Annotated in this window: 104 protein-coding genes, 3 tRNA genes, 1 pseudogene and 2 riboswitches (2 of these 110 cut by a window edge); of the genes and pseudogenes, 75 read left to right on the plus strand and 33 right to left on the minus strand. The window is 32.0% G+C overall.

All coding sequences use genetic code 11. The features are described from left to right. The 17 genes from DFR78_RS00270 to DFR78_RS00350 all read left to right on the plus strand — a co-directional run. On the plus strand, positions 1–613 hold the end of the coding sequence (locus tag DFR78_RS00270; protein ID WP_114456847.1) for an ABC transporter substrate-binding protein. It extends 959 nt beyond the left edge of the window; the window shows 613 of its 1,572 coding nt (coding positions 960–1,572); its start codon lies off the left edge, out of view; the stop codon is at positions 611–613. 87 nt (positions 614–700) lie between these two features. Then, complete coding sequence (locus DFR78_RS00275; protein ID WP_114456848.1) at positions 701–1,705, plus strand: ABC transporter permease; 1,005 nt, start codon at positions 701–703, stop codon at positions 1,703–1,705. A gap of 14 nt (positions 1,706–1,719) precedes the next feature. After that, positions 1,720–2,616: a nickel transporter permease gene (nikC, locus tag DFR78_RS00280; protein ID WP_114456849.1), complete on the plus strand. Its 897-nt coding sequence runs from the start codon at positions 1,720–1,722 to the stop codon at positions 2,614–2,616. Between the two features lie 90 nt (positions 2,617–2,706). After that, positions 2,707–3,465 (plus strand): prolipoprotein diacylglyceryl transferase, encoded by a 759-nt coding sequence (lgt, locus tag DFR78_RS00285; RefSeq protein WP_233486920.1) that lies wholly within the window; start codon positions 2,707–2,709, stop codon positions 3,463–3,465. A 178-nt stretch (positions 3,466–3,643) separates the two neighbouring features. Continuing rightward, positions 3,644–4,828: a methionine adenosyltransferase gene (metK, locus tag DFR78_RS00290; RefSeq protein ID WP_114456851.1), complete on the plus strand. Its 1,185-nt coding sequence runs from the start codon at positions 3,644–3,646 to the stop codon at positions 4,826–4,828. An 82-nt stretch (positions 4,829–4,910) separates the two neighbouring features. Then, positions 4,911–7,145: a primosomal protein N' gene (gene priA, locus DFR78_RS00295; RefSeq protein WP_114456852.1), complete on the plus strand. Its 2,235-nt coding sequence runs from the start codon at positions 4,911–4,913 to the stop codon at positions 7,143–7,145. 25 nt (positions 7,146–7,170) lie between these two features. Next, positions 7,171–7,620, plus strand: a complete 450-nt coding sequence (gene def / locus DFR78_RS00300) for a peptide deformylase (protein WP_114456853.1) — start codon at positions 7,171–7,173, stop codon at positions 7,618–7,620. A gap of 5 nt (positions 7,621–7,625) precedes the next feature. After that, positions 7,626–8,576, plus strand: coding sequence for a methionyl-tRNA formyltransferase (fmt, locus tag DFR78_RS00305; RefSeq protein WP_114456854.1), 951 nt, complete (start codon positions 7,626–7,628; stop codon positions 8,574–8,576). Between the two features lie 34 nt (positions 8,577–8,610). Beyond that, entirely contained in the window at positions 8,611–9,306 is a 696-nt protein-coding gene (locus DFR78_RS00310) for a zinc metallopeptidase (RefSeq protein WP_114456855.1), read from the plus strand. Beyond that, positions 9,306–9,926 (plus strand): DUF6391 domain-containing protein, encoded by a 621-nt coding sequence (locus tag DFR78_RS00315; protein ID WP_114456856.1) that lies wholly within the window; start codon positions 9,306–9,308, stop codon positions 9,924–9,926. Before DFR78_RS00310 ends, DFR78_RS00315 begins: the two co-directional genes overlap by 1 nt. A gap of 8 nt (positions 9,927–9,934) precedes the next feature. Further along, positions 9,935–11,278: a 16S rRNA (cytosine(967)-C(5))-methyltransferase RsmB gene (gene rsmB / locus DFR78_RS00320; protein WP_114456857.1), complete on the plus strand. Its 1,344-nt coding sequence runs from the start codon at positions 9,935–9,937 to the stop codon at positions 11,276–11,278. Positions 11,279–11,290: 12 nt separating this feature from the next. Next, positions 11,291–12,334 (plus strand): 23S rRNA (adenine(2503)-C(2))-methyltransferase RlmN, encoded by a 1,044-nt coding sequence (gene rlmN, locus DFR78_RS00325; RefSeq protein WP_114456858.1) that lies wholly within the window; start codon positions 11,291–11,293, stop codon positions 12,332–12,334. A gap of 11 nt (positions 12,335–12,345) precedes the next feature. Then, the gene (locus DFR78_RS00330; RefSeq protein WP_114456859.1) at positions 12,346–13,059 is read left to right on the plus strand and encodes a Stp1/IreP family PP2C-type Ser/Thr phosphatase; all 714 of its coding nucleotides are present in this window, start codon (positions 12,346–12,348) and stop codon (positions 13,057–13,059) included. Positions 13,060–13,092: 33 nt separating this feature from the next. Continuing rightward, positions 13,093–15,072 carry a Stk1 family PASTA domain-containing Ser/Thr kinase gene (gene pknB / locus DFR78_RS00335; RefSeq protein ID WP_114456860.1) on the plus strand — a complete coding sequence of 660 codons (1,980 nt, stop codon included), beginning with the start codon at positions 13,093–13,095 and terminating at the stop codon, positions 15,070–15,072. A gap of 9 nt (positions 15,073–15,081) precedes the next feature. Continuing rightward, complete coding sequence (gene rsgA / locus DFR78_RS00340; RefSeq protein WP_114456861.1) at positions 15,082–15,942, plus strand: ribosome small subunit-dependent GTPase A; 861 nt, start codon at positions 15,082–15,084, stop codon at positions 15,940–15,942. Beyond that, positions 15,942–16,598: a ribulose-phosphate 3-epimerase gene (gene rpe / locus DFR78_RS00345; protein ID WP_114456862.1), complete on the plus strand. Its 657-nt coding sequence runs from the start codon at positions 15,942–15,944 to the stop codon at positions 16,596–16,598. The genes rsgA and rpe overlap by 1 nt, the downstream gene beginning before the upstream one ends. Beyond that, on the plus strand, positions 16,591–17,250 hold the full coding sequence (locus DFR78_RS00350; RefSeq protein ID WP_114456863.1) for a thiamine diphosphokinase: 660 nt from the start codon (positions 16,591–16,593) through the stop codon (positions 17,248–17,250). The genes rpe and DFR78_RS00350 overlap by 8 nt, the downstream gene beginning before the upstream one ends. Before the next feature lie 39 nt (positions 17,251–17,289). Here the strand turns inward: DFR78_RS00350 and rpmB are convergent, their stop codons facing one another. Then, positions 17,290–17,520, minus strand: coding sequence for a 50S ribosomal protein L28 (rpmB, locus tag DFR78_RS00355; RefSeq protein ID WP_114456864.1), 231 nt, complete (start codon positions 17,518–17,520; stop codon positions 17,290–17,292). A gap of 279 nt (positions 17,521–17,799) precedes the next feature. Between rpmB and DFR78_RS00360 the strand changes: the two genes are divergently transcribed. The 14 genes and pseudogenes from DFR78_RS00360 to DFR78_RS00425 all read left to right on the plus strand — a co-directional run bounded on the left by DFR78_RS00360 (position 17,800) and on the right by DFR78_RS00425 (position 34,415). After that, positions 17,800–18,162 (plus strand): Asp23/Gls24 family envelope stress response protein, encoded by a 363-nt coding sequence (locus DFR78_RS00360; protein ID WP_114456865.1) that lies wholly within the window; start codon positions 17,800–17,802, stop codon positions 18,160–18,162. Further along, on the plus strand, positions 18,152–19,888 hold the full coding sequence (locus tag DFR78_RS00365) for a DAK2 domain-containing protein (RefSeq protein WP_114456866.1): 1,737 nt from the start codon (positions 18,152–18,154) through the stop codon (positions 19,886–19,888). Before DFR78_RS00360 ends, DFR78_RS00365 begins: the two co-directional genes overlap by 11 nt. 14 nt (positions 19,889–19,902) lie before the next feature. Then, on the plus strand, positions 19,903–20,775 hold the full coding sequence (locus DFR78_RS00370) for a DegV family protein (protein ID WP_114456867.1): 873 nt from the start codon (positions 19,903–19,905) through the stop codon (positions 20,773–20,775). Then, the gene (gene recG, locus DFR78_RS00375; protein ID WP_114456868.1) at positions 20,775–22,832 is read left to right on the plus strand and encodes an ATP-dependent DNA helicase RecG; all 2,058 of its coding nucleotides are present in this window, start codon (positions 20,775–20,777) and stop codon (positions 22,830–22,832) included. The genes DFR78_RS00370 and recG overlap by 1 nt, the downstream gene beginning before the upstream one ends. Before the next feature lie 16 nt (positions 22,833–22,848). After that, on the plus strand, positions 22,849–23,391 hold the full coding sequence (rsmD, locus tag DFR78_RS00380) for a 16S rRNA (guanine(966)-N(2))-methyltransferase RsmD (protein ID WP_114456869.1): 543 nt from the start codon (positions 22,849–22,851) through the stop codon (positions 23,389–23,391). A gap of 12 nt (positions 23,392–23,403) precedes the next feature. After that, on the plus strand, positions 23,404–23,913 hold the full coding sequence (gene coaD, locus DFR78_RS00385) for a pantetheine-phosphate adenylyltransferase (protein WP_199505513.1): 510 nt from the start codon (positions 23,404–23,406) through the stop codon (positions 23,911–23,913). A 107-nt stretch (positions 23,914–24,020) separates the two neighbouring features. Next, the gene (locus DFR78_RS00390; RefSeq protein ID WP_114456870.1) at positions 24,021–24,971 is read left to right on the plus strand and encodes a 1,4-dihydroxy-2-naphthoate polyprenyltransferase; all 951 of its coding nucleotides are present in this window, start codon (positions 24,021–24,023) and stop codon (positions 24,969–24,971) included. A gap of 119 nt (positions 24,972–25,090) precedes the next feature. Next, a pseudogene (locus DFR78_RS12360) lies at positions 25,091–25,452 on the plus strand (YccF domain-containing protein). Positions 25,453–25,475: 23 nt separating this feature from the next. After that, positions 25,476–26,336 (plus strand): patatin family protein, encoded by an 861-nt coding sequence (locus DFR78_RS00400; protein ID WP_114456871.1) that lies wholly within the window; start codon positions 25,476–25,478, stop codon positions 26,334–26,336. A 28-nt stretch (positions 26,337–26,364) separates the two neighbouring features. Then, positions 26,365–27,144, plus strand: coding sequence for a tRNA 2-thiocytidine biosynthesis TtcA family protein (locus DFR78_RS00405; RefSeq protein ID WP_114456872.1), 780 nt, complete (start codon positions 26,365–26,367; stop codon positions 27,142–27,144). Between the two features lie 354 nt (positions 27,145–27,498). Next, positions 27,499–28,062 (plus strand): nitroreductase family protein, encoded by a 564-nt coding sequence (locus DFR78_RS00410; protein WP_114456873.1) that lies wholly within the window; start codon positions 27,499–27,501, stop codon positions 28,060–28,062. A 77-nt stretch (positions 28,063–28,139) separates the two neighbouring features. After that, positions 28,140–30,233 carry a bifunctional diguanylate cyclase/phosphodiesterase gene (locus DFR78_RS00415; protein ID WP_114456874.1) on the plus strand — a complete coding sequence of 698 codons (2,094 nt, stop codon included), beginning with the start codon at positions 28,140–28,142 and terminating at the stop codon, positions 30,231–30,233. Between the two features lies 1 nt (position 30,234). Next, the gene (locus DFR78_RS00420) at positions 30,235–31,560 is read left to right on the plus strand and encodes a DNA repair exonuclease (RefSeq protein WP_114456875.1); all 1,326 of its coding nucleotides are present in this window, start codon (positions 30,235–30,237) and stop codon (positions 31,558–31,560) included. Between the two features lie 5 nt (positions 31,561–31,565). Continuing rightward, a complete protein-coding gene (locus tag DFR78_RS00425; protein WP_158531680.1) occupies positions 31,566–34,415 on the plus strand; it encodes an ATP-binding protein in 2,850 nt (949 codons plus the stop codon). Between the two features lie 14 nt (positions 34,416–34,429). On the opposite strand, the gene DFR78_RS00430 is transcribed toward DFR78_RS00425, so the two are convergent. The 5 genes from DFR78_RS00430 to DFR78_RS00450 are packed head-to-tail and all read right to left on the minus strand — an operon-like array spanning position 34,430 to position 41,095. After that, positions 34,430–36,001, minus strand: a complete 1,572-nt coding sequence (locus DFR78_RS00430; protein ID WP_114456877.1) for a Na+/H+ antiporter NhaC family protein — start codon at positions 35,999–36,001, stop codon at positions 34,430–34,432. 41 nt (positions 36,002–36,042) lie between these two features. Then, a complete protein-coding gene (locus tag DFR78_RS00435) occupies positions 36,043–37,635 on the minus strand; it encodes an amidohydrolase (RefSeq protein WP_114456878.1) in 1,593 nt (530 codons plus the stop codon). A 5-nt stretch (positions 37,636–37,640) separates the two neighbouring features. Continuing rightward, positions 37,641–38,465, minus strand: a complete 825-nt coding sequence (locus tag DFR78_RS00440; protein WP_114456879.1) for an ABC transporter permease — start codon at positions 38,463–38,465, stop codon at positions 37,641–37,643. 11 nt (positions 38,466–38,476) lie between these two features. After that, positions 38,477–39,457, minus strand: coding sequence for an ABC transporter permease (locus DFR78_RS00445; protein WP_147267740.1), 981 nt, complete (start codon positions 39,455–39,457; stop codon positions 38,477–38,479). A gap of 6 nt (positions 39,458–39,463) precedes the next feature. Further along, positions 39,464–41,095 (minus strand): ABC transporter substrate-binding protein, encoded by a 1,632-nt coding sequence (locus DFR78_RS00450; protein WP_114456881.1) that lies wholly within the window; start codon positions 41,093–41,095, stop codon positions 39,464–39,466. A gap of 236 nt (positions 41,096–41,331) precedes the next feature. After that, positions 41,332–41,523: riboswitch (Lysine riboswitch) on the minus strand. 520 nt (positions 41,524–42,043) lie between these two features. On the opposite strand from DFR78_RS00450, the gene DFR78_RS00455 reads away from it, so the two are divergent. After that, positions 42,044–42,859 carry a patatin-like phospholipase family protein gene (locus DFR78_RS00455; RefSeq protein WP_114456882.1) on the plus strand — a complete coding sequence of 272 codons (816 nt, stop codon included), beginning with the start codon at positions 42,044–42,046 and terminating at the stop codon, positions 42,857–42,859. Continuing rightward, positions 42,822–43,844, plus strand: a complete 1,023-nt coding sequence (locus DFR78_RS00460) for a PDZ domain-containing protein (protein WP_233486921.1) — start codon at positions 42,822–42,824, stop codon at positions 43,842–43,844. The genes DFR78_RS00455 and DFR78_RS00460 overlap by 38 nt, the downstream gene beginning before the upstream one ends. An 84-nt stretch (positions 43,845–43,928) precedes the next feature. Here the strand turns inward: DFR78_RS00460 and DFR78_RS00465 are convergent, their stop codons facing one another. Continuing rightward, entirely contained in the window at positions 43,929–45,209 is a 1,281-nt protein-coding gene (locus DFR78_RS00465; protein WP_114456883.1) for a nucleotidyltransferase, read from the minus strand. Between the two features lie 408 nt (positions 45,210–45,617). On the opposite strand from DFR78_RS00465, the gene pta reads away from it, so the two are divergent. The 26 genes from pta to DFR78_RS00595 all read left to right on the plus strand — a co-directional run bounded on the left by pta (position 45,618) and on the right by DFR78_RS00595 (position 73,074). Then, positions 45,618–46,613 carry a phosphate acetyltransferase gene (gene pta / locus DFR78_RS00470; RefSeq protein WP_114456884.1) on the plus strand — a complete coding sequence of 332 codons (996 nt, stop codon included), beginning with the start codon at positions 45,618–45,620 and terminating at the stop codon, positions 46,611–46,613. A gap of 34 nt (positions 46,614–46,647) precedes the next feature. Continuing rightward, positions 46,648–47,844, plus strand: a complete 1,197-nt coding sequence (locus tag DFR78_RS00475) for an acetate/propionate family kinase (RefSeq protein WP_114456885.1) — start codon at positions 46,648–46,650, stop codon at positions 47,842–47,844. 75 nt (positions 47,845–47,919) lie between these two features. Then, positions 47,920–48,402 (plus strand): DUF177 domain-containing protein, encoded by a 483-nt coding sequence (locus DFR78_RS00480; protein WP_233486922.1) that lies wholly within the window; start codon positions 47,920–47,922, stop codon positions 48,400–48,402. A gap of 19 nt (positions 48,403–48,421) precedes the next feature. Further along, a complete protein-coding gene (gene rpmF / locus DFR78_RS00485; RefSeq protein ID WP_114456887.1) occupies positions 48,422–48,595 on the plus strand; it encodes a 50S ribosomal protein L32 in 174 nt (57 codons plus the stop codon). Positions 48,596–48,747: 152 nt separating this feature from the next. Beyond that, positions 48,748–49,749 carry a phosphate acyltransferase PlsX gene (plsX, locus tag DFR78_RS00490; protein WP_114456888.1) on the plus strand — a complete coding sequence of 334 codons (1,002 nt, stop codon included), beginning with the start codon at positions 48,748–48,750 and terminating at the stop codon, positions 49,747–49,749. 14 nt (positions 49,750–49,763) lie between these two features. Beyond that, entirely contained in the window at positions 49,764–50,711 is a 948-nt protein-coding gene (fabK, locus tag DFR78_RS00495; protein ID WP_114456889.1) for an enoyl-[acyl-carrier-protein] reductase FabK, read from the plus strand. 88 nt (positions 50,712–50,799) lie between these two features. Beyond that, complete coding sequence (fabG, locus tag DFR78_RS00500) at positions 50,800–51,546, plus strand: 3-oxoacyl-[acyl-carrier-protein] reductase (protein WP_114456890.1); 747 nt, start codon at positions 50,800–50,802, stop codon at positions 51,544–51,546. Between the two features lie 150 nt (positions 51,547–51,696). Continuing rightward, on the plus strand, positions 51,697–51,930 hold the full coding sequence (locus DFR78_RS00505) for an acyl carrier protein (RefSeq protein ID WP_114456891.1): 234 nt from the start codon (positions 51,697–51,699) through the stop codon (positions 51,928–51,930). A gap of 73 nt (positions 51,931–52,003) precedes the next feature. Then, on the plus strand, positions 52,004–52,714 hold the full coding sequence (gene rnc, locus DFR78_RS00510) for a ribonuclease III (protein WP_114456892.1): 711 nt from the start codon (positions 52,004–52,006) through the stop codon (positions 52,712–52,714). Between the two features lie 79 nt (positions 52,715–52,793). Beyond that, on the plus strand, positions 52,794–53,153 hold the full coding sequence (gene aroH / locus DFR78_RS00515) for a chorismate mutase (protein ID WP_114456893.1): 360 nt from the start codon (positions 52,794–52,796) through the stop codon (positions 53,151–53,153). Positions 53,154–53,169: 16 nt separating this feature from the next. Next, entirely contained in the window at positions 53,170–53,817 is a 648-nt protein-coding gene (gene cmk, locus DFR78_RS00520; protein WP_114456894.1) for a (d)CMP kinase, read from the plus strand. A gap of 14 nt (positions 53,818–53,831) precedes the next feature. Beyond that, positions 53,832–54,419: a 1-acyl-sn-glycerol-3-phosphate acyltransferase gene (locus DFR78_RS00525; RefSeq protein WP_114456895.1), complete on the plus strand. Its 588-nt coding sequence runs from the start codon at positions 53,832–53,834 to the stop codon at positions 54,417–54,419. Positions 54,420–54,571: 152 nt separating this feature from the next. Further along, positions 54,572–56,806 carry a bifunctional 4-hydroxy-3-methylbut-2-enyl diphosphate reductase/30S ribosomal protein S1 gene (locus tag DFR78_RS00530; protein ID WP_114456896.1) on the plus strand — a complete coding sequence of 745 codons (2,235 nt, stop codon included), beginning with the start codon at positions 54,572–54,574 and terminating at the stop codon, positions 56,804–56,806. 126 nt (positions 56,807–56,932) lie between these two features. Next, the gene (locus DFR78_RS00535) at positions 56,933–58,237 is read left to right on the plus strand and encodes a DUF512 domain-containing protein (protein ID WP_114456897.1); all 1,305 of its coding nucleotides are present in this window, start codon (positions 56,933–56,935) and stop codon (positions 58,235–58,237) included. Then, positions 58,230–59,546 (plus strand): ribosome biogenesis GTPase Der, encoded by a 1,317-nt coding sequence (gene der / locus DFR78_RS00540; protein ID WP_114456898.1) that lies wholly within the window; start codon positions 58,230–58,232, stop codon positions 59,544–59,546. The genes DFR78_RS00535 and der overlap by 8 nt, the downstream gene beginning before the upstream one ends. Positions 59,547–59,556: 10 nt before the next feature. Next, the gene (gene plsY / locus DFR78_RS00545; RefSeq protein ID WP_114456899.1) at positions 59,557–60,177 is read left to right on the plus strand and encodes a glycerol-3-phosphate 1-O-acyltransferase PlsY; all 621 of its coding nucleotides are present in this window, start codon (positions 59,557–59,559) and stop codon (positions 60,175–60,177) included. Then, positions 60,174–61,205, plus strand: a complete 1,032-nt coding sequence (locus DFR78_RS00550; RefSeq protein ID WP_114456900.1) for an NAD(P)H-dependent glycerol-3-phosphate dehydrogenase — start codon at positions 60,174–60,176, stop codon at positions 61,203–61,205. Before plsY ends, DFR78_RS00550 begins: the two co-directional genes overlap by 4 nt. A gap of 133 nt (positions 61,206–61,338) precedes the next feature. Then, positions 61,339–61,638 carry an HU family DNA-binding protein gene (locus DFR78_RS00555; protein WP_114456901.1) on the plus strand — a complete coding sequence of 100 codons (300 nt, stop codon included), beginning with the start codon at positions 61,339–61,341 and terminating at the stop codon, positions 61,636–61,638. A 132-nt stretch (positions 61,639–61,770) separates the two neighbouring features. Further along, positions 61,771–62,583 (plus strand): mechanosensitive ion channel family protein, encoded by an 813-nt coding sequence (locus DFR78_RS00560; RefSeq protein ID WP_114456902.1) that lies wholly within the window; start codon positions 61,771–61,773, stop codon positions 62,581–62,583. A 355-nt stretch (positions 62,584–62,938) separates the two neighbouring features. Further along, entirely contained in the window at positions 62,939–63,451 is a 513-nt protein-coding gene (gene pgsA, locus DFR78_RS00565) for a CDP-diacylglycerol--glycerol-3-phosphate 3-phosphatidyltransferase (RefSeq protein ID WP_233486923.1), read from the plus strand. 24 nt (positions 63,452–63,475) lie between these two features. Beyond that, the gene (locus DFR78_RS00570; RefSeq protein ID WP_114456904.1) at positions 63,476–64,774 is read left to right on the plus strand and encodes an amidohydrolase; all 1,299 of its coding nucleotides are present in this window, start codon (positions 63,476–63,478) and stop codon (positions 64,772–64,774) included. A 35-nt stretch (positions 64,775–64,809) separates the two neighbouring features. Then, a complete protein-coding gene (locus DFR78_RS00575) occupies positions 64,810–67,572 on the plus strand; it encodes a UPF0182 family protein (protein WP_114456905.1) in 2,763 nt (920 codons plus the stop codon). 9 nt (positions 67,573–67,581) lie between these two features. After that, positions 67,582–68,853, plus strand: coding sequence for an EF-P 5-aminopentanol modification-associated protein YfmF (gene yfmF / locus DFR78_RS00580; protein ID WP_114456906.1), 1,272 nt, complete (start codon positions 67,582–67,584; stop codon positions 68,851–68,853). Positions 68,854–68,858: 5 nt separating this feature from the next. Then, positions 68,859–70,145 (plus strand): EF-P 5-aminopentanol modification-associated protein YfmH, encoded by a 1,287-nt coding sequence (gene yfmH, locus DFR78_RS00585; protein WP_114457024.1) that lies wholly within the window; start codon positions 68,859–68,861, stop codon positions 70,143–70,145. A gap of 77 nt (positions 70,146–70,222) precedes the next feature. Next, positions 70,223–71,311: a tRNA epoxyqueuosine(34) reductase QueG gene (gene queG, locus DFR78_RS00590; protein ID WP_114456907.1), complete on the plus strand. Its 1,089-nt coding sequence runs from the start codon at positions 70,223–70,225 to the stop codon at positions 71,309–71,311. Between the two features lie 119 nt (positions 71,312–71,430). Further along, complete coding sequence (locus DFR78_RS00595; protein WP_114456908.1) at positions 71,431–73,074, plus strand: nucleoside kinase; 1,644 nt, start codon at positions 71,431–71,433, stop codon at positions 73,072–73,074. Here the strand turns inward: DFR78_RS00595 and DFR78_RS00600 are convergent. Continuing rightward, a complete protein-coding gene (locus DFR78_RS00600; RefSeq protein WP_114456909.1) occupies positions 73,039–73,638 on the minus strand; it encodes a hypothetical protein in 600 nt (199 codons plus the stop codon). The two genes, DFR78_RS00595 and DFR78_RS00600, sit on opposite strands and share 36 nt — an antisense overlap. 101 nt (positions 73,639–73,739) lie before the next feature. Between DFR78_RS00600 and nth the strand changes: the two genes are divergently transcribed. The 11 genes from nth (at position 73,740) to DFR78_RS00655 (ending at position 82,511) form a co-directional block, all read left to right on the plus strand. Next, positions 73,740–74,375 (plus strand): endonuclease III, encoded by a 636-nt coding sequence (gene nth / locus DFR78_RS00605; RefSeq protein WP_114456910.1) that lies wholly within the window; start codon positions 73,740–73,742, stop codon positions 74,373–74,375. Between the two features lie 2 nt (positions 74,376–74,377). Beyond that, positions 74,378–74,794, plus strand: a complete 417-nt coding sequence (locus DFR78_RS00610) for a PPC domain-containing DNA-binding protein (RefSeq protein WP_114456911.1) — start codon at positions 74,378–74,380, stop codon at positions 74,792–74,794. Between the two features lie 24 nt (positions 74,795–74,818). Next, positions 74,819–76,135 (plus strand): PhoH family protein, encoded by a 1,317-nt coding sequence (locus DFR78_RS00615; protein WP_114456912.1) that lies wholly within the window; start codon positions 74,819–74,821, stop codon positions 76,133–76,135. A gap of 15 nt (positions 76,136–76,150) precedes the next feature. Further along, positions 76,151–78,253, plus strand: a complete 2,103-nt coding sequence (locus DFR78_RS00620) for a SpoIID/LytB domain-containing protein (RefSeq protein ID WP_114456913.1) — start codon at positions 76,151–76,153, stop codon at positions 78,251–78,253. Between the two features lie 53 nt (positions 78,254–78,306). Next, a riboswitch (FMN riboswitch) is annotated at positions 78,307–78,429 on the plus strand. A 77-nt stretch (positions 78,430–78,506) separates the two neighbouring features. Then, positions 78,507–79,058: an ECF transporter S component gene (locus tag DFR78_RS00625; protein WP_114456914.1), complete on the plus strand. Its 552-nt coding sequence runs from the start codon at positions 78,507–78,509 to the stop codon at positions 79,056–79,058. Between the two features lie 80 nt (positions 79,059–79,138). After that, positions 79,139–79,726: an MBL fold metallo-hydrolase gene (locus tag DFR78_RS00630; RefSeq protein WP_233486924.1), complete on the plus strand. Its 588-nt coding sequence runs from the start codon at positions 79,139–79,141 to the stop codon at positions 79,724–79,726. Positions 79,727–80,008: 282 nt separating this feature from the next. Next, positions 80,009–80,500, plus strand: a complete 492-nt coding sequence (gene trmL, locus DFR78_RS00635) for a tRNA (uridine(34)/cytosine(34)/5-carboxymethylaminomethyluridine(34)-2'-O)-methyltransferase TrmL (RefSeq protein ID WP_114457025.1) — start codon at positions 80,009–80,011, stop codon at positions 80,498–80,500. A gap of 109 nt (positions 80,501–80,609) precedes the next feature. Beyond that, the gene (locus DFR78_RS00640) at positions 80,610–81,980 is read left to right on the plus strand and encodes a LysM peptidoglycan-binding domain-containing protein (protein ID WP_114456915.1); all 1,371 of its coding nucleotides are present in this window, start codon (positions 80,610–80,612) and stop codon (positions 81,978–81,980) included. Between the two features lie 226 nt (positions 81,981–82,206). Then, positions 82,207–82,282: transfer RNA gene (locus DFR78_RS00645), tRNA-Lys, on the plus strand. Between the two features lie 6 nt (positions 82,283–82,288). After that, positions 82,289–82,365: transfer RNA gene (locus tag DFR78_RS00650), tRNA-Met, on the plus strand. A 70-nt stretch (positions 82,366–82,435) separates the two neighbouring features. Beyond that, positions 82,436–82,511: transfer RNA gene (locus DFR78_RS00655), tRNA-Phe, on the plus strand. Between the two features lie 76 nt (positions 82,512–82,587). Here the strand turns inward: DFR78_RS00655 and xerA are convergent. Then, the gene (gene xerA, locus DFR78_RS00660) at positions 82,588–83,526 is read right to left on the minus strand and encodes a site-specific tyrosine recombinase/integron integrase (RefSeq protein WP_114456916.1); all 939 of its coding nucleotides are present in this window, start codon (positions 83,524–83,526) and stop codon (positions 82,588–82,590) included. A 312-nt stretch (positions 83,527–83,838) separates the two neighbouring features. On the opposite strand from xerA, the gene clpB reads away from it, so the two are divergent. The 3 genes from clpB to DFR78_RS00675 all read left to right on the plus strand — a co-directional run bounded on the left by clpB (position 83,839) and on the right by DFR78_RS00675 (position 88,483). Then, positions 83,839–86,439 (plus strand): ATP-dependent chaperone ClpB, encoded by a 2,601-nt coding sequence (gene clpB, locus DFR78_RS00665; RefSeq protein ID WP_114456917.1) that lies wholly within the window; start codon positions 83,839–83,841, stop codon positions 86,437–86,439. 315 nt (positions 86,440–86,754) lie between these two features. Next, on the plus strand, positions 86,755–87,960 hold the full coding sequence (gene trpB / locus DFR78_RS00670; protein ID WP_114456918.1) for a tryptophan synthase subunit beta: 1,206 nt from the start codon (positions 86,755–86,757) through the stop codon (positions 87,958–87,960). A 22-nt stretch (positions 87,961–87,982) separates the two neighbouring features. Then, positions 87,983–88,483, plus strand: coding sequence for a flavin reductase family protein (locus tag DFR78_RS00675; protein ID WP_114456919.1), 501 nt, complete (start codon positions 87,983–87,985; stop codon positions 88,481–88,483). Positions 88,484–88,793: 310 nt separating this feature from the next. On the opposite strand, the gene DFR78_RS00680 is transcribed toward DFR78_RS00675, so the two are convergent. Continuing rightward, positions 88,794–89,453, minus strand: coding sequence for a recombinase family protein (locus DFR78_RS00680; RefSeq protein WP_114456920.1), 660 nt, complete (start codon positions 89,451–89,453; stop codon positions 88,794–88,796). A 32-nt stretch (positions 89,454–89,485) separates the two neighbouring features. Next, complete coding sequence (locus DFR78_RS00685; protein WP_158531681.1) at positions 89,486–89,815, minus strand: LysM peptidoglycan-binding domain-containing protein; 330 nt, start codon at positions 89,813–89,815, stop codon at positions 89,486–89,488. A gap of 157 nt (positions 89,816–89,972) precedes the next feature. On the opposite strand from DFR78_RS00685, the gene lexA reads away from it, so the two are divergent. Continuing rightward, positions 89,973–90,599 carry a transcriptional repressor LexA gene (lexA, locus tag DFR78_RS00690; RefSeq protein ID WP_114456922.1) on the plus strand — a complete coding sequence of 209 codons (627 nt, stop codon included), beginning with the start codon at positions 89,973–89,975 and terminating at the stop codon, positions 90,597–90,599. 59 nt (positions 90,600–90,658) lie between these two features. Here lexA and DFR78_RS00695 read toward each other — a convergent pair whose 3' ends face one another. The 11 genes from DFR78_RS00695 to gyrB form a co-directional block, all read right to left on the minus strand. Further along, complete coding sequence (locus DFR78_RS00695) at positions 90,659–91,291, minus strand: uracil-DNA glycosylase (RefSeq protein WP_114456923.1); 633 nt, start codon at positions 91,289–91,291, stop codon at positions 90,659–90,661. An 18-nt stretch (positions 91,292–91,309) separates the two neighbouring features. Beyond that, positions 91,310–91,933 carry a lipopolysaccharide assembly protein LapB gene (locus tag DFR78_RS00700; protein ID WP_158531682.1) on the minus strand — a complete coding sequence of 208 codons (624 nt, stop codon included), beginning with the start codon at positions 91,931–91,933 and terminating at the stop codon, positions 91,310–91,312. A 47-nt stretch (positions 91,934–91,980) separates the two neighbouring features. Next, positions 91,981–92,223 (minus strand): RNA chaperone Hfq, encoded by a 243-nt coding sequence (gene hfq, locus DFR78_RS00705; protein ID WP_114456925.1) that lies wholly within the window; start codon positions 92,221–92,223, stop codon positions 91,981–91,983. Positions 92,224–92,433: 210 nt separating this feature from the next. After that, positions 92,434–93,357 carry a tRNA (adenosine(37)-N6)-dimethylallyltransferase MiaA gene (miaA, locus tag DFR78_RS00710; RefSeq protein WP_114456926.1) on the minus strand — a complete coding sequence of 308 codons (924 nt, stop codon included), beginning with the start codon at positions 93,355–93,357 and terminating at the stop codon, positions 92,434–92,436. Continuing rightward, positions 93,357–95,216, minus strand: coding sequence for a DNA mismatch repair endonuclease MutL (gene mutL, locus DFR78_RS00715; RefSeq protein WP_114456927.1), 1,860 nt, complete (start codon positions 95,214–95,216; stop codon positions 93,357–93,359). The genes miaA and mutL overlap by 1 nt, the downstream gene beginning before the upstream one ends. Position 95,217: 1 nt before the next feature. Next, positions 95,218–97,821, minus strand: a complete 2,604-nt coding sequence (gene mutS, locus DFR78_RS00720) for a DNA mismatch repair protein MutS (RefSeq protein ID WP_114456928.1) — start codon at positions 97,819–97,821, stop codon at positions 95,218–95,220. A gap of 68 nt (positions 97,822–97,889) precedes the next feature. After that, the gene (gene miaB / locus DFR78_RS00725) at positions 97,890–99,224 is read right to left on the minus strand and encodes a tRNA (N6-isopentenyl adenosine(37)-C2)-methylthiotransferase MiaB (protein WP_114456929.1); all 1,335 of its coding nucleotides are present in this window, start codon (positions 99,222–99,224) and stop codon (positions 97,890–97,892) included. Positions 99,225–99,242: 18 nt separating this feature from the next. Next, the gene (locus DFR78_RS00730; protein ID WP_114456930.1) at positions 99,243–99,890 is read right to left on the minus strand and encodes a TrkA family potassium uptake protein; all 648 of its coding nucleotides are present in this window, start codon (positions 99,888–99,890) and stop codon (positions 99,243–99,245) included. 170 nt (positions 99,891–100,060) lie between these two features. After that, a complete protein-coding gene (gene rd / locus DFR78_RS00735; RefSeq protein WP_114456931.1) occupies positions 100,061–100,222 on the minus strand; it encodes a rubredoxin in 162 nt (53 codons plus the stop codon). A gap of 146 nt (positions 100,223–100,368) precedes the next feature. Continuing rightward, positions 100,369–101,631: a chloride channel protein gene (locus DFR78_RS00740; RefSeq protein ID WP_114456932.1), complete on the minus strand. Its 1,263-nt coding sequence runs from the start codon at positions 101,629–101,631 to the stop codon at positions 100,369–100,371. A gap of 17 nt (positions 101,632–101,648) precedes the next feature. Continuing rightward, positions 101,649–103,559 (minus strand): DNA topoisomerase (ATP-hydrolyzing) subunit B, encoded by a 1,911-nt coding sequence (gyrB, locus tag DFR78_RS00745; protein WP_114456933.1) that lies wholly within the window; start codon positions 103,557–103,559, stop codon positions 101,649–101,651. A 155-nt stretch (positions 103,560–103,714) separates the two neighbouring features. Between gyrB and gyrA the strand changes: the two genes are divergently transcribed. Then, the gene (gene gyrA, locus DFR78_RS00750) at positions 103,715–106,099 is read left to right on the plus strand and encodes a DNA gyrase subunit A (protein WP_114456934.1); all 2,385 of its coding nucleotides are present in this window, start codon (positions 103,715–103,717) and stop codon (positions 106,097–106,099) included. A gap of 101 nt (positions 106,100–106,200) precedes the next feature. Here the strand turns inward: gyrA and DFR78_RS00755 are convergent, their stop codons facing one another. The 11 genes from DFR78_RS00755 to DFR78_RS00805 form a co-directional block, all read right to left on the minus strand. Then, positions 106,201–106,785, minus strand: a complete 585-nt coding sequence (locus tag DFR78_RS00755; RefSeq protein ID WP_114456935.1) for a cell wall hydrolase — start codon at positions 106,783–106,785, stop codon at positions 106,201–106,203. 20 nt (positions 106,786–106,805) lie between these two features. Further along, positions 106,806–107,567 carry an S-layer homology domain-containing protein gene (locus DFR78_RS00760; RefSeq protein WP_114456936.1) on the minus strand — a complete coding sequence of 254 codons (762 nt, stop codon included), beginning with the start codon at positions 107,565–107,567 and terminating at the stop codon, positions 106,806–106,808. After that, positions 107,567–109,549 (minus strand): hypothetical protein, encoded by a 1,983-nt coding sequence (locus DFR78_RS00765; RefSeq protein WP_114456937.1) that lies wholly within the window; start codon positions 109,547–109,549, stop codon positions 107,567–107,569. Before DFR78_RS00765 ends, DFR78_RS00760 begins: the two co-directional genes overlap by 1 nt. Before the next feature lie 3 nt (positions 109,550–109,552). Then, the gene (locus DFR78_RS00770) at positions 109,553–110,494 is read right to left on the minus strand and encodes an energy transducer TonB (RefSeq protein WP_114456938.1); all 942 of its coding nucleotides are present in this window, start codon (positions 110,492–110,494) and stop codon (positions 109,553–109,555) included. A gap of 15 nt (positions 110,495–110,509) precedes the next feature. Next, the gene (locus DFR78_RS00775; protein ID WP_114456939.1) at positions 110,510–110,914 is read right to left on the minus strand and encodes a biopolymer transporter ExbD; all 405 of its coding nucleotides are present in this window, start codon (positions 110,912–110,914) and stop codon (positions 110,510–110,512) included. Continuing rightward, positions 110,895–111,500 (minus strand): MotA/TolQ/ExbB proton channel family protein, encoded by a 606-nt coding sequence (locus DFR78_RS00780; protein WP_233486925.1) that lies wholly within the window; start codon positions 111,498–111,500, stop codon positions 110,895–110,897. Before DFR78_RS00780 ends, DFR78_RS00775 begins: the two co-directional genes overlap by 20 nt. 135 nt (positions 111,501–111,635) lie before the next feature. Next, entirely contained in the window at positions 111,636–113,045 is a 1,410-nt protein-coding gene (locus DFR78_RS00785) for an ATP-binding protein (protein WP_114456941.1), read from the minus strand. Beyond that, the gene (locus tag DFR78_RS00790) at positions 113,045–113,734 is read right to left on the minus strand and encodes a response regulator transcription factor (RefSeq protein WP_114456942.1); all 690 of its coding nucleotides are present in this window, start codon (positions 113,732–113,734) and stop codon (positions 113,045–113,047) included. The genes DFR78_RS00785 and DFR78_RS00790 overlap by 1 nt, the downstream gene beginning before the upstream one ends. Positions 113,735–113,747: 13 nt before the next feature. Next, positions 113,748–114,692: a dipeptidase gene (locus DFR78_RS00795; protein ID WP_114456943.1), complete on the minus strand. Its 945-nt coding sequence runs from the start codon at positions 114,690–114,692 to the stop codon at positions 113,748–113,750. 120 nt (positions 114,693–114,812) lie between these two features. Beyond that, entirely contained in the window at positions 114,813–115,073 is a 261-nt protein-coding gene (locus tag DFR78_RS00800) for a stage V sporulation protein S (RefSeq protein WP_114456944.1), read from the minus strand. Positions 115,074–115,173: 100 nt separating this feature from the next. Then, a protein-coding gene (locus DFR78_RS00805) for a TIGR00282 family metallophosphoesterase (RefSeq protein ID WP_114456945.1) crosses the window boundary here: on the minus strand, positions 115,174–115,343 show its final stretch. 607 nt of this gene lie beyond the right edge of the window; 170 of the gene's 777 nt are visible here — the last part of the coding sequence; the start codon falls outside the window, past its right edge; its stop codon occupies positions 115,174–115,176.

Here is a 115,343-nt window from a genome sequence, read left to right on the forward strand (position 1 = left end):
TGGTCTTGGAGAACCTGCCAAAAATCCTATGCCACCTTCCATATGGGGGTATAATGACGATATTGAGCCATATGAATATAATTTAGAAAAAGCAAAAAAATTGCTTGATGAAGCTGGATATGAAGATGGTTTTGAATTTGATTTATGGTATTTACCTGTGCCGAGACCATATATACCTCAGGGTAAGTTTATTGGACAGGCTATTCAGAGTTATTTAAGTGAAATAAATGTTAAAGCTAATTTAGTAACTTATGACTGGAGTACTTATCTTGACAAAACAGAGCATCAGGAAGCACCTACCTATATGTTAGGATGGACAGGCGATAATGGTGATCCGGATAACTTTTTATATGTTTTACTGGACAAAACTAACAGCAACAATGCTTATGAAAGTGAAGAACTGCATGAGGTTTTAATTGAAGCACAAAAGACTATGGACCGGGAAAAACGTATTGAACTTTACAGAAAAGCACAGAAGATAATCCACAGAGATGCCCCGTGGGTACCTCTTGTACATTCAACACCACCTCTTGCTTTAAAATCTAATATTAATAATTTTATTCCTAATCCAACTGGAACAGAAAAACTGCACAGAGTTTGGCTGGACAAATAAAATTATTTAACTTTAATAAGCATTTTATTAATCTGCGGCTGAATTCAGCCGCAGATTATCTTTAAATAGGAAGGTGTTAAAAAAACAATGCTCAATTATATAATAAAAAGACTGCTGGCTTTAATCCCAATTTTAATTGGTGTTGCTGTAATAGTATTTTTGATTGTACATTTGATACCTGGAGATCCAGCCCAGACAATGCTCGGTGAGAGGGCTACTGATGCACAACTTGAACGGCTGAGGGAAAGCATGGGACTGAATGATCCATTATATATTCAGTTCTGGCGCTATGTTAAGGATCTATTGCATGGTGATCTGGGAAGATCGATTATGAGTAATAATCCGGTTATATCTGAATTAAAAATAAGGTTTCCAGCTACACTGGAGCTTTCATTTTTTGCTATGATTTTTTCTGTTTTTGTTGGTGTTCCTGCTGGTATTTTTGCAGCTATAAACCAGAATTCTTGGTTTGATAATTTAAGTATGATGGTTGCACTTATAGGTGTTTCGATGCCTATTTTTTGGCTTGGACTTATGTTTATCTGGTTATTTGCTGTTGAACTTGGCTGGTTCCCTCCTTCTTCCAGGATAAGTGTAGAGACTGTTTTAAATCCGGTGACAAATTTATATGTTGTTGACAGTATTTTAAATGGAAATTTTACTGCCTTAATAGATGTTCTTCATCATTTATTTTTACCGGCAGTTGCCCTGGGAACTATTCCTATGGCCATTATCGCCAGAATGACTCGTTCCTCTATGCTTGAGGTTTTGAGGCAGGACTTTATAAGAACTGCTTATGCAAAAGGATTAAAAAGAAAAGCAGTGATTTTTAAACATGCTTTGAAAAATGCACTGGTACCAATAATAACGGTTGTTGGACTTCAGTTTGGTGTTCTCTTAGGGGGAGCAGTTATGACAGAAACTATTTTTTCCTGGCCGGGTCTGGGGAAATATCTTGTTGACGCTATATATGCAAGAGATTTTCCAATAGTACAGGGAGGAATTTTGTTTTTTGCTGGAGTATTTGTATTTGTTAATCTTATAGTTGACCTGTCGTATGCAACTGTAGATCCGCGGATTCAGTACGAGTAGAGGAGGAAATTAGAATGGCGGGAAAAAATAATAAAAAAATAAAGCAGAAAAAAATAATGCAAAAAAATACCAATCCATGGCTGGAAGCTTTTAGAAGATTAATAAAAAGCAGAATTGGAGTAGCGGGGCTGACAGTAATATTTCTACTATTACTTGTCGCTGTTTTTGCTCCTGTACTGGCACCATATGATCCTTTAAAAACAAATATAATGGCTAGATATAAAGCTCCATCATCAGAGCATCTGCTCGGAACAGATGGTATGGGAAGAGATATATTAAGCAGAATTATATTTGGATCCAGAATTTCACTACAGGTTGGTTTAATTTCTGTATCTCTGGCCCTGATTTTTGGAGTTGGGTTTGGACTTGTTGCAGGTTTTTATGGTGGAAAAGTAGATATGATAATAATGAGATTGATGGATATAATGCTTGCTTTTCCCAGTATTCTTTTAGCTATAGCAATTGTAGCTATTTTAGGACCACAACTAAAAAATGCCATGTTGGCTATTGGAATTATAAATATACCACGGTTTGCGAGGATTATTCGCTCATCGGTACTTTCAATTAAAGAAAGTGAATATATTAGTGCTGCCAGAGCACTTGGTGCAGGTGATATGAGGATTTTATTTAAGCATATCTTACCAAATGCAATGGCTCCTTTAATTGTACAGACCACTTTGAGTATTGCTACAGCAATTCTGGAAGCAGCTGCATTAAGTTTTCTTGGCCTTGGAGCTCAACCACCTTCTCCAGAGTGGGGAGCTATGTTAAGTGATGCAAGAAGTTCTCTTCAAAAAGCACCATGGGTAGCTACATTTCCTGGATTGGCAATAATTTTTGGTGTATTAGGGTTTAATTTACTTGGTGATGGTTTGAGAGATGCACTTGATCCTAAAATGAAAAATGTATAATAATTATCGGACAGCAGTTATGCTGTCCTTTATTTTGATTTTTTAAGGATTAATCATATAATCTTTATAAAGAGAGGGGTGCCATCTGTTTTGAACCCGGTATTACTGCAAATAGGAAATATTGAAATAAGATGGTATGGAGTTTTAATAATAACTTCTATTTTTATATCTCTGTGTATTATTAATAAACTTCTAAAAAAAGAAAGATTTGTTGAAATTGAGTTTTTTTTAGATTTTCTTATTTATGGAATTCCAGTATCAATATTAGGTGCCAGATTATATTATGTATTATTTAATTATAATTATTATTTTAAAAATCCGTCATTAATATTTTCTATCTGGAGAGGTGGGCTGGCAATTCATGGGGCTGCTTTTTCTGGTGTTGCTGTACTCTATTATTTGAGCAGGAAAAGAAATGTTCCGTTTTTAAAGCTGCTTGATATAATATCTCCAGCATTTGCATTTGCTCAAAGTATTGGTAGGTGGGGGAATTTTTTTAATAGAGAATCTTATGGAAGAATTGTTGGGGTCGAGTATATAAATCATTTTCCTGATTTTATAAAAAAACAGATGTATATAGGAGGGGTTTACAGAGAGCCTACATTTTTATATGAATCTTTATTTAATTTAATTTTGTTTTTCTATTTAATGATCTATTATAATTTTTCTGATAAAGATGGTAATACATTTGCATATTATCTGTTGTTTTATTCTGCTGCCAGGTATGTGATAGAAGATTTTAGAACAGACAGCCTCATGCTGGCTGATTTGCAGGTTGCACAGATAGTAAGTGTTTTTTTAATAATGCTGTCTTTATTTATAATAGTTAAAAATTCATCAGATAGCTAAAACAGTTATTAAAGTAGCTCAAAATCATTATATTATCATCTTATTTTATCTATAAATATAAGTATTTAATAAGGCTTGTCGAGCAGCCAAATTAATTGACAGTTTTTAGCTAATATGCTACACTATATTTATTAAGAAAAATTAGAAAATTATTGGTATATATATGAAAGGTGATAATATGACAAGGAAGTATCTTTTTACATCTGAATCAGTAACTGAAGGGCATCCAGATAAGGTTGCAGATCAAATTTCAGATGCTGTATTAGATGCAATTATTGCTGAAGATCCACAGGCTAGGGTTGCCTGTGAAAGTTTTGTTACAACAGGACTAATTTTAATTTCTGGTGAGATTTCAACCTCATGTTATGTTGATCTTACTGAAATTGCTCGAAAAACAGTTAAAGAAATTGGCTATACAAGAGCAAAATTTGGTTTTGATTCAGAAACCTGTGCTGTTTTAACAGCAATTGATGAGCAGTCAAGTGATATTGCTCTGGGAGTTGACCATGCTTTAGAAGAAAAAGAAGGCAGCTCAGCTTCTGAATTGGGAGCAGGAGATCAGGGTTTGATGTTTGGATATGCTTCTGATGAGACCAAAGAATTGATGCCGCTGCCGATTATGCTTGCTCATAAACTGGCCAGACAGCTTGCATATGTTAGGAAAAATGGCCCTTTAAAATATCTGCGTCCTGATGGAAAAACACAGGTAACAGTGGAATATGAAGACGGTAGACCTGTTAGGGTAGATAAAGTCCTTATTTCTTCACAGCACCATCCTAAAGTGAAACAGGAGCAGATAAAGAACGATATAACAGAAAGTGTTATACATAAAATCATACCTGAAAAATTTATAGATAAAAACACAGAAATTTTTGTAAATCCAACCGGAAGATTTGTAATTGGAGGACCTAATGGTGACACAGGACTTACTGGCCGAAAAATTATTGTAGATACATATGGAGGTTCAGCACGACATGGTGGAGGAGCTTTTTCCGGAAAAGACCCAACCAAAGTTGACAGGTCAGCTTCTTATGCAGCCCGATATATTGCTAAAAATATTGTAGCAGCAGAGCTTGCCAGAAGATGTGAAGTACAGATTTCATATGCAATTGGGGTTGCAAAACCTCTTTCTGTAATGATAGAGACTTTTGGTACAGGTGTTATAGATGATTATCAGCTAGAAAAATTTGTGAAAGAAGAATTTGATTTAAGACCGGCCAAAATAATAGAAAATTTGAATCTGAGAAGGCCTATTTATAGGCAGATAGCGGCTTATGGTCATTTTGGAAGAGATGATCTAAATCTACCATGGGAAAAAATTGATAGAGTGGAAAATTTGCGCAGAAGAGCAGGATTAAATTAAATACATCATTTTGCCGGAGGTGGAGGTCTGCCTTCGGTTTTCAATTATATATAAAATAATACAATAGTAGTGGTGAAATTAAATGAATAGTACTGTCAGAGTAATAGTTGATATTCCAATTGCAGATCTGGATCGACCTTTTGATTATCTGCTGCCTGAGGAATTAGAAGGGGAAATTAAGATAGGTCACCTGGTAAAAGTACCTTTTGGTAAACGAAAAATTTCTGCTTTTGTGGTAGATATAAATGTAAAAGTGGAGATAGATCCAAAAAAATTAAAAAAAATTGATAATAAAGTATATGATGAATCATTTTTTGATAGAAAAATGCTGAACCTCTACAGGTGGACAGCAAAATACTACCATAGTTATTTGATACAGGTTATTAAGGCAGCACTGCCTCCGGGTGTCCTTGATAAAAGAGTTAGGAAAAAGACAGTTAGATATTTAAGATTAACTTCAAAAGCAAAAAAGAAAACAGAAGAAATCAAAAAACTTAAAAAAAGAGCTCCAAAACAGTATTTAATTTTAAAATATTTTTTTGAAAATGAGGAGAATAAAATAACAGTAAAAGAAGCGGCACAGGCGGCTGAAACATATCCGAAAACTGTATATAGTTTACTAGAAAAAGATCTGCTTGAGTATTATAATATAGAAGTATGGAGAAAACCAGAAATTTTTAAAGGTGATTTTTTATCAGATGATTTCAAACTGGATAAAATGCAGTCAGAAGTATTTAATGAAATTTCAAAATCAATACAGCAGGAAAACCAAACTTTTTTATATAAAGAAGTGTTGAAAGAAAAAAGAAATATATTATACTTTAAACTTATTGAAAAATTGGTTGAGGAAAATAAAGGTGGAATTTTACTGGTGCCAGAAATTATGATGGCATCTAAAATAGTTAAAAAACTAAAAAATATTTTTAACGAAAAAATTGCCATAATCCACAGTCAGCTTTCTGCAGGTGAGCAGTTTGATGAATGGCGCAGAATTAGATCGGGACAGGCATTTATTGCAGTTGGAACACGTTCTGCAGTATTTGCTCCTGTTAAAAATCTCAGCTTAATAATAATTGACCAAGAACATGATGAAAATTATAAACAGAATGAATTTCCAACCTATCATGCCCGTCAGGTTGCTGCAAGACGTGTGCAGGATAACAATTCTGTACTTTTTTTGTCTTCTCCCACCCCCTCGATTGAAACAGAATATTTAGCTGCAGTTAATAAATATCAAAAACTTATGCCTGATGATGAATATATTAATAATAGTATTCCTTCTGCTGAAATAGTTGATATGAAATTGGAATCTGAAAAAGGGAATTTGAGCAATTTCAGCACTGTGCTGATTGAAAATATGAAAAAAACTTTGTCAGAAAAAAAACAGGTATTTCTTTTTATGAACAGGAGAGGTTTTGCAAATTATATAATTTGCAAAAAATGTGGTCATGTTATAAAATGTGATAATTGTGATATAACTTTAACCTATCATAAAGAAGAAAAAAAGCTTATCTGCCACTACTGTGGAAAAGAAAGCAAGATTCCAGAAAAATGTTCGGAATGTGGAAGTGAATTTATTGGCGTATCTGGAATGGGCACAGAAAAAATTGCTGATGAAATAAGAGAGATATTTCCAGATAAAATGATAGCCAGGCTGGACGCAGATGTTTCTGATGATAAAGATAAATATAATAATATATTAAAAAAATTAAAAAATAAAGAAATTGATATACTGGTTGGGACCAGAATGGCTGTAAAAAGTGAGTATTATACCAATGTAGGTTTAATAGGTATAATTTCTGCAGATACAATTTTGAATATTCCTGAATTCAGATCAGCCGAAAGAACTTTTCAGCTTTTGACACAGCTTTTATTGATAGATCAAAATTATGAAAGAAAATTAGTAATACAGACATTTAATCCTGATCATTACAGTATTAAAATGGCAGCTGATTTTAATTACAGTGACTTTTATAATATAGAAATTAATATAAGAAAAAAGAGAAATTATCCACCTTTCAGCAGGCTGGTTAATATAATTATTCAGGGAGATAATGAGAAAAATGTTATTCATACTTCAGAAAAATTAGATAGATTTATTGATATACACGGCAGTTATGATGAAAAGATTGGAGCGGCTCCAGCTTATTTAAAAAAAATAAGAAATAAATTTAGATGGCAGATCATTTTAAAATTTGGATCCTTTCGCAGTAGAGAATATCTTCTGCGGTTAATTGAAAAAAAATTTCATAAAAAAAGTGAAGTGTTTGATGATGTAAATATTCGTATTGATGTAGATCCATATAAAATGTTATAATTATTTATAGAAGGAGGTTTTGTCATTGGCAATTTTGCAGATTAGAAAATTGGGAGATCCTGTCCTTAGAAGTAGAGCAAAAGAAGTGGAAAAAATAACTGAAAAAACTAATGAACTGCTTGATAATATGATAGATACCATGTATGCTGAAGATGGAGTTGGACTTGCAGCACCACAGGTTGGTATACTGCAGAGAATAGCGGTAGTTGATATTGGCGAAAATTTAATAGAATTAATAAATCCAGAAATCATTTCAGAATCAGGCAAATCTATTATGGAAGAGGGCTGTCTGAGTGTACCAGATGAAACAGGAGAGGTTATCAGGTCAGAAAAAATTAAAGTAAAAGCATTAAATAGAGAAGGTGAAGAAATAACATTTGAAGCTGAAAATTTTGAGGCAAGAGCAATTCAACACGAAATTGATCATTTAGAAGGAATACTATTTATTGATAAAACTGTAAAAATTATGGAGTGATTTTGATGGATATTATCTTTATGGGGACACCTATTTTTGCTGTTCCCAGTCTGAAAGAACTAATATTTAATGATACAATTAATGTTAGAGCTGTTGTTACACAGCCTGACAGAAAAAAAGGGAGAGGACAGCAATTAACACCTTCTCCGGTTAAAAGAACTGCCGAAAAATTTGATATACCTGTTCTTCAGTCCGAAAATATAAATAATGAAAGTTTTATTAGAAAGTTAAATTCCTATAAATTAGATTTTATAGTAGTAGTTGCTTTTGGACAAAAATTATCCAAAACCATTCTTAATATACCTAAATATGGCTGTATAAATCTTCACGCTTCTTTACTTCCAAAGTATAGAGGAGCCAGCCCAATTCATCAGGCTGTTATAAATGGTGATAAAAAAACAGGTAATACCACAATGTATATGGGAGAAGGACTTGACGATGGAGATATAATATATCAGCAGGAGATGGAAATAAAAAATACAGATACAGTAGGCACTGTTCACGACAAACTGGCTGTTAAAGGTGCCAAACTGATTATTAAAACTTTAAATGATATTAAAAGTGGTGCTGCCCCCCGAATAAAACAGGATGATTCTAAAGCAACATATGTGCATAAGATAGACAAAGATATTGGCGAAATAAACTGGGAAGATGATGCAACAGAGATATTTAACCTGGTTAGAGGTGTAAATCCCTGGCCGGGCGCATATACCTATCTTGATGGTGATAGGCTAAAAATATGGAAAGTAGAAGTAATTGATGAAGAAAAAGAAGCAGAGGAATATGAATCAGGAACCATAGTAACTGCAGATCAGTCTGAGGGCTTAATTGTACAGTGTGGTAGTGGACTTATCAATATCAAAAAGCTTCAGCTGCCCGGCCGAAAAAAAATGCAGACAGAAGATTTTCTCTGTGGACATGATTTAAAAATAGTACAAAAATTAGGCAAAAAATAAATAAGAAGGATAAATAAGAAAGGAGTGATTTTATATGTATTTTCCATTTTTTTATGATCCAACTATATTGATGATAATACCGGCACTTCTGCTCTCAGCCTATGCTCAGTATAAAGTTAAAAGCACTTTTAATAAATACAGTGATGTTTACAGCGATTCCGGTCTAACCGGTTCAGAAGTAGCTGCTAAAATAATGAAAGAAAGTGGTATTTCTAGAGTGTCTGTAAATCAGATAAAAGGAAAGTTAAGTGATCATTATGATCCTAAAGATAAAGTGCTAAACCTTTCCTCAAATGTATATAACAGCAGTTCTATTGCCTCTATAGGTGTAGCTGCACATGAAGCAGGTCATGCAATACAGGATGCAAAATCATATAAACCTTTAAATATAAGAGCTAAATTGGTTCCAGCTGCTAATATTGGTTCCAGTATGGGGCTGCCTATGGCTATATTTGGATTTTTTATTAGAGTGGATTTTTTAATTTTAACAGGATTTGTTTTGTTTTTTGCAGCTTTTTTATTTCACCTTGTTACTCTGCCGGTGGAATTTAATGCTAGCAACAGGGCAATTTCTATCTTAAAATCAGGAAATTATCTTAATGATAAAGAAATACAGGGAGCTAAAAAAGTTCTCAGAGCAGCAGCTTTTACTTATGTTGCAGCTACACTTGTTGCTCTAACAAATCTATTAAGGATTTTAGTGCTTTTTGGTATGGGTGGGGATGATTAATGATTTTTTTTCTGCTTCCATTTTTTATATTCTTTTTGTTTCTGTTAATTTTACTGCCATTTAAATTCACTTTAGATTCATTAATAAATATTATATATATACCGGGCCAGATTTATAAAATAGCGACTAATAAAAAATTACGTAAAAATCACAGTATTGAACATGCAGCAGTTAATATTCTGGAAAAACAGTATGGGTACAGAAATTTGGCCGGTTATGCAGAAGAAGATGGATTTTATATAATGGGCGCTCGTTATCCAGAACAGGTGTTAGAAGCTGCAAAAATAGGCCTTAATGCTTTAAAATCTGGTAGAGCCGATCTGGCTATCCATAAAAGATGTGGTACGAGTATAACAGCTGCCAACCTAATATCATCTCTTTTATTTTTAATACTTTTATTTATTACAAAAACGTTTAGTATTTTTAATATAATTATAGCTTTAATTTTTGCTAATGCTGCCGGCCCATGGCTTGGAGTATATCTTCAAAAATACTTAACTACTTATACTGATGTAAAAGACTTAGAAATTACAGGGGTGAGGTGGGCAGGACATTCCCAATTAAGAAGCTCATCTAAAATATTTGTTGAAACACAATCCATACCATATTTAAATAGGTGAATTAATAAATGAAAACAGCAAGAGAAAAATTAATTGAAGCATTAATAAAAATAGATCTGGGATATTATTCAGATCAAATATTAGCTAAACACTTGCATACTATAGCAGATAAGAGAGATAGAGGACTTTTTACAGAAATTTTTTATGGTGTATTGAGGAAAAGGATCTATCTGGATTATATTATTGATAAATTTTCTAAAACTGACATTTCTAAACTTGATAAAGAAGTTCTGCAGGGGCTGAGGATTGGTATATATCAGCTCTTTTTTCTTGATAAAATTCCAGAAAGAGCCGCTGTGTTTGAAACTGTGGAAGCTGTAAAAAAATCCTGTGGGAAAAAAGGTAAAAAAATTTCTGGATTTGTAAATGGTATTTTAAGAGAAGTTATCAGAAAAAAAGATACTGTTAGACTTCCTAATAAAAATAAAAATAAGGTAAAATATTTATCTATAAAATATTCTCATCCAGAATGGCTTGTTAAAAGATGGATTACACAGTACGGCATATCAATAACAGAGAAAATATTAAGTGCAAATAATGATCGACCGAATATGTATTTTAGACATAATTCACTGAAATTTTCTGAAAGTGATTTTATTAAACTGTTGTGCAAAGATAAGATTGAATTTGAAAGAATTTTTTTGCCCGGATTTTATAAAGTAAAAAGCAGCATTAATCCTGTACAGACAGAGATTTTTAAAAAAGGTGGTGCATATATACAGGGTATTGCAGCAGGTTTAGCAGCATTTTTGCTTGATGTTGATCTGGAGATGCAGATTCTGGATCTTGCAGCTGCGCCTGGTGGGAAAACAGCTCATATAGCAGAAAAAATGAATAATACAGGTTATATAAAAGCTGTCGATATAAGTTCAGAGAGATTAAAAATGGTTCAAGAAAATATTGTTAGGCTGGGAATAAAAAATGTTGAAACCGAAAATGTTGACAGTAGAAAATTAAACGATGAAAAAAAATATGATAGAATACTGGCTGATCTTCCCTGCAGTGGACTGGGGCTGATTTCTTCCAAACCAGAGATAAAATGGCAGCGAACGGAAAAAGACATAAATAAACTTGCTGATCTACAGTATAGTATATTGAGTCATAATTTGAATAGATTGAGGGTAGGGGGAAAACTATTATATTCTACCTGTACACTCAACCGCGAAGAAAATCAGAATATAATAAATAAAATATTGACTGAAAATAATAATTTCATTTTAGAAGATATCAGTGAAACTATAAAAGGATTGGGTTCTGTTTATTCTAAAGAGGAAAAATACCTGGAATTAATTCCAGGTATAAATAATACAGAAGGGTTCTTTTATGCACGTATTAAAAAAATTGGAGAGTGAATTAATTTTATTATGAAGGATTTAAAAAGTTTAACAAGAAATGAATTAATGGAATCTATTAATAATTTGGGCTATCCAAATTATAGAGGTGAGCAAGTTTTTAATTGGATTTATAGAAACGGTATTTCGGATTATGATCTAATGACAAATATACCAAAAAAAATGAGGAAAGATCTGCAGACTGATTTTAAAATAACAGATATTGAACTACTGGAAAAAAAGAAAGCTGCAGATGGTACAATTAAATATCTGTGGAAGTTAAAAGATGGAGAAAATATTGAGAGTGTTTATATTCCCTTTGAAGAATCAGGACGTCACAGTATATGTATTTCTTCTCAGGTTGGATGTGCTCTTGGATGCTCTTTTTGTGCCACAGGAATAGATGGTCTGCAGAGAGATCTCAATACAGGAGAGATAATAGATCAGGTTTTAAAAATACAGCAGGATATAAGTAAAGAAACATTTGGAAGTCCTCGTATTAGTAATATTGTTTATATGGGGATGGGAGAACCACTGGCAAATCTAAAGAATGTATTAAAATCAGCTGAGATTATTAATGAAAATGATGGATTAAATATTGGTATGAGGAAAATGACGATATCTACTGCTGGGCTTGTACCTGAAATAAAAGAACTGGCCGAAAAAAATAATCAAATTGGACTGGCTGTTTCTCTTCATGCACCCAATGATAGACTGAGAAACAAATTAATGCCTGTCAATAGAAAATACAGCATAACCCAGCTTTTGTCAGCAGTTAATTATTATATAGAAAAAACAGGCAGACGGGTAACTTTTGAATATGTTTTAATGGATGGAGTTAATGATAGTCCAGAATTAGCTATTCAGCTTGCTGATTTGTTGAGAGGAATTAACTGCCATATTAATCTAATTCCTGCCAATCCTGTTCCAGCTTTAAATATAAAAAAACCTGTCCAAAAAGTGCTTGATAAATTTTATGAAATTCTCGTCAATAGAGGTCTGCAGGTTACTGTTAGAAAAGAAATGGGTAGTGAGATAGAAGCTGCCTGTGGCCAGCTCAAAAGAAAACACAGTTAGGAGGAAATTAAATGCGGTTTAAAGCTGTTACGCACAAAGGGAAGGTAAGAAAAAGTAATGAAGATAATTATTTTGTTGATAAAGAAAGCTCTTTTTTTCTGGTAGCTGATGGAATGGGAGGCCATGCTGCTGGTGAAGTGGCAAGTAAAATAGCTGTCGAAAAAAGCAGCGATTTCAATTTACCTAAAAAAAATAATAATATACTGGTGAATTTAAAAAAGCTGATAAATAATGTAAATGAACAAATTATTGAAGAAAGCCAGAGAAACTCTGAATATCTTGGTATGGGTACTACCTATTCTGCAGCTCTTATCAGAGAAGGAAGGCTTTATTATGCTCATGTAGGTGACAGCCGCATTTATATTTTTCGTAAAGGAAAGCTAAAACAGGTTAATAAAGAACATTCTTTAGTAGCTGATTTGATAAGAAATGGAAAGTTAGAAAAAAAAGAAGCTTTTAATCATCCGCAAAAACATATTTTGACTCAGGCGCTGGGTCTGGAAAAAGAGCTGGAAATAGATGCTGGCAAAGAGGATATCTCTACAGGGGATATTATTCTTTTATGTACTGATGGTTTAAGTGATCTTATAAGAGAAGAAGAAATAGAGGATTTAATTAATGTATTTAACAGAGATTTAGATCTGCTGGCAGAAAATTTATTAAATACTGCTTTAAAAAATGGAGGCAGTGATAATATTACATTTATTTTAATTTTAAATTCTTAAATTCCTGTTTTAATATATGATTGAGGTGAATTTATGCAGGGGAAAATTATTAATGAACGATATAAAATTATAGAAGAAATTGGAAAAGGCGGTATGGCTATAGTTTATTCTGCCCATGATACCCTTCTTGACAGAAAAGTAGCTATAAAAATGCTACGTCCGGAACATTATTCTGATAATGATTTTAAAGAAAAATTTAGGCAGGAAGCACGAGCGGTTGCCAGGTTGTCTCATCCAAATGTTGTAAGTATATATGATATTGGTATTGATGATGATTATATATTTTTAGTTATGGAAATAATAAAAGGTAAAAATTTAAAAGATTTAATAAAAGAAAGAGGGCACCTTTCTTTAGTAGAAGCACTTGAAATAGGAAAACAGATTGCGTCAGCTTTAGATGCTGCTCATAAAAATAATATTATTCATTGTGATATTAAACCACATAACATTATTTTAACTGATGATATGGAAGTTAAAGTAACAGATTTTGGTATTGCCAGAGCTGTTAATTCAGCAACAATGAAAGTAACAGATACTATTGTAGGAAGTGCCCATTATTTTTCTCCTGAACAGGCAAAAGGAGGAGATATAAAGGCATATTCTGATTTATATTCACTTGGAATTGTTCTCTATGAAATGACTACAGGTGAGCTGCCATTTCATGGAGAAAGTCCTATTTCCGTTGCATTAAAACATCTTCAGCAGGAAGCAGTAAGGCCTGCTCAAATAAACAAAGATATTCCTGTGGATGTGGATAATCTAATTATGAAAGCAATGGAAAAAAATCCATCTGATAGATTTCAGAGTGCTTCTCAGATGAGAGAAGCGATAACTTTGGCTCTTAAAAATTTAAAAAACAGTCAAAACCATATAAATATCATTAATAAAAAATCCGATCCAGGTGAAACTAAAATTTTGAAAAAAACAGATATTTTTTTTAGAAAAAACAATGATAAAAAATATAATGAATCAAATGATGATTCTGGAATAAAAAAAGTTGATAAAAATAATGTTAAGAAAAGCCTTTTTAAAAATAAAGAAGGAAAAAATGAAAAATTTTTTTTAAAGAGAACATCAGTCTGGATATTAGTGATAATTCTATTTTTCTCTGCAGCTGTATTTGGAGGTTATTTTTTCTTTAATTCTTACACAAATGTACCAGTAGTTGAAGTTCCAGATATTGTTGGATTGAGTTTTGAAGAAGCTGAAAAAGAATTGGGGCAGGTTGGATTAAAGTTTGAGGAAAACAAAGAAAAAGTTTTTAGTGAGGAAGTTCCAGAAAACCATATTATTTCACAATTTCCAGCTCCAGGAGAACGAGTTAGACAGACTCGAAAAATTAATATAACAATTAGCAAAGGACCTGAATTAATAAAATTACCTGATCTGAGTGGTATGGAACTGAGAGAAGCTTTAGTAGAATTAGAAAATTTATCACTGAATAAATATGAAATAGAATATGTATTTAGACTCTCAATAAAAGCTGGTAGAGTTATAGAACAAATTCCAGCAGCTGGTGCAGAAATAAAAAGTGATGAACTTATAACACTATTTGTCAGCAGAGGAGAAAGAGATATGTCAGTCAGCATGCCTGATTTAACTGGTATGGATCGAACAAAAGCTTTTCAAAGGCTCAGGGAATTGGGGCTTAATGTTGGGAAAATAAAGCTGGAGAATTCAACCCGTTTTTCTGATGGGCAGATAATATCTCAGAGTTATAATCCTGGTGATATGCTTCCAGAAGGTACACCAGTTGATTTAGTTATCAGCAGAGGACTCCTCAATCCAGAAAATGCAGAAATATACAGCAGCAGTATCAAAGTTAATGTTAATAATATAAAAGCAACAGAAGTAAAGATTGTAGTTAAGGATAATAGTGGTAAAGATGTAGTATATAATGCAGTCCATCAACCTGGTGAAAGTATAATGCGGAATATTACAAGTGTCGGCCCAACTGAAATTAAAATATATTTTGACAATAGGCTGATAAGGACTAAAAAAATAGGAGGTTGATATTTTTAGATGAAAGGTATATTAATTAAATCTATTGGAGGATTTTTCTTTGTTGCTGATGAAAAGGAAAAAATATATCAGACAAGAATTAGAGGTAAAATCAGAGAAAAAATATATCCAGGAGATATTGTTGAAATAAATGAAGAAAAATTAACTCTGGAAAAAGTATATGCCCGCAAAAACCTTCTTATAAGACCAAAAGTAGCTAATGTTGATCAGGTTTTAATAATGCAGTCAATAAATAATCCAAAATTTAAACAATCACTTTTAGATAGATTTCTGCTGCTTATTGAAAGTTCAGGTTTTGAGCCAATTATTGTAATAAATAAGATTGACTGTACTGATTTAGACTACAAAAAAGAGTTTAAAGATTACAAAAAAGCTGGTTATAAAATATATTTTATAAGTGTTAAAAAAAATATTAATATTGATAGTTTTATGGATATCTTTAATGATAAAATAAGTGTTTTAACAGGTCCATCTGGAGTAGGAAAATCTTCTTTTTTAAATAAAGTTATTGAAGAGGCAGATTTACCTACTGCAGGAGTAAGTAAAAAACTGAAAAAAGGTGTTCATACTACTCGTATGGTAGAACTGCTTCCTATTTCAGAACGTGGTTGGATTGCTGATACTCCTGGTTTTTCTTCCATGGAAAATATAGATTTAAATATTGAAGCAGATGACCTATTCTGGTATTTTCCGGAAATAGCTCAATACAGCAGAAGCTGTAAATTCAATAGATGTACCCATACACATGAACCAAACTGTACTGTACAGGATAAAGTAAAAGAAGGAGAAATTTCCAGAAGAAGATATGAAAGTTACTATCAAATTTATAAAGAATTAAGGGAGAAGGAGAATGAATACTGATGAGAACACAATTTTCACCTTCGTTGTTATCTGCAGATTTCAGCATCCTGCAGCAGGAAATAAAAAAAGTGCAAAAAGCGGACTATCTTCATCTTGATGTAATGGATGGTGTTTATGTTCCTAATATTACTTTTGGTCCAAAATTAATAGCTGATATTAAAAAACATACTAACTTAAGTTTTGATACCCATCTTATGATAATTAATCCTGAAAAATATATTTATCAATTTGTTAGAGCAGGTAGTGATATTTTAACAGTGCATGCAGAGTCTACTCAGCATGTGCATAGAGTTATACAGATGATTAAAGACTATAATATAAAAGCGGGATGTTCTCTTAATCCAGCAACACCTTTGGATGAGATAGAGTATATTTTACCTGATCTGGATCTTGTTTTAATCATGTCTGTAAATCCCGGTTTTGGGGGTCAGACTTATATACCACAGATAACTAAAAAAATTAAAAAACTGAGAAAGATAATTGATGAAAATAATTATAATGTCAAAATTGAAGTTGATGGCGGAATTAATACAGATAATTTATCTGAAATAATTTGTGCAGGAGCGGATATTATAGTTTCTGGATCTTCAATTTTTGGTAAGGAAAATCCTGCTGCTGCAATAGAAGAAATGAGGGAAATAGCTGCAGATGTATAAACAAAAAGCATTTGTTTTTTTAAATGGGATATTTAATTTTTCTCAGAAAAAAATTCTAACAATTGTTGAAAGCTGTGAAAATAAATTGATTATTGCTGTAGATGGTGGAGCAGATATATTATATGAGGCCGGTATAGTTCCAGATGTAATTATTGGAGATCTTGATTCTATTTCAGAACAGGTATTTAATAATTTTAGAGATAATGACAGAGTTAAAGTAGTTAAATTTCCTGTTGAAAAAGATAAAACAGATAGTGAACTGGCTGTAGATTATTGTCGAGAAAATGGTATTAAAGAAATCTTAATTTTTGCTGCTCTTGGCGGCAGAATTGATCAGGAATTGGGAAATATTAATCTTTTAGAATATATAGCTGATTTTAATATAGAGGGCAGAATTATTGAAGAAAATCTTGAAATAGGTATAATAACAGATAAAAAAATTTTCAAAGATAATTCAGGTGATGAGTTATCTTTAATTCCTCAGACTGATTCAGTGGATGCAGTTTATATTTCCGGTTGTAAATATAATGTTGAAAATCAGTGCTTTATTAGAAGCAGAACCCGGGGGATAAGCAATGAAATTATTGAGAAAGAAGCGAAAGTAGAAGTTGGTATAGGAATATTAATCTATATATTGAGAAAAGGAAGTTAACTAGTCCAAGCCAACTCCCTTTTTGTAAATATCAATTATTTAGTATGCTCTTTCCACCTTACCTGACTTGAGGCACTGAGTACATACTTTAATTCTTTTTGGTGAACCGTCAACTATTGCTTTAACCTTCTTTAGGTTTGGGCGCTGAGTTCTTTTGGAAACACTCGTGATGTTTTTACCAACACCACCTTTTTTCTTAGCTTTACCACGTCTCTGTATGCTATTGGCTTTATTACCACCCTTACCACAAATTTCACAGACTCTGGACATAGAAAACACCTCCTTGAAAATATAAAAAATTTATGTCAGCTTTTATTTTAACATACATTGCTGCTGGTTGGCAAATTTTAGTGCTGAAATGAATTTCCTTATATTTATTTTTGATTAATTTAAAATAATTTATAAACTTCTTTTATAATGTATGAGCAGGAAAGTGAAATGGGATGTTGAAGTAATTAATAACTAACAGAATATTTGAATTTTGGCTAAAAGTTGCAACGGTGACTATAATATTGTAGAATAATTATGTATGAAAAGAGGTGTTAACTTATGGAAAAAGAAATTGAAAATAAACTTGGTAAAATAATAATTGATGAAGAGGTAATAGCAAAAACAGCAGGTCTTGCTGTAATGGAATGTTATGGGCTTGTTGGAATGTCATCTAGAGGAGTACAGGATGGACTGGCAGATTTACTTGGATGGGACAATATAAGCAAAGGTGTTGCTGTAAATATTGAGGATGAAGATGTACATTTAGAACTCAACATTATTGTTGAATACGGTACTAATATACACGAAGTTGCACATAATGTTATTGAAAGAGTTCGTTACACCCTCGAAAAAAAAGTAGGAATTGAAATTAATACAATAGATGTAAATGTAAGGGGAGTGAGGGTTGGCGATGCCACATAATGAGAGCATACAAAAAGAAATTAAAATTATAGATGGTGTGAAATTTAAGCAAATTATGTTCTCTTCTTTATATTGGTTAAAAGAGCAGCAGTCATTTATTGATTCACTGAATGTTTTCCCGGTTCCTGATGGAGATACAGGCACAAATATGTATTTAACTTTTAAAGAAGCTGTAAGCTCTATTGAGAAGCTGGAAAGCAGTAATGTGGGAGAGTTAGCTTCTGCATTATCTAAAGGTGCTCTTATGGGAGCTAGAGGTAATTCGGGGGTAATTCTTTCACAGTTAATAAGGGGTTTTGCTTTATCTTTAAAAAACAAAAAAACAATAAGAACTAGTGATTTCGCAGAGGGGTTAAAAAAGGCTTCTGAAGTGGCATATCACGGTGTTTTAAAACCGGTTGAGGGAACTATATTAACTGTATCTAGAGAAACTTCAGAGGCAGCTATGATCGCTTCTGAGAAATACACTGATTTTATGCGGTTTTTACCTGTTATTATAAAAGAAGCAGGTAAATCATTAAATAGAACACCAGATCTACTGCAGACATTAAAAGAAGCAGAAGTGGTGGATGCTGGAGGACAGGGATATCTAACTATGCTTGAAGGTCTTTTAAAAGGATTAAAAGATAAAAAAATTAAAATTACTGGAGAAAATAAAATAAGTAAAAGAACTGATAAAGCTAAAAAAAAGAAAGATATTAAATTTATTTACTGTACACAGATGTTGATTGGAAATGGAGATAGTGAAAGTGAATTGAATAGAAGAATAGAAAAGATGCGCAGAGATCTTCAGAGTTATGGTGACTCAATAATGGTAGTAGGCAGTGAAGGTATTATAAAAGTTCATATCCATACAAACCACCCTGGTGTTGTACTTGAATATGGTCTAAAACAGGGTGGTATATTTGATATAAAAATTGATAATATGGAAAAACAGCATGAAAAAATGCAGGCGGAAAAAATAGCTGCTGCTCTTCCGAACCATCCGGATCATGTCAGAGATGATGAAGGTTTTTTAGCTGAAGAATCTGTAAATACTAATGTTCCGAAGGAACAATTAAAGATGAAAAAAAATTATGGCATTATATCAGTGGGTAATGGAGAAGGTATAAAAAATATTTTAAAAGAACTTGGTGTTGATTATATTATTGAAGGTGGGCAGTCTATGAATCCATCTACAAACGATTTTATACAGGCTTTGGAGCAGATTGATTCAGATAATATAATAATTCTACCCAATAATAAAAACATCATTTCTGCTGCTAATCAGGCAGCAGAGGTAAGTCAAAAAAATATTGTGGTAGTAGAAACACGAACAATTCCACAGGCTGTATCTGCACTGATGGTTTATGATGATGACAATATAGATATCAATCAATTGAAACAAAAGATGGAAAATGAAATACAGTATGTAAAAACTCTGGAAATCACAAAAGCAGTTAAGGATTCCAAAATTAATGGAATGAAAATTAATGAAAATGATATTATAGGTATTTCTGATGGTAAGATAATAAACAGTGGAAATAATTATAATGATGTGATATTAGAATTAATAAAAAAAACTATTGAAGATGAAGAACTTATAACCATTTATTATGGACAGGATATAGAAAATCAGGATGCAGAAGATATTAAAAAATTAATTACAGATAACTTTGATTTTGATGAAATAGAAATATATTCAGGGGGGCAACCTCTCTACCCATATATAATTTCAATGGAATAAGGAGTGTTTTTATTATGATAGCTTTGGTAACAGACAGCACATGTGATTTATCTGAAAAGATTCTTAATAAATATAAAGTAGAGGTTGTACCATTAAGTGTACATTTTGGGGAAAAAGTTTATCAGGATAAAATAGACTTAAAAACTGATGATTTTTTTTCCATGATGGAAAAATCTCAAAAACTTCCAACTACTTCTCAACCGTCTGTGGGAATGTTTTTGGAAAAATATGAAAAGCTGGCTGAAAATTATGATCAAATTATATCAATACATCTTTCAGCAGCATTAAGTGGAACTTATAAATCTGCCAAATTAGCTTCATCAGAGATCGAAAAAATAGATGTTGCGGTTTTAGACTCTAAATCAACCACAGCCGGACTTGGCTTTCTGGTTATTATGGCAGCAAAATTAATAAATAAAGGTCTTAAATTTAACGAAATTATCAAAAAAATTGAGAGTGCCAGAGAAAAACTGACTATTTTTTTTACAGTAAATGAACTGACTTATTTAGAAAAAGGTGGAAGAATAGGTAAAGCTCAGTCATTAATTGGAAATATATTGAACTTCAATCCTGTTCTTGAAATATCAGGTTTAACTGGAGAAGTGGAGCCTAAAGAAAAGGTGAGGGGCTATAAAAGAACAAATAGAAGATTAACAGAACTGACAAATGATTATATTGCAGATAGTTCTCAGGTAAATATTTCTTTTGTATATGGGCGTAAAACAGATAATTATAATCAATTTAAAAATTTTTTGCAGGCTAGTTTGTTGGAAAAAGAAAATCTTGATTATAATATTTTTTCTAATAAAATAGGGGCAGTGTTAGGCTGTCATGCTGGACCACTTGTTTATGGTGTAGTTGTGTTAAAAGGAGAATTACTAGACTAATGAACATTCAGTTAGAAAAAGAAGTACAGTATGTAAAAGGTGTTGGTCCAAAATGGGCTGAATTTCTTGAAAAATTAAATATCAAAACAGTTAAAGATCTGCTGTATTATTTCCCCCGAGAATATGAAGATCGCCGCCAGATTACTGAAATGAGATATGCCAGTCCAGGTCAGCAAGTAAATCTAAAAGGTAGAGTGCTTAAGGTTGAGTTAAAAAAAATCAGAAAAGGTTTTGATATTTTAAAAGTAACTTTTTCTGATGATACTGATGCTGTAAATGGTATATGGTTTAATCAGAATTATCTTCAGAGTAATTTTAAAAAGGGGGAATTTTATTTATTAACAGGTAAAATAAGTGAAAAGAATTGGAGAAAATATAAAAGTAAAGATATTAATAATCCTGTTTACGAAAAACTGGATGTAGATTATCCTATTTTAAATACGGGCAGAATTGTACCTATATATTCACTGACTGAAGGAATTAGTCAGCGAAAGCTAAGAAGAATAATATCCAATGCTTTAATTGATTTAAATGATAATCTTAAAGAACTGCTGCCTGATTATATTTTAAAAAAATACCATTTTCCTACTTTAAAAAAATCACTGTCTGCAGTACATTTTCCAAAAAATAAAAAAGATTATATTTCTGCCCATATGAGGCTTGCTTTTGAAGAGTTATTTCTTTTTCAGCTTTATTTTTTAAATGAAAAAAAGAAATATAATATTGAAGATGGAATAAAACATGATTACAAAAAAGAAAAAATGGATAGTTTTATCAATAGTCTGAAATTTGATCTTACAGATGCACAAAAAAGAGTTTGGCAGGAGATAAGAAATGATTTAGAAAGAAAACAGCCTATGTTACGTCTGCTGCAGGGGGATGTCGGTTCCGGTAAAACAATTATTGCTGCACTTGCATTATTAGAAACAATTGCAAATGGTTATCAGGGTGTATTTATGGCTCCAACAGAAATTTTGGCTGAACAGCACTATTTAAAATTCAAAGAACTATTTGCTGATTTTAACTATAATATTGAAATTATTGTGGGAAGTTTAAAATCTTCAAAAAGAGATTCACTAGAAAAAGCAGTAGCAAATGGAGAAATCGATTTAATAATAGGTACCCATGCCCTTTTTCAGGAAAGCATAAACTATCATAAAATCGGTTTAATAGTTATAGATGAACAGCACCGCTTTGGAGTTGAACAGAGGCATAAATTAAAAGAAAAAGGAGATAGACCTGACCTTTTAATAATGACTGCTACTCCGATTCCGCGGTCTATGGCAATGCTGATTTATGGTGATCTGGATCTTTCAATAATAGATGAGATGCCTCCAGGTAGAAAAACAATTGCTACTTTCTGGAGGAGAAAAAATAGAAGACCAAAAATTTATAGTTTTGTTCGAGACAAAGTAAAAGAAGGCAGACAGGCATATATAGTATGTCCCCTCATTGAACCTTCAGAAGAAATGCCGGAGCTTGTTTCTGCTGAAGAACTTTATGAAATTTTGGGTGATAGTATTTTTAAATATTTTGAAATTGCTTTAATTCACAGCCAGATAAATGCTGAAGAAAAGAAAGATATTATGGATGCTTTTAGAGATGGGAAAATAGATATACTTGTTGCAACAACTGTTATTGAAGTAGGGGTTGATGTTTCTAATGCTACAATAATGGTTATAGAAAATGCTGAACGATTTGGGTTGGCACAGCTGCATCAGCTGCGGGGAAGGGTTGGAAGAGGGAAAACACAGTCATTTTGTATTTTGATATCTGATCCTCCTGGAGAAGATGCGGAAAGAAGGCTGGAGATAATGACCCACAGCAGTGATGGTTTTTTAATTGCAGAAGAAGATTTAAAAATGAGGGGACCAGGTGAATTTTTTGGCACTAGGCAGCATGGTATTGATGATTTGAAAGCTGCCAACCTTATTGAAGATAAACATATTCTAAAAAAAGCTAGAGAAGAAGCTTTGAAAATGGTAAAAGACATTAGATGGGAAGAAAAATATCCTCTTCTCAAAGAAAAAATAGAAAATATAAAATTAAAGATATAGCTGGGGGTTATTACCTATGAGAATCATAGCAGGTTCAGCAGGTGGTATTAAATTGAAATCTATAAAAAGCAGGCAGGTAAGACCAACTTTAGATAGAGTAAAAGAGGCTCTTTTTAATATGCTGGGCCAGTCTATCCTGGATTCTGTTTTTTTGGATCTTTATGCCGGTTTTGGTGGTATTGGAATTGAAGCACTGAGCCGGGGAGCAAAAAAAGTTGATTTTGTAGAAAAAAATAGAAAATTCGCTTCTATTATAAAAAGAAATTTAAATAAAACCAATCTCATAAATTTTGGAGAAATATACTGTGAAGATGTTTATAATTTTCTGCAGAAAACTTCAACTCAGTATGATATTATTTTTATGGATCCACCTTATAATAAAGGTTATGTTAAAAAAACTATAAATATTATATTAGAAAATAGGATTTTAAACTCCAGGGGATTAATAGTTATAGAAACTGCTTCTGATGAAAAAATAGATTTAGGCAAAAAATTTCAGATGATTCGCGAACGTAAATACGGTAGTTCTCAAATATATATTTATAAGTTGAGTTTATAGAGGGAGGTTGTTATGATAAATAAAATAGTATATCCAGGCAGTTTTGATCCAGTAACTTATGGGCATTTAGATATAGTTGAAAGGGCAGCGAATATTTTTGATGAGGTTATAATTTCTGTTTTTTTAAATCCCAATAAAGATCCGGTGTTTACCATGGAGGAAAGAGTTAATTTGCTTAAAGAATCTACTAAACATATTAAAAATGTTAGTGTGGATTCCTTTTCGGGTCTTACAACAGAATATGTTAAATCAGTTGGTGGTGAAGCAATATTGAGAGGGCTCAGAGCTGTTTCAGATTTTGAAGGTGAATTTCAGATGTCATCAATGAATAAATATCTCAATAAAGAAATAGAAACTATTTTTTTGATGACAGATTCTAAATATGCTTTTTTAAGTTCAACAGTAATCAGAGAAGCCGCTTATTTTGGTGGAGATATAAGTGATCTGGTGCCTGAATTTGTAGCAGAAAAATTAAAAAATAAAATGGCTGCTGTTCGGAGTGATCAAGATGGAAAAAATTAAAATTATAACTGTGAGTACTTCAGGTCTGCAGTATTCATAATGCAGGATTTGCCATTCCAAAATTTTAGGATAAAATATGTTTTATACCATACAGGAGGAGTTAACAAATGACATTAACCAGTTTTTTAAAACTGGTAGAGATAAGAACCAAAATTGCCAGTATTACTCCCTTTATACTGGGAAACATATATGCTTTTTATTTTTACAGGAGCTTTAATTTACATAATTTTTTGCTTATGTTTTTATCTCTTCTTTCTATAGATATGGCTACAACAGCGATTAATAATTATCAGGATTACAAAAAAGCACAGCAGAAAAAAGGATATAATTATGAATCACATAATGCAGTTGTAAAATATAATTTATCGGTAAAAAATGTTAAAATTGTTATTGGATCACTACTGACTGCTGCTTCAGCTTTTGGCGTTTTGCTGTTTTTAAATACTGATATTGTTGTTCTGCTTTTGGGTGTGATATCTTTTTTAATAGGTATTTTATATACTTGTGGCCCGATTCCAATTTCGAGAACACCTGCTGGTGAAATTTTTTCTGGGTTTTTAATGGGTTTTTTAATTCCAATGCTGACTATTTATATACATAATATGAGTTTAATCAATATTTTTACAGAAGGAGTATTTTTTACTGTTCAATTCAATTGGATAGAGATATTAAAAATATTTTTAGCAACATTCCCTCTTACTGCAGGTATTGCTAATATTATGCTTGCCAATAATATTTGTGATATAGAAGATGATTTAGAAAACAATAGATATACTCTGCCAATATATATTGGCAGAGATAAATCTCTAAAATTATTTAAAATTTTTTATTATTTATGTTATTTATTTATACTGATTACAGCTGTTTTTAAGATAGTTCCTTTTTATTCTCTTTTAACTTTTGTAACTATTCCTGCAGTAGTAAAAAATATAAATTATTTTTTGCAAAAACAGGACAAAAAAGAAACTTTTATACTGTCTATTAAAAACTTTATTATAATAAATTACAGCTATATTATTTCTTTCTTAATTGCTTTTATTATTAAATATAAATTTTAGTTAAAATAAAACTGTACCTACTTTTTGTAATAGTTTATTATTTGTCAGCGTTTATTGTCGTAAATAAAACAAATACAATGTTATTTGACGTAACGGAATTTAACGAAGGAGGAAATAATATGAGTTTATTAGGAAATATTATCTGGTTTATTTTTGGGGGATTTATAGAAGCTGTAGGCTGGTGGTTTTTTGGGATATTATGGTATGCAACAATAATTGGAATTCCGGTGGGTAAACAGTGTTTTAAACTTGCTAAAATGCAGCTTGCTCCTTTTGGAAAAAAGTGGTAGAAAAAGAAAGTTCCACTATTGGATTTATTGCCAATATAATCTGGATAATATTTTTTGGCTGGGAACTTGCTGTGGCAAATCTAATATCTGCTTTAATATTTGCTGTTACAATTATCGGCATTCCCTTTGCCAAACAGAGTTTAAAATTGGCTTATTTATCTTTAATGCCGTTTGGTAAAGATATAAAATAAAGAAATTTATGAGGTGAGTTTTTTTGTATATTGAAGACTGTGCACTTGTGCTGGAAGGTGGAGGAATGAGAGGTGCTTTTACAGCAGGTATTATAAAATTTTTGCTGGAAAAGAATCTTATATTTGAATATGTTGTTGGAGTTTCAGCTGGGGCAAATAATGGAGCTAATTATGTTTCCAGACAGGTTGATAGAAACAAAAAAATATTTGTTGATTTAGTGGAAGATGAGAGGTATATGGGTATAAAAAATCTTATTAAAGAAGGCAATTATTTTGGTATGGATTTTTTGTTTCATGAGCTTCCACATAAAATACTTCCTTTTGATTATGAAAACTTTTTAAAATCAAACAGCAAACTGGTTGTTGGTGTTACAGACTGTACAGCAGGAAAAGCTGTTTTTTTACAACCTAAAAATTGCGGCAGCCAGAAAAAAATAGACAAGATTTTTAAAGCTACAAGCAGTCTGCCTTTAATTTCTACTCCTGTTAAAATGGGAGGGAGAGTATATTTTGATGGTGGAATTACAGCACCTATACCGGTTAATAGGGCTGAGGCTGATGGATATAAAAAAAATCTGATCGTTTTAACACGAGAAAATAATTACAGGAAAAAACCTTTAAAAGCGGGTTTTTTATTGAATTTTTTTCTTAAAGATTATCCACAACTGGTTGATCAACTTAAAAATCGCTATAAAGTTTATAACCGAACTATAGATTATATCAGAAAGAAAGAAAAAAAAGGAGATTTTTTTGTTTTTAGACCGCAAAATTTGGCTATAGATAGATTTAGTAAAGATAAAGAAAAATTAAAAGAACTTTATAATTCGGCTTATAAAATTGCAGAAAATCGTTCTAAAGAACTATTAGACTGGCTGAAAAGCTGACTGATGAATTTAAAAGGGAGTTTTTAATATGGAGTTGAGGTTGGAAAGGTGGATAAATCATCGAATTGTTAAAGCAATGGCTGAATTTGAAATGATTGAAGAAGGAGATAATGTTTTGGTTGGACTTTCCGGTGGTAAAGACAGCAGTTTTTTGCTTTATGCTCTGGCAGTATTAAAAAAATATTTTTCTGTTCAATTTAATTTGAAAGCAGCAACTGTTAACCCTGGCTTTAATGATAAAGAAATTTATGATGATTTATCTTTTTTTGCAGATGAATTAAATATACAGTATGAGATTATTGAAACTGAAATTGCTCAATATATTTTAAATGAAGATGTAGATAATCCATGTTCAAAATGTGCACATTTTCGAAAAGGAGCACTTGTCAGCTATATGAAAGAAAACAATTGTAATAAACTGGCTTTTGGTCATCATTATGATGATGCTGTGGAAACTTTTTTGATGAGTATTATTTATTCAGGGCAGATATCTTCACTGCAGCCTTTTCGCTATTTAAGCCAGAATAATGTTTATATAATTCGTCCACTGATTTTTCTGCGTGAAGATACAATAATTAGGGAGATCAAAAAACTGGATATAAATATTTTAGAAAGTAATTGTCCTTATGATAAAATGAACAAAAGAGCTGAAATAAAAGAAAGTTTTGCTGATTTATTTAGGAATAAACAGCTTTTTTATAATACTGCCGCTGCAATGAGGGCTGGAAGAAGAATAGAACTCTGGCCTGAAAAAAAAGATGAAAAAATGATAAGTGAAAAGATGAATTATTTTTGGAAAGGTAAATGAGATATAAAATCATTTTATGCCAGTATTGAAGCATCCCTTAGAGATTGGGATTCTTTTGAAGTACCTCATTTTTAATACAGCCTGTATACTGTGTTAAAAGAAAATTATAATCGAATTCACAGTACAATTGGAGGACATAAAAAATGAATTATGACAGAGGAAATAAAAAAGGCAGATTAATTTTGGAAGCTTGTAATTTTGGGAGCTTGTAATATTGTAAATTTAATTGAAGAGTAATTAGATTTATTTTTAGCAGTAATTTGAAGGAATTAGACAGCATTTGTAGAAATTAATAATTAAAGCTGTTCGGCTGATCTTTATACAAATTTTATTATTATAAAAAGGGGAGATAATGTGTTAAAAGATCTGGTATTAAAAAACAGAAGTGTAAGACGATTTCAGGAAAAGAAGAAAATTGGCAGAAAAACTCTTGAAGAACTTATTGATTTTGCACGAATAACACCCTCGGCATCCAATCTGCAGCCCTTAAAATATTTAATTTTTGAGAGTGAAGGTAATGATAAAATTTTTCCATATACAAACTGGGCAGGATATTTAAAAGACTGGGATGGACCTGAAGAAGGTGAAAGACCAGCTGCATATATTGTAGTTGTGGGAGACAGGGAAATTTCCACAAATTACTGGGCTGATCCTGGAATAGCAATGCAGACAATTTTATTGAGAGCAGTAGAAAAAGGATTCAATGGGTGCATTTTGGGAGCAATTGATAAAAAAGGAATTCGAACTAAAATTGAGCTTGATGAAAGGTATGATATTTTATATGTAGTTGCTCTTGGTTATCCAGCTGAAGAAGTGGTTCTGGAAAAATGCGAGGATGATGATATTAAATACTGGCGTGATAATAATGATCTTCATCATGTTCCAAAGAGGAAACTTGAGGATATTATATTAAATTAGAATAAAGTTAAGATAAAGTTACGATAAACTGCCGCTTCAGCGGCAGTTTTAATAATTATATTTATAGGGTGATAATATTGATATCAAGAAGAGATCAGAATAAAATTGATAAAAATGAGTATAATAAAAAAAAATTGGACTTGATTTGTTTTCATTTACAATCTGCCATTATTTCCTGGAACAGAGAAGGGAAAATCATTGATTGGAATAGAGCTGCTGAAGAACTTTTTGGCTGGAAAAAGGAAGAAATTATAGGTAGAGATTTTCTAACAACTTTAATAGTTGACAAAGACCGTGATAAATGGAAAAAAATTCAGGATAAATTATACAGTAAAGTTTCAAATGAAATAAAATCTGAAGCTGTAGATAAAAAGGGAAATTTTATTATATGCAGGTGGAAAAATTTTGTAATCAAAGAAGAAGAAAATATAAAAGAAATAATCTCAATAGGCGAAAATATCAGTCAGGAAATAGATAAAGAAAATAAGATTTCAAATCTAATCAAAGCTATAAATGAAACTGATAATTGGGTTGTTATAACAGATCCAGATGGAAATATTGAATATGCTAACACTACAGTAGAAGATGTGACAGGATATAAAAAAGAAGAAATTATAGGTAAAAATCCATCTATTTTTAAATCAGGAAAACACAAAAAATCTTTTTATAAAAATATGTGGGAAACTATCAAATCAGGTAATGTTTTTAATGATATTTTAATAAATAAAAAAAGGAACGGAGAACTTTTCTATTCTGAACAGACAATTACTCCCATTCAGTCAGATGATGGTGAACTATTAAATTTTATATCAGTGGGAAAAGATATAACTAAAAATGAAAAATTAAGAAAAAAATTAATATATATCTCTAATTATGATATTTCATCCGGCCTGCCAAACAAAAGAGCTTTTAAGACAAAATTAGAAAAATTAATTGAATTTGAAGAGGAAAAAGTCAAAGCTGTATTTGTTATAAGTATAAGTGATGTAAAATATTTTAATGATATTTATCGAAAAAATGATGATGAGAAAAACTTTATTAGAGCTGCAGCTGATTGGATTATGGAATATCTTGAAGAAGATAGTTTGCTGGTAAATATTGATGAAAATTATTTTATTTCATATTTGGAAGGAAATGAATTTGCTTTACTGGTAAATGATTTTGACAGCAGTAATGATATTTATGGACTGGCTGAAAAAATAATAGAAATTTTTAAAAATCCGATTGTTTTTAATAACGAATATTTAATGCTTTCTGTGAAAATTGGTATATCATTATATCCTGAAGATGACACTACAGCTGAAGAACTGATCTCTAAGGCAGAAATTGCTACTATAACAATTTCTAAAAACAGATATGCTTTTTTTGATGAAAAAAATAATATTTATATTAAAAAATACAGCAAAATGGAAGCAGAGATGAAGAGAGCTCTGGAAAAAGATGAATTTTTGCTGTATTATCAGCCTTACTATAATGGGAAGACTGAAGAAGTTTTTGCTGCTGAAGCACTGCTGAGGTGGAGAGATCCTAACAAAGGAATTATATCTCCAGCAGAATTTATACCTGTACTGGAAGAGTCAGGGATGATAATAGATGTTGGGCTGCTTGTTGTTAAAAAAGTATTAGAAATGTTTTATAAAATTGAAAATAATAATATAAATTCTGTACCTTTATCTATTAATTTATCACCTATACAGCTCAATGATTCTGCACATCTGGAATCAATATTTGAAATTGTTTCTGATAGTAATATTAGTTCTGATTTAATCACCTTTGAAATTACAGAATCAAGTGTGATGGAAAATGTGCAATATACATTTGAAATTATGAAAAAAATGAAAGAAAATAAATTTTCTATATCTATAGATGATTTTGGAACTGGATATTCCTCTTTAAGTTACCTTCAAAAATTTCCAGTTGATTTTTTAAAAATTGATTTAAGCTTTATCCAAAATATGAGAAAAGGAAAAGAGGCAGAAAGTATAGTAGAATTTATAATTAAGATGGCCCATCTTTTGGGAATGAAAACAATAGCTGAAGGTGTTGAAAATAAGTTTGAATTAAAAAAATTGAATTCATATAATAATGATTTTATTCAGGGATTTTATTTTAGTCCTCCATTAGAAGAAGATAAGTTTATCTCATATCTGCTGAAGGAGAAAAATAGATAATATGAAAAATAATATAAAATTTATCCATGCTGCGGATATTCATCTTGGTAGTTCACTTCATTATTCCGGAAATTATTCCACAAATATTCGTAATATGGCTGATAATGCACTACAGAGAGCCTGGAATAATTTAATAGAATGCTGCTGTAAAAATGAGGTGGATTTTTTGCTGCTGGCTGGCGATATTCTTGACAGTGATCAAAGATCTATAAAAGCTCTTGATATATTCATTGATGGCTGTAAGAGATTAAGTGAACAAAATATTGAAATTTATATGATTACAGGAAATCACGATAGTGGAGCAGATTTTGATGATTTAATAGAGCTGCCGAAAAATTTAAATATTTTTTCTGCCAAAAATCCTGAGTTAAAAAAATTCAAAAAAAATGGCAGAGAAAGAGTGAATTTAATCGGCCAGTCATATTCTGGCCATCAGGAACGGGATCCAATTTTTGAAAATTATATTTTTCCTCAAAATGAACTTTTGAATATTGCTTTACTTCATACACAGCTTGAGGGTAAAAACAGCAAATATGTACCTGTTTCCAGAAATGAATTAACTGCCGTAAAAAAAGTTGATTATTGGGCATTAGGACATATTCATCAGGCTCAAATCATTAATCATAAAAATCCTGCCGTTTTTTTCTCGGGCAACATACAGGGAAGAGATTTTGGAGAACAGCTGCAGGGAGGTGCCCTGCTGGTTGAATTTGAGAATAAAAAGCTGACAGATGTACAATTTCTTGCTCTTTCTGATACTATTTATATGGATCTATATGTAGATATTACTGGTAAAAAGATAAAAAATCTTACCGAAATGATGGATTTAATGGTCAGTAAATTTAAGTCAGCTTTTGCAGAAATGAAATTTATTCCTGATTCTTTTAAAAATAATTATAAAAAGCAGCATATTCAAATTGTTCTGCTGAGGTGGATTATTAAAGGCAGGGGAGATGCTGCAGAAATTTTATTAGAAGATGAAGAAGGGGTTAATGAATATTTAACAAAAAAATTAAACAGAAATTTAAATGATAAAGATGGCTTTTTTTTGACAGAAGAAATTGTCAATTTGACAGAAAATATTTTTTTAGATAATGAAATGGAAAATAAAATTAAAGAAAGTGAAATTTTTAGAGAAATTGATGCAGTAAAAAATGATTTATTAAATAAAGAAGATATGGTTTTAATATCTGAAATAATGGGAGAAATCTGGCAGCTTAATGATTCATCAGACCCCCATTATTTTGAAATAGACAAAAATTTAATTGAAAGGCTTTTAAATAAGGCGGAATTTGAAATACTTAAATCTCTCTTTGGGGGGAGGTAATTGATTTGTACATAAAAAATTTATATATAAAAGATTTTGGAGTTTTTCGCATTTCAGAGCTCAAAGGACTTATTAACGGATTAAATATCATAGCAGGAGAAAATAGATCTGGGAAAACTACACTTTATAAAATTATGATGAACTTGGGTTATGGATTTAGTAAAAGTATGAATATACCAAATCCAGTTAATAAATATGTTGTAGAAGCTGAAATAATAGATAATAGCAAGGATTACAGTGTACAGTTAAATGGATATTCTTATCCTGTAGTACAGATCAAAAATAATTGTGAGAGTAAAGCTTCAGTTAAAGAAACTGCAAAACAGCTTTACGGAAATATGGATGAATTTTCCTATCAAAATATTTTTGGAATTTCTCTGGATTATCTCCGCACATTTCCGGTTGGATATACAAATAAAGAACTGTCCAAACTTCAATCTGTTTTACTTGGAGCCGGATTTAATCAGATAAAGAAAATTCCAGAAATTAAAGAAAAATATTTAAAAGAAGCTAAAAATATTGGTGGGAAATATGGCAGAACAAATGTAGGTGAATTTAAACCCTATTACAGTCAAATAGATGAAGGATTGGAACTGCAGGAAAAAGCAAGAAATGATTTTGATAAATATTACAGGTTAAAAAAAGAGAGAAAAAGTTTGCTTCAGGAAAAAGAAGAAACCGCTTTAAAAATTGATCAAAAAAACAAAAAACTTGATTTTTTGGATCTGCTGGAAAAAAACTATGATTCAATTGAAAAATATATTAGATTAAACAATAAAATCAAAAAATTTTCTCATCTTAACAATTTACAGATTGATGAAGATAAAATAAAGGAGTTTGAAAAACTAAAAGAAAAATATAAAAATAATAATAAAAAAATATCAGAGCTTAAACTGGAATCAAGAAAAGTTTCTTCTTTGAATATTGAAGAACAGCAGAATATTTTAAATTATAAGAATAAAATTATACATAATGCCAGAAATATATCATTTTATCTGGAAAAAATAAGGAACTGGTACAAATCTGCATCAGAATTAAAAGATGAGAAAACAGAAATTATATTTAGATTTGAAAGTTTGCTGAAAAAGAATTTAACTGTTTCTACAAAAATTGATAAGGTTGTGAATTCAGAAATTAAAAGATCACGGCAGGATGCTGAAAAAATTGACAGTATAAAAATAGAGTTGGAGAGGCTGAATCTGGAAAAATATAGCAGAAAAAGAGAAATAGATGATTTAAAAGAAAAAATTGAAGAATTGAAAAATTATACTTCAGATAAAAATTGGTTTTTTTATTCTATAGTATTCCTATTAATTTTAAGTGGAGTCTTACTTTCTTTTTTTAGTAAAAATTTTTTGGCTGGAATTTTATCAATATTTTCTGGAACAATTATTTTTAGTTATTTTATATATAATGAATATAGGATTAAAAAGGAAAAAAAGAAAGATATCGAAGAAATAGAAGAAAAAATAAAACTAGTCAAAATAGAAAAGGATAGTCTAGAAAAAAATATTTATGCTAAAAATAAAAAATTAGAAATTCTAAAAAATAGATTAGATATTTATAGTAAAACTTTCTGTTTTCCTGAAACATTAGATTACAGTTTATTACCTGATTTTATAGAGGAATTATATGATCTGCAAAATGACTGGAGAAATTGGCTCAGCAATGCAAGAAAATTTAAAGACATCACTGATGATATTATTTCTAAATATAGAGCTGTAAATAACCTATATAGAGATCTTAATAAATTTAGTGATGATATATATTGCTTTGATAAAATAAGTGAATTTAAAGCTTATAGGAAGCATACAGAGCAGTTTGATTTACTTGAAAAAATACTGGTATCTAATACAAAACTACAGAAAATAAAAAATGAAAATAAAGAAATTATACATTCTATTAAATTAATATATAATGAAATTTTTAATGCAAGTAAATATGAAGATAGAACAATGATTGAAGATTTGGAAAAATTTTTTAATGATTATAATAAATTTTTGATTTTAAAAGAAGAAAAAAACAGTATCTATGAGAAGATAACATACAGTCTATATTCAAAAAATAATGATGAAAATGGGTTTGATTCTAAAGGTGAATTTGAAAAAATTCTGCGGGGTTTTTCTCAATATAATTCTAAAAAAAGGGTAGAAACTGAAAGACAGGATACAGAAGTTGAATTAAATAATCTTAAAAAAAGAAGAGAAAATATTATATTAAAAGTTCAGGATATTGAGACTAAATTAGAAGAATTAAGTTCCCAAGCAAAATTAAATGAAAGCAGGAGGAAAATAGATAAAGCTCGAAAAAACCTAAAAAAAATTGCTGAAAAATATGCGGTAAATAAACTGGTTTGCTTAATATTGGATAAACTTCAGGAAAATTTTTATAAAAAAATCAAAAATGAATATTTAAAAGATGCTTCAGAAATATTTAAATATCTAAGCAACAATGATTATAATAAGATAGTTCCTGGAGATGATCTCTGGTCTGCTAAATTGGATATTGTAAATAATGAAGATAAAATATATCACAGTCATGATATGCTGAGTAGAGGTACAGAAGAACAGTTGTTTTTGTCTGTAAGACTGAGTAGAATAAGAAAGATAAAACCACCACTTCCTGTTATTATTGATGATTCTCTGGTCAATTTTGATATTAAACATTTAGAAAGGGCTGTTGATGAAATTTTAAAATTGTCCAAACAAAATCAGATTATTCTATTGACCTGTCACAAAAGAATTATAGAAATGGTTGAGAAAAAAGAAACAGCCAGCAAGAGCTGGCTGCTAAAAAAAGGCAGCTTTGTAGAAAAAGATTTAAAGCATCTTAAAAAAGAAATGTCTTTTTTTTAAAAGAAAATATATTTTTAAGCTGTTTTTGTATTTTGAACTTCAGAAGATACATCTTCATTTTCTGCTTTAGAACCTGCAAAGTTTACGATTAAATAAAGTATCAATGTTCCAATCGGAAGTAAATAAAATGCTGATATGCCAAATCCAGCAGGTAGAAAACCGAATAAAGCTGCTACTGAACCTACAGTAAGCGCATAAGGCATTTGTGTTTTTACATGATCCATATGGTCTACCGCAGATGCAGTTGAGGACATTATGGTTGTATCAGATATAGGTGAACAGTGATCTCCCATTACTCCTGCTGTTAAAACTGCACCTATTGTTGGCAGCATAGGGATACCTATGGAATTTGCCAGTGGAATTGCTAGTGGCATTACTATAGCAACAGTTCCCCAGGAACTTCCAATAGTAAAAGCTATAAATGAAGAAATAATAAATAAAAGCATCGGAACTATTTCTGGCATTATATTTCCTTCCAGAATTCCTACAATATAATTAGCTGTACCTAAATCTTCTGTTATACTTCCAATTGACCAGGCAAGAATTAGTATCATACAGGCAATAAACATAGATTTTGCCCCATCAATCCAGCCGTTTAATATTTCCGAGATATTTAAAATTCTTCTACTTAATGCCAGAATACCTGCAATTAAGCTGCCGCTTATTGCTGCCCAGAGAAGAACAATACTTGCATCAGCATTCCCAAAAGCATCCTGAATAGAAGTACCTTCAGTCATTCCTCCACCATTGTACCAGAGGCCGATAATTGTAATCACTATAACACCCAAAATAGGTAAAAATGAATTGGAGAAAGAAAAACTCTGACCTTCAGGCTGTTCAATTTCTTCCATTTCCTGTGATACCATTGGTGTTGAACCGGGTCTTAATGTTTCACCAGTTTTTCTTGCTCTTTTTTCTGCTGCCAGCATCGGTCCAAAATCTTTTCCACTGAAAATAATGATTAGTGCAAAAACAAGAGCTAAAATGCTGTAAAATCTAAAGGGAATTGTCTGTACAAAAGTTGCATATGCATTTAGTTCAATATTTAATGCATCAAATCCATCTTTAATCAAACCTACTTCAAAGGCTATCCAGGTTGAAATAGGAACAATACTCGAAACAGCTGCTGCCGTTAAATCAACCAGAAAGGCAAGCTTTTCTCGAGAAATTTTCATTCTATCTGTAATCGGGCGCATTGTGTTACCTACAATTAATGTATTGGCATAATCATCAAAGAATATCAGTACCCCCATAAGCCAGGCGGCAAATTGAGTTTTTCTAATTGACTGAGCTTTTCGGGCAACATATTCACCAATCGCCAGTATCCCTCCAGCTTTATTAATAATTCCTATCATTCCTCCCATAGCCAGTAAAAATAATATAATCCCGGCATTCCATGAGTCGGCTAGAGAGGCCAGTATATAATTATCAAGTGTATGCATAAAAGCAGTAATTGGATTAATGTTAATTATAACTGCACCAGCAAAAACTCCAAGAAATAATGATAATATAACTTCCTTACTCCACCAGGCAAGCAGAATTGCCAGCATTGGTGGAATCAGTGACAAAATTCCATAATTATCCATATTTAAACATCCTTCCTGTTATCTTTTATAAACTAGTTATTTTAATTCCAGTAAACTTTTCCATTTATAGATACAGCGGCAACCTTTATATTTCTAATTTCTTCTTCTGCAGTCAAAAAGGGATTATTATCTAATATAACAAAATCAGCTTTATAATCCTTTTTAATCTGACCAATTTGATTATCCATAAAACAATTATATGCAGCATTTTTTGTGTAAAGTTTAAGAGCTTCCTGGACAGTTAATTTTTCCCATGGTTGCCACCCTCCAGCTGGATTATAATCTCTGTCCTGTCTAGTAACAGCACAGGAGATACCCCAGATTGGATTCGGAGATTCTACAGGACAGTCAGAACCACCTGCAGCATTAATACCAAGATTAAACATTGTCTTCCAGGCGTATGTTCCAATTTCTCTTTCCTTACCAATTCTTTTAGAAACAATAGTCCAGTCAGTGGCAGTAAAAGGCGGCTGAATGTCAGCCTGCAGATTAAGTTCTGCCATTCTGTTCAATAAATCATAATCAGTAATCTGACAGTGGATTATTCTATTCCTCAAACCACTTCCATATCTTTTTTGAAGTCTCTCCATAATATCAATAAAGAGAGCAACAGTTCTATCACCAATTGCATGACAGGCAATCTGCATTCCATTTTTTAGAGCTATTTCTGATAAATTATATAATTTCTGTTTTCCATAGACAAGTTTTCCAAATTGATTTTCTTCATCAGCATAACTTTCCCGTAAAGCAGCAGTTCTTGCTCCCAGAGAGCCATCAGCTAGCACTTTTAGAGGTCCAAGAGTTAAGTAGTCATCATAATAAGTTATCAGATTATTTTTTAAAAATTCATTAATTTCTTCAGGGGTTTTCAGCCTAAGCTGTAGATTAAATTTAATAGGTAATTTATTTTCATCGGCCAGCTCATAATAGGCCTGCAGTACTTTCTGAAAATCGACATTTGCACTATCAAGATCATCTGTTTGAACAGCAGTTATACCTTTTTTTCTCAGCATTTTTCCGGCTTTAACTAGATAATTTTTTATATCTTCAACAGATAGAGGTGGCATATTTTCATAAATTAAATCCATTGCTTTTTCTGCAAAAATTCCATTAGGATTTTCATTATCATCCAAATAGATTTTTCCACCATCAATATATGTATCAGAATCTATATCAATTTTTTTTAAAGCAGCCGAATTTGCAGTTAATAAATGTCCACAGGTTCGGGTCAAAACAATTGGTCTTGATGTTGAAATTTTATCAAGATCACATCTTGTAGGCATTCTTTTTTCAATAAAATTTTCCTGATTCCAGCCTCTGCCAAAAATCCATTCATTTTCTTTCGGTTTTTTTTCTTCAATAAATTTTTGTACAGCTGAAATCATTTCTTCAATTGAATTTACACTGTTTAAATCAACCATATCCAGTGTCATACCATAGGCTAATACATGCATATGACTGTCATTAAATCCAGGCAGAAGAGTTTGTCCGTTTAGATCAATTAACTGGTATTCATCTTTGATTTTAGTATTGAAATCAATTATCTTATCATTTTCTATAAGCACATTATTTACAGTAGGATTTTTTTCATCCATTGTATATATATAACCATTATAAAAGAGCTTTTTTGTCATTTTAATCATCCTTTTTTATGTGGATCCAGATAGTCTCTAATACCATCACCCATTAAGTTTAATCCTAAGATTGTCATCACTATAGCAATACCTGGATAAATCATAATCCAGGGAGCAGTCCATATATAATCCCTGCCATTACTCAACATAGTTCCCCAACTGGGAGTTGGAGGTTGAGCTCCTATACCCAGAAAACTCAAACTGGATTCTATTAAAATTGCTGAGGCTACTCCAAAAGTTGCAATAACTAATACCGGTCCAATAATATTGGGAAGAATATGCTTAAAAATGATTCTGAAGTTTGAAGCTCCAATAGCTCTGGCTGCAGAAATATATTCCTTTTTTTTAATAGAAAGTGTCTGTGCTCTTGTGACACGGCAGGTATAAGTCCAGAGAGTAAATCCTAAAGCAATAAAAATATTAATCAAACCCGGTCCCAGCACTGCCATAATTGCCAGAGCCAAAATTAGTGGAGGAATAGAGAGCATAATATTTGTAATATTCATTATAAGATCATCTATTTTTCCACCAGCATATCCAGCAATAAGTCCCAGGCTAACACCTATAAAAGTGTTAATTATTTGAGTAATTATGCCGATACTCAAAGAAATTCTTGCTCCAAAAATTATTCTGCTGAAAATGTCGCGTCCCTGTCGGTCGGTTCCCAGCTTAAATTCACTGCCGGGAGATTCCAGGCTGTTTAATAAATTGGCATCATCAATAGGATCATAAGGAGCAATAAGCGGGGCAAAAACTGCAGCAAATATGACAATAACTGTAATAAATAAACCAATTGTAAGCTGTGGATTTTTCTTTATTTTTTTAATCATATATAGGCCCCCTAACTATAAGAAATACGTGGATCTAAAAATGCATATAAAATATCAACAAATAAATTAATTAAAATAAAGCAGAGTGCAAAGACCAAGATACATCCCTGTATAGCAGGAATATCTCTCTTGAAAATCGAATTAACAACAAGGTCTCCAATTCCAGGCCAGGCAAAAACTTTTTCCACCACAACGGTATTGGCAAAAACTGTCCCCAGCTGAAGACCCACTATAGTTATAATAGATAGTAATGAATTTCTAAAAATATGTTTAATATTTACAGCAGAATTTGAAAGTCCTTTAGCGCGGGCAGTTCTAACATGGTCATGATTAATTTCATCCAGAACAGCAGACCTGGTAGTTCTTGCAATAAGAGCTATCATGGGAATACTTAAAGTTAAAGCGGGCAGAATAATAAATAGAAAAGAACCATCTCCAGTTCCTGATGCTGGAAGAAAATTATGTATAACTGCAAAATAATACATAAGCATTAAACCAAGCCAGAATCGGGGCATTGAAATTCCTAAAATAGCAATTATCATTAAAATTACATCGATCAAAGTACCTCTATATAATGCTGCCATAAATCCAAGAAAAATCCCGACAATAACTGCTGCAATAAATGCTGTGATAACAATTTTGATGGTGCTGAATAATTTTGGAATAATTAAATCAATAACTTTATTTGACGTTCTATAAGAGGTACCCAGATCACATCTTAGGAGATTTCCCATATAAGTCAAATATCTAATATGAAGTGGTTTGTCCAGTCCCCATTTTGCTCTGATATTTGCAATTACCTCTTCATTTTTGGCCATTCTTAAATCTCCGGCCAGTAAGGCAGCATCTCCTGGAAGAACATTAAGAACAACAAATAATAGTGTTAGTAAAATTAAAATTGCTGCTGCAGATTGTGCAATTCGTCTTATTACATATATTAACATTGTTATTTTCGAGAGCAGAAAGATTATCTCCCCACTCTCGAAATTCACCTCCTGCTATTTGCGCGGACTGGAATCATCAATCCAGATTTTATGAAATGGCTGATACGTCATTTCTAAAGCATTTCCTGTAATGCCATGAACCCAGGGCTTATGAATCATTACAGCCTTGTTGTAGTTAAAAAACCAGACTCCAGGATCTTCTACCAGAACTTTTTCTGCCATCTGTACATATTCTATACGCTGTTCTAAATCGACAGTATTCATTGCTTTTTCAATATATTTATCAAATTCTTTGTTGTGGTAATTTCCATAATTCCCTGCATTTCTGGGTATTTCTGACCAAAATGTTGTTGCAAGCTGTTTTACTGGAGAAGAATGCCCTCCCAGCGAGAAAATAAAGGCCTCAAAATCTCCCTGTCTTGCTCTGGTAGCCCAGGTAGCACCATCTACTACTTCAGAAGTGATTTTAAAACCAACATCCTCTAAATAAGGTCTTGCAGCTTCAATAATTGGTATACCCCAGGAAGGATTTGTGGTGCCTATAATATGAATTTTCAGTGGATTTTCCGGTGTATATCCTGCTTCTTCCATTAAACTTCTTGCTTTTTCTGGATTGAATTCATATGCTTCTAATTCTGGATTGTAAGCTATACTACTCGGCGGCAGCCATCCTGTTGCAGCAAATGCTTTTCCATTTAATAACCTATCCACTATAAGCTGTTTGTCAATGGCATAGTTAAATGCCTGTCTAACTCTTTTATCTTTAAATTTTTCTTTATCCATATTAAACATCACATTTCTTATCCATACTTCAGCAACTTCAATAAGCTGGTCTTCATACTGAGGATCATTTTTGAAAACTTTATATTGAGCTGGAGAAACAAGATCAACATCCAGCTGTCCAGATCTAAAAGAAGCAGTGCGTGTAGATGCTTCAGGCATAACTAAAAATTTTATCTGATCAAGATATGGACGGCCATTATAATAATCTTCAAATGCTTCTACTATTACATTTTCGTCCTGGTTCATTTCTACAAACTGGAAAGGACCTGTTCCAACTGGATTCATGCCGAAATCATTTCCAACCTTTTCAGTATAATCTTTTGGCATAATTGCTGCCAGTTCATCTGCCATAGAATTTAAAAATCCAACATCCAGTTCAGAAAGTGTTATTTTGAGTGTATAATCATCAATAATTTTTAATCCAGATAGGTGTTCAGTTTTCCCTTCTGCATACTCTTTTGCTCCAGCAATGCCCTGCACTGTAGGCACAGCGATTGAAGCCTGCTTTGGATCCAGAATTCTTTCAAATGTAAACTGAACATCCTCGGCTGTAAAAGCTTCACCATTGTGAAAAGTTACACCTTCTCTTAAATAAAATGTATAAACTAATCCATTTTCACTTATTTCCCATGATTTTGCTAGATCTGGTTCTATTTTCCCCGAAGATTCGTTATAGCGAACAAGATTGGAGAAAATAGCTTTTGTTATAATCGCCTGTGTTACATCACCTGATTGACCTGGTTCAAGAGTCGTTATACTCTGCTGATAAGGAAGAGGATAATTTAAAGTTCCTCCATATTTTCCACTTTCTTCTGCCAGGACTGAGATTGAGAAACTGAACATAACCATTATTATTATTGAAATAATAAAAATCGAATTATTAGCTCTGTTTATTCTGTGCATTGTAAAACTCCTTTCAGATTTTTGATGGTTTTTTAATGTGAGTGTGAATTGATTTCTAATTACTATCTACTCTCGGCTTCATATTCAGCGAATCTGTTTAAGCTTGTTCATTTTTACTCCCCCCAAAATTAGTTGTAAATGCACTATCAAAAATATTCAAGAAATAAAAAATACCCGGCGATTTAGCCGGGTTAATATATTAACCAGAAAAAATCACCTCTTCCAATATCCGTTTTATGTGAGATAGCGCAACATTATAAGCCCGGATTAGAACTTATAATGACAGTCCTGCATATATTATATACAGACCCAGCAGCAGTTTTTTGAACCGAAAAAACTGTGCTTCGGCAAAACAGCCTTTCACTCTAAAGCAATTAGGTTCTTAAATCTTTAGAGTTACTGATCAGTTCTGCGCCTCTACCTCACCCAGAATTGGATGAGGCATTTTTCTATTAAGTTTAACAGTATTTTATTTGTATAAAAGTATAACTGACATAATAATTTTTGTCAAGGAAAAATAAAATTTTTTTTAGAAAACATTTTTTAATAAAAATGCTTTCCCCATTTTTCAGCTTTAAAAATAATTTTGGAGAAACTCTATTTTATTAACTGGACTTTCCCCATTTTTTATATACTGCTGCAAAAAGGGGAGATACAGGAATATTGAAATTTTTAGTCAATGAATCTTAACGAAATGAAGGAAGAAATAGGGTTGAACTGCAGGATGGAGTGAGCTAATCATGAGTCAGGAGGACTCATTGATTAGTGTGCCCTATTTCACACCCGAATTGAGTTTTAGATAAATCTAAAAATTTCGTTGATGACTAAAGCCCCCTTTTTGCAGCTTGAAAATAAATTTTGGGGAAACTCCTAATTTTATTAAATCTTGCTCTAAACTCTTTGAACATATATAATAAATTTAATGGATTAAATAGAGGTGAAGGTGTTATGAATGATAAAAACTGCAAACTTGGTCTTGCTCTTGGCTCTGGTGGTGCAAGAGGTCTGGCACATATAGGTTTTTTAGAGGTTATGGAAAGGGAAAATATCAAAATCGATTTTATTAGTGGATGCAGTATGGGAAGTTTAATTGGGGGTCTTTATGCAGCTGGAGTTTCGCTTAGATATATTAAAGGACTTGCAGAAGAGATTGACTGGGAACATCTTTCTGATTTAACTTTTCCCAAAAAAGGTCTGCTTAAAGGTGAGAAATTGCTGTTTTTTTTGGAAATATTGAGCAAAAAGAAAGATATAAGTGAACTTAATATACCTTTTTCTGCAGTGGCCTGTGATATTGAACGGGGTGAACATATTGTGTTAAATAGTGGTTCTACAGCTAAGGCTATTCGGGCCAGCACTGCGATACCTGGAGTTTATATTCCTTATAAATATCAAGGTAGACAGCTTGTTGATGGCGGTATAATAGATCCAGTTCCAGTAAAAACATGTTATGACATGGGAGCAGATATTGTTATCGGTGTGGATGTAAGTATTAAAGATATTAATACACCTGTAAATAATATTTTTGATGTTTTGTTAAACACTTTTGATATAATGCAGCTTAACTTTACTGTCAATTATGATTTTAATGCAGATTTATTTATTCAGCCTGAGCTGGGTAATCTTTCGGCTTTTAATCTGGACAAAACTGATTTTTGTATCAAAGCAGGCAGAAGAGCAGCTGAAGATAATTTGGAAAAAATAAAAAAAATAATAGGGAAAGGTAATGATATTAAAGATGAGCAGCAGAATACGAACAAATAAAGTATTATCAAGAATAATTGGAATTATATTTATATTTTACATATTAATTCATTTTATTCCAACTCCATATTATGTTATGTCTCCAGGGATAGCCCAGAAACTTTCTTCAGTTATAAATGTTGAGGGGGGTTACCAGCACAAGGGGGAATTTTTATTAACAGCAGTAGCTTCTAAAAAAGCAACTGTATGGGACTATCTTTATATTAATATATTTAGCCCGAAAGGAAAAGAGCTGGAGCTGATGTCAGAACAGCTCCCCGAAGGAATGGAAATGCAGGAATATATAGAACTTATGGCAAAGATGATGGAAGAAAGCAAGCTGCAGGCACAGGCTGTTGCTTTCAAAAAAGCCGGATATAATGTTGAAGTAAGTGGTGAAGGAGTAGAGGTTGTAGAAGTTATGAAAGATGGAACTGCAGCTGGAAATCTCCAAAAAGGGGACATTATTATAGAAGTAGATGGGAAATCCGTGGAACTGGCAGCTGATGCAGTAAATATCATCAGAAATAGAAAAATTGGAGATAATGTTAAATTAACAGTATTACGAGGTGATGAAAAATTAAAATTTAAATTGAAGACTTTGGAATTGGAAGGAAATCCCGGCAACCCTTCTATAGGTGTTTTAATTACAAGTAAAAATTTAAATTATGATATACCGAGAAAAGTTGAATTTAAAACAGATAATATAATCGGTCCATCTGCCGGCAGTGTATTTGCTCTGGAAATCTATAATCAGCTGACAGAAAAAGATATTACAGGAGGACTTAAAATTGCTGGAACAGGAACAATAAATCTTGATGGAACAGTTGGTCAAATTGATGGTGTTGAACAAAAAATCATTGCCGCTCAAAAAGCTGAAGTTGATTTATTTATTGTTCCAAAAAAGAATTTTTCGGAAGCAGAAAAATATGCGGGAAATCTGCAGCTGCTTTCAGTTAATAATATAGATGATGTTTTAGATTATTTAAAGGAGAATAATGAATAAAATTAGCCTAAAAAAATTGAATTGTTTGAGTAGATTTCTGCAGCTTTTTATAATATGATTTTAAAGATAGGATAAGAAAATGATTTAGATTTTAATTAGTTTTTTATGATAATCTTCTCTTGCTTTTCTTTCTGAAGCTGACTTTCGAAGTAGAGAGTATAGGTCATCAGCCATTATTTCGAAGCTTAAAGTGAGTTTTACAGGATCATCTGTATCAAAATCAGGACTTCTTAATATTTCTGAAGGATTAATAATAAGTGGTAATGCAGAATTATGTTTAATTTGTGTGAGAAGATTTTCGTTTCCTTTTTTAAGACCGAGAATGCGAATATATGGAGGACTGTATTTGTCTATAGTTTTAAGTTCTTTCTTTTTAATATTCAGCCATATATATAATAATGAACGCATGATTCGGGTATTTGTATAATTTTTAGTATGTATCTGTTTTAAAAACTCTGTCAGTTCACCTGTGTTTAAAGCTGATGTAAATATTCTGTTTTCCAGTCCATTTGCTATTTCTGGATATTTCAGCAGCTTTTCTGGAGATAATCTCCTTATTTTTTCAATGATCTGTCTAATAAGCAGCTGGTTATCTGGAATAAATCTACCCTTATTAAGTTCTCTGCTTAGAATATCTAAGGCAGAAGGGGGTACTAAATTTTTGATTTTTTCCCTGGATTTTTTTATGTCATTTTCCCGTATAATTTTCCGGATCAGGCTGGCACTTGCGAATTTTCCTTCTATGAGAGAACTGTGGTAGTCAGGTCCTTTTCTTTTTATATTTCTAATATTTATATTTATGTTGTTTTTCTGTACTGCCTTTAAATATTCTATTCCCAAAATATTGTTTGGATTGGAGACAGCATATTTTATTTCATTTTCTGAATATCTGCTAATATTATTATATAATTTACGGCATTCAATTAAGGCTTTATTTCTAGCTGTCGGATAGTTTAAACCCTGATTTAAATATTCTTTTATCTTTTTTTTGTAAGTTTTGTTTTCATTATTAAAAACATAGGCTATATCTTTAAGAATATCTATATTTTCGTTTTCACTGCCAAAAACAATAGTGTCTATTAGTCCGGTTTCTTTGATCAGGTTAACAGCTGCAGAGGCAAAAAATTTTGCACTGCGCAGACCATAGAGGAGAGGCAGTTCTATAACAAGATCAACACCTGACTTTAAGGCCTGTTCAGTTCTGGCCCATTTATCAATAATTGCTGGAATTCCTCTTTGCGTAAAATTACCGTTCATTACAGCAACTGCAGATTCACTGTCGGTTATCTCTTTAGCCTTGAGAAGATGATAATAATGTCCATTATGGAAAGGATTATATTCAGTAATTAAAGCACATCGTTTCACATTAAATCACCATCCAGTATTTTAAGGTTCTCCCACAAAAAGGTTATTTGCGTCTCTAACTCATTTTTCGGTCAAACTAAAATTCGTTTACAAGCGAAATAAAGACTTCCTAATCAAATGAGACGTCCTGCATCAGGATTAGTTCAGCACATCATGTGTTGAGGTCTTATTTCTCTTTCTAACTCATTAAGATTGATTAACGAAAAATGCCTAATGTTCCGCAAATACCCTTTTTGTGGACACATCATTTTAAATAAATTTAAATAAATTTTTAAAAGTTTTATTATTTTTATTTTCAAAGTTTTTAAAGGAAATTTTTGTTTAATATAGTATTATATATATAATACCAGAAGATTATTATTTTCACAAATTATAAAATCTGGTCAAATACAGGGGGAGGGAATAAATATGGATTTAATTAAAAATTTTAAAGCCAAAGCCGCAGATGATCCTCAAATCATTGTACTGCCTGAAGGTGGAGATGAAAGGGTAATAAGTGCTGCAGAGCAGATTAAAAAAGAAAATTTTGCAGTACCAATTGTGCTCGGAACTGCAGAAGAAGTTGCCGCAGCAGCAGAAAAATCAGGTTCGGATTTATCCGGAATTGAAGTGATTAATCCTAAATATTCAGATCTCAAAGAGAAATTTACGGATGAATTTTTTGAGATTAGAAAACACAAAGGTATAAGCAAAAAAGATGCAGAAAATGCAGTTCTGGATCCGCTTTATTTTGGAACCATGATGATTTATACTGGAGCGGCAGATGGAATGGTAGCTGGAGCTGCTAATGCCACTGGAAATGTTCTGAGACCTGCATTTCAGATTGTAAAGACCAAAGAAGGTATATCTGTTGTTTCCAGTGTATTTATTATGGTGGTAAATGACAAAAGCTATGGTGAAGACGGTGTAATTTTATTTGCGGATTGTGCCGTTAATCCAAATCCTGATGCTGAACAGCTGTCTGAAATTGCAGTTTCTACTGCAGAAACTGCAGAAAAATTATTAGGATTTGAACCTAAAGTTGCAATGCTTTCTTTTTCAACTCGGGGAAGTGCAAAACACGAATTCGTTGATAAAGTTAAGAAGGCTGTTGAATTAGCTCAAAAACAGGCTCCAGATATTGATATTGATGGAGAAATGCAGGCAGATGCAGCACTTGTTCCATCAGTTGCAGAAAGAAAAGCCCCTGACAGCAGTGTATCAGGAAAAGCCAATGTATTAATTTTTCCTGATCTTCAGTCAGGCAATATAGGATATAAACTTGTGCAGAGGCTTGCAGGTGCACAGGCAGTTGGTCCTGTTATGCAGGGACTTGCAAAACCTATTAATGATCTTTCCAGAGGATGTTCGGTGGAAGATATAGTTAACCTTGCTGCTATTACATCAGTTCAAGCACAAAAATAATATAAAAAGATAAAACACAGGAGGAAATTATTAAATGAAAATTTTAGTTATTAATTGTGGTAGTTCTTCAATTAAGTACAAGCTTTTTCAGATGAAAAACGAAAAAGTACTTGCAGATGGTCTTGTTCAGAGAATTGGTATTGAAGATTCCTTTCTGGAATATGAAAACTTTTCTGGGGATGAAATTAAAATTGAAAAGGATATTCCTGACCATAAAACAGGATTAAAAATGGTAATAGATACACTTCTTTCTGATGAACATGGAGTTGTGGAAAATGTAGATGAAATTGAGGCAGTAGGACACAGAGTAGTTCATGGTGCAGAAGAATTTGCAGATTCTGTTTATATTACAGATGAAGTAATTAAAAAATTGGAAGAATGTTCAGATTTAGCTCCTCTACATAATCCGCCCAATCTTGTTGGAATCAAAGTCTGTCAAGAATTATTCCCGGGCAAACCTCAAATTGGTGTATTTGATACTGCTTTTCATCAGACAATGCCGGAAAAAGCATATATTTATGCTCTTCCATATGAGTTTTATGAAAAACATGGTATAAGAAGATATGGATTTCACGGCACATCACACAGATATGTATCCCAACGTGCTTCTGAATTGCTTGAAAAACCCCTATCTGAACTAAAAATTATTACATGTCATTTGGGTAATGGAGCAAGTATTGCAGCTGTAAAAAATGGTAAGTCAGTGGATACAAGTATGGGTTTAACTCCTTTAGAAGGACTTGTTATGGGTACCCGCTGTGGTGATATAGATCCAGCAATCGTACCCTTTATAATGAAAAAGGAAAATCTATCTGCTTCTGAAATAGACACTATAATGAATAAAGAAAGTGGTCTATATGGAGTTTCTGGAGTAAGCAGTGATTGTAGAGATATTGAAGAAGCAGCTAAATCTGGAAATCACAGAGCTGAAATTGCACTTAAGTTATTTAATTATCGTGTTAAAAAATATATTGGAGCTTATACAGCTGCCATGGGTGGTGTTGATGTCATAGTGTTTACTGCTGGTATTGGAGAAAATGCTGTTGAAACAAGAGAGAAAATAATATCCGGACTTGAATATCTGGGAATAGAATTTGATAAAGATGCCAATAACTGCCGTGGTAAAGAAGTAATCATTAGCAGCGAAAGTTCTAAAGTAAAGGTTATGGTTATACCAACAAATGAAGAGCTTGTTATTGCCAGAGATACAAAAGAAATTGTTGCAGAATAAATTCCCTATCATTTTAAGTTTTTGCTTGACAGTCATCTCTTCATTTTATATAATTAACTGTGGCTATTTACAGGGGTGATTAAATTGTATATAAACCTCAGTGATTTAAAAGACATTGGTGCTTGCAAACATGTAGTACTGGATTTCGAGTTTAATGACTTCAAATATCAGGATAGAGAAATTGGAATTAATAAACCCCTCCATCTTGATGTCGACATTTTTAATACTAAAGATTCTTTTCAATTAAGCGGCAATTTGAAAGGAGAACTTATTCTGGAATGCAGTCGCTGTCTGGAAAAGTACAATTCTGAACTTAATTTAAAAATTGAAGAAGAAGTGCTTAAAGAAGAAATGGAAGATGCTGATGAACTTCATCTTGCGGATATTATTAGAGATAATATCCTGCTGTCACTTCCAATAAAAACTCTCTGTTTTGCAGACTGTAAAGGTATATGTCCATACTGTGGGCAAAATCTAAACAGAGGTGACTGTGATTGTGAAGTTAAACAGGTTGATCCGCGTCTTGCAAAATTGAAGGATTTTTTTGATACTGAGTAATTGAAGGAGGTGGGAGAGTATGGCTGTACCAAAGAAACGGACTTCTAAAACAAGAAAGCGTAAGAGACGTACACACAAGAAATTAACAGGCCCTACCCTGATTGAATGTTCACACTGCCATTCTATGGTTTTACCTCATCGTGTATGTCCAGATTGTGGACATTACAAAGGTGAAAAGGTGGTCAGCAAATAATTTAAGATTTTATGAGAAAAAGCAGAGCAGCCCTAAAAAGGAGCTCTGCTTTTTTCTCTTCTCAAACTTGCATTTGACCGCCGGTTGAGATATAATAATTTCCAAATGGAGTACTGAAATTTTAGCTTTCATTGGATTAGGAGGCGTAAGTATTGTACAGAATTGTTGTTGATGTTATGAGCGGAGATAATTCTCCCTCTGAATTAATAAAAGGAGCGGTAAGGGCCTGCACTGAAGACACTGATATAAGTTTGACCCTTATCGGCAGATATGATATTATAAATCGAGGATTAGATAACTTAGAATATGACAATAAGCGGGTAAAAATTGTTTCTGCTGATGAAATTATTGAAATGGATGAATCACCAATAAGAGCTTTAAGAAAAAAGAAAAATTCAACAATAAATGTTGGCACAAATTTAGTTAAAAATTCTGAAGCTGACGCATTTATATCTCCTGGCAATACAGGAGCAGTTATGGCTGCTGGATTATTAAATATTGGCAGAATAAAAGGAATTTTGCGTCCACCCATTGCTGTTAACTTTCCAGCTAGAGAAGGAAGTACACTTATACTGGATAATGGTGCAAATACAGATTGTAAGCCAGAGTATATGCTGCAGTTTGCATTTATGGGTCAGCTTTATGCAGAAAATGTTATGGGAATTAAAAACCCCAAAATAGGTCTGTTAAATATAGGTGAGGAAAAAAGTAAAGGTAATAATTTAACTAAGGAGAGCTATCAGATATTTGAACAGGATGACAGAATAAAAAATTTTATAGGTAATATAGAAGGAAGAGATATATTTACAGAGAAATGTGATATAGCTGTAACAGATGGTTTTGTGGGAAATATAATCTTAAAAACAGCAGAAGGAGCGGCCTCATTTTTTTTTGATTTACTGAAAGAAAGTTTTAAAACGAATATTATAAGTAAAAGTGCAGCTTTTTTGTTAAAACCATATCTAAAAACTGTATTAAAAAAGATAGATTACAGACAATATGGTGGAGCACCACTGCTCGGTCTGAAAGGAGTAGTTGTTATAAGCCACGGTAGTTCTGATGCCACAGCTATTTATAATGCCGTAAAAGTTGCCAGGAAAGCAGTAAAAAAAAATATTGTTTCATTAATAAAAATAGAAGTAGAGAACAGATAGGGAGTTGTATTTAGATGCAGTTAAAAACAGAATTAACCCAGTTATTAGATATAGAGATACCAATTATACAGGGAGGAATGGCATGGGTTGCTACAGGTGAGCTGGCAGCAGCGGTATCTGCAGCTGGTGGACTTGGGGTTATTGGAGCTGGGAATGCACCGGCAGATGTTATCGAAAAAGAAATTGATAAAGTTGAAAAATTAACAGATAAACCCTTTGGTTTAAATATAATGCTTCTTTCTCCATTTGCAGAAGATATAGTAAAACTTGCTTTAAGAAGAAATGTACCTGTAATAACAACTGGAGCAGGGAATCCTGGAAAATATGTTAAGATGTTTCAGGAAAATGGAAGTAAAGTTATTCCTGTTATCCCTTCAGTAGCGTTGGCAAAAAGAATGGAAAGATTAAATGTTGATGCAGTTATAGCTGAAGGAACAGAAGCTGGAGGACATATTGGAGAACTTACAACAATGACACTGGTACCTCAGGTTGCTGATGCAGTTGATATTCCTGTTATTGCGGCAGGTGGAGTTGCTGACGGACGAGGACTTGCAGCAGTATTTTCATTAGGAGCTGTAGGGGCACAAATAGGAACAAGATTTGTCTGCTCTGAAGAGTGTATTGCTTCAGAGCAGTATAAAAAAGCTATTTTACAGGCTGGAGATAGAGATGCTATTGTAACAGGGAGAAGCACCGGTCATCCTGTTAGAAATCTAAAAAACAGTCTTACTAGAGAACTTGATGCACTTGAAAAAAAGTGTGTTGATCCAAAAAAAATAGAAGAAATTGGATCGGGAAAATTAAGGGAAGCAGTTATTGAAGGGAATGTAGATCACGGTAGTGTAATGGCAGGGCAGATAGCCGGCATGATAAAAGATATCAAAACAGTTAAAATGATTTTGGATGAAATAACTGAAAACTGTATAGAAGTTTTAGAAGAAAAATTGAATTTAATAAAATGAGTTGATTTTTAACTAAATTATATAAAGTTATAATAAATAAGATTATATAAATAGAATTTTAAGGTTGGTCCAATTTAAAGGAGGAAATATGATAGATATTTCTGAAAAAAAAGCACTTGTCACAGGAAGCTCCCGTGGAATTGGTGCAGAAATAGTTAAAAAATTAGCAGAAGCTGGAGCAGAAGTAGTTATTAATTATGCCAATTCTAAAGATAAAGCCGATAATGTTAAAAATATAATTAAAAAAAATGGTGGTAGAGCTCATGTTATTCAGGCAGATGTTTCTAATTTTGATGAAGCAAAAGTTTTGGTAGAAGAAAGTTATAAATTGATGAATGGTCTGGATATACTTATTAATAATGCTGGAATAACTACTGACAAACTTTTGTTGAGAATGAAAGAAGAAGACTGGGATAAAGTTGTTGATATTAATCTAAAAGGTGTTTTTAACTGCACAAAACATGCAGTAAGGTATTTATTAAAATCAGATTCTGGCAGAATTATAAACATAAGTTCTGTAGTAGCTTTAATGGGCAATGCGGGACAGGCCAATTACTGTGCAGCAAAAGCTGGAATTATTGGTTTTACCCGTTCTAATGCACGTGAACTTGCAGGTAAAGGTGTGAGAGTGAATGCTGTGGCTCCCGGTTACATAATGACAGAAATGACAGAAGACCTAAAAGATGATATAAAAGATATGATGCTTAATAATATACCGGTTGGACGTTTTGGTAAAGCTGAAGAAGTAGCAAATGTAGTTTTATTTCTTGCTTCATCAATGGCTGATTATATAAATGGTCAGGTTATAAATGTAGATGGTGGTATGTTAATGTAATAAAATGAAGACAAGTGCGACGGGCTCGATGCCCTAGTGCTGAGTCGACCTTGCGTTATAAAATGAAGACAAGTGCGACGGGCTCGATGCCCTAGTGCTGAGTCGACCTTGCGTTATAAAATGAAGACTCAGTGAAAGGAGGTGAACTTGATGAGTAATGTTTTAGATAAAGTTATTGATATTGTTGTTGAAGAATTAGCAGTTGACAGGGATGAAGTAACTGAAAACTCTTCATTTATAGATGACCTCGGAGCAGATTCTTTAGATGTGGTTGAATTAGTCATGGCATTTGAAGAAGAGTTTGATGTTGAAATACCTGATGAGGATGTGGAGAAAATTCGTACAGTAGAGGATGCTGTAAATTATCTTGAAGATATTCTTTAATAGATATGGATGGAGCTCCGCTTGCGGAGTTTTCATCCCTTTTTAGGTTATATCTAGGAAAGGTGAGAGTGAGATGGCAGAATTATTTAATGAAGATAAACTTTTGAAATTCGAAAAGAAAATTGATGTTAATTTTAATAATAAAAAATTAATCCAGAGGGCTTTAACCCATAAATCTTTTCCAAATGAAAATAGGTGCCAATCTCTAAAGGATAATGAGAGATTGGAGTTTTTGGGAGATTCTGTTTTGAGTCTGGCTATCAGCACTCATATTTTTAAGGAATTTCCGGAATATCCTGAAGGTGAACTTGCAAAAATGAGAGCCGTCCTTGTAAGTGCACCAGTTTTAGCAGAACTGGCACAAAATTTAAATCTTGGTGATTATCTATTTTTAGGAAAAGGAGAGGAAATGACAGGGGGGCGAGAAAGAGATTCAATTTTGGCAGATACTATGGAAGCAATTTTTGGTGCTTTATATCTGGATAAAGGTTTTGCAGCTGCAAGCCAGTTAATAATTAAACTTTTTGCAGAAGATATAGAATATGCTGCTGAAGGAAAACATATTCAGGATTACAAAACAATGCTGCAGGAAGTTGTGCAGAAAGATGGAAATGATCGTCCTGAATATGAAGTTATTGATGAGAAAGGACCTGACCATAATAAAACATTTGTAGTTAAAGTAATGCTAAATGAAGATAATTTGGGTTCAGGTCAGGGTTCAAGCAAAAAAGAAGCTGAACAGGAAGCAGCAAAAGTTGCTTTACACAGATTAAATAAGATATAATAATTTTTGTCCCTCCAAATATGAAGACTTTTTGGAGGGGCTAACTATATTATATATATTATAACGAGGAGGAATTATTTTGTATGCTATAAGAGGGGCTGTGGATGTTGATAGTAATACTGAAGATGATATATTAAAAGCTTCAGGTCTGCTCTTTAGAAAAATTATAGAAAAAAACAATCTTTCGGAAGTGGATTTAGTAAGCATTATAAGCTCAGCTACTGATGATTTAAATAAGGCCTATCCGGGGAAAGCAGTAAGAGATCTTGGATATACCAATACACCAATACTGTGTCTGCAGGAAATGAATGTAGAAAAAAGCAGCAGGAAAATGATAAGATTTTTAATCCATGTGGATGGGAAAATCGATAAGGAGAATGTCAGACATCAGTATTTAGGAAAGGCCAGAAATCTTCGTCCCGATTTAGCAGATAAATAAAAATGGAGTTGAAATTATGAAAAATGTCATTGCAATTGATGGACCTGGAGGTGCCGGTAAAAGTACTATTTCAAAGCTTTTGGCTGAAGAATTGAATTATAAATATTTAGATACAGGAGCTATGTATAGAGCTGTAACTTTTAAAGTACTGAAAAATAAAGTAGAATTAGATAATATTGAAAAAATAATTGAAACAGCTAAAAATATAAAATTTGATTTTAATGAAAATGATAAAATGTATGTAGACAATAAAGACCTGAGTAATTATCTTAGAAGCCAAAAAGTAAATGAACATGTTTCTGAAGTTGCCGGTATTAAAGAAGTTAGAGATATTCTGGTAAAAAAGCAGCAGGAAATTGCTGCTGTTGGTCAGGTAGTAATGGATGGGAGAGATATAGGCACAAGAGTGCTGCCTAATGCTGAATACAAAATATTTCTTACTGCGTCTTTAGAAGAAAGAGCTAGAAGAAGATGGAATGAATTAAGAGAAAAAGGTAAAAATATAGATTATAATGAAGTAAAAAGAAGTATTAAAAAACGAGATCAAATTGACCGCACCAGAAAACATTCACCATTAAGAAAAGCTGAAGATGCAGTAGAACTGGACACAAGCAATTTGACAATCAAAGAAGTAATAGATAAGATAAAGAAAATAATTGAATAAATTGGGTGGATATTATGAAAAATTTTACTTATCAGTTTGTTAGAAAAATTCTCTGGTTGATTTTTACAATTGTTTTTCGCTGGGATGTAAATGGTAGAAATAATATTCCGGATAATGGAAAAGTGATAGTCATGTCAAACCATATCAGCAATCTGGATCCACCAATTCTCTGTACAGTGCTGAAAAGACCAATACGTTTTATGGCAAAGAAAGAGCTTTTTACTAATCCTCTAATGCGGTTTATATTAAATATAGCAGAAGCATTTCCGGTTGACAGAAGTAAAACAGATATAAAAGCTTTTAGACATGCATTAAGAATTCTTGCAGATGGTGAAATACTTGGTATATTTCCAGAAGGAACACGCTGTCCGGAAGGAAAACCGGGACAGCCAAAAAGTGGTTCTGTTATGCTTGCAGTTAAAAGTGAAGCACCTATTGTTCCTGTAGGGATAAAAAATATCAAAAGAAAAGGAAAAGTCACAGTAAATATAGGTGAACCATTTACTTTAGATAATTATTACAATAAAAAACTTTCTGAAGCTGAAAGAGATAAAGCAGGAAAGATTATAATGACCAAAATTATTGAACAAATTAATTTATAAGTTGAAATTTGAAGTATTTTGTCTAAATTTTTCACTTTTTTTGATAATAAGGAAGGATTTTATCTATAAATAGAGAAAGACTAATAAGAGGCATAAATTAGTGTTTTTGTTATATTTATTCCTCAGTTTTATTGTTGTTGTGCTGGAAGGAGGTGAGGGTTCTGGAGATTATTACAGCAGAAGAAGCGGGGTTTTGTTTTGGTGTTGAGAGAGCGATAGATATGGTTCTGGAAGCTGTCGATAATTATAATAATATGACAGTTTATACACTTGGTCCACTGATTCACAACCCACAGGCTGTAGAAAAACTAGAAAAAAAGAATGTGCAGGTTGTCCAATCATTAGATGAAATAGATTCTGGAATAGTAATTATTCGTTCACACGGTGTAGAACCAGAAGTTATTAGAAAAGCTGAAGAAAAAAATCTAAAAATTATAGATGCTACCTGTCCATTTGTAAAAAATGCTCAAAAGTATGCTAAAAAACTTGTGGATGAAGGTTATCAGACATTTATATATGGTGACGAAGATCATCCAGAAGTAAAAGGTATATATGGTGCTACAGACAAAAAGGCAGTTATTATAAATAGTATGGAAGAATTTGCTCAGCAAAATCTGAAAAAAAGGGTTGGTTTTATAGCTCAGACAACAAAATCGCCTGAATCGTTTAAAAATATAATTAGTTCTGTTATTATTAAAATAAAAGAACTTAAAGTTTTTAATACTATATGTAATACTACAGAAATTAGACAGAGGTCGGCATCAGATCTGGCCCAAAAAGTGGATATTATGTTTGTAATAGGGGGACGAAATAGTGCTAATACTAACAGGCTGGCAGAAATATGTTCAGCTACCGGAACCCCTACTTATCATATAGAAACAGCTGGTGAGATAAATTTTAACTGGCTGAAAGGAAAAAATAAAGTTGGAATTACAGCTGGAGCTTCAACTCCAGACTGGTTAATAAGGGAGGTTATTCAGTTAATGAGCGAAGAAAAAGAAGAAAAAAAAGAAATTGAAGTACAGTCGACTGAAAATGAAGAAAATGAAGAAAAAGTTGTAGAGGAGGTTAGTAAAGACAAACAGGAAGCTGCTCCAATTGAAGCTTCAGAAAAAGCGGAAGAAACCAAAGAAGCTGCACCAGTAGAAGCAGCAGAGGAATCAGCTGAAACAAAAAAGGCTGCACCAGTAGAAGCGGAAGAAATAGAAGATGCAGATACTGAAGGTGCAGGCGAATTTAAATATAGTGATAATGATATTGCAGATCTAAAAAAAGGACAAAAAGTAGAAGGAACTGTAGTAGAAATAAATGAAAATGGAGTATATGTAGATGTTAATTATAAGACAGATGGATTTATTCCTCTGCGCCATTTGAGTCATCGTTCTGTTGAAGATGCACATGATGTTGTAAGTATGGATGAAAAGATTGAAGTTGTTATACTTACTCTGGAAGATGATGAAGGAAATATGATTTTATCTAAAAAACAGGCTGATTATGAAAAAGCCTGGGAAAAAATTGTAGAAGCATATGAAAATGATGAAATCATTGAAGCAGAAGTTACTAAAGAAGTTAAGGGTGGTCTTGTAGTAGATGTTGGGGTAAGAGGATTTATTCCGGCTTCACATGTTGCTATCGGCTATGTTGATGATTTGAGCGAATATGTTGGGAAAACTCTAAAATTAAAAGTAATTGAAGTTGAAAGAGATAATAATAATGTTGTTTTATCTGCCAAGAAGGTTCTTGAAGAAGAACGGGCTGAGCAGAAAGAAGAAACACTTAATTCCCTAGAAGAAGGACAGACAGTTAATGGTAAAGTAACCAAACTAGTTGATTTTGGTGCATTTATTGATCTTGGTGGAATTGAAGGACTGCTGCACATTTCAGAAATGTCATGGGGCAGAATAGAACATCCTTCTGAAGTTCTTTCGGAAGGGGAAGAAGTAGAAGTAAAAGTTCTTGGAGTTAATAAAGAAGAAGAAAGAATTTCTCTTGGATTAAAACAGCTTTTACCTGACCCATGGGAAGAGTTTGCCGAAAAGCACTATGAAGGAGAAATAATAGAAGGAAAAATAACAAAAATAGTAGATTTTGGTGCCTTTATGGAAGTTGAAAAAGGTATTGAAGGTTTAATCCATATATCTCAGCTTTCTAACCGGCATGTAAAAACAGCTGATGAGGTAGTTACTGTAGGTGAAGAAAGAAAAGCTAAGATTATTAACATTGATGCTGATCAGGAAAGAGTTGGACTCAGCTTGAAAGAACTGGAAGAAAATAAGCCGGAGAAATCCGCACCCTCTAAATCAAAAAAGGAGAAAAAAGAAGAAGGTTCTTCAGGTGGGGCAACCATTAGAGAAATAGTTGGAGATATTTTTGAACAGGATGAATAAACAGCTGATACCCGCCGTCCGGCCGGATGGCGGGTTTTTTCTTGCGTATTTTTTAATTACCTGCAGCAGAAATTGCCTGAGACCTTTAAATATGATATTATCAAGCTTACAGGAGGACTTTTAATTATGGTAAAAATCAAAAAAATAGATCCCGAGTCTACGGCAGCAGAAGAAGGTATTAAAATCGGTGACAAAATTATCAGCATAAATGGTAAAAAAATTAAAGATTATATAGATTTTTTATATGAAACATCAGAGCCATATATTGAACTGATGCTTAAAAAAGAAAATGGAGATATTGTTAAAAAAGAAATTTATAGAAAAGCTGGTCAGCCATTTGGTATTGAATTTGATAAAATTGTGTTTGATGGGCTTAAACAGTGTACAAATGACTGTATTTTCTGTTTTGTAAAACAGCAGCCTTCAGGAATGAGGGAAAGTTTAAATCAAAAAGATGATGATTATAGATTTTCTTTTCTCCAGGGGAGTTTTATTACCTTAACAAATTTAAATGATCAGGAAATAAATCGTATTATAGAAAAAAGACTTGGACCTTTAAATATTTCTGTTCATACGACAAATCCAAAATTAAGAGTTAAAATGATGAAAAATCCTGATGCAGCCAGAATTATGGAATTGCTTAAGTTGTTTAAAGAAAATGATATAGAATTTAATACACAGATTGTACTATGTCCTAATTACAATAATTCTGAAGAACTTGATCATACGATTTCTGATTTAATAAACCTATATCCACATATATTATCAATTGGTATAGTACCTGTTGGCCTTACCAAATATAGAGATGGACTGACAGATTTAAGAACTCTGACTGAAAAAGAGATGGATTATGCGTTACAGCAGATTAAAAGCTGGCAGAAACGGCTTATAAATAATTACGGCATGAGAAACTTTATTTATGCTGCTGATGAGTTTTATTTAAATACTGATAGTAAATTACCTGGATATGAAGAATACCATGATTTTCCACAGCTAGAAAACGGTATTGGATTAACTCGTCTTCTATGGGATGAGCTGGATGAGTTAGAAGAAAAGATTCCAAAAAAAATCGGGAAAAAAACCAATATTATTTTAATTACTTCTGAACTTGGATATAAAGCTCTAAAAAAGGTTTTGAAAAGATTAAATAAAATAAATAACTTAGATATAGAAGCAGCTGTTGTAAAAAATGAATTTTTTGGTGAAGATGTAACTGTTACTGGTCTCCTAACTGCAAAGGATATTAAAAATACAATTAATAATTTAAATAAAAAGTATGATAAAATTATTTTACCTGAAGTTATATTTAACGATGATGAAATTTTTTTGGATAATATAAGTTTTACTGAATTTAGAAATGATATTAAAAAGTATAGAATAGAAAAAGCTTGTGATATAAAGGCACTGCTGGAGGTGATACAAGATGAATAATTATACAGTTGCAATTGTTGGCAGACCTAATGTAGGTAAATCAACTTTGTTTAATCGTTTTATAGGGGGAAGAAAAGCGATTGTAGAGGGAGAACCAAATGTAACAAGAGATAGAATATATGGAAAAGCTGAATGGCAGGGAAGAGTATTTAATGTTATTGATACTGGTGGTATAGTTCCAAGAGAAGCAGATATAATTAAGAATAAAATTAAATATCAGGCAGAACTGGCAATGGAGGAAGCAGATGTAATATTATATGTTGTGGATGGCAGAACCGGTATAACAACCATTGATCAGGAAATTGCACAGATTCTCTACAGAACAAATAAAGAAGTTATACTTGTTGTAAATAAAGTAGAAGATTTTTCCCGCCAGGAGGAAATAAGCTGGGAGTTTTATTCACTTGGCTTTGGTGATCCAGTATTAATTTCTGCAGAACACGGTAAAAATACAGGTGAATTATTGGAAATAATTTGTGATAAACTACCAAGAGAAGAAAGAGTAGATACAGAAGACGATATTATAAATGTTTCTATAATCGGTAAACCTAATGTTGGGAAGTCAAGCCTTGTTAATTATTTAGTGGGAAAAGAACGTGTTATTGTAAGTGATATACCTGGTACTACAAGGGATGCAGTAGATACACTTATAGAATGGAAAGATATTAAATTTAATCTAATCGATACTGCCGGTCTGCGGAAAAAATCGCGTGTTAAAGAATCTATTGAATATTACAGTAATTTACGAGCTTTGAATTCTGTAGATAGAGCTGATGCAGTTTTAATGGTGATAGATGCTCAAAAGGGGATAACAGAACAGGACAAAAAAATTGCCGGATATGCCCACGATGAAGGGAAGGCAATTGTTATTGCTGTTAATAAATGGGATTTGATAGAAAAAGAAAATAAAACAATAGTCAGGTATACAGATGAAATATATTATCAGATGAAATTTCTTAATTATGTACCTATAACATATATTTCTGCTTTAACCGGAGAGAGAATTGAAGAGATGCTTTCACTTCTGGAATATGTTGTTGATCAGAGCAATTTAAGAATAAAAACTGGAGTTTTAAATGAAGTTATCAATGAGGCTGTACAGCTTAGAGAACCACCAAGCCACAAAGGAAAAAGGTTAAAGCTATATTATGCAAGTCAGGTTGATATAAAACCACCTACTTTTGTCTTTTTTGTTAATAATCCAGAGCTGATGCATTTTGCATATCAGCGTTATCTTGAAAATGTTCTTCGGGAAGCTTTTGGATATGTAGGTAATCCTTTAAAATTTAAATTAAAGCAGAGAAAATAAGGAGGATAATATGAAATTAGTAATTTCTTTACTGCTAAGTTATCTAATTGGTTCTATTCCATCTGGTTTTCTTTTAACAAAGTTTGTCATGAAAAAGGATGTACGGGAGTATGGAAGTGGGAATATTGGTGCTACAAATGTAGCTAGAGTTATGGGACTTAAAGCAGGTATACTTGTAGCAATTTTTGATATCCTAAAAGGATATATTGCACTGATGGTGGGCCAGTATATTTTAGGATCTTCTGCACCAGAATTATATATATTACTGATAGCAGCTGCCTCTATTGCAGGTCATGACTGGTCTGTTTTTCTCGGATTTTCTGGCGGCAAAGGAGTTGCTACTACTTTTGGAGTTATATTAAGACTCTATCCAGCAGCATTTGTTGTTTATGCTGTCATCTGGATTTTGATAGTGTTTAAAACAAGATATGTTTCTCTTGGATCAATTCTCGGCTCAATAACTTTACCTTTTACAGTTTTCTTTACCGGCTACAGCAGAATAAATATATATTTTGCAGTACTACTTTCTCTATTTATTATTTATACCCACAGAGCTAATATAAAGAGATTAATAAACGGCAATGAAAATAGAATGGATCCCAAGAAATTAGGAAGTAGTGGAAAAAAATGAGTAAAAAAATAGCTGTCATAGGTGGAGGAAGCTGGGGAACTGCCCTGGCCAATATACTTGCACATAATGGTAATGATGTGCAGATTTATTGCAGAGATAAAAAACAGGTTGAAGTAATAAATCACTACCATATAAACAAAAAATATTTTCCAGATAAAAAATTAAAGAATACTCTTCAGGCTACAAATGATCTCGAGTCTGCTGTTCTTTTTGCAGATACTGTAATTATGTCTGTTCCAACTCAGGTTACAAGAAGTGTAATGAAAAATATTTCTAATTATATTAATGATAGTAAAATAATTATTTCGACTGCAAAAGGAATTGAAGAGAAAACATATATGGTTAACTCTGATATCATAAAAAGTTTTGGGGTAGATAAAGTAGCTGTACTTTCCGGACCAACACATGCAGAGGAAGTTATAAATGAGCTGCCGACAGCAATTGTTGCAGCTTCTCCAGATCAAGAGTTAGCTGAATATGTACAGGATCTTTTTATGGCTCCAAGTTTCAGAGTTTATACCAATCCAGATATAATCGGTGTGGAACTGGGCGGGGCTGTAAAAAATATAATTGCAGTTGCTAGTGGTATTTGTGATGGACTAAATTTTGGTGATAATACTCGTGCAGCCCTTATTACAAGAGGACTTATGGAATTGAGTCGTCTTGGTGTTTCACAGGGCGGGCGACCGATGACATTTGCCGGTTTAGCTGGTATGGGTGATCTGGTTGTTACCTGTACCAGTATACACAGCCGTAATAGAAGATTTGGAATTCAAATCGGAAAAGGTTTATCTCTTGAGGACGCAAAAAAAGAAGTAAAACAGGTAGTAGAAGGGGTAAAAACCACAGCAGCAATAACAAACTGGAAGAAAAATAATACTTTTGACTTCGAAATGCCGATTACTGATGAAGTATATGATGTTCTTTTTAATGATAAAGATCCTTATCTAGCTGTTGAAGATTTAATGCTTAGAGGACCCAAGCACGAAATGGAAGAAGTAGTTGATAATCATTTTTGGGATATTTAGTTTTTTATCCCTTAAAATTATAAAAAACTCATTTTTTACAGTTTTTTTACTTTTAATGCAGGAGATTGCTGTTATAACACGAATAATAAATAATGACATACATAAGTTTAAGACTAAAAGGAGGTGAAGCTGCATGACCAAAAATGAATTAATTGATGTAGTAGCTGAAAAAACTGGTATGACTAAAAAAGATACTGGTGTGGTTGTCAATGAAATGATTGATACCATTATGGATCACCTTAAAGATGAGGCTGCTAAGCCTGAAGACAAAAGAGATAAGGTACAGCTGATCGGTTTTGGCACATTTGAAGTTAGAGATAGAAGTGCGAGAAAGGGAAGAAATCCAAAAACCAATGAAGAAATTATGATTCCTGCCCGCAAAGTACCTGTATTTAGAAGTGGGAAATCATTTAAAGAAAATGTTGATGTGTAAAATATATTTAATATTAAAAGAGAGGATCACAAGAGGTTCTCTCTTTTAATATTATAAAAGAAGGAAAATATTATATTTTATAGAATACTATTAAAAACAACATGATAAATAAAAAAACTGGGAGGATTTTGAATGGATCAAATTCAGGGGGGATTGGCAAGTTTAGCTGTTAATTATGGGATGAAGGTTGTTCTTGCTTTAGTATTACTTATTGTTGGATTATGGGCAATAAAAATCATCACAAAGATGTTAGAAAAATCTATGCAGAGCAGATTTGAAAGAACTTTAACTGGATTTTTGGTTTCTATTGTTAAATCATTATTGATGGTTTTACTGGTAATTTCTATTGCATCTACTTTAGGCTTAGCAGTAACTTCATTTGTGGCAGTATTAGGAGCAGCTTCATTTGCTGTTGGTTTTGCACTGCAGGGTAGTTTATCTAATTTTGCTGGTGGTGTTCTGCTGTTAATTTTTAAACCTTTTTCTGCTGGTGATGTAATTGAAGTAGATGGATATAAAGGCAAAGTACAGGAAATTCAAATTTTATATACAATAATTACTACTTTTGATAATAAAAAAGTTATGATACCAAACAGTAATATTTCCAACAATAGTATTACTAATTTTTCTGCTATGGAAACCAGAAGAGTTGATCTGACTTTTGGTATAGGTTATGATGATGATTTTCATGAAGCAATCTCATTATTAAAAGACCTTGCTGATAAACACGAATTAGTCTTAGATGATCCAGCACCATTAATTAGAGTTACAGAACATGCAAAAAGTTCAATTAATATTGCCTGTAAACTGTGGGTTAAAGGTGCAGATTACTGGAATGTTTATTTTGATATGCACGAAGATGTAAAAGATGCATTTGATGCTGCTGGAATTGGTATTCCTTATCCACAGCTGGATGTACATTTTGATGAAGGTGCAAAATTTTGAAAGTTCCCGAAAAAAGAGGCAGAAATTAAATAAAATTAACAACAATGAAAGAAAAAAATTAATTTTTTAATTTTTAATAACAAATCAAAACAAATTTTTAAAGCCCTGTCTAAAAATCCTCATTTTTTATTGTAGATAGGGCTTATTTAAAACAAAAAATTGTTGATGCAGAAGTACTTACAAAAAGTGGACTTATTATAATAAATCACAATTTATTGAACAGGTGCATGGATTTTAGATTGATACTGCTGTATAATATAATTAATACGTTTAATATATTATAAATTAATTCTTATATAATCATATTGAAGCCTGTCCTTTTTCCAGGACCAGCTTATATCTTTTATCTGGAGTGGTGCAATTGTTTACAATTCCAAATTATATAACAATAATGAGAATATTTTTAATACCTGTATTTCTTTACTTTTTTATTAAAGGTGAATATTTTATATCAGGTCTTTTTTTTGCTATTTCTGGTCTGACTGATTTTTTGGACGGTTATCTGGCCAGAAAATATAATATGACTTCCAAAATAGGAAAAATTTTAGATCCACTTGCAGATAAATTAACCATTATAGGTATTTTGCTTGTTCTGGTAAAAATGAATATAATTCCCAGATTTATTTCTGTGATTCTTCTTTCTAGAGAGATATTTATACTTTTTTCTTCCGGGATTGCTTATCTTATGGGGAAAAATTTTATCAATCCCAGTTTGCTGGGTAAAACATCTATGTTTTTACTCTATGTTGCTATTGCAGTTAAACTGCTTAATATTCATGTGATCGATTTAGCTTTATTTTATATTGTAATTCCTCTTAATATAATATCTGCAGTTGATTATTTGATTAAAGCATATAAAAAACTCTAAAAAATACGATGGAGGTAATGTATTATGAGAATATTAATTAAAAATATAAATGAAATTTATTCGGGTAAAAGAAATGAAATTATAAAGGATGCTTATATTGAAATTATTGACAGCCATATTTCTGAAATAAATACTATGGAAAAATGTCCAAAAGAAGATATATTTGACAGAGTAATTGATGGTCGGGGCAAGATTGCACTTCCTGGATTTATAAATACACATACACACACAGGTATGACTCTCATGAGAGGATATGCAGATGATCTTCCTCTAGAAAATTGGCTGCAGGATAAAATTTGGCCATTTGAAGCTGAACTAAACAGAGAAGATATTTACTGGGGTTCAGCTCTTTCAATTGTTGAAATGATAAAAACAGGCACAACACTTTTTACAGATATGTATTTTGAAATGGATAAAGTGGCAGAACTGGTTGGTAAAAGTGGAATAAGGGCTGCTCTTGCAGAAGGACTGATTGAAAAAAACGATGGGGAAGAAGGCCTAAAAAGATCATGTGAATTTGCAAAAAACTGGCAGGGAGCTGCAAATGGAAGAATAACAACCCTTATTGCTCCACATGCTCCATATACCTGTTCAACAGAATATCTAAATAAGATTAAAAAATGTGCAGATGAAAAAAAGTTAACAATTCATATTCATGTTTCAGAAACAAAAACAGAGCTGGAAAATTCAATTAAAGAAAAAGGAATGTCTCCAGTTAAATATCTTAATGAAATTGGACTTTTTGAGAACCCTGTGCTGGCAGCTCATTGTGTCAATTTAGAAGAAGGAGATATAGAAATATTGGCTGAAAAAAATATCTCTGTGGCTCACAACCCTTCCAGCAATACAAAACTTGCAAGTGGAATAGCTCCTGTTACAAATTTAATTAATTCTGGTGTAAATGTAGCTATAGGTACAGATGGTGTTTCCAGCAACAACAATCTTGATATAATAGAAGAAGCAAGATTGGCTTCATATCTACAGAAAGTATCTACTTCTGATCCAACAGCAGCTGATATATGGGATCTGCTTAAAATGCTGACTGTAAATGGAGCCAAAGCATTAAATTTAGAAAATTTAGGTATGTTGAAAGAAGGAAGTGCAGCAGATGTGATTTTAGTAGATATAACAAAAGATTCTGTTTCCTATCCTCACCATAATAATCTTTCTAATTTATTTTATGCTTCACATGGGAATCTGGTTGACACAGTAATTGTAGATGGAGAAATTTTAATGGAAAAAAGAATAATAAAGACACTGGATGTAGAGAGAATTTATCATGAAGTGGATAAAAGATCAGCCTGGATTGCAGACAAATTTTAAGTTCAAAAATTCTTTAATTATGAAAGGGGAAAAATATGGCTAAATCTATTCGTTTTTTTATTTTTGCAGCCATTTTGATTTTTATTTTAATTTTTATAGTTCTTTCAGCAGGATCCAGTATTTTTACTGATTGGCTGTGGTTTAAAGAGCTTAATTTTGAAAAGACTTTTATGATAATGTTTATGTCTAACTTTATTTTGCGTATAATTATTGGAGTAATATTTGCCTCAGTAATTTATTTAAATTTACATTTTACCAAAAAACCAATTGTTAATTTTATTAATATTAAAACTGATAATCGGGTGGAAACTTTATTTGGTGAAGAAAGAAGTAATATTTTTAACTGGTTAAATAAAAAAAGAATAAATATTATTTATCTTACGATCAGTATTGTTTTCGGATTTTTATTTAGTTCTATAAGCAGTGAAAGCTGGAAGATGGTGCTGAAATTTTTAAACAGAACTTCATTTCAGACAGTAGACCCAATTTTCTCTAAAGATATAGGTTTTTATGTGTTCACACTTCCATTTTTACGTTTTGTGAGAGAAATGGGAATGGTGTTGGTAATTATATCCCTTATTTTTACCGGGTTTATATACCTTATTTTTACCGGAGTTCATTCGTTTAATGATTTATCAATCAAACTGAGTAGTCGAGGGAAAAAGCACCTTTCGATACTGGTTTTTGTATTTCTGCTTTTTAAAGCCTGGGATTATAGAATTAAAATGTATGATATATTATTTTCTCCTCGCGGTGTTGTTTTTGGAGCCGGGTATACAGATGTAAATGCAAATCTTTTGGCATACAGAATACTTTTTTTTACAGTACTTTTTGTTGCAGCAGCAGTAGTTTTTAGTTTTATAAAAAATAATTATAAATTTGTTATCTGGGGAATTGGCGCCTGGATTGCAGTGTCTATTATTTTTTCTTCCCTTTATCCTGCTTTTATGCAGCAGTTTAGAGTTGAACCAAATGAAATTACTTTGGAGAGTAAATATATCAAAAATAATATTGATATGACACTTTCTGCTTATGGACTTGATGATGTAGAAGAAAAAGATTATGAAATTAAAAATGATCTAACTTATGACAAATTAATGGAGAATCCAGAAACAATCAACAATATACGCCTTTGGGACGACAGGCCACTGCTTGATACCTACAGTCAGATACAGGAGTTGAGGCAGTATTATAAATTTATTAATGTAGATATAGATAGATATGAGATAAATAGTGAATACAGACAGGTAATGCTTGCAGCTAGAGAACTGGATCAGAGTTTATTATCTCCAGAGGCACAAACATGGGTAAATAAAACTCTAAAATATACACATGGCTTTGGAGTTGTTATGAGTCCTGTAAATAAAATAACTCCTGAAGGGCTGCCAGAATTTTATATTAAAGATATTCCACCCAAAATTGATGCAGATATTGAACTGAATAACAGTGCAGTTTATTATGGAGAAAAAACAGATAATTATGTAATTGTCAATACTGAATCAACAGAATTTCATTATCCAATGGGTTCAGAAAACGTATATATTAATTATGATGGCAGTGGTGGTGTCAAAATTAATAACTTCCTCCGCAAAGCAATTTATGCAATGCGTTTGAGAAATATGAAGCTAATTCTTTCGACTGATATTAATAATGACAGCCGTATTATGTACTACAGAAATATTAAAGAAAGAGTTCAGAAAGCTGCCCCATTTTTAAAATATGATAGTGACCCATATCTGGTCATAGATAAAGGGCGTCTGTTCTGGATTTATGATGCCTATACAACAACTAATTCTTATCCTTATTCACAACCTTATAATAAGGGAGATAATTATATCAGAAATTCTGTTAAAGTTGTTATAGATGCATATAATGGGGACATGGATTTTTATGTTATTGATGAAAAAGATCCGATAGCCAGGACTTATATGAAGATATTTGATGATCTTTTTACTCCTGGAGAAGAAATGTCAGATTCATTAAGAAAACATCTTCGCTATCCCAAGGATCTTTTTAAAATACAAACAGAATTATATGGAACCTATCATATGAAGGATCCGGTTGTGTTTTATAATAAAGAGGATGTATGGAACATACCAAAGGAAACATATTCCAATACAGCAGTAAAAGTTGATCCATATTATATTATAAATAACCTGCCTGGAGAAGAAGATTCCGAATTTATATTAATGTCACCATTTACACCTGCCAATAAAAATAATATGGTGTCCTGGATGGCAGCTCGATCTGATGGTGATAGATATGGGGATATTCTAGTATATAAATTTCCTAAAGATAATCTAATATATGGACCCACTCAGATAGAGTCCAGAATAGATCAGGAATCAGGAATTTCACAGCTGCTTACTCTGTGGAGTCAAAGAGGGTCTCAGGTGATTAGAGGAAACCTTTTAGTTATTCCAATAGATCATAATATATTGTATGTAGAACCAATATACCTGCAGGCTGAAACGAGCCGGCTGCCGGAGTTAAAGAGAATTGTAGCTGCATATAAAAATGATATTGTTATGCGGGAGTCTCTAGGAGCTGCATTTAGAGCTCTATTTGATGAAGATGAGCCAAAAATAGTTGGGCCAGGAGAAGAACCTGCAGCAGAAGATAAACTACAGGAAGATGAATCTGCTGTAATAAACAGTGTAGAATCACTTGCTGCTGAAGCAAACAGATTATTTAATGAGGCTCAAAATGCACTTAGAGAAGGAAATTTTTCCGAATATGGTAAACTGATAGATCAATTAGGACAGATATTAAATCAATTGATTGAGACAGGAGAGTAATAATACATTATGGATAATTTTAAATTCGAAAAAATAAAAAGCAAATACAGTATTCACTATCTTGCAACTGATAAATTTAAAACTAATCTAATTCAAATATATTTTATGCTGCCTCTGACATCATGGTCAGAGGCAGCCATGAATGCATTAATACCGGCAGTATTAATAAGAGGCTCAAATAGATTTCCAGAAAGTCGAATAATAAAAACTGAGCTGAAAAAACTTTATGGAGCTGGTATTTCTTTTTCTGTATTAAAACGGGGAGAAAATCAGCTGCTGAGATTTTCACTGGAATATGTTAATGAAAACTATCTGGATGAAAATATTAATTTAAGCCGAAAAAGTTTTGAGCTTTTGAGTGACTTGATTTTTAATCCTCTTCTTGAAGAAAAAAAATTTGTTGAAAAATATTACCTGCAGGAAAAGAAAAATCAAATAGAAAATATTAATAGTTTGATCAATGATAAATACAATTATGCTGTAGAAAAATGTTTTCAAAACATGTGTAAAGATGAAAAATATGGAATATATAAGCTTGGAGATGTTAAATCTCTTAAAGAAAACAGCTGTGAAGAACTTTACAATCAATATAAAAAAATAAAAAGCAGTGCCAGAAGCAGTGTTTTTATGGTAGGAGACTTTAAAAAATCTTTTATTAGTAATGTTTTTGATGAAATAAAACTGCCTTCTACAGATGATATTATAGATAATTTTACTGATAAGACTGTACCGGAAAGAGAAGTACAGTATATTACTGAAGAAATGTCAGTAAATCAGGCTAAACTAACAGCCGGATTCAGAACCGGAATTACAAGGGATATGGAAGAATATTATGCTCTCTTAGTTGTCAACAGCCTGCTGGGAGGTTTTTCTCAGTCCAAATTGTTTCAGGAAGTAAGGGAAAAACGTTCTCTGGCATATTATATTAATTCCTTTATTGAATCAACCAAAGGTCTTATGATGGTAAGCAGTGGAATAAACCCTGACAACTATGTGGAGGTCTTAAAATTAATTAAAGAACAGATTGCTGCAGTTGTAGCAGGTGATTTTACTGATAGAGAATTTCAATGGGCTAAAAAAAGTATTATTAATCGATTAAAACAGGATCTTGACAGCAGCAAATCATTAGCAGCACACTATTTGCTGAGTGTAATTAATGATAAACCAGAATCAATAATATCTGAAATAAATAATATTAAAAAAGTTGGTAGAAATGATATAATGAGTACAGCAGAAAAAATTAAATTAGATACAGTATATTTTTTAAGAAGTGAGGAATGATCAGTTTGGAAAAAGTATATGATAAAAAGATGAAAGAAATTTTAATAAAGGAAAAATTAGATAATGGACTTCATATATATATATTCAATAAAAAAGGATTTACAAAACAGTATGCAATGGTTTCAGTAGATTATGGTTCCAATGATATTGAATTTATAGATGTAGAAACAGGTGAAAAAGTTCGCACTCCGGAAGGGATTGCACATTTTTTGGAGCATCAACTTTTTGAAGATAAGGAAGCCAGCATTTTTGATAAATTTGCTGACTTAGGAGCTTCTGCCAATGCATATACCAGTTTTAACAGTACAAATTATCTTTTTTCCAGCACAGAGAACTTCAATAAAGCTTTAATCAATTTACTAAATTTTGTACAGACACCTTATTTTACAGATAAAAGTGTAAATAAAGAAAAAGGTATAATTATTCAGGAAATAAAGATGTATCAGGATGACCCCTACTGGCGTTCATTATTTAATTTGCTTTCCGGACTTTACAGCACTCACCCGGTTAAAAATGATATTGCTGGAACTGTTGAAAGTGTCAGCAGTATATCTCCAGAAGATCTTTATTTATGTCATAAGAACTTTTATCAGCCGGCAAATATGGATCTTATTTTAATTGGTGATCTTAATGAAGAAAAAATAATAAATCTTGTTAAAGAAAATCAACTGCAGAAATCATTTTCAGATATTAAAACCCCAGTAAAAGTTATTCCAGAAGAAAGCAAAACTGTAAATAAAAAACATGTAGAAGAAGAAATGAATATTTCTCGTCCCCTTGTACAAATTGCTTTTAAAGACATAGAAACTCCTTCTACTCCAAAAGAAATTATTAAAAAAGAATATGCTGTTAATATACTGCTGGACATTTTATTTTCTCGAAGCAGTGTGAGATATAATAAATTTTATGAAAAAGGAATAATAGACAGCAGTTTTTCTAGTACATATATTCGCAAAGAAGATTATGGATATATACACTTATATGGTGAGAGCAGAGAAACGGGCAGAATGATTTCAGCTATTCTTGAATCTTTAAAGGAGATAGAAAAGTCAGAAATACATGAAGGCTTTATGAGAATAAAGAAAAAATATCTGGGAAATTATATAAAAATGTTTAATAATTTCAGCAGCCTTGCGGCGGAATTTATAAATTATAGAAGGCTTGGTATTGACATATTCTCTCTTATGAAAATTATTGATGAAATAAAAATAGAAGAATTATATGGATATGCGGATATATTGTTTAACGAAGATCTTATGGTGGAATCAATTGTAAAAAATAAACAGGATTGATCTTATGCACTTTAAATTTTATAATTTTATATTATGGCTATAAATAAAAGGCAGTTTAAATTAAGGGAAGTATTTTTATGCTCAAAAAATCTAAAATTAAGGAACTTGCCAAAAAAGCAGGTTTTGATATATGCAGAATTACAGATAAAATTGAATTTGCTGTCGAAAAAAATATACTAAAGAAAAGGGAAAAACGTGGATATTGGCCTTCTCCTTTTTTTAATAAAGATATTAACAAAGTTTGTGATATTAAACAAATATTTTCCGATGCAGAAACTGCCGTTGTACTTGCAGTATCCTATCAGCAAAAAGCAGACAATAATCCCTATTTATCAAAATATATTGGGAAAAATGACTATCACATATATATTTACAATATGTTGGAAAATTTAATTAAAATGCTGCAGAAAGAAGCTGAAAAACCATTTAAATTTCAAAAATTTGTTGATACAGCTCCTTTTATGGAAAGAGCTCTTGCCAGAAATGCAGGAGTCGGTTTTACCGGAAAAAATTCTTTTATCATTAATCCAGAATATGGTTCATTTATATTTTTGGCTGAAATAATGCTAAATTTAAAAATAGAACCGGACAAAAAATTAAATATAGACTGTGGAAGCTGCAGAAAGTGTATAGACAGCTGTCCAGCAGAAGCTATAATAAAACCTTATCTGACTGATTTCAGTAGATGTATAAGCTATCTGACTCAAAAGAGAGGTATTTTAACTTTAAAAGAAAGAAAAATAATTGGCAAAAATATATGGGGATGTGATGTATGTCAGGAAGTATGTCCTTATAATAAAAATGTTAAACATAGTAGACATCCAGAATTAAAACTGGATAAATTATTTGTTATTGAATATTTTATAAATATTGATAGGAAACATCCTCCTTTAGAATTAAAGGAAATGGCTTTATCCTGGCGGGGTTTCCGTATTTTACAGCGTAATGCAATTATAGCCGCTGCTAATTCAAGAGCTGAAAAATATTTTACTATAATAAAAAATAAATTGGAAGACAGATCACCGATAATTAGATTTTATGCAGTCTGGGCACTAATGGAAATTAATGAAAGCAAGGCATATAAAATTTTAGAAGAACTTCTGTATATAGAAGACAGCAAAGTGGTAAAAGCCGAAATAAAACGGCTGTTAAATGATAATTATTAGATTTTCAGCAGATCAAACTTTAGACATTTTTAAAGGGAATTTGTTTATATTATATCTGCTTTAAAAATTGAGTAGTAATAAATTCAGCAGTATATGAAATACAGGGAGGAATATTTTTGATGGAAATAAAAATGTGTGATGAAACTTTGGAGTTTTATTCACCGGTTACAGTAGAAAATATTATAGAAAATAGCTCAGTTAAAAAAAAGAAAAATGTTATGGCGGCAGTTATAGCTAATCAGGTTTATGATTTAAATGAAATAATAACTGATGATACAGAGATAACTCCTATTTTTATAAATTCTGAGCTTGGAAATCGAATTTACAGGAGAAGTCTTTTTTTAGTTCTGGCAAAAGCAGTATATGAGCTGTTTCCAGAAGCTATTTTAAACATTGAAATTTCTCTGAGCAATGGTATATACTGTGAACTAAAAAAAGAAAAAAATATAAGCAAAAAAGATATATATGATATTAAAAGTAAGATGAAAGAAATTATTGAAGCAGATTTAAAAATTATTAAAAAAGAATTTTCTCAGGCAGAACTTTTGAAAATATATGAAAATCAGAACTGCGATTTTCGAAAAAAACTTATAAAAGAGAGAGATAAAGACCTGTATAAAGTTTATGAATTAGATGGATATTATGATTATTTTTATTATAATATGGTGCCTTCAACAGGATATTTAAATGAATTTGATCTGCACCTGCGTATACCTGGGTTTATCCTTTTATTTCCTAAATTTTTTGAAGAAAAGATTGTACCACCTTTTAAAGAACAGCCAAAACTGGCAAAAGTTTATTTGGAGTACGAGAAACTTGGAGAAATTTTAGATGTTAATAATGTTGTTGATTTAAATCAGGTTGTAGCAGATAAAGAATATGGTGAGCTAATAAGGATAGCAGAAGGACTGCATGAAAAGAATATAGCAAAAATTGCTGATCAGATTAAAGGGGGTATGCCGAGGAATAAAATTATTTTAATTGCAGGTCCTTCAGCTTCTGGAAAAACAACTTTTACACACAGACTTTCAACACAGCTTAGAATAAATGGATTAAGGCCTGTACAAATATCTGTTGATGATTATTTTGTCAATAGAGATGAAACTCCTCGTCATAAAGATGGAAGTTATAATTTTGAATCTATAAATGCTATTGATCTTGAATTATTTAATAATCATCTTCTACAGCTTATCCAAGGCAAAAAGATAGAACTTCCTGTGTTTAATTTTGAGAAAGGTATTAGAGAAAAAAGTGGGAAGTTTTTGTTTTTAAAAGAAGACCAGCCGATTTTAATAGAAGGGATACACGGTCTTAATGACAGGATGACTGAAACTATTCCCCAGGATCTAAAATTTAAGATTTATGTAAGTGCTTTAACACAGATAAATATAGACTGTCATAATAGAATACCTACTACAGATACGCGTTTAATAAGAAGAATTGTCAGAGATAATCAGTACAGAGGCCAAACTGCTTCCGGCACTTTAGAATTATGGACATCTGTAAGAAAGGGTGAAGAAAAAAATATCTTTCCTTTTCAGGAAAATGCTGATGTAATGTTTAACTCTGCTTTAATATATGAGCTGTCAGTATTAAAAAATTATGTAGAGCCACTGCTGAAACAGATTGATAGAACAGATAAAAATTACTTTCAGGCACAGCGGCTCCTGAAAATATTGGGCAGTTTTAAAGCAATTCCGGATAATGAAATACCGCTGACATCTATTTTAAGAGAATTTATTGGTGGCAGTGTGTTCAGATAAAATTGTATACAGCTGCCTTTTTATATCCTGCCAGCTGTCAGCTCTGTATATGAGATTATTTTTTTCAATATCTTTATTGTGATATTTGCTGACCAGAATAACAGGGATATTTTTTTTAGAAATTGCTAGAGCATTAAATTTATTATCTTCAATAAATAGCTTTAATTTTAGTTTTTCAGCCAGAGGGGCTTTGTTGTCTTCATGGTAAAGTTTGTCATAGGGTATATCATATTTTTTAAGCCAATTTTTGGTTAAAGTATTGTATTTACTGTGTCTAGCAGTAATCAATATAAGTGTAAAATCTCTTTCTTTTAATTCTTCTAAAGTTTCTTTAGCACCTTCTGCTGGGGTTGCTTGTCTATAAATATTTTCCAGCTCTTTTTTTAAAAAAAGATTTAATTCTTCAGTATTTAAACCAAAAGCCTCAGCAAGATTATAAGTATTTTTGCGCAAGTTTATATTTCGACCAAAAAATTCAGTCATTTTCTGCTGCCAGATACTGTTGTTTTTCGGACCTTCTTCAGTCAGTACACCGTCTATATCTATACCAAGTTTATTGTGCATTTTTTACCTCCCGTGTGCTATTATCTACTTGCTTTTATTTTAGATAATATGTTATCATTTTTTTAACGATAAGTCCAACAATAAAAGGGGGAAACACATAATTGGAGAAAAAAACAAAAGAAATTGTTAATCTTCTTTCACTAAATTATCCAAATCCAACTACAGCATTAAATTTTTCCACACCCTTTGAACTTCTTATTGCTACTATATTGTCAGCTCAGACAACAGATGTTCAAGTAAATAAGGTTACAAAAGAACTTTTTAAAACTCACTCCCGACCAGAAGATTTTGCAGAAATGGACCCTAAAGAGCTGGAAGAGAAAATAAAGAGTATAGGATTGTTCCGAAATAAAGCGAAATTTATTGTCAAAACCAGTGAAATGATTTTAAAAAATTATGATGGAAAGGTACCAGAAGAAAGAAAAGAACTGGTAAAACTTTCCGGAGTCGGCAGAAAAACTGCCAATGTTGTGCTGGCCAATGCTTTTAATAAACCTGCCTTTCCTGTGGATACACATGTTTTTAGAGTTTCAGCCAGGCTGGGACTTGCTGATGGGAAAAATGTGCAAAAAACTGAAGAAAAGCTGACTAAAAAAGTAGACAAAAAATACTGGATTGATCTCCACCACTGGCTTATTAATCATGGACGTGCTGTGTGTAAAGCTCAAAATCCAGACTGTGAAAACTGTTTTTTAAGTCATTTATGTAAATACTATAAAAATAAAAAAGGAGAATAATTATGAAACAATACAGTGTAAAAAAGGTTTTTTTAGGGAGACTTCAAAAAGGTGATGATCTTCTCAAAGAAATAACTGCATTTGTTAAGGAAAAAAATATTGAAACAGGTTTTATTAATGTGATAGGAGCCGCCACTAAAGCCGTTTTTGGCTATTATGATATGCAGAAAGAAGAATATGAGTTCATTACCAGAAAGGGAGAATTTGAGATACTTAATGTTAGTGGTAATGTGTCAATAAAAGATGGCGAACCAATGGTACATGCTCATATTTTATTTGCTGATGATAAGGGAAACACTTTTGGAGGTCATCTTGCAGAAGGAACTAAAATTTTTGCCGCTGAATTATATATTCAGGAACTTGAGGGTGAAGCTCTTGTGAGAGAATTTGATAAGGAGACAGGACTTACGCTTTGGTAAATATGAATCAGAGAAGGGGATAATATGAAAAAAATATTTGTGTTAGATACAAATGTACTATTAAATAATCCGCGAGCATTATTTTCTTTTGAAGATAATGATATAATTATACCACTGGCTGTTGTGGAAGAAATAGATAATTTAAAAAGCAATAATTCAGTTCTCGGCTATAATGCCAGAGAAACTTCCCGACTGCTAGAAGAGATTAGAACAGAGGGAAGACTTGATAAAGGTGTTAAATTAAAAGAAGGTGGGATTTTACGTATAGTTATAAATGGAAAAGATCTGCGCATCCCTAAAGGGTTAAGTGCCAGCAAAATGGATAATAGAATTATTTCCACAGCACTGCATATACAGGAAGATAATCCTGATCTGAAGGTGGTATTAATTTCAGATGATATAAACTTAAGATTAATTGCTGATGCGTTTGGTCTAAAAGCTGAAGAGCACAGCTCAACAAAGCTATCAGATGAACAAATTTATACTGGTTTTAAAGAAATTCAGGTTCTTTCTTCAGTAATTGATAAGTTTTATTCTGAAGAAGAAATTAGTCTGGAAGACTTAAATTTGGATGAAAAGCTGGATATGTTTCCAAATGAATTTCTACAGCTTACAGCTTCAGATCAGAACAAAAAAACTGCTCTGGCCTGTTATAATGGAACTAAATTAAAAAAGCTAAAATATAATAGAAGTACTCCTGCTAAAATTAGTCCCCGAAACAGAGAACAGCAGCTGGCTGTTGAGCTTTTGTTAAATGATGATATAAAACTGGTTACTTTATCAGGAAAAGCAGGAACAGGTAAAACTCTGCTTGCAGTTGCAGCTGGTTTAAGTAAGGTAGTTGATGAAAACAAATACAGCAAACTACTTGTGGCCCGGCCTATTATGCCCATGGGAAAAGATCTGGGATATCTTCCTGGAGAAAAAGAAGAAAAACTTTCACCATGGATGCAGCCTATATTTGACAATTTAGATTTTATAGTTCACAGAAATAAAAGTGATAAATATATATATCAAAAGCTTTTAAACTCCGGTTTGATTCAGATAGAAGCTTTAACCTATATTCGAGGAAGATCTGTTCCTGATCAGTTTTTAATTGTTGATGAGGCACAAAATTTATCTCTACATGAGGTTAAGACAATAGTGACAAGAGCCGGAGTAAATACAAAAATAGTGTTTACTGGTGATCCATTTCAAATCGATAATCCATATTTGAATCTTCATAAAAATGGTTTAAATTATCTTGCACATAAATTTCATAAAGAAAAAATTGCCGGACATGTTATGTTAAAACAGGGTGAAAGATCTGAACTTGCCAGAATTGCCAGTGAATTGCTTTAATGTGGGAGAAAGGTTATGAATAAAATATTTGGAGTGATTATTATATCGGCACTGCTTTTTGGTTTGTTTTTCGTACTGGGAGATTTTTGTGTTTATAATTATCCGGGTACAGATTTGGATGCTGGTATTATAATTGCAAATGACAATTTATCTAAAATTGCTCTTTCCAGTGCAAAAAGAAAATTTTATAATGGCGAATACTCTGCAGCTGAAGATATATATATAGATCTTATTACTAAAAAACCATATGAAGTAAAATATCGCAGAGATTTATCTGCTGTTTATGCAGATTTAGGTGAGGTAAAAAAAGAAAATATGTCTCTTCTAAAAACTGCAATTTTGAGTGGAGAAAGCCGTGATTTTCTTGATTTAGCAGTAAATTATTATCAGATAGGAAAACTTGATACAGCCATTTTTCTGCTTGAAAACAAGGTGGCCGATAAAAAACTAGGCTTAGAAGAATTTTTGTTTAAAAAATATTTTCTGCTGACTGCTTTAAATATAGAAAAAGAAAATATAGATAAAGCCGAAAATTATCTTATTAAAGCCGAAGAATATTCATTCAGTGACAGCAGAGTTTTTATCCTTAAATCTGCTTTAGATGAACTAAAAAATAATTATTATGCTGCTTATCAAAATTTGTATCAAGCATATGAAAATGATAAAAGCAAAACATTTCTCTTTAAAGATATGGCATTATTATTGGAAAAAGCTGATGAAGAAATTAAAGCTTATAATCATTGGCAGAAAGCCTTTGCTTATGGTTGGTTTAAGGGGCTGGCCCTGGAAAAAATAAATTATTATAAGGATAAATATCCTTCTTTAAGAATAGAAAGGGAAAAAGAAACACCAGAAAAAATAAATCCCTTCAACTTAAAGGCAGATTGGACTGAACTCAGTAAAATTTCTTTTGAAGAAAAATCAAAAAAAATAAAAGTAGGTCTGCAGGAAAATAATAAAAATTTAGTTTTTCAATCTAAATCTGATTTTAAAATAATAAAAAACAGTACAGTCCTTTTTAATGGAGAAAAAATGGAAAACTATATATTAAATATTGACACAGGAAATCTTTATATAGAGTATAAAACTGGAAGGACAAAACTAGGTGAGGTAGAAGGTAATTACGAAATTTCAAATGAAGAATATTCTTCTTTTTATATATTTAACTTAAATTATGGAGAGGGATATTTCTGGCAGGGAAGAGAAAGTCGTCAGTATAGAGGTGATCTCCTTATAAAAGGAGATGGTTCTCAATTTACTATCATAAACAATATAGATTTAACATCATATTTAATATCTGTAGTACCTTCTGAAATTTATGCTTCCTGGCCTGATGAGGCCTTGAAAGCACAGGCAATTGCAGCCAGAAGCTATACTCTTTCTAATTTAGGAAGACATAAGGATGATGGTTATGATTTGTGTTCAACAGTTCACTGCGCGACATATAATGGTGTAAAAAGCGAACACCCCAATACAACAGAGGCTGTACTATTTACACAAGGGGAAACTGCTTATTATAAAGATAATATAATAGAAGCTGTTTTCAGCAGCAATAGCGGTGGTTTTACGGAGAGAAGTGATGAAATCTGGCAGAGTGATTTACCTTATCTTAGAGGGGCAAATCAGATGATAGATGAAAGTTACAGTTTTCCTCTTTCTCCATACGAGTTGAAGAAGTGGATAGTTACTGAGCCTGAATCATATTCTAAAAAATACGGCGGCAATAGATACAGATGGCAGCTGAATATTAGTAAAGAGGTACTTGAATACAGTAGTAAATTACAAAATATTAATAAAATATCTATAACAGACAGAGCTTCTGGTGGAACTGTTACTAAATTGAAGATAATTGGAGATTCTGAAGAGAAAATATATTCAGGTTATCAGATAAGAAGAGTATTTGCTGGTATTAGAAACAGCAGGATTATTTTGGAGCCCATATACTCCAATTCGGGAGAATTTTTAAGTGTTAATATATATGGAGCTGGATGGGGACATAATTTAGGCTTTGACCAGTCTGCAGCAGCTGGTATGGCAGCAGAGGGATGGAGTTATCGGGAAATAATAAATCACTTTTATCCAGAAACTGAAATAAGAAAATTTTCGAAAAGTGATTAAATGAAAACACTTGAAATTTATTTTAAGATAATGTATAATTATTTAAAAGAAAATAATATCTTCAGGGTTTGGTGAGGTGAAAACCAATTCCAGACCGGTGGTGATAGTCCACGAGCATATGCTGAACTGGTGAAATTCCAGTACCGACGGTAAAGTCCGGATGAGAGAAGATAATTTAAAAAAATTTCCCTGGAGTTAAACCAGGGATTATTTTTTTCCCGGAAGATAAAAATAATAAAAAGGAGTATTAAACATGGCTACAAAAAAAATAACAAATATCGCTGTATTATCAGCATTTTCATTAGTGATGATGCTGACAGTAAGGTTTCCACTTTTTCTGCCATTTCTTATTTATGAACCAGGTGATATTCCAATATTGATTATTGCTTTTTTATATGGTCCACTACATGCACTTGGAGCAACTTTCTTGCTTTCAGTTTTAATGGCTGTATTTACAGGTCTGGGAGGTCCATTTGGAGCATTTATGCATTTCCTAGCTACAGGTGTTTTTGTGGGTGTAGCTGGCTATATATACCATATTAATCACACCAAAAAAGGTGCTGTTATTGGACTTATTATGGGCTCTATAAGTATGACTGCTGTTATGGCAGGAGCTAATATATTATTAAATCCTATTTTTTATGGTATTCCCAGAGAACAGGTAATAAATATGATGCTGCCTGGAATTCTTCCTTTTAATTTAACAAAAGCTTTTCTTAATTCAGGTATAACTATCTTTGTCTATAAGAGGCTGGCAAATTTTTTAAGAGAAAAAGGCCTAATTTCAGCGGCGGAAAGCAATTAATATCTTTTACAAATTCATATTTTAGGTGTTTGACAATAAACCTTTCCTGAGATAAAATTCTATTGAAGGGAGAGGTTCATTTGCGTATTTCATTTTTAGGTACAGGTACTTCACATGGAGTACCTGTTATTGGATGCAGCTGTAAGGTATGTAAATCAAAAAATCCCAAAAACAAAAGAAATAGAACATCAATTCATATAAAAACTAAAAATACTAATCTGCTGATTGATACACCACCGGAAATGCGGTTGGAGTTAATAATGAACAATATTCAGCATGTAGATGCAGTACTGATTACACATGCACATGCAGATCATATTATGGGGTTTGATGATATAAGAGCTTTAAACTGGCAGTTAGGCCATGAAATGCCGGTTTATTCTGATAAAAAAACATTAGAAAGTTTGAAAAGAATTTTTCCATATATATTTTCTAAAGAAAATCATGGTGGTGGAATACCACAGGTAGAATTAATTGAGATAAAAAAAGAGTTAAAAATTTATGGAGAAAATATTATTCCGCTTCCTATTTATCACGGTAAAAATTTGATTTTAGGTTACAGAATTAAGAAATTTGCATATATTACTGACTGCAGTAGCATTCCTGATCAGACAAAAAAACTGTTGACTGGAGTAGATTATATAGCAGTTGACTCACTGCGGTATTAAAAACATCCCACTCATTTTTCAGTTGATGAAGCCGTTGATTTAATAAATGAGCTAAATATAAAAAAAGGATATTTAACTCATATTTCTCATCAGTTAGATCATGAAAAATTAAATGATTATCTACCTGATTATATAGAACCAGCTTATGATGGAATGGTTATAGAAGTTTAGGAATATAAATAGTTCCCCTAAAATTAGCTTTAATGCTGCCAGAGGGGGGATTTTTATCATTAACAAAATTTTTAAATTTTAAAATTTAGCTTATAATATTAAGAGAGGTTGATAATAGTGAATGTTGTATTAGTAGAGCCTGAGATACCACAAAATACTGGAAATATTGCCCGCACATGTGCTGTGACCGGTGCATCTCTGCATTTGATTCGTCCGCTTGGATTTTCAACTTCTGATAAATATTTAAAAAGAGCTGGATTGGATTACTGGGATAAGCTGGATATAACATATTATGATAATCTGGATGATTTTTTTGAAAAAAATCAGGGAGGCCGTTTTTTCTTTGTTACGACGAAAGCTCCAAAATCATATCATGAGTTTAAATATAAAAAAGATGATTTTTTTCTTTTTGGTAAAGAAACTGCCGGTCTTGATAACAAACTTCTTAAAAACAACTTAAATAAATGTATTAGAATACCGATGAAGCAGAATCTGCGGTCATTAAATTTGGCTAATTCAGTATCTATAATTATATATGAGGCTTTAAGACAGAATAATTTTTCTGGATTAGAAAAAAGTGGTCTTTTAAAAAAGGAATTTTAAAATATATATTGAATTATATTAAATAGTGTAGAATAAATAGAATAAAATATGATAGTTGTGAAAGGAGGGAAGAGATGGCGAAAAAAAATTTAATAGTGCTTTTCTAATTTTGTTAATATTTTTATTTGTTTTTTCTGTTTCAGTATCTGCCTTTAAAGTAGATATCAGAAGTAGAGGTAAAGATGTAAAAGAAGTTCAAAGGATGCTGCAGCAGATGGATTATGATGTAAGTCCTGATGGTATATTTGGTCAAAGAACCAAAGAAATTGTTGAGGAATTTCAGCAAAAAGAAGGTTTGAAAGTTGATGGTGTTGTTGGGAATAAAACATATCAGCTTTTAAAAGCTAGAACTCAAAGCGAAATTTATACTGTTAAAAAAGGGGATACCCTATCTGATATTGCAGATAAGTTTAATATTACTATTTCTGAACTTAAAAGAATAAATGGCTTAAATTCCAATATAATTAAAATAGGACAGGAACTGAACATAAAAAATAATTATATAACGGATAATAAATCAGAAAATAAAAATGATGAAGAAAATAATATTCTTATTGTTCATGAAGTAAAATCTGGTGATACACTTTCAGAAATAGCACATAGATATAACACTTCTATAAAGGCACTTCGTGAAAAAAACAATTTAAATGGTGATTTTTTAAGCATTGGCAAAAAAATTATTATTAGGAACAGTAAGATTGATGCTGATGCCAGCAGTGAAGATCAATCCTCAGAAGATAGTATTCTTTATGAAGTTAGAAAAGGTGATACACTATCTGAAATAGCTGATAGATTTAATATTACTGTTTCTGAACTTAAAAGAGAAAATAGTATTAAATCTAATTTTATAAAAGTTGGACAAAAACTTTTGATTAATAATAATGGAATTGGAAGTTCAAAACTAGAAGTAAATAATATTGAAAGCATTGTACATAAGGTAAAAAAAGGAGAAGCTCTTACCATAATTGCGAAAAAGTATGGAACTGATGTAGATACAATTAAACAGGCTAATAATCTGCATGGAGATAAAATTTATGCTGGACAGGAATTGGTTATTAGAAATTTCACTTCATCTGGACCAATACAGTTAAAAAAAGGAGTTTTTATATGGCCTGTAATGGGCAGGATTTCTTCTAATTTTGGCTGGAGAAACCACCCTGTTAAAAGAAGTCGAGAATTTCATAATGGGCTTGATATTGCTGTACCGAATGGAACTGCTGTTAAAGCGGCTGCTTCTGGAACAGTTACGCAAAGCAGCTGGATGACTGGATTTGGCAGAACTATAATTATTGATCATGGCAATAACGTAGAAACTCTGTATGCTCATAATTCCAGACTGCTTGTATCTGTTGGTACAGAAGTTAAAGCAGGACAAAAAATAGCACTGGCTGGAAGCAGCGGATTAAGTACAGGATCTCATCTTCATTTTGGAGTTTTATTAAATGGGAAACCTATTAACCCTGTTAATTATCTTCCTTAAATTTGAAAAAATTTTCTTTAGAAAAAATCTTTCGAACTTTTTATTACAGTAAGTTAAATTTTGTTGATATCGTAAATTATGGATCTATAAATTATATCCACAATAAACCATTTAGTATAATTACCTCGATATTAAAAAAGCAGATAAAATTTATCTGCTTTTTTATAATTTTACTATTGACAAGTAAAATAAATAGTGTTATTATATATAACGTCGCAAGATAAAAGGGCCATTAGCTCAGTCGGTAGAGCACCTGACTTTTAATCAGGGCGTCGGAGGTTCGATTCCTCCATGGCTCACCACATTGCCGCGGGGTAGAGCAGTCTGGTAGCTCGTCAGGCTCATAACCTGGAGGTCGTCGGTTCGAATCCGGCCCCCGCAACCATTTTTATTTTTTTGATTTAAATTAATTAGGGTCCATTAATTAGTGTCCTATAAGGCACTAATATTTTTATGGTGAGATAGCTCAGTCGGTAGAGCAGTGGATTGAAAATCCACGTGTCGACAGTTCGATTCTGTCTCTCACCACCATTTTATGAATTATGAAAGGACAGGTTTTTGCCTGCCTTTTTTTTGATTATATTTTTTATAAGTTATTTTTTTAAAATTATAGATCCGGCATTTCATCAATGGCGCTTTTCTTTTCTTCATTATCTACATGTGTATAAATCTGTGTGGTTGAAATGTTTGAGTGGCCCAGAAGATCCTGAAGCACCTTAATATCTTTAGTCTGACGATATAGTGTAGAAGCAAAGGTATGGCGAAGTTTGTGTGGAGTTATTTTTTCCGCTCTGCTTAATCCTGCTTTTTTTGCATATTTTTTTACAAAAAGCTGAATAGTTCTTGGATTAATTCGTCTGCCATGCCGTGATATAAAGACTGCCTGTCTGGCATCACTTTCCGTAATTTTAATTGAATTTCTTTCCCTCATATAGCGTCTGATAGCTAAAATTACATCATTATGCAGTGGTACATAACGTTCTTTTTTGCCTTTTCCATAAAATTTTATTGAACCGTCATCAAAATCAATGTTATCGAAATCTAAATTTACAAGTTCCGAAATTCTGAGACCTGCATATAGAAATAATTTTACTATTGCAAGATCTCGTAGGCGGTTGATACCCCCATATTCATCGATAGCTTTTATAAACTGCTGTGCTTCTTTTAGTTTTAAATAAATTGGTTCAAGACGAGTATCAGTTTTACTGCTTTCTATTGCTTCTGCAGGATTTTTATTTACTATACCATAATGTAAGAGGTATTTATAAAAAGAGCGAATAGCAAATAATTTTCTGTTTCTGGTTACTGCTTTATTATCATTTACTATTACAGCATCTGCCAAAAATTCTGATATATCCAGCCTATCAACTTCACCTGCACTAAAATTTTCTTTAAAGTCTAATTCTTCTCGCAAATAATCATATAATTGATGCAGATCACTGTCATATTCCTTAATTGTAAGTCTGGAATAACCTTTCTCTATCTCAAGATATTTTTTAAATTTATTTACTGCCTGTAAAAAATTGAGCTGAGAAATATTAATCACTTCCTTTGTTTAAGTTTATATTTGTTTATTTAGTAATTTAATTTTATGCTTGCCAAAAAGCACATAAAATTATACATTTTATTTTTATTATATCTTATTATATCTTATTATATCTTATTATATCTTATTATAAATTATAATTATAATTATAATTTTATATTGATTGGGATAATATATTTAACCTATATATCAATTATTCAATTAAAGATCCGTAAATCCTTTTTATATTAACTCTTGACCTTCTCTGACCTTTATATTATAATATTTATAGAAATTAAAAAATTGTATATAAATTATTAAGGGGGAATAAAAATGGATATGGAAAACTTTACTCGAAAAGCACAGCAGAGTTTGGTTGAGGCACAAAATATTGCCAAAGACTATCAGCATCAGGAGATATTCCCTGCCCATTTATTTCAGGCATTATTAAATCAGGATGATGGTATTGTTATTCCACTTCTACAGAAGTCGGAAGCTAACCTGACGAAACTTAAAGCAGAAAATGAAAAGCTGTTAAAAAGATTACCTCAGGTCTATTCTGAACAGGGTGGGCAGGTATATATGTCATCACAGTTAAATGATATTATGCGTGAGGCAAAAAAAGAGGCAGAAGGTATTGGAGACCAATATATATCTACTGAACACTTTTTGCTGGCAATGTTAAAGGATAGAAAAACTAATTTAGGTAAATTACTTTATGAGCAAAATATATATTACAATGAAATGAAGCAGATCATTAAAGAATTCCGTGGAGGAGATAAAATAGATTCACAGCAGGGCGAAGATAATTTCAATGTTTTAGAAAAATATACAATTGATATTACTGACCAGGCTAGAGAAGGTAATTTAGATCCAGTTATTGGACGAGATAATCTAATTAGAAGAGTAATGCAGGTTCTCTCAAGAAGGCGCAAAAATAATCCTGTTTTAATAGGGGAACCGGGTGTTGGTAAGACTGCAATTGTAGAAGGGCTGGCACAGAGAATAGTAAACGGTGATGTCCCAGAAAACTTAAAAAACAAAAAAGTGATTTCTCTTGACATGGGGTCATTAGTTGCTGGAACAAAGTTTAGAGGGGAATTTGAAGAGAGGTTAAAATCAGTTTTAAAAGAGATTAAAAAAGCTGAAGGACAAATAATTCTTTTTATTGATGAAATGCATACACTGGTTGGGGCAGGTGCTACAGAAGGATCAATGGATGCTGCCAATCTTTTAAAGCCTGCTTTAGCACGTGGAGAACTGCACTGTGTTGGAGCAACTACTTTAGCAGAATATAAAAAACACATCGAAAAAGATGCAGCATTAGAAAGAAGATTTCAGCCGGTACAGGTTTCTGAACCTAATATTGAAGATACTATTTCAATTTTAAGAGGATTAAAAGAAAAATATGAAATTCACCATGGAATTAAAATAACAGATAATGCAATTGTTGCAGCTGCTAAGCTTTCTGATAGATATTTAACCGAAAGGTTTCTGCCTGATAAGGCTATTGATTTAATTGATGAAGCTGCCTCTAAAATTAGAATTGAAATTGATTCTATGCCAATGGAAATAGATGAACTGGACCGCAAAGTACGCAGGCTGGAAACAGAAAAAGAAGCTCTTAAAAATGAAAATACAGATGAAGCTCAGGAAAGACTAACTGAAATTGAAGAAAAACTCCAGGAATTAAAAGATCAGCGTGACCCACTTCGTTTAAAATGGAAAAACGAAAAAGATCAACTGGCAAAAATACAGGAACTTAAAGAAAAAATTGATCAGGTTGAATATCAGGCTGAAGCTGCAGAAAGAGATGCTAATTATGAAGAAGCAGCACGCCTGCGCTATGGTGAGCTTAATGAGCTTCGCAAAAAATTAACAGAGGTCAGCCAGAAAGTAGAAGAATCGCAAAATGAAGCCGGCCATTTGGTTAAGGAAGAAGTAACAGAAGAAGATATTGCAGAAATCGTTTCACTCTGGACTGATATTCCTTTGCAGAAACTGATGGAAGAAGAAAAAGAAAAGTTGATTCATTTAGAAGATCATTTGGAAAAACGTGTTGTCGGGCAGCATGATGCTGTTAAAGCAGTCAGCAATGCAATTCGCCGTTCACGCACAGGTCTTCAGGATTCAAATCGACCACTTGCTTCCTTTATGTTTATGGGACCAACCGGAGTTGGTAAAACTGAACTTGCCAAAACACTGGCTGAATATCTTTTTGATGATGAACGGGCTCTGATTAGAATTGATATGTCTGAGTATATGGAAAGACATGCAGTTTCTAAGCTAATTGGTTCACCTCCAGGCTATGTTGGTTTTGAAGAGGGTGGACAGCTGACAGAAAAAGTAAGACGCAACCCTTATTCTGTAATTTTATTTGATGAAATAGAAAAAGCTCATCCGGATGTTTTTAATATTCTGCTGCAGATACTTGATGATGGTGTTTTAACTGACAGTCAGGGTAAGGAAGTTGATTTTAGAAACACAGTAATTATAATGACTTCTAATGTTGGTTCACAGTATATTCAGGATTTAGATGATGAAGCTAAAATTAAAGAAAAAATTGATGAAGCACTTAAAGTTCAGTTTAGGCCCGAATTTTTAAATAGAATTGATGAAAAGATAATTTTCCATTCTTTGAGCAGAGAGGATATATTTAATATTATTGATATTCAAATATCTTATCTGCAGGAAAATTTATCTGAACAGAATATAGAAATTGAACTAACAAGAACAGCAAAAGAAGAACTTTTAGAACTTGGTTTTGACCCTGCTTATGGTGCTCGTCCTTTAAGGAGAGTTATTCAAAATCAGATTAAAGATGAATTGGCTATGCTCTTATTGGAAGAAAAAATTAAAGAAGGAGATATGGTAGAAGTAGATTTTGAAAATGGTAAATTTAAGTTCAATTTAATACAAGAAAAAGTTATTTAAACAATAAAATTATCTACAGTTAATAAATTTGGCAGATCAAAAGAAGAGCAGGTCTTAAGACCTGCTCTTAAGTAATTTATAATAGAAATTACCAGTATTCCTGCTCATATATATTTTCACTTAGATTTAATTTTATCAAATTGCTATTAAAAATATACGTACTATTTGCTGTTTAGAAAAAGATGTGTAAAAAAATTACAAAAAAATGGGAATAATCTTTGATAAGATAAGTTGACACCTGACAATATATCTGCTAAACTTTTATTAAATTCAATAAAATATTGAATTTAATAAAATGAGATGGAGGATGAGAGAATGAATAAGAAGAGTGGAGAAGAGAACAGGGAAGGATTTTTTGGTGATTTTGGAGGTAGTTTTGTACCTTCAGAATTAGCAGTTGTTTTAAAGGACTTAAAAGATGCATTTTATGAAATTAAGAATAAAAAGGATTTTCAGGATGAACTTGCCAATTTATTTAAAGATTATGTCGGTAGACCAAGTCCTTTATATTTTGCCAAAAATTTAACTGAAGAAATTGGTGGAGCAAAAATTTATCTAAAAAGAGAAGATTTAAATCATACAGGTGCCCATAAAATTAATAACTGTATTGGTCAAGCATTACTTGCTCGGGAAATGGGTAAAAAAAGAATTATTGCAGAAACCGGTGCCGGTCAGCATGGAGTAGCAGCTGCAACTGTATGTGCTTTATTTGGTATGGATTGCATTATCTACATGGGTGAAATTGATATTAAACGACAGCAGTTAAATGTTTTTAGAATGGAGCTTTTGGGAGCAGAAGTAAAGGCTGTCAGTGCTGGAGATGGAACTTTAAAAGAAGCTGTAGATGAAGCTTTAAAAGATTTTGTAAAAAATGCTGATAATACTTTTTATATGCTAGGATCTGCAGTTGGTCCGGATCCATATCCAACTATGGTAAAAGAATTCCAGTCAATTATTGGAAAAGAAGCTAGAAAACAAATTCAAGAAAAAGAAAATAAATTGCCAGATTATATAGTTGCCTGTGTGGGTGGTGGCAGTAATGCTATAGGTCTGTTTGCACCTTTTGTAGATGATAAAACAGTAAATATTTTGGGTATTGAACCAGGTGGTAAAGGTGTTAAAGCCGGTGAAAATGCTGCACCATTAAGCTATGGTAAACCTGGTGAACTGCATGGTTTTAAAAGTTATGTTTTATATGATGATGATATTGTTTCACATACGCATTCAATAGCAGCAGGTCTGGATTATCCTGGAGTGGGTCCGGAGCACAGCTATCTTAAAGAATCAGGTAGAGCTAAATATACTACAGCAAATGATCAGGAAGCAATAAATGCATTTCATTTATTATCAGAAAAAGAGGGTATTATACCTGCTTTAGAGAGTGCTCATGCTGTGGCTGGAGGTCTTAAAGTAGCTGCTGAATTAACAAAGGATCAAATTGTTATAATTAATCTTTCTGGACGGGGAGACAAAGATGTAGTCCAAATTAAAGAATTACATGAAAAAGGAAAAATAAATTGATTAAGTTTAAGAGGTGATATTAGTGGAAAAAGCAGAATTTAATCAGATTTTAAATGATTATAATATTGTTTTACCTGGAGGAGTATTTTTAACAACTAAATATAATGGTGAAGTAAATACAATGACTATGGGATGGGGAACGGCAGGATTTGTTTGGAATCAAAATATTATAATGGCGCCTGTCAGAAAGTCACGCCATACACATCAGCTTATAGAAAATAGTGATTATTTTACAATTAGTGTACCATTGAATGGCCAGTTTAAAAAGGAACTGCAGTTTTGTGGAACTAGATCCGGTAGAGATCATGATAAAATTAAAGAATTGGGTCTAACACTGATGGAAGTTGAAGAAACTAAAGTTCCAATTATAAACGGAAATGATCTGCATTTTATATGTAAAATTAAATATCATCAGGATATGATCAAAGAAAATCTAGATGAAGATATTTTAGAAAAGAAATATCCAGATGAAGTTATGCATACATTTTATTATGGAGAAGTTGTGGCAGTATATAAAGAGTAATAATAATTGAATTAGATGTAAAAATGTAATCTATAAATTATTTTAAATAATAACTTCGTAAAATTATTATTTTACGAAGTTATTATAAATTTGGGAAGTATTATGCTAGAAATTATATATGTTATTAAAATTAGAAATATCCCATAATCTTAAGTAAACTTAAGATTATGGGATATTAAAAATAAAAATCAAAAGTTTGTACAGTCAAATTTTTGGTAGGCCGTTTTTACTATTTTAGTTTTTACTATAATATATAAATATTTTTATATAAATATTTATATAATTTTCATTTTTCAACTTTATTTTAGCTTTATTTTAAGCTGTTTTGCATAAATTCTCTATATCTTCTATGTACAGTTGATTTTGATACATCATATCCCAGTCCTCTAAGTGTTGCTGCAATATCTTTAAAACTAAGTTCAAGTTTTTTTAAACGAATTATTTCTTCAATAGGAATATCTTTTCGCTGTCTTCCTCCTTTATCAGTGTTTTTTAAATTATCTGCGGGATTAAATCTGCTTTCATTTATTTTTTTTCTCATTGCTCTACTTATTTTTCTGTTTGTCAGTTTTTGCTGATATGTTTCAATTACAGATAAAATTTCCAGAATCATATTTTCCAAATCATTTAAAGCAATAGCACCTTTATCAGCATAAGAAATGATTTTCCCGTCCATATTTAATATTTGATGTATTAAAGCCATTTTTGCATTTCCTCTCCCCAATCTACTGCTGTCCTGTATGAGGAGAGTGTCTGCCTTTTTATCTCTTATCAGCTCTAAAACCTCCAGCATTCCCTTTCTTGTTTCATCAAAACCGCTTTCTTTTTCTTCAATAATTTTTATAATTTCCATATTATTTTCGGATGCATAATTTATTAATTCTTCTTTTTGCCTTTTTAAACTGCCTGCCTGACTATCTTTTTCTGTACTGACTCTTGTATAAATTACTGTTTTTTGTTTGTTAGTCATTATAAAAAATCCTTTCTAATTAAAGATGTTTTCTAATTTATAGGGAGAATTATCTGTTCCCCGGGTGATATTATAGAATTATCTAAATTATTCACTTTTTTAATTGTATAGATTTTTTTTCTCAAATCAACTTTATTACCATAATGATTATCTGCAATTGACCATAATGAATCTCCTTTTTTGACAATGTATTGATTATATTCAATTTCATTATTCCCGGAAGAAATTAGAGTAAAGATCACTGTTATTAATACTAACAGGATAAATATTGTTACTAGTATAAAAGTCAGTTTTAATAAAACATTTTTACCTCTGTCTGTATTATACTGTTTCTTTTTTCTAATAGAATTAGCTGTATACATAATCAACTCCCCCTTTATACATACAAATGTACTAAACACATGTTCTTTAATGTAATTATAACAATACATATGTTCATTGTCAAGAAAAAGATGAACGATTGTTTGTTATATTTAATATCATATGGTATAATATATTATAGTCAGGAGGGATTTATTAATGAATGAATTATCCGACCGTCAAAAGAGTATATTAAAGTTTATTATGAGAGAAATAGATGAAAAAGGTTATCCTCCATCTGTGAGAGAAATTGGAAGTGCAGTTGGGTTAAAATCTCCTGCATCTGTTCACAGCCACCTAAAAACATTAGAAAAATTAAAATATCTGCGCAGAGATCCTTCTAAACCCCGTGCTATTGAAGTGATTTATGAGAATGATAATATAGAAAAGGATAAAAAAGAAATGCTAAAAATTCCAGTTGTAGGTAAGGTAACAGCAGGTGAACCTATCCTGGCTGAAGAAAATATAGAAGATTATTTCCCTTTTCCGGTTGATTATCTAAAAGTTAGAAATAAAGAAATTTTTATGCTTCAAGTTAGTGGAGATAGTATGCACGATGCAGGTATTTATGATCATGACTATGTAATTGCACAAAAACAGAATCATGCAGAAAATAGAGATATTGTAATAGCTTTGCTTGATGATGAAGCAACTGTAAAAAGATTTTTTAAAGAAGACGATTATATACGGCTGCAGCCAGAAAATGTTGCATATGAGCCCATTATTTCTAAAAATGTAGTTGTTTTAGGAAAAGTTATTGGCCTTTATAGAAATCTCAGTTTTTAATTTTAATTTTGTAATTTAAATAAAAAATTCTCCATCTATATAGATGGAGAATTAATAATTTACAAACTTCCGCTGCTTTTTAATTCTTTTATTCTATCAGCGGATTTTTTTATTATTTTAAAATCATGCCAGCTGTATTTTTTCATTTTTTTGTTGCGCAAAAGATAGGCTGGATGAAAAGTAGGGAGAATAAAATACTCTCCTCGCTGGATCCACTTCCCCCTCAATTTCGTTATAGAGGCATCTGGGTCAATTAAAAATTTCAAAGCTGTTGATCCCAAAGGAACTATAACTTTTGGTTCTATAAGATTAATTTCAGCCATTAAAATTGAAACACAGGATTCGAACTCCTCTTTTGTTGGGACTCTATTCCCTGGAGGCCTGCATTTAACAATATTGGTTATGTAAATATCTTCTCTTTTTAAATTAACCGCTTCTAGTATTTCATTCATCAGTTTGCCGGCTCGTCCTACAAAAGGTCTCCCCAACCTGTCTTCATTTGCACCAGGTCCTTCTCCAATAAGCATTATCTTGCCGGTTAAACTGCCCTCTCCCATAACCACACCATTACATTTTTTTCGCAAGAGGCATCTACTGCATTTTAGTGCTTCATTTTTTAATTTATTATAATCATTATCTGGATAGGAAAAGAGCTGTACAATATTAAAATTTCCTTCCTTGTCAAAAAGCATTCAAAAGCCTCCTAAATATTAATTCCTTTCAAGTAGTGAATTTACAAGTGAACCTGCCTGAGAAGCTTCAAAAAAAGCTTTAATTAAATTATCTTTTTCATAATATATAACTGCTTTTAGTAAATGTGAATAATTATTGTCTTTAATTTTTAAAGCAGAATTGATATATTTAAAAGCATTATCATAATCTTCAAGTTCTAAATATGCTGCAGCTATATGATTTCTTGTCCACTGATTTTTGGGATCATTTCTAATAACAAATTTAAAAATATTTATTGCTTCATTATAATTTTCATTAATTACTTCTTTAAAAGCAGCATAATTTAATAATAAAATATTTTGAGTATCAGAAAATTGGTCAAGTGGTTTAAGATAGTTCTGAACGGCAGCATTGAATTCTTCTCTATTAATACTACCGTCAAAACTATTTATAATATCATATGCTTTATCAATTTGCCCTGTATTTGCATAAGAAAGAGCAAGATTATAATTTGCAATAATATTATTAGGAGCGGTTTGTAAAATGTATTTGCTGTTGGATTTTAATAACTTCCAATTAAAATTGGAATAAGCACAGGCATTTAAGGAAAATATAGATAAAAATATTGTAAAAATAATTATTATTAATATTTTTTTTTTCAAAATTATCAACTTCCTTATCAACTTCCTATTTAAAGTAGAATATTTATTTAATCATCTTCTTTAACAATTTCGAGAAGTCCACTTATCTTTTCAACAGGTGCAATAGTAGAAATAGCATGTTTATAAATCATCTGATCTCTTTGATCACTTTTTAATATGATTGTGAAATTATCATAACCTATAATTTCGCCTTTTAATTGATAGCCATTAACAAAATAAACAACTACTTCAATATTATTTTCGCGCACATGATTAAGAATTTCATCCTGATAATTCTTCTTATTATTCATAATTATGCAGCCTCCTATTATTATATATTCTTATACTTAAAAATTCAATATATAGGTCAAAAATCCTGCAAAGTTATAAAATTATAAAAATATTTAAGCCGATAATAAAGATCATTGGACATTCTTACCTCAAAGGACATTCTTACCTCAAAAAACCAGTTTAAACTGGTTTGGGATTTTTTTTATTGATAGTTATGTCTTTCATCTTATTTACTGCTCCTTTATTATATCTAAAATATTATTTTTCATTTCTTCTGGAGAATTTTTATCTGCATTTAATTCTATCAAATTATTTTCTTTTCTCAGCCATGTCAACTGGCGTTTGGCAAAATGTCTTGTCCTTTTCTTTATATTATTTATGGCTTCTTTTAACGAAATTTTTTTGTTAAAATATTCTATAACTTCTTTGTAACCCAGTGCCTGTTTTGCAGTTTTACTTAAATCATAATTGTCCAGCAGGTATTTTACTTCATCTATTAAGCCAGATTCTATCATAAAATCTACTCTTTGATTAATTCTATTGTATAGATTTTTTCTCTTCCGCTTTACAACAAATTTTACTGAATGATAGCGAGGAGGTTTTTTTTTCTGCATTTTTTTATAGTAAGTTTTTGTTCTGCCTGTCTGCTCAAAAATTTCTATTCCTCTGATAACCCTTCTTAAATCATTGGGATGGAGTTTTTCTGCAAGTTTGGGATCCCTTTTTTTTAAAATACTGTGAACATGTTCTGTTCCTTTTGATTTTGCCAGATAATTTAATTTTTTTCTTAATTTATAGTCAGGCTCTATATCAGGCAGCATAAAACCTTCCAGAACAGCTTTAATATAAAGAACTGTTCCACCAACAATGATAGGAATTTTATTTCTTGCCCTAATATCCTCTATTATTCTATCAGCATCTTTCTGAAACAAACTGACAGAATACTCTTTATCTGGTGTAATAATATCTATTAAGTGGTGTGGAATTGTACTGCGTATTTTTTTATCTGCTTTAGCGGTTCCGATATTCATATCTTTATAAATCTGCATGGAATCAGCAGATATTATTTCACCATTAAGCACTTCAGCTAGTTTTATAGAAAGATCTGTTTTTCCTACAGCTGTTGGACCTGTTATTACTAATAATTTATCCATTATCTCCCAAGACCTCTTTCTATTTCTTTTTTGCTAATTTCTATCATTATTGGACGACTATGAGGACATCTATACGGATTTTCTGTGGTTAAAAGATCTTTAATTAATTTGATACTTTCATTTTTATTGAGCGGCCTCCCTGCTTTAATTGCACTTCTACAGGCTAGATACTTAATCATTACCTCTTTTTGTTCAGCTATATTAAGAGTTTTTCCTTCTTTAAGTAAATTACCTATAAGATTTTCGATTATATTTCTTGTTGATTTATCTTTTAATAATGATGGAACTTCCTCAATAAGTATTGTATTACCACCAAAATCAGAAAATACTATACCAAGCTTGTTAAGAGATTCTTTATATTTATTTACTATTTCTTTTTCTTCTGGTGATAGATCTATTTTTACCGGCAGCAGCAGAGCCTGATTTGTGTTATTTTTACTATTATATTCTGCAAAAAGATTTTCAAAAAGGATTCTCTCATGGGCATTGTGCTGATCAATTATTTTTATTCCTGTTTCAGTTTCTATAGTTAGATAGCTGTTAAAAATTTGACCAAGATATTTAAATTTTATATTTTCCTCACTTACATAGTGTTCTTTTGAATATTCATAATTATCTTCATAATTCACTTGTTTTTTATAAGGTGGATTATTTTTAATATTTTTTTTCGAAATATAATTTGTATATTGCTTATTTTGATAGCTGCTGTACCTGTCATGAATAGAATTTTTATTATTTAATTGTTTATTATTAACTGTGCTTAAAAAAGTATTTTGATCAAAAGATTGCTGAATTTTTTCAGGGCTGATTTTAGGCTGACTATTATTTTTATTAGTATTGTTTTTGTTAACATTAACAATTGGAGTTGGATTTTCATTTTTTAATATTTTTCTTAAACCTTTACTTATAACATCAAAAATAATTTGATTACGGCTGAATTTAACTTCTTTTTTTGCCGGGTGAACATTAACATCAACTAGAATAGGATTTACATCAATAAATAAAAATACAACTGGATATCTACCTGGATCGAGCAGTCTTTTATAAGCTTTTTCCACTGCACTGGTTGCAGTTCTGTTCAATATTGGACGTTTATTTACAAAAAAAAGCTCATGGCTTCTGCTGGCGCGGGATATATTAGTATTACCTATATATCCATTTAATTTTATATAGCGGTCTTCTATATTCACTTCAATTAAGTTATTTGCAATTTCTTCACCATAAATAGCAAAAATAGTATCTTCTAATTTACCATTACCCGGTGTTGTAAGTACATTGTTTTTATTGTGATTAAGTTTAAACTGGATTTCTGGATATGCAGCAGCTTCAGCGCTTACAATTTTGCTTATATGTCCAAATTCTGTAGATGTAGTTTTTAAATATTTATATCTTGCCGGTGTATTATAAAATATATCACGTACTGTAATTTCAGTTCCTATCTGACAGCCTACTGGTTTTTTAGATTCTATTTTGCCGCCGATTATTTTTATTTCCATACCGGATTCTTTACTTTTATGTCGGCTTATCATCTTTATTTTTGCAACAGAAGATATACTGGAAAGCGCTTCTCCTCTAAAACCGAGAGTAAAAAGTGAGTAAATATCATCTATATTTTTAATTTTGCTTGTTGCATATCTGCAAAAAGCCATTTCCATATCTTCAGGAAGAATACCGGTACCATTATCTTTAACATGTATTTTTTCTCTTCCTCCTTCAGAAATGTTGACCTCTATTTTATTTGCTTCTGCATCAATAGAGTTTTCTATTAATTCTTTAACAATTGAAGCAGGTCGTTCAACTACTTCTCCGGCAGATATTTGATTGGCAACATTTTGTGGGAGTTGTTTAATTATACCCATTTTAATTCTCCTTATCATTTAATTCCTGTTTTAAATTATACAAAAAGTTAATAGCTTCCATTGGAGTCATATTAATAATATCTTTTTTCTGCAGCTTTTTTATTACAGGATTATCTTCAGAAAAAAGCTGCAGCTGTTTAACATTCTTATTTTTAGCTTGTTTTTCCAGCTTTCTTATTGGAGTCTGGTTATTTTTTTCTAGACGTTCAAGAATTTTTTGAGCATTTATAATTATCTCATTGGGAAGTCCAGCAAGACGGGCTACTTCTATTCCATAACTATCACTAGATCTACCTTCAACAATACGATGTAAAAAGTGTACCCCATCACTATCTTCTTCTACCAGTACATTATAGTTTTTTACACCTTCACACTCATCTTCAAGACGTGTTAGTTCGTGATAGTGTGTTGCAAAAAGAGTTCGTGCACCAATACGTTCCGGATTGTTAATATATTCGCTGACAGCCCAGGCTATACTGACACCGTCATAAGTACTTGTACCTCTTCCTACTTCATCAAGGATAATTAGACTTTTTTTTGTACTGTTATTGACGATATTAGCTACTTCATTCATCTCTACCATAAATGTACTCTGACCGGTTGTTAAATCATCACTTGCCCCTACTCTGGTAAAAATTCTGTCGCTGAGACCTATAACTGCTTTTTCCGCAGGAACAAAACTTCCAATTTGGGACAGCAGCACTATTAGTGCAACTTGGCGCATATAAGTTGATTTTCCAGACATATTTGGACCAGTAATGATAATAAATCTATTATTTTTATGATCCAGTATAGTATCATTAGGAACAAATTGTTCTTTAAACATTTTTTCAACAACCGGATGTCTGCCATTTTTTATATTTATATGACAATCGTCATTTATTACAGGCCTAGTATAATTATTTTCTATTGCAGCCACAGCAAATGATAATAGAACATCAATTTTTGCAATTATATCTGCAGTTAACTTTATTCTGGCAAATTCTTCTGCTATTTTTTCTCTAACTTGAATAAAAAGATTATATTCAAGTTCATTCATTTTTTCTTCTGCACCTAATACTTGAGATTCTTTTTCCTTTAGCTCTGGAATAATATATCTTTCACTGTTGCTTAGGGTTTGTTTTCTTGTATAATGTTCAGGTACACTGTCTAAGTTTGAGTTTGTAACCTCGATATAATAACCAAAAACTTTATTAAAACCAACTTTTAATGACGAAATACCTGTCTTTTCTCTTTCTATTTTTTGCAGAGATGTTATCCATTCTTTACCTTCACTTACCTGTTTTTTTAATTTATCCAGTTCTTTATTAAATCCTTTTTTTATTATTCCTCCTTCGGTAACAGTTGTAGGAGGTTCATCTACAATAGAATTATCAATTAGCTCATATATATCAGTAAGAGAATCAAAATTATCAGTCATTGATTTTATTAATTCAGCATTAAAATTTTTGAGCTTCTGCTTTATTTCAGGAAGATTAAAAAGAGAATTTTTTAGTGCTGCCAGATCTCTTCCGTTTGCTGATTGGTATGTTATTTTACTCATGATTCTTTCCAAATCATAGATATCCTCAAGTTTTTTTCTTAACTTTTGTAATTCAATAAAATTATCTTTTAATTCTTCAACTGCATCCAGTCGTTCAATAATTTTTTTCTTTTTTATTAGAGGCTGATTTATCCATTTTTTAATTTTACGCCCCCCCATAGATGTAACTGTTTTATCAATAACAGATATCAGTGATCCTGATCTTTTATTATCTCTAATTGTAGAAGTTAACTCAAGATTTTTGCGGGTTGCTGCATCAAGTACCATATAATCTTCCAAATGGTATGACTGAAGTTTATTTAAGTGTTTTATATTTCTTTTTTGAGTTTCTTTTAAATAAATAAGTATTTGTCCAGCTGCATATACAGCTGCTTTCATATCAGCACAACCAAATCCTTCCAAAGATTGAACATTAAAGTGTTCAGTTAATTCTGTTTTAAGATACTTATAATCTTTATTTTTGCATTCATTACAGGAAAATTTATATATATTTTGCAGCTGATCTAGATTAATGTTATTTTTTGTTTTTATATCTATTAATATTTCCTGTGGTATTATACGGTGAATTTCATCTATTAGTTTTTCTTTTTCTTTTAACGGGAATTCAGTAATCAAAAATTCACCTGTAGATATATCTGTATATGCAAACCCTATTTTTCCCTGATAGCTAACTGCAGCAGAAAGATAATTATTTTCATTTTCTTTTAAGATTTCATTTTCTATAACAGTACCAGGTGTAATTACCCGAATTACATCTCTTTTAACTATTCCACTGGTTTCAGAAGGGTCTTCAAGCTGTTCACATATTGCAACTTTAAATCCTTTTTTAATTAATTTTGAAATATATGAAGCAGAAGAATGTGCCGGTACACCTGCCATAGGAATTTTTTCTCCTCCTCCTTTATTGCGTGAAGTGAGGGCAATATCCAAATTTTTAGCTGCAGTTTCTGCATCTTTTCCAAACATTTCGTAAAAATCACCCAGGCGGAAAAATAATACTGCATCCTGATATTTGCTTTTTATATTTTTATACTGCTCCATCATAGGTGTTAAATCTGACAAAGTAATCACTCCATCTTCTAAAAGAATAGAAACCTGAAAGTATAATTCCCTCAGGTTTTGACAATTTCTTATATATTAAGGACTTCACCTTCCAGTGTCCAGCTTTTTGCTTTTTTTATTTCTACTTCAGCAATGTTTCCAATTAGATTTTTATTTTTATCCACAAAACATATTTTGTTAGTTCTACTCCGACCTTCTAACTTTTCCGGATTATTATTACTTTCTCCTGTGATTAAAATCCTTAGTTTTTTTCCGATAAGTTTTTGGTTTTTCTGATAACTAATTTGGTTCTGAAGATCCATTAACTTATTGAGTCTCTCTTTTTTTATTTTCTCTGGAATTTGATTATTTTTTTCTGCTGCAGGTGTTCCTTTTCTGGGTGAATAAATAAAGGTATATGCCATATCAAACTGGACTTTTTTCACCAGATTAAGAGTGTCTTCAAAATCATCTTTACTTTCTCCAGGAAAACCTACAATAAAATCAGTTGAGATAGATGCATCTGGAAGTTTGTTTTTAATTTCTTCTATACGAGAAAGATAATATTCTCTGGTATAACCTCTATTCATCTGTTTTAGAATTTTATTACTACCTGACTGTACAGGTAAATGTATATGTTCACATACTTTATCCAGGATATTGATTTTATCAATCAGTTTGTTGGATAAATCTCTTGGATGTGAAGTCATAAATCTTATCCTCTTGAGCTCTTTAATTTGATTTAATTCTGTCAGCAAATCTGGAAAATCTATATTATTATCCAGATCATTTCCGTAAGAATTCACATTTTGTCCTAAAAGAGTAATTTCCATCACACCATCATCAACCAGTTTTTCTGCTTCAGATATTATAGAATTTAGAGGTCTACTCCTTTCTCTACCGCGAACATATGGAACTATACAGTAACTGCAGAAATTATCACAGCCCTGTATAATTGATATCCAGGCTGAATAGTCAGAATCCCTTCTTGAAGGAAGATCAGGCATTAAACCTTCTGCTTCATCCCAGACTTCAACAACTCTATTTTTATTTTTTTCTATTTGTCTTATTAATTCAGGAATATGGTGAATATTATGGGTTCCAAAAATTAAATCAACATGCTTATATTTTTTGTATATTTCTTCTACCGGATCATTCTGCTGCATCATACATCCGCCAATACCAATAATAAGATCGGGATTTTTGCGTTTATACTGTTTTAGTTCACCCAGTTTTCCATAAACTTTCAGTTCTGCATTTTCTCGAATAATACATGTATTTAAGAGTATTATATCTGCATCTTTCAATTCTGAAGTATATCTGTAATTCAAATTTTCTAACATACCTGCCAGCAGTTCAGAATCATGTTCATTCATCTGACAGCCATATGTTATAATATGATATTTTTTAATTTTTTGAGACATTAAATCACTCCTGCTTATCTAAAAACTTTTCAGCTGTTCTAGATTTTCGTTTTTCCCTATTACAACCAATCTATCTTCTTCTAATATTTTATCATCCGCTCCTGGTGAGATAAATAGTTCCTGACCTCTCTTAATCGCCATTACATTAACATTAAATTTACTCCGCAGAGCAAGTTCTCCCAGAGTTTTTCCTATCATTTTTTCTGATACAAGTATTTCAATAACACCATATTCAGGAGCAAATTCTATGTAATCCAAAACATTAGAAGAAATTAAATTGTTTGCTATTCTGGCTCCCATATCCCTCTCTGGATAGACAACCCTATCTGCCCCAACCTTTGTTAAAACTTTTCCATGCAGTGAATCGGGAGCTTTAACAACCACATAGGGAACATTAAGTTCTTTTAAAATCAAAGTACAGAGTATATTAGCAGATACATTATCACCAATACTAACCACTGCTACATCAAAATTTCTGACTCCCAGTGTTTTTAATGCTTCTTCATCTGTAGCATCTGCTTCTACAGCATGTGTGACTATATCAGCAATTGACTGTACTCTTTCTGGATTCTTATCTATGGCCAGTACATCAAATCCATTTTCAGCAAGGGTTTCTGCAACACTAGCACCAAATCTTCCCAGACCTATTACGACAAACTGCTTCATATATATAATACCTCCTATAAACAAAAACGGCCGATTATTTATAAACTTTTGTGCTAATTATACTATATGAGTATTTAAAAGTAAAGAATTACTAAATCTCTAGAATCATATATTTAATAATGGAAAACTGGGGTTAAAAACCCCAGCTGTTAAAAATTATTTTTCTAAAATTAGTCAAGAGGCTCAAACATATCTTTACCTACACCACATTCAGGGCAGGTCCAGTCTTCTGGGAGATCTTCAAAAGCTGTACCAGGTTCGATATCGCTTGTAGGATCACCTTCTTCAGGATCATAAATATACATACAAACAGTACACTGATATTTTGTCATTAAGAAAATCGCTCCTTCCCAATTATATTTTATTGCCTTAATTATAACATAAAAGCTTAAAAAGTCAAGCAAATAAAAGTGTTGTGCATTACCAATTTAATACAGAAAAAAATTGAAACAATAAATTCCCTATGATGCCTATCAAATCAATAAAAACGCTTAAAATATTCTGGAGAATAAGCTGACTTAAGACCACTTAAATTGGCAGATCGTTCAGCTGTAAGTGCAGCGATCAGTAAAGGAAGTATAAGTGCATAATTATGGGTAAATTCTGCAATAATAAAAGCTGAAGTAAGAGGAGCCCTTATTACTGCACTCAAGACCGCAGCCATACCAACAAGAGCATACAGCTGTATTGATATGCATAAGAATGGAAAAATAATGTTTATAATTTTCTCTATCAACAGTCCATATGTTAAACCGATCAGCAGTGATGGGGAAAAAATCCCTCCTGATCCACCTGAGCCTAGTGTTAAGGCAGTTGCAATTATTTTAAAAACCATTACTAATATAAGGCCTCTCATTAAATAGTTAGGGTGTTTGTAAAGTTGAACAATAATCTGACTTCCAGAACCAAGTATATCCGGAATAAAAAATGCTGTTATACCAACTGCTAAACCACCTGCAGCAGGTTTCAAAATATCTTTAAACTTTAATTTTGAAAAAAGCTCTTCACTTAATTTTAGAGAACATATAAACAAAACACCAGGTATAGCTGCAAACAAACCTATAAATATAGATATAAAACCAAAACGTATGTCAGGGATATTGAAATTTAATTTTGGTAAAAACAAGCTATCTGAGTTTAAGATTATGATCATATCTGCTGAAACAGCACTTATTGTAAGCATTATTAGACGATTTTTTTCTATTTTGTTGAAAAGTATTTCAGTTGCAAACATAATTCCACCTAATGGAGCATGGAATAAACCGGCAACTCCAGCTGCTGCACCACACCCAAGCAGTGTCTGGTAATCATACAGAGTGTAGTTTAATTTAAAACCTATTAAATCACCGATTCCGGCACCAATTTCTACAATTGGTCCTATCCGTCCTGCTGAACCACCAGAAGAAATAGTAACAGCAGAGGCAAAACCTTCTGTTAAAAGATCTTTATATGTCAGATGCCTTTCCCGGCTTTTAATTGAAGCCAGTATAGCAGGTATACCATGTCCTTTTGCTGTAATACTGCCATATTTAATCATATACCCGACTATAAGGCCACCCAGAGCAGGAAAAAATATAGATATTATACGAAATGTAAGTGACTGAAGATTATTCAAATATAAAATTTTTATTATTATATAATCAAGGAATTTATTGTATATTAAAGCAATACATCCTACTATAAAGCCTAGAATTACTGCTATTAATATTTTTTTATATTGATTTTCATATCCATTCTGCAAAAAATCACCACCAAAATTTAAATATCTAACTCATCAGCTAGTTCTGCATTATTAAATATAAATTCTTTTCTCAGCGAAGCATTTGCTCCCATCAGGCGGGTAAAGATATTGTCAGCTTCAATATCATCATCTATTTCTACTTTTTGCAAAACTCTTTTTTTGGGGTCCATGGTTGTTTCCCAGAGCTGTTCCGGGTTCATTTCCCCCAAGCCTTTATAACGCTGTAGAGAAAAATTTTTATCTTTGTTTTGACGATATTCGTTTAGCTCTTTATCGCTAAAAATGTAGGTAGATTTTTTTCTTTCAGTAATTTTATAGAGAGGAGGCTGTGCTATATAAATAAAACCATTTTCTATTAATTTCGGCATATAGCGGTAAAAAAGGGTCAATATCAAAGTTGCTATATGAGCTCCATCAACATCAGCATCTGTCATAATTATAATTTTATGATATCTTAGTTTATTGATATTGAACTCTTCACCAATTCCAGCTCCGAGTGCAGTGATAATTGATGCAACTTCATTATTGTTCAAAATTTTATCCAGCCTTGCTCTTTCCACATTAAGTATTTTTCCCTTTAACGGCAGAATAGCCTGGAAATATCTATCTCTCCCCTGTTTAGCTGAGCCACCGGCAGAATCCCCTTCAACAATAAATAGTTCGCTGTCTTCTGGTTTTCTACTTGTACAGTCTGCTAATTTACCTGGTAGAGAATTGGAATTTAATGCACTTTTTCTCTTTGTCAGTTCACGTGCCTTTTTGGATGCTTTTCTGGCTCTTACAGCCTGAATTGCTTTATCAACAATAGCTTTAGCTACCTCAGGATTTGTATCAAAATATAGACTTAAATAATTATATATTTCTGTTTCCACTACACTTCTGATCTCACTATTTCCTAATTTAGTTTTTGTCTGACCTTCAAATTGTGGTTCAGGCAGCTTAATATTAATTACTGCAGTAATTCCTTCTCTAACATCATTTCCTTTTAATGATGTAATTTTAGAAGGAAGCATATTATTTTTTTTGGCAAAATTGTTAAGTGCTCTGGTCAAAGCAATTTTAAATCCTGTTAAATGATAGCCTCCATCTATTGTGTTAATATTATTGGCATAAGAATAAATTCTTTCACTATAACCGTCATTATATTGAAAAGCTGCTTCTATAGAATATTCTTCTGGTTCTGCCTGAATATATACTATATTATCATGAATAAGATTTCTGTCTTTATTGAGGTACTGTACAAAGGCTTTTATTCCTCCATCATATTGAAAAGTCTTTTTTCTTGCCTCTTCTCCACGTTCATCTACTAGTATAAGGGTCAATTCTTTATTTAAATAGGCGGATTCCTGTAGTCGATGGGATAAATTTTCGAATTTAAATTCTGTGGAAGGGAAAATTTCCGGATCAGGTTTAAAGCGAATAATTGTTCCACTTCTATCTGTTTTCCCCAGTTTTTTTAATTTGTCAGCTGCCAGACCTCTTTTAAAAATTTGCTGATATTTATTACCTTTCCAGTGAGTAGTAAGTATCAATTTTTCCGATAGAGCATTTACCACGGAAATTCCTACACCGTGCAGTCCACCGGAAACTTTATAACTATTATTATTAAATTTACCACCTGCATGTAAAGTGGTCAAAACAACCTGTACTGCTGGCAAACCTGTATCTTTATGTATATCAGCTGGTATACCTCTTCCAAAATCTTCAACTGTTATTTCATTATTTTTATGTATGGTAACTTTAATTTTACTACCATATCCAGCTAAAAATTCATCTATACTATTGTCAACTACTTCCCAGACTAGATGATGTAAGCCTCGTATACCTGTACTTCCAATATACATACCTGGCCTTTTTCTTACCGCTTCAAGACCTTCTAAAACCTGTATTTGATCTGCATTATAATCAGTTTCTGTAAAAAGTGACATAACACTCACCATCCTTCATGTTTATTATTATAACAGAGAGGAGTTTTAAATTCCAGCTAAACCTTGCAAATAAATGTTTGCATATGATACTATCAAAATGATATTATATACTAGCAATTATAAACATGCAAATATTTGTTGAGAGGAGAAATAATATGTCAGAAAAAATATATCCAATCGCAATTGAAGATAAAATGAAGAATGCTTATTTAAACTATTCTTTAAGTGTTATTATAGGTAGAGCTCTGCCTGATGTCAGAGATGGTTTAAAACCGGTACACAGGAGGATACTTTTTGCAGCAAAAGAGCTTGGCTTACTGCACAACAGACCACATAAAAAATCTGCCCGGCTGGTTGGAGAGGTTTTAGGTAAATTCCATCCTCATGGTGATTCAGCAGTTTACGATGCTTTGGTAAGAATGGCCCAGGATTTTAATCAGCGTTACCCGCTTATAGATGGACATGGAAATTTTGGTTCTATTGATGGTGATAGTGCTGCTGCCATGAGATACACAGAAACAAAGCTGACTAATTTTGCTGAGTCTCTGCTGGAAAATATTGATGAAAATACAGTAGATTTTACTGATAACTTTGATGGAAGCCTTAAAGAACCTGTTGTGCTTCCCTCAAAAATACCGAACCTTTTGGTAAATGGATCCAGCGGTATTGCTGTTGGTATGAGTACATCTATACCTCCTCATAATTTAGCTGAAGTAATAGATGCTGTGCTGCATATAATTGATTATCCAAATGCCAGACTGGATACAATTATAAGTAATTATATGCCTGGTCCTGATTTTCCTACTGGAGGAAAAATAATTGGTGATGATGGAATAAAAGAGGCATATCAAAGTGGAAAAGGGAAAATTATACTCAGAGGGAAAACTGAGATTGAAAAAAAAGGGAGACATAAGCAGATTATTATTACAGAAATACCCTATCAGCTTAATAAAACAAAGTTAATAGAAGAAATTGCTGAACTTGTTAATAAAGATAAGCTGTCTACAGTTTCTGATCTTCGGGACGAATCTGATAAAAATGGAATAAGAATAGTGATTGAACTGAAATCTGGTGCAGATACAGACCTAATATTGAATAGGCTCTATAAATATACATCACTGCAGGGAAGTTTCAGAATTAATCTACTGGCCCTGCTTGACAACAAACCAGTAGTAATGAGTCTCTTGGAAATGATATCTCATTTTATAGACTTCAGAAAAGAAGTAATCCGCAATTACACAAAATACAATTTAGATAAAGCTGAAGATAGATTTCATATTTTAGAAGGTTTAGAAAAAGCCGTTGATAATCTTGATCTGGTAATTCATATAATTAGAAACTCTGATTCAAAAAAGGAAGCAAAGAAAAAACTAATTGAAGGTCTGCGTATTAGCGCCAGACAGGCCCAGTCAATTTTAGAAATGCAGCTGCAGAGACTGGTTGGAATCGAGATAAATAAGATTGAATCTGAAAGAAACGAACTGGCAAAAAAAATATCCTATTATAAAAAAGTTCTTTCTAGTGAATCAGAATTAAAAAAAGTTATGAAAAAAGAATTAAAAGAAATTAAAAATAAATTTGCTGACAGAAGAAGAACAGAAATTATTGCGGATGATAGAAAGGCTGTAATTAATAAGCAGGATTTAATTAAAGAAAAATCTGCTGTTATTTCTCTATCATATAGAGGTATTATAAAAAGAAATGACGAAATCTCTAATTTGCGTCAGAGCAAAAATGATTTTATTAATTATATTGTTAGTGGTTCTTCTTTAGATCAGTTGATGTTTTTTACTGATTCTGGAGAGGTTTATAATCTTTCTATTCATCAGATTGAAGAACACCACGGACTATCTACCGGAGAGAGTTTAACTAACTACATCCAGATACCTATACAGGAAAAGATTGTTTCTCTCAATATACTACCCAAAGATGTTAATCAGCGAGAATTCCTTACTTTTGCAACAAGCAGTGGTGTTGTGAAGAGAACTGAAGCTGATGAATATGATACCAACTACACACATATTAGGGCCATAAAAATAAATGATGACAGATTGATCAATGTTCATCAAACTTCTGTAGAAAATGATTTAATATTTATTAGTAAAAATGGATATTTAATAAGATTTAACGGGAAAAGTTTTTCCACTACTGGCAGAAATACAATTGGGAGTAAAGCAATTAAATTAAATTCTGATGATGAAGTTATAAATTTTGAAATATATGATAAGGATAAATTTATTGTATCAATAACAGAATGTGGAAGAGCAAATAAAATTAGAATGAAGGCTTTTAGGTTACAGAACAGAAACGGCAGAGGTCAGAGGATTTATTCAAACAGCAGTTATAAATTAGCAGGTGCAGTTAAAGCAGAAAATAATGATCAGATAGTTATTGTAGATAAAAATAGCAAGCTTTATACTGTCAATGTTTCTGATATACCCGAAACTGCTCCAGGTGGTAATATGTATAGTACTGTGAAAGATGATGAATTTGAAAAAGCTGTTTTCATCAGCAAAAATTTAATAAAAACAGATAATTAATACTTAAATTAAGAAAAGCGGCCTATCTGGCCGCTTTTCTTAATTTAATCTTACTGTAAATAAAAAAGTTCGAAGGATATTTTGTTCATGAGCTTTTTTAATTATTTTAGAAAAACATGATTACCTATTTTAACAACCTTTTTTCTTTTAGCAAAAAACTCTGGATTTTTTGATTTATCAGGATTATAAAAATAAAGGCTTCCTCTGCTCGGATCATTTCCTTCAGCAGCTTCATAAGCAGCTTTATATGAATCACTGCTGGGAGACAAATTAATTTGTCCATTTTCTACTGAAGTAAACTGACCACTCTGATAGACAACTTCTTTTATAGTGTTCGGGAAGGATGGATGATAAACTCTGTTAATTATAACAGCAGCTACTGCAACTTTACCCATATAAATTTCTCCTCGTGCTTCCGCATGAACTGCTTTTGCCAGAATATTAATATCTTCAGTAGAAAATCTGTCAACTGATATGTTGTTTAAATTTTCTGCACTGCTTTTGTCATTATCAGCAAAAATTAACAGAAGAAGCATTAATCCAATACCTGTAACAACATCCTCGTTTTCAATTGAAGCAGCAGCAGCTCTACTGCTGCCTACCCCAGAAAAGAAAAACATAAATGTATTTGTTAGAAGAAATATTATTAATAAAAGTGAAACTCCTCTCCACCTTAAATGCTGCATAAGCTAAAATCTCCTTTAAATTATAGTAATAGGGCCAGCAAAGCCAGTCCTCCTAAAATATACGCAGTATTTCCTGATCCTTTCTTTTCTGCCAGCTTTTGATTTTTTACTTCAAGTTGTTCTTCCAGGTCGGAAATTCTATTTTCCAGCTGATTAATTTTTGTCATAGCAACACTCTGACTATCCTGAAGATTTTGTATGGTGGAGCTTGATGCCAGTTCACCATCAACTCCAATATTTCTTTTAGTTAAAGCAAGTTCCTGTTCTAAATCAGATATTCTGCTCGAAAGAGAAGTAACTTCTTCCTGTAGATTTTTAATTTCTACAACTTGATCAATAATATCTGATACTTCACCTTCCAGTGAAGAAACCCTGTCGTTTACATTACCAATATCTTCATCCTGAATCATATTCTTCTGTTCAACCTTTTTAATTCTGTCCTCAAAAACTTTCTGATTTTGGGCTACTGCAACCAATTCATCTCTAAACTCAAGCGATAATTTTCTAATTACGTCTACATCTTCTTCAGATAATTCCTGAGTACCAGCCTCCATATTGTTTAACATTCTGGCAATAATTTCGGCCAGTTCATATCTGGAAACTTTTTCATTACCCTTAAAAGTACCATCGGAATAAAGTGAAAGATATCCTCTATCTATCAGCTGCTGAACACTGTCATATGCCCAGTGGTCTCTTGGTACATCCTTAATTTCTGCTGCCTGCCCAATGACACTAAATGTGAGCAGTAAAATCATTATTAATACTGTAACTTTAATTTTCATTATTTAGCCTCCTGTTTAATATTCTTAATATCAAGCTGTATTTCATTACCCAAACCATCAAATGCTTTTAGATTATTGACAATAATATTACCAATATTCTCTTCTTTTTTTCTGAAGTGAAGTGTTGCCAGAACTCCTGTAGCTCTGCTAAATGGAAGCTCTTGATTAAATTCAATTAAACCATCCTTTATTTTTTTAGGTTTGTTCCATGGAAGCAGATTTCCTTCGGTCACAAATAAATTGCCTCGAGAAATATAACTTAATCTCAATTTATCAGTGTTATAATTAAAGTTAAAACTTAAATTTTCTGCCTCTGCAATATTGGCTGCTCTAAGTTCAATAGAAATAAAGTTGCTGTCATCTTCTTCTACCACATTCAGATATATAATAGGTTTTAATTCCGGCAGACTAATTTTTTCGACAATTGTTTTTTCATACCCATTAATACCGCTAACCTTAACTGCAAAAGGAAGTTCTCCATCAATTCTTAAAGCCTCTATTAACCAGTTTACTTTTAAATTTTCCTGAGATTGAAGGTAGCCTAGGTGCTTTTTGAGTTTTTCACTGGGACCTGGGACAAGACCAGGTGGTAATATTAGTTCAGCTTCGACCCCATATAGAGATGATTCTCCACTATTACTTAATTTTGCCTGCAGCTTAAAAGGATTGGGCTTCAGCTGACCATTAATTATGCCTACATCTTCCAGTAGTGTAATTTTTGCATTTAATACTGGAGGACCAACAAATTTAACATTTCTTTCTACCTGGTTTGAATCAGTATTATCTGCCTCCACCAGTACTCTGTAAGTTATTTCTTTTGGAATTTCTGAACCGGCTGGTTTAACATCCCATTTAAGCTGAGCAGACTCACCAGCTTTCATATTTCCAAGTTCTCTTGTTATTTTACCAGCTTCAAATGTATCAGGAAGTTCCAGTTTTACTGAAACATTTCTGGCATTTATTTCTGAAGTGTTTTCCAAATAGGCAATAATAGGAAAACTTTCGTTGTCTTTATCCAGTGTTACTTCTGCCGGTGAAGTTACTCCCAGAGAAATAAGTCCAGGGACAATGGTAATTCCACCAAGACCATATTTAGTTATATAAGTTTTACTTTCACCTGCTGGAATTTTTTCCGGCACCCAGAACATAGCAATTGCACTGTCTATTTCATATTCACCTTTGCGAATAAATTCCTGGCCGGGATTAAAGTCAAAATCCCATATACCATCAGCCAGACTTCCCCAGTCAGCAAAATAAACTTTATCAGGTGGGGTAACATCTGGTCCTAAAAAAGTACCTTGTGAGGTAACTTGAGGGGCAGCCAAACTGTCGAAAGCCTGCCAGAAATTATTAAGCTCTTTTTTGTAGTACAATTTATCTGTAGTCACAGCATCAGTACCTAATCTAAAAGGAGCTCCATCATTTTCTCCCAGCATAGTATCCAGCATTATCCTTAGACCAATTTTTTGCTCTTCTTTACTGTTATTAATGATCCTATATTTTATCTGCCCTGTATCCGGAAGTCCGGTGGTAGAACTTTTTACAATACTTAATATCTGTTCAACTATAATATCTCCAAACTTTGAGCGGGTGATAATACTGTCCCCCTCAACTGTAGGAGGAGTTATAATTTCACCATAATTACCATTATTCCCAGCTCTGCGTTCAGTTTTACCGCCAAAAATATATTTTTTGTTATTTATCCAGAGTGTTGTATAGGATGTCCAGGGACTGGGTCTTCCATAAATCAGTGGTTTATTATTATCATTATTTCTCAAAGGTGCTCCACCGGTTGTTTCAATTGCAAATCTGCCCTGGCTGTTTTCCTGCTGGTTAACAACAAGTACAATATAATCATTACCCAGTCTGAGGTTATTATTTTGATCTATATGTTTAAAAAATTTATCCTGGGCCATTACACAGCCTGAAGCTGAACTTAATGCAAGAAATAAAAGTAAAGCTAAGGAAATAGTTTTTCTCATAAATTATTCACCTCCTGTTAAAAATTCAACATTTCCAAGATTAACATCTACCTGTGAATTATCAAATTCATCAATATAGTATTTTACTTCTATTGGTATTACATATGCTTTATTATATGATTTAAAACTCCAGCCTCTTTTTATTGTTAAAACTGCAACCCTGTCCATTGTATCATAACCTGAAGTTTCATTAATTGTGACATTTTTAACAGTTCCTTCAGGGGTAATTTCAACAGTTAATTTAACAGTACCTTCAGCCCTGCTGCCAACTAGATCTTTTGGAAAAGCAGGTCTAACTACTATACTGATTAACTCACCAGATGTAGGTGGTGGAGGTGGGGGTGGAGTCTGTTCAACTTCTTCTTCACCAGGCTTAATATTTTCTGCACTTTGAGCACTATCTTCTGCAGTATTTTGTTCTTCTTCTATTTCTACTTCCACATCACTTTTTTCACTGCTTAAAACTTTAGTTTCTGTATTTTCACTATCATTAGTTTCTGTATCCGTAATTTCTTCCTTTATATCTTCAGTTTCCTTTTTCACTTCTTCAGCTGACGTGTTTTCCTGTGATAATTCTTCTTCTGTAATATCAGATTCCACTTCTATATTTTCTTCAATTTCAGGTTCGTGCTCCGGTTCTGGTTTTTTAATTTCTTCAGGTTCTTCTACTTCTTTAGCTTCTGTATCTTCTTTTTCTTCAGTAATTTTTTCCTGTTCTGCAGTGATTTCCTCTATTTCTTCCTGGGGAACAGGTTCTTCGGTCTGCAGTGGAGCAGGTTGATATTCAACCAATTGAATATAGCCATAATCATTTAAATCAGTGTTTTCACCCCTAACATTCCCCTGCATAAATCCAAAAGGAATAAAATAAAGAAGTAGGAGATGAAGAATTATAGAAAAAACAACATATGCTGCTAATTTATTTTGATTATCATTTCCAGACATAACTTCACCATCCTATTAATTACCTTCTTTTTCTGCCGCAAGGGCCAGCTTATATATTCCTACCTGACGCATTCCATCCATGACTGAAACGACATTTTCATATTTTGTATTTTTATCAGCACTTATGATAACAACTAAAGAATCAGTTTCAGAGTTCCTGTTTTCAGCCTGAGCAACAATTTCAGACAGTGGTAGGTTGTTTCCATCATAAAAATAATTACCATTTTCGTCTATTTCGACTAAAAAGTTTTTGTTTGTTTGTTCGGTAGCAGTGACAGCACGCGGCAGCTGCATATCTATTCCATATGGATTTGATCTAAAAGTGGTAAATAGCATAAAGAAAACCAATAAAAAAAATATTACATCAATCATAGGGATAATATTGATAGAACTTTTCTTTTTAAGAGTAGTTCTGAACATTATCCTCACCTCTGTTACTGCCAACGACATCTATTATTTCAACCATGTTTAAATTCATTTCATGTGCTTTTTTCTCAACTTTTTGGGAAAAATATGAATAAAATACTGCTGTAGGGATAGCTATAATTAATCCCATAGCTGTACTGATAAGAGCAGCAGCAATCCCGGAACTGATCTGAGCCGGATTAGCAGCTCCTGCAGCTGTACCGAGTATATTGAAGCTGCTGATGATACCTATAACTGTACCCAGCAGTCCCAGCAGTGGTGATATCATAGCTATTACATCAAGAATTGGAAGATGCTTTTCCATTTTTTTAATCTCATTTTCACCTACTGCCTGAAGAACTTCCCTTAGTCTGGCCGGGTTTTCACTATTATGAGCTAATGCCGTTGATAGAAGTTTGGCATTTGGTCCTTTTTTTCCTTTCAATTCGTTTAATGCACTTAAAATATCTCCCTCTTCAACCAATATTTCTATTCTTTTTATAAGTCTAAAATTATTATCTTTATGTTGGGCAAAAAATATCGCTTTTTCTATAATAACTGCAAGACTAAAAACTGATGCAAGCAGAAGTGGGATAGACATTGGACCCCCAAGTGAGAAAAAATTCCATATACGACTCAAATTCAAATTGATCACTCCTCTTTATTAATAATATTATAAGTTTGCTAATACATAAGTTCTACATAAACGATTATAATCCTTTCTTTAAATTGAGGATTATAAGGGTAGAATAATAGTAAAAATAGTCTCTTCTTTCTTGCTTTTTACTGATATTGTTCCACCATGTGCTTCCACCAGCTCTTTTGTAACAGCAAGTCCTATACCTGTACCCCCCGTATCTTTAGATCTGGATTGGTCTGCACGATAAAACCTTTCAAAAATAAATGGCAGATCTTTTTGATCTATTTCTGGGCCAGTATTAATTATTTTTACAGCAATATGGTCGTTTAGATTTTTGCTTTCTACATTTATTTTTCCTCCTACTCTATTATATTTAACAGCATTTTCTATTAAATTACTTAAAATCTGTATCATGCTGTCTCTATCTGCAGTTATTGATGTATTTTGTGCAAGGTCTAAATTTACAGAAATGTCTTTGTCTTTTATATTAAATTGATATTTGTTCAATATTTCGCTTAAAATGGAGCTTAAGTCAAGTCTTTCTTTATTTAAATTGATAATTTTATTCTGTGCTTCACTGTATTCCTGAAGCTGATTAATAAGTCTAATTAGGCGTTCAGACTCTTCCTGCAGCTCTTTAATGGTTTGATTATCCATTTCCATTAAACCATCCTCAACAGCTTCTAAATAGCCTTTAATAGTAGTCACCGGTGTGCGCAGCTCATGAGCCAGATCGGATGTAGAGTCTTTTCTTATTTTTTCCAGTTTTTCAAGCTTATCAGTCATTATATTAAATGATTCTCCAAGCTGAGCAAGTTCATCATTACCTTTTATATTAACTTTCTGTTTATAGTTTCCATCAGCAACATTTAAAGCAGAACGATTTAGCTTCAGCAGGGGTCTGGTAATATATTTGGAAAGAAAAAATGCCATTAAACCGGCTGCGGTAGCTACAAATATTCCACTGATAAAAATAGCATTAAAAACACTCTTTTTAAAATACTGATAAATACCTGCCTCTGATTCTGCATTGACAGCAATTTCTTTCCAGTAAATATATGCTTTAGTAGAGTCATTAATTTTGATTTCGTTTATTCTTGTTTTACCAGGAAAATCATCAGGAGAAATTTGACTGTGAATTGGCATATGGGAAGCTCCCATCATCGGCCCCATTCTCCGCATCATATTATTCATATGACCTTCTGTACCTGGTCTGTAAATATATTCTCCATTTTTCTGTTTTGCCAATCTAAGCCAAATTGGAATTCTATTAGCTCTAGTAAAATTATTAATAATTTTATTTAATTCAGAAGTATTAATATTATCTCTGGACAGATAATCTTTTAATATTTCCGCCAGTTCAATTATACTGTCTTCTCTCTGCATGTTCACAAAATCATTGAAGTGTTCTCCGACGGAAAAATTAATAAAAAATCCAGCTACAGAAAGGCTCAGCACAATTAATATAATAAATATAAAAAATAATTTAAAACTGAGTTTGCTCATTAGTTATCACCAACAAATTTATAACCTGCTCCATAAACTGTTATTATATATTCATCTTTGTTTAGTTCCATTTTCTTTCTTATATTTTTAATATGAGCATCAATGGTTCTATCAAAACCGTTAAATTCGAGCCCCATAACTTTGTCAGCTAACTGTTCACGGGAAAGAACCTGTCCTGCATTATTAACAAGTTCAAGTAAAATTTTAAATTCTGTATTTGTTAAATCTACATCTGAATCATTTAATAATACCCTCATTTCTTCAGGAAATATTTTAATTTTACCATCTGCAAATGAAAGTATATTTGCTTTTATTTTATTCATATCTGTTCTTCTTAAAATAGCTTTTATTCTTGCGGTAAGCTCTCTTGGACTAAAAGGTTTGGTAAGATAATCATCTGCCCCATAATCAAATCCTTCAATTTTATTTTCTTCACTACTTTTGGCAGTGAGCATCAGAATTGGAATATCAGAAACCTGCCTTATTTTTTGACAGACTTCCTCCCCACTAATTTTTGGCAGCATAAGATCCAGTACAATAAAGTCAATATTATTATCTGAATGAAAAATATCAAGAGCTTTTCTACCATCTTCAGCTTCAACAGTGGTAAAACCACTGTCTTCTAAATATGTTTTTATCAGTTTTCTGATTTTTGCTTCATCTTCAACAATTAAAATTTTATTTTGCATATGAACACCTTTTTTAGAGATTTTCCAAAAAAACTCTTCTCCAGTTTAAGTATAATATTTTTTCTATTTCTCTGCTTTTATATCCATTTTTATTTAATTTTTCTGCAAGCAGCTGCAGTTTACCGATATTTTCGAAACCAACGGGTGTGTTAGTAATACCATCATAATCAGAGCCAAGTGCTACAGACTCAATACCGGCTAATTTAACTATATAATCAATGTGTTTTATTATATCACTGCCGTCGACATCAGCAGCAGAAGTATTTAAAAATTGAGGGCAGAAATTAATTCCTATCAAACCACCATTTTTAGCAACTGCTCTGATTTGACTGTCATCTAAATTTCTTTCTATACTTCTAATTTTTTTTACATTGGAATGTGAAGCTACAACTGGTTTAGAGCTTAAATCAATAATATCCCAAAAGCCCTCCTGACTTATATGAGAAAGGTCTATAGTAATTTTAAGCTGATTCATAAGTTCTACTGCTTTTTTGCCAAGATCTGTTAAACCTCCACCACTATTAACTGTAAGTCCATCTGCAAGCATATTGCGCCTGTTCCAGGTCAGTGTAATTAATCTAACTCCAAGATTATAAAAGCTATTTATTTGGCTCAATTCCGTTACTGCATCAGCACCTTCAAGACTTAACACAGCAGATATTTTATTTTCCGCTTCTGCTCTTATAATATCTGTGCTATCTTTAATATGAACAATATCTTTTTTAGAAGCTATTGTTTCTCGAAAAATATTAATATAATGCAGAGTTCTTTTTAATGCATTTTCTGGAAAATATCCATCTTCTATAAAAACTGCAAAAACTTCTAAAGCGATATTAGCTTCTTTGAGTTTAGGGAGATCAACATGAAAGTTTTTATTATTTTTATTAAAACAAAAATCTTTGTCTCTATTAAAATTTAAAAGCATATCTGTGTGTCCATCAGCAATTTTATAATCCAATTTAATTCATCTCCTAAAAAGTTCTCTTTAATTTATATTATATAGCTTTTTACTGTAATAAAACAAGCCATAATAAAAAAATCTGTCTGCCTTTTACAGCAAACAGATTTATAGTAATTATTAACGTGGTTCAACAATTAATTTTATTGCAGTTCTTTCCTCCCCATCAATTTCGATATCTGTAAAAGCAGGGATACAAATAAGGTCAATTCCACTGGGTGCCACAAATCCTCTTGCAATAGCTACTGCTTTTACACCTTGGTTTAGGGCCCCGGCGCCGATAGCTTGTAGTTCGGCATTTCCCCTTTCACGCAAAACACCGGCTAATGCCCCTGCAACTTTGTTTGGACTTGAATTTGATGATACTTTTAATACTTCCATGTTCGTAAATTACCTCCCTCTATAAATTAATTCCCTCTATATAATATATTAGTCACAGATGAAATGAATTCCTGCCTTATTTTAAAAATAAATATAATTTTTAATTATTTTTCTTGATTTCCATGATTTGTTTACCTAAAGCTTTGTTTTTATCTACTTTTATTAAAACTCCTTCTAATTTAACTGAACCTGTTGCCACTTCATAATTGACTGGTAATTGGGTTATATATTTTTCAACCATTTTTTCTACTTTCATACCAAGTATGGAAT

Source organism: Halanaerobium sp. MA284_MarDTE_T2, from assembly GCF_003337245.1.
Classification (GTDB): domain Bacteria; phylum Bacillota; class Halanaerobiia; order Halanaerobiales; family Halanaerobiaceae; genus QPJE01.

Bases quoted from the DNA above. Each gene is read 5' to 3' on its own strand.
- DFR78_RS00695 (WP_114456923.1), bottom strand. From the start codon at position 91,291: ATGCTTTTTGACAAGGAAGGAAATTTTAATATTGTACAGCTCTTTTCC.
- DFR78_RS00785 (WP_114456941.1), bottom strand. From the start codon at position 113,045: ATGAGCAAACTCAGTTTTAAATTATTTTTTATATTTATTATATTAATT.
- DFR78_RS00440 (WP_114456879.1), bottom strand. From the start codon at position 38,465: ATGATTAAAAAAATAAAGAAAAATCCACAGCTTACAATTGGTTTATTT.
- DFR78_RS00685 (WP_158531681.1), bottom strand. From the start codon at position 89,815: ATGTATACAGCTAATTCTATTAGAAAAAAGAAACAGTATAATACAGAC.
- DFR78_RS00760 (WP_114456936.1), bottom strand. From the start codon at position 107,567: ATGAAAATTAAAGTTACAGTATTAATAATGATTTTACTGCTCACATTT.
- DFR78_RS00330 (WP_114456859.1), top strand. From the start codon at position 12,346: ATGCGGTTTAAAGCTGTTACGCACAAAGGGAAGGTAAGAAAAAGTAAT.
- DFR78_RS00365 (WP_114456866.1), top strand. From the start codon at position 18,152: ATGCCACATAATGAGAGCATACAAAAAGAAATTAAAATTATAGATGGT.
- gyrB (WP_114456933.1), bottom strand. From the start codon at position 103,559: ATGTCACTTTTTACAGAAACTGATTATAATGCAGATCAAATACAGGTT.
- nikC (WP_114456849.1), top strand. From the start codon at position 1,720: ATGGCGGGAAAAAATAATAAAAAAATAAAGCAGAAAAAAATAATGCAA.
- fabK (WP_114456889.1), top strand. From the start codon at position 49,764: ATGCAGTTAAAAACAGAATTAACCCAGTTATTAGATATAGAGATACCA.
- rsmB (WP_114456857.1), top strand. From the start codon at position 9,935: ATGAAAACAGCAAGAGAAAAATTAATTGAAGCATTAATAAAAATAGAT.
- rd (WP_114456931.1), bottom strand. From the start codon at position 100,222: ATGACAAAATATCAGTGTACTGTTTGTATGTATATTTATGATCCTGAA.
- cmk (WP_114456894.1), top strand. From the start codon at position 53,170: ATGAAAAATGTCATTGCAATTGATGGACCTGGAGGTGCCGGTAAAAGT.
- metK (WP_114456851.1), top strand. From the start codon at position 3,644: ATGACAAGGAAGTATCTTTTTACATCTGAATCAGTAACTGAAGGGCAT.
- DFR78_RS00310 (WP_114456855.1), top strand. From the start codon at position 8,611: ATGTATTTTCCATTTTTTTATGATCCAACTATATTGATGATAATACCG.
- rpmF (WP_114456887.1), top strand. From the start codon at position 48,422: ATGGCTGTACCAAAGAAACGGACTTCTAAAACAAGAAAGCGTAAGAGA.
- DFR78_RS00600 (WP_114456909.1), bottom strand. From the start codon at position 73,638: ATGCACAATAAACTTGGTATAGATATAGACGGTGTACTGACTGAAGAA.
- DFR78_RS00475 (WP_114456885.1), top strand. From the start codon at position 46,648: ATGAAAATTTTAGTTATTAATTGTGGTAGTTCTTCAATTAAGTACAAG.
- DFR78_RS00680 (WP_114456920.1), bottom strand. From the start codon at position 89,453: ATGACTAACAAACAAAAAACAGTAATTTATACAAGAGTCAGTACAGAA.
- DFR78_RS00570 (WP_114456904.1), top strand. From the start codon at position 63,476: ATGAGAATATTAATTAAAAATATAAATGAAATTTATTCGGGTAAAAGA.
- der (WP_114456898.1), top strand. From the start codon at position 58,230: ATGAATAATTATACAGTTGCAATTGTTGGCAGACCTAATGTAGGTAAA.
- DFR78_RS00775 (WP_114456939.1), bottom strand. From the start codon at position 110,914: ATGTTCAGAACTACTCTTAAAAAGAAAAGTTCTATCAATATTATCCCT.
- DFR78_RS00595 (WP_114456908.1), top strand. From the start codon at position 71,431: ATGGAAATAAAAATGTGTGATGAAACTTTGGAGTTTTATTCACCGGTT.
- DFR78_RS00730 (WP_114456930.1), bottom strand. From the start codon at position 99,890: ATGAAGCAGTTTGTCGTAATAGGTCTGGGAAGATTTGGTGCTAGTGTT.
- DFR78_RS00550 (WP_114456900.1), top strand. From the start codon at position 60,174: ATGAGTAAAAAAATAGCTGTCATAGGTGGAGGAAGCTGGGGAACTGCC.
- DFR78_RS00555 (WP_114456901.1), top strand. From the start codon at position 61,339: ATGACCAAAAATGAATTAATTGATGTAGTAGCTGAAAAAACTGGTATG.
- DFR78_RS00575 (WP_114456905.1), top strand. From the start codon at position 64,810: ATGGCTAAATCTATTCGTTTTTTTATTTTTGCAGCCATTTTGATTTTT.
- coaD (WP_199505513.1), top strand. From the start codon at position 23,404: ATGATAAATAAAATAGTATATCCAGGCAGTTTTGATCCAGTAACTTAT.
- DFR78_RS00455 (WP_114456882.1), top strand. From the start codon at position 42,044: ATGAATGATAAAAACTGCAAACTTGGTCTTGCTCTTGGCTCTGGTGGT.
- rpe (WP_114456862.1), top strand. From the start codon at position 15,942: ATGAGAACACAATTTTCACCTTCGTTGTTATCTGCAGATTTCAGCATC.
- gyrA (WP_114456934.1), top strand. From the start codon at position 103,715: ATGTCAGAAAAAATATATCCAATCGCAATTGAAGATAAAATGAAGAAT.
- plsY (WP_114456899.1), top strand. From the start codon at position 59,557: ATGAAATTAGTAATTTCTTTACTGCTAAGTTATCTAATTGGTTCTATT.
- hfq (WP_114456925.1), bottom strand. From the start codon at position 92,223: ATGAATAATAAGAAGAATTATCAGGATGAAATTCTTAATCATGTGCGC.
- DFR78_RS00780 (WP_233486925.1), bottom strand. From the start codon at position 111,500: ATGTCTATCCCACTTCTGCTTGCATCAGTTTTTAGTCTTGCAGTTATT.
- priA (WP_114456852.1), top strand. From the start codon at position 4,911: ATGAATAGTACTGTCAGAGTAATAGTTGATATTCCAATTGCAGATCTG.
- DFR78_RS00765 (WP_114456937.1), bottom strand. From the start codon at position 109,549: ATGAGAAAAACTATTTCCTTAGCTTTACTTTTATTTCTTGCATTAAGT.
- DFR78_RS00315 (WP_114456856.1), top strand. From the start codon at position 9,306: ATGATTTTTTTTCTGCTTCCATTTTTTATATTCTTTTTGTTTCTGTTA.
- DFR78_RS00390 (WP_114456870.1), top strand. From the start codon at position 24,021: ATGACATTAACCAGTTTTTTAAAACTGGTAGAGATAAGAACCAAAATT.
- DFR78_RS00450 (WP_114456881.1), bottom strand. From the start codon at position 41,095: ATGCACAGAATAAACAGAGCTAATAATTCGATTTTTATTATTTCAATA.
- rsmD (WP_114456869.1), top strand. From the start codon at position 22,849: ATGAGAATCATAGCAGGTTCAGCAGGTGGTATTAAATTGAAATCTATA.
- DFR78_RS00755 (WP_114456935.1), bottom strand. From the start codon at position 106,785: ATGCAGCATTTAAGGTGGAGAGGAGTTTCACTTTTATTAATAATATTT.
- DFR78_RS00420 (WP_114456875.1), top strand. From the start codon at position 30,235: ATGAAAAATAATATAAAATTTATCCATGCTGCGGATATTCATCTTGGT.
- DFR78_RS00615 (WP_114456912.1), top strand. From the start codon at position 74,819: ATGAAAAAAATATTTGTGTTAGATACAAATGTACTATTAAATAATCCG.
- DFR78_RS00800 (WP_114456944.1), bottom strand. From the start codon at position 115,073: ATGGAAGTATTAAAAGTATCATCAAATTCAAGTCCAAACAAAGTTGCA.
- miaA (WP_114456926.1), bottom strand. From the start codon at position 93,357: ATGGATAAATTATTAGTAATAACAGGTCCAACAGCTGTAGGAAAAACA.
- DFR78_RS00370 (WP_114456867.1), top strand. From the start codon at position 19,903: ATGATAGCTTTGGTAACAGACAGCACATGTGATTTATCTGAAAAGATT.
- lexA (WP_114456922.1), top strand. From the start codon at position 89,973: ATGAATGAATTATCCGACCGTCAAAAGAGTATATTAAAGTTTATTATG.
- miaB (WP_114456929.1), bottom strand. From the start codon at position 99,224: ATGTCTCAAAAAATTAAAAAATATCATATTATAACATATGGCTGTCAG.
- trpB (WP_114456918.1), top strand. From the start codon at position 86,755: ATGAATAAGAAGAGTGGAGAAGAGAACAGGGAAGGATTTTTTGGTGAT.
- recG (WP_114456868.1), top strand. From the start codon at position 20,775: ATGAACATTCAGTTAGAAAAAGAAGTACAGTATGTAAAAGGTGTTGGT.
- DFR78_RS00525 (WP_114456895.1), top strand. From the start codon at position 53,832: ATGAAAAATTTTACTTATCAGTTTGTTAGAAAAATTCTCTGGTTGATT.
- DFR78_RS00770 (WP_114456938.1), bottom strand. From the start codon at position 110,494: ATGTCTGGAAATGATAATCAAAATAAATTAGCAGCATATGTTGTTTTT.
- DFR78_RS00430 (WP_114456877.1), bottom strand. From the start codon at position 36,001: ATGGATAATTATGGAATTTTGTCACTGATTCCACCAATGCTGGCAATT.
- DFR78_RS00350 (WP_114456863.1), top strand. From the start codon at position 16,591: ATGTATAAACAAAAAGCATTTGTTTTTTTAAATGGGATATTTAATTTT.
- DFR78_RS00790 (WP_114456942.1), bottom strand. From the start codon at position 113,734: ATGCAAAATAAAATTTTAATTGTTGAAGATGAAGCAAAAATCAGAAAA.
- rpmB (WP_114456864.1), bottom strand. From the start codon at position 17,520: ATGTCCAGAGTCTGTGAAATTTGTGGTAAGGGTGGTAATAAAGCCAAT.
- DFR78_RS00560 (WP_114456902.1), top strand. From the start codon at position 61,771: ATGGATCAAATTCAGGGGGGATTGGCAAGTTTAGCTGTTAATTATGGG.
- pta (WP_114456884.1), top strand. From the start codon at position 45,618: ATGGATTTAATTAAAAATTTTAAAGCCAAAGCCGCAGATGATCCTCAA.
- DFR78_RS00275 (WP_114456848.1), top strand. From the start codon at position 701: ATGCTCAATTATATAATAAAAAGACTGCTGGCTTTAATCCCAATTTTA.
- DFR78_RS00625 (WP_114456914.1), top strand. From the start codon at position 78,507: ATGGCTACAAAAAAAATAACAAATATCGCTGTATTATCAGCATTTTCA.
- rnc (WP_114456892.1), top strand. From the start codon at position 52,004: ATGGCAGAATTATTTAATGAAGATAAACTTTTGAAATTCGAAAAGAAA.
- DFR78_RS00435 (WP_114456878.1), bottom strand. From the start codon at position 37,635: ATGACAAAAAAGCTCTTTTATAATGGTTATATATATACAATGGATGAA.
- rlmN (WP_114456858.1), top strand. From the start codon at position 11,291: ATGAAGGATTTAAAAAGTTTAACAAGAAATGAATTAATGGAATCTATT.
- rsgA (WP_114456861.1), top strand. From the start codon at position 15,082: ATGAAAGGTATATTAATTAAATCTATTGGAGGATTTTTCTTTGTTGCT.
- DFR78_RS00620 (WP_114456913.1), top strand. From the start codon at position 76,151: ATGAATAAAATATTTGGAGTGATTATTATATCGGCACTGCTTTTTGGT.
- DFR78_RS00405 (WP_114456872.1), top strand. From the start codon at position 26,365: ATGGAGTTGAGGTTGGAAAGGTGGATAAATCATCGAATTGTTAAAGCA.
- fabG (WP_114456890.1), top strand. From the start codon at position 50,800: ATGATAGATATTTCTGAAAAAAAAGCACTTGTCACAGGAAGCTCCCGT.
- clpB (WP_114456917.1), top strand. From the start codon at position 83,839: ATGGATATGGAAAACTTTACTCGAAAAGCACAGCAGAGTTTGGTTGAG.
- DFR78_RS00460 (WP_233486921.1), top strand. From the start codon at position 42,822: ATGATATTAAAGATGAGCAGCAGAATACGAACAAATAAAGTATTATCA.
- DFR78_RS00505 (WP_114456891.1), top strand. From the start codon at position 51,697: ATGAGTAATGTTTTAGATAAAGTTATTGATATTGTTGTTGAAGAATTA.
- queG (WP_114456907.1), top strand. From the start codon at position 70,223: ATGCTCAAAAAATCTAAAATTAAGGAACTTGCCAAAAAAGCAGGTTTT.
- pknB (WP_114456860.1), top strand. From the start codon at position 13,093: ATGCAGGGGAAAATTATTAATGAACGATATAAAATTATAGAAGAAATT.
- mutL (WP_114456927.1), bottom strand. From the start codon at position 95,216: ATGGGTATAATTAAACAACTCCCACAAAATGTTGCCAATCAAATATCT.
- DFR78_RS00610 (WP_114456911.1), top strand. From the start codon at position 74,378: ATGAAACAATACAGTGTAAAAAAGGTTTTTTTAGGGAGACTTCAAAAA.
- yfmF (WP_114456906.1), top strand. From the start codon at position 67,582: ATGGATAATTTTAAATTCGAAAAAATAAAAAGCAAATACAGTATTCAC.
- fmt (WP_114456854.1), top strand. From the start codon at position 7,626: ATGGATATTATCTTTATGGGGACACCTATTTTTGCTGTTCCCAGTCTG.
- DFR78_RS00535 (WP_114456897.1), top strand. From the start codon at position 56,933: ATGGTAAAAATCAAAAAAATAGATCCCGAGTCTACGGCAGCAGAAGAA.
- DFR78_RS00360 (WP_114456865.1), top strand. From the start codon at position 17,800: ATGGAAAAAGAAATTGAAAATAAACTTGGTAAAATAATAATTGATGAA.